General features: G+C 66.2%; 83 protein-coding genes, 3 tRNA genes and 2 pseudogenes (1 of these 88 running past the window's edge). 37 read left to right on the top strand and 51 right to left on the bottom strand.

The features are described from left to right. The first annotated feature begins 521 nt into the window (after window positions 1–521). Complete coding sequence (locus J7J50_RS11835) at window positions 522–1739, top strand: serine hydrolase domain-containing protein (RefSeq protein ID WP_215058172.1); 1218 nt, start codon at window positions 522–524, stop codon at window positions 1737–1739. A gap of 145 nt (window positions 1740–1884) precedes the next feature. Here J7J50_RS11835 and J7J50_RS11830 read toward each other — a convergent pair whose 3' ends face one another. Further along, on the bottom strand, window positions 1885–2352 hold the full coding sequence (locus tag J7J50_RS11830) for a nuclear transport factor 2 family protein (RefSeq protein WP_215058171.1): 468 nt from the start codon (window positions 2350–2352) through the stop codon (window positions 1885–1887). Between the two features lie 111 nt (window positions 2353–2463). Here J7J50_RS11830 and J7J50_RS11825 point away from each other — a divergent pair, with 111 nt between their 5' ends. Then, window positions 2464–3054: a TetR/AcrR family transcriptional regulator gene (locus tag J7J50_RS11825; protein WP_215058170.1), complete on the top strand. Its 591-nt coding sequence runs from the start codon at window positions 2464–2466 to the stop codon at window positions 3052–3054. Window positions 3055–3674: 620 nt separating this feature from the next. Further along, a complete protein-coding gene (locus J7J50_RS11820) occupies window positions 3675–4829 on the top strand; it encodes an NAD(P)/FAD-dependent oxidoreductase (RefSeq protein ID WP_215058169.1) in 1155 nt (384 codons plus the stop codon). Window positions 4830–4854: 25 nt separating this feature from the next. Here the strand turns inward: J7J50_RS11820 and J7J50_RS11815 are convergent, their stop codons facing one another. The 27 genes and pseudogenes from J7J50_RS11815 to J7J50_RS11685 form a co-directional block, all read right to left on the bottom strand. Continuing rightward, window positions 4855–5652, bottom strand: a complete 798-nt coding sequence (locus J7J50_RS11815) for an amidohydrolase (RefSeq protein WP_215058168.1) — start codon at window positions 5650–5652, stop codon at window positions 4855–4857. A 401-nt stretch (window positions 5653–6053) separates the two neighbouring features. Then, window positions 6054–7727, bottom strand: coding sequence for a type IV secretory system conjugative DNA transfer family protein (locus tag J7J50_RS11810; RefSeq protein ID WP_215058167.1), 1674 nt, complete (start codon window positions 7725–7727; stop codon window positions 6054–6056). Between the two features lie 39 nt (window positions 7728–7766). Next, window positions 7767–8048, bottom strand: a complete 282-nt coding sequence (locus J7J50_RS11805; RefSeq protein WP_215058166.1) for a hypothetical protein — start codon at window positions 8046–8048, stop codon at window positions 7767–7769. 116 nt (window positions 8049–8164) lie between these two features. Continuing rightward, entirely contained in the window at window positions 8165–8728 is a 564-nt protein-coding gene (locus J7J50_RS11800) for an XVIPCD domain-containing protein (RefSeq protein WP_215058165.1), read from the bottom strand. A 544-nt stretch (window positions 8729–9272) separates the two neighbouring features. Beyond that, window positions 9273–10382: an XVIPCD domain-containing protein gene (locus tag J7J50_RS11795; RefSeq protein WP_215058164.1), complete on the bottom strand. Its 1110-nt coding sequence runs from the start codon at window positions 10380–10382 to the stop codon at window positions 9273–9275. 42 nt (window positions 10383–10424) lie between these two features. Then, window positions 10425–10928: a hypothetical protein gene (locus tag J7J50_RS11790; RefSeq protein WP_215058163.1), complete on the bottom strand. Its 504-nt coding sequence runs from the start codon at window positions 10926–10928 to the stop codon at window positions 10425–10427. Between the two features lie 121 nt (window positions 10929–11049). Continuing rightward, the gene (locus J7J50_RS11785; RefSeq protein WP_215058162.1) at window positions 11050–12216 is read right to left on the bottom strand and encodes an XVIPCD domain-containing protein; all 1167 of its coding nucleotides are present in this window, start codon (window positions 12214–12216) and stop codon (window positions 11050–11052) included. Between the two features lie 72 nt (window positions 12217–12288). Then, on the bottom strand, window positions 12289–12795 hold the full coding sequence (locus J7J50_RS11780) for a hypothetical protein (RefSeq protein ID WP_215058161.1): 507 nt from the start codon (window positions 12793–12795) through the stop codon (window positions 12289–12291). A gap of 337 nt (window positions 12796–13132) precedes the next feature. Continuing rightward, window positions 13133–14467, bottom strand: a complete 1335-nt coding sequence (locus J7J50_RS11775; RefSeq protein ID WP_215058160.1) for an XVIPCD domain-containing protein — start codon at window positions 14465–14467, stop codon at window positions 13133–13135. 47 nt (window positions 14468–14514) lie between these two features. Beyond that, the gene (locus J7J50_RS11770; RefSeq protein WP_215058159.1) at window positions 14515–15189 is read right to left on the bottom strand and encodes a hypothetical protein; all 675 of its coding nucleotides are present in this window, start codon (window positions 15187–15189) and stop codon (window positions 14515–14517) included. Window positions 15190–15413: 224 nt separating this feature from the next. Continuing rightward, entirely contained in the window at window positions 15414–16628 is a 1215-nt protein-coding gene (locus tag J7J50_RS11765; protein ID WP_215058158.1) for a peptidoglycan-binding domain-containing protein, read from the bottom strand. Window positions 16629–16783: 155 nt separating this feature from the next. Further along, on the bottom strand, window positions 16784–17365 hold the full coding sequence (locus tag J7J50_RS11760; protein WP_215058157.1) for a hypothetical protein: 582 nt from the start codon (window positions 17363–17365) through the stop codon (window positions 16784–16786). A gap of 683 nt (window positions 17366–18048) precedes the next feature. Next, on the bottom strand, window positions 18049–18606 hold the full coding sequence (locus J7J50_RS11755) for a DUF4189 domain-containing protein (protein ID WP_215058156.1): 558 nt from the start codon (window positions 18604–18606) through the stop codon (window positions 18049–18051). Between the two features lie 322 nt (window positions 18607–18928). Further along, the gene (locus J7J50_RS11750; protein WP_215058155.1) at window positions 18929–19456 is read right to left on the bottom strand and encodes a DUF4189 domain-containing protein; all 528 of its coding nucleotides are present in this window, start codon (window positions 19454–19456) and stop codon (window positions 18929–18931) included. A gap of 21 nt (window positions 19457–19477) precedes the next feature. Continuing rightward, complete coding sequence (locus J7J50_RS11745) at window positions 19478–20599, bottom strand: type IV secretion system protein (protein WP_215058154.1); 1122 nt, start codon at window positions 20597–20599, stop codon at window positions 19478–19480. A gap of 88 nt (window positions 20600–20687) precedes the next feature. Continuing rightward, window positions 20688–21461 (bottom strand): hypothetical protein, encoded by a 774-nt coding sequence (locus tag J7J50_RS11740; protein ID WP_215058153.1) that lies wholly within the window; start codon window positions 21459–21461, stop codon window positions 20688–20690. Window positions 21462–21510: 49 nt separating this feature from the next. Further along, window positions 21511–22317, bottom strand: a complete 807-nt coding sequence (locus J7J50_RS11735) for a hypothetical protein (protein ID WP_215058152.1) — start codon at window positions 22315–22317, stop codon at window positions 21511–21513. Window positions 22318–22427: 110 nt separating this feature from the next. Then, entirely contained in the window at window positions 22428–24884 is a 2457-nt protein-coding gene (locus J7J50_RS11730) for a VirB4 family type IV secretion/conjugal transfer ATPase (RefSeq protein ID WP_215058151.1), read from the bottom strand. Between the two features lie 129 nt (window positions 24885–25013). Further along, on the bottom strand, window positions 25014–25322 hold the full coding sequence (locus J7J50_RS11725; protein ID WP_083512509.1) for a VirB3 family type IV secretion system protein: 309 nt from the start codon (window positions 25320–25322) through the stop codon (window positions 25014–25016). Next, window positions 25315–25683, bottom strand: a complete 369-nt coding sequence (locus J7J50_RS11720; RefSeq protein ID WP_215058150.1) for a TrbC/VirB2 family protein — start codon at window positions 25681–25683, stop codon at window positions 25315–25317. Before J7J50_RS11720 ends, J7J50_RS11725 begins: the two co-directional genes overlap by 8 nt. Before the next feature lie 499 nt (window positions 25684–26182). Continuing rightward, window positions 26183–26653 (bottom strand): annotated as a pseudogene (locus J7J50_RS24795) (lytic transglycosylase domain-containing protein); the annotation flags it as partial. A 142-nt stretch (window positions 26654–26795) separates the two neighbouring features. Beyond that, window positions 26796–27836, bottom strand: a complete 1041-nt coding sequence (gene virB11, locus J7J50_RS11710) for a P-type DNA transfer ATPase VirB11 (RefSeq protein ID WP_215058148.1) — start codon at window positions 27834–27836, stop codon at window positions 26796–26798. A 1-nt stretch (window position 27837) separates the two neighbouring features. Next, window positions 27838–29076: a TrbI/VirB10 family protein gene (locus tag J7J50_RS11705; protein WP_215058147.1), complete on the bottom strand. Its 1239-nt coding sequence runs from the start codon at window positions 29074–29076 to the stop codon at window positions 27838–27840. Beyond that, entirely contained in the window at window positions 29073–29846 is a 774-nt protein-coding gene (locus J7J50_RS11700; RefSeq protein ID WP_215058146.1) for a TrbG/VirB9 family P-type conjugative transfer protein, read from the bottom strand. Before J7J50_RS11700 ends, J7J50_RS11705 begins: the two co-directional genes overlap by 4 nt. Beyond that, window positions 29843–30883 carry a type IV secretion system protein gene (locus J7J50_RS11695; RefSeq protein ID WP_215058145.1) on the bottom strand — a complete coding sequence of 347 codons (1041 nt, stop codon included), beginning with the start codon at window positions 30881–30883 and terminating at the stop codon, window positions 29843–29845. The genes J7J50_RS11700 and J7J50_RS11695 overlap by 4 nt, the downstream gene beginning before the upstream one ends. 95 nt (window positions 30884–30978) lie before the next feature. Next, complete coding sequence (locus tag J7J50_RS11690) at window positions 30979–31461, bottom strand: hypothetical protein (protein ID WP_343222491.1); 483 nt, start codon at window positions 31459–31461, stop codon at window positions 30979–30981. Between the two features lie 372 nt (window positions 31462–31833). Beyond that, window positions 31834–32982, bottom strand: a complete 1149-nt coding sequence (locus J7J50_RS11685; RefSeq protein WP_215058144.1) for a pyridoxal phosphate-dependent aminotransferase — start codon at window positions 32980–32982, stop codon at window positions 31834–31836. 211 nt (window positions 32983–33193) lie between these two features. Between J7J50_RS11685 and J7J50_RS11680 the strand changes: the two genes are divergently transcribed. The 13 genes from J7J50_RS11680 (at window position 33194) to J7J50_RS11620 (ending at window position 43963) form a co-directional block, all read left to right on the top strand. Next, on the top strand, window positions 33194–33667 hold the full coding sequence (locus J7J50_RS11680) for a DUF3293 domain-containing protein (RefSeq protein ID WP_215058143.1): 474 nt from the start codon (window positions 33194–33196) through the stop codon (window positions 33665–33667). A 158-nt stretch (window positions 33668–33825) separates the two neighbouring features. Beyond that, complete coding sequence (gene ccmA / locus J7J50_RS11675; protein ID WP_215058142.1) at window positions 33826–34470, top strand: heme ABC exporter ATP-binding protein CcmA; 645 nt, start codon at window positions 33826–33828, stop codon at window positions 34468–34470. A 47-nt stretch (window positions 34471–34517) separates the two neighbouring features. Beyond that, window positions 34518–35195, top strand: a complete 678-nt coding sequence (gene ccmB, locus J7J50_RS11670) for a heme exporter protein CcmB (RefSeq protein WP_215058186.1) — start codon at window positions 34518–34520, stop codon at window positions 35193–35195. 123 nt (window positions 35196–35318) lie between these two features. Continuing rightward, complete coding sequence (gene ccmC, locus J7J50_RS11665; RefSeq protein ID WP_215058141.1) at window positions 35319–36095, top strand: heme ABC transporter permease CcmC; 777 nt, start codon at window positions 35319–35321, stop codon at window positions 36093–36095. Further along, on the top strand, window positions 36095–36262 hold the full coding sequence (ccmD, locus tag J7J50_RS11660) for a heme exporter protein CcmD (protein WP_215058140.1): 168 nt from the start codon (window positions 36095–36097) through the stop codon (window positions 36260–36262). Before ccmC ends, ccmD begins: the two co-directional genes overlap by 1 nt. After that, window positions 36259–36726 (top strand): cytochrome c maturation protein CcmE, encoded by a 468-nt coding sequence (gene ccmE / locus J7J50_RS11655; RefSeq protein WP_215058139.1) that lies wholly within the window; start codon window positions 36259–36261, stop codon window positions 36724–36726. Before ccmD ends, ccmE begins: the two co-directional genes overlap by 4 nt. A gap of 288 nt (window positions 36727–37014) precedes the next feature. Beyond that, entirely contained in the window at window positions 37015–39033 is a 2019-nt protein-coding gene (locus J7J50_RS11650; RefSeq protein ID WP_215058138.1) for a heme lyase CcmF/NrfE family subunit, read from the top strand. After that, entirely contained in the window at window positions 39030–39596 is a 567-nt protein-coding gene (locus J7J50_RS11645) for a DsbE family thiol:disulfide interchange protein (RefSeq protein WP_215058137.1), read from the top strand. The genes J7J50_RS11650 and J7J50_RS11645 overlap by 4 nt, the downstream gene beginning before the upstream one ends. 146 nt (window positions 39597–39742) lie before the next feature. After that, complete coding sequence (locus J7J50_RS11640) at window positions 39743–40192, top strand: cytochrome c-type biogenesis protein (RefSeq protein ID WP_251044357.1); 450 nt, start codon at window positions 39743–39745, stop codon at window positions 40190–40192. Between the two features lie 26 nt (window positions 40193–40218). After that, window positions 40219–41229: a tetratricopeptide repeat protein gene (locus tag J7J50_RS11635; RefSeq protein WP_215058185.1), complete on the top strand. Its 1011-nt coding sequence runs from the start codon at window positions 40219–40221 to the stop codon at window positions 41227–41229. A gap of 297 nt (window positions 41230–41526) precedes the next feature. Then, complete coding sequence (locus tag J7J50_RS11630; protein WP_215058135.1) at window positions 41527–42687, top strand: homoserine O-acetyltransferase; 1161 nt, start codon at window positions 41527–41529, stop codon at window positions 42685–42687. Then, window positions 42684–43280, top strand: a complete 597-nt coding sequence (locus J7J50_RS11625) for a cysteine dioxygenase family protein (RefSeq protein WP_251044348.1) — start codon at window positions 42684–42686, stop codon at window positions 43278–43280. Before J7J50_RS11630 ends, J7J50_RS11625 begins: the two co-directional genes overlap by 4 nt. A gap of 230 nt (window positions 43281–43510) precedes the next feature. Continuing rightward, a complete protein-coding gene (locus J7J50_RS11620) occupies window positions 43511–43963 on the top strand; it encodes a DUF2214 family protein (protein WP_215058134.1) in 453 nt (150 codons plus the stop codon). 61 nt (window positions 43964–44024) lie between these two features. Here the strand turns inward: J7J50_RS11620 and J7J50_RS11615 are convergent, their stop codons facing one another. After that, window positions 44025–45218, bottom strand: a complete 1194-nt coding sequence (locus J7J50_RS11615) for a S1 family peptidase (RefSeq protein WP_215058133.1) — start codon at window positions 45216–45218, stop codon at window positions 44025–44027. Between the two features lie 422 nt (window positions 45219–45640). Here J7J50_RS11615 and J7J50_RS11610 point away from each other — a divergent pair. Beyond that, window positions 45641–45727 (top strand) — tRNA-Leu (locus J7J50_RS11610). Between the two features lie 220 nt (window positions 45728–45947). Here J7J50_RS11610 and J7J50_RS11605 read toward each other — a convergent pair. Further along, window positions 45948–46292: a 5-carboxymethyl-2-hydroxymuconate Delta-isomerase gene (locus tag J7J50_RS11605; protein WP_215058132.1), complete on the bottom strand. Its 345-nt coding sequence runs from the start codon at window positions 46290–46292 to the stop codon at window positions 45948–45950. 64 nt (window positions 46293–46356) lie between these two features. Next, window positions 46357–46851 carry a lipocalin-like domain-containing protein gene (locus tag J7J50_RS11600; RefSeq protein ID WP_215058131.1) on the bottom strand — a complete coding sequence of 165 codons (495 nt, stop codon included), beginning with the start codon at window positions 46849–46851 and terminating at the stop codon, window positions 46357–46359. A gap of 110 nt (window positions 46852–46961) precedes the next feature. Between J7J50_RS11600 and J7J50_RS11595 the strand changes: the two genes are divergently transcribed. Continuing rightward, window positions 46962–47801, top strand: coding sequence for a LysR family transcriptional regulator (locus J7J50_RS11595; RefSeq protein ID WP_215058130.1), 840 nt, complete (start codon window positions 46962–46964; stop codon window positions 47799–47801). A 291-nt stretch (window positions 47802–48092) separates the two neighbouring features. Here the strand turns inward: J7J50_RS11595 and J7J50_RS11590 are convergent, their stop codons facing one another. Next, a complete protein-coding gene (locus J7J50_RS11590; protein WP_251044347.1) occupies window positions 48093–49007 on the bottom strand; it encodes a LysR family transcriptional regulator in 915 nt (304 codons plus the stop codon). Window positions 49008–49125: 118 nt separating this feature from the next. On the opposite strand from J7J50_RS11590, the gene J7J50_RS11585 reads away from it, so the two are divergent. The 3 genes and pseudogenes from J7J50_RS11585 (at window position 49126) to J7J50_RS11575 (ending at window position 50562) form a co-directional block, all read left to right on the top strand. Continuing rightward, window positions 49126–49677, top strand: a complete 552-nt coding sequence (locus tag J7J50_RS11585; RefSeq protein ID WP_215058129.1) for a carboxymuconolactone decarboxylase family protein — start codon at window positions 49126–49128, stop codon at window positions 49675–49677. Window positions 49678–49841: 164 nt separating this feature from the next. Beyond that, window positions 49842–49943 (top strand): annotated as a pseudogene (locus tag J7J50_RS25275) (DUF1348 domain-containing protein); the annotation flags it as partial. Between the two features lie 10 nt (window positions 49944–49953). After that, a complete protein-coding gene (locus J7J50_RS11575; protein ID WP_215058127.1) occupies window positions 49954–50562 on the top strand; it encodes a pyridoxamine 5'-phosphate oxidase family protein in 609 nt (202 codons plus the stop codon). A 165-nt stretch (window positions 50563–50727) separates the two neighbouring features. Here J7J50_RS11575 and J7J50_RS11570 read toward each other — a convergent pair whose 3' ends face one another. Both J7J50_RS11570 and J7J50_RS11565 read right to left on the bottom strand, forming a co-directional pair. Further along, window positions 50728–50901 (bottom strand): hypothetical protein, encoded by a 174-nt coding sequence (locus J7J50_RS11570; RefSeq protein WP_215058126.1) that lies wholly within the window; start codon window positions 50899–50901, stop codon window positions 50728–50730. Window positions 50902–50903: 2 nt separating this feature from the next. Then, a complete protein-coding gene (locus J7J50_RS11565; protein WP_215058125.1) occupies window positions 50904–51227 on the bottom strand; it encodes a hypothetical protein in 324 nt (107 codons plus the stop codon). Window positions 51228–51482: 255 nt separating this feature from the next. On the opposite strand from J7J50_RS11565, the gene J7J50_RS11560 reads away from it, so the two are divergent. After that, the gene (locus J7J50_RS11560; protein WP_215058124.1) at window positions 51483–52295 is read left to right on the top strand and encodes an NRDE family protein; all 813 of its coding nucleotides are present in this window, start codon (window positions 51483–51485) and stop codon (window positions 52293–52295) included. Between the two features lie 264 nt (window positions 52296–52559). Here J7J50_RS11560 and J7J50_RS11555 read toward each other — a convergent pair whose 3' ends face one another. The 8 genes from J7J50_RS11555 to J7J50_RS11520 all read right to left on the bottom strand — a co-directional run bounded on the left by J7J50_RS11555 (window position 52560) and on the right by J7J50_RS11520 (window position 60220). Further along, window positions 52560–52973: a hypothetical protein gene (locus J7J50_RS11555; protein ID WP_215058182.1), complete on the bottom strand. Its 414-nt coding sequence runs from the start codon at window positions 52971–52973 to the stop codon at window positions 52560–52562. Between the two features lie 30 nt (window positions 52974–53003). Then, window positions 53004–53207 (bottom strand): PspC domain-containing protein, encoded by a 204-nt coding sequence (locus J7J50_RS11550; RefSeq protein ID WP_057943194.1) that lies wholly within the window; start codon window positions 53205–53207, stop codon window positions 53004–53006. A 52-nt stretch (window positions 53208–53259) separates the two neighbouring features. Continuing rightward, complete coding sequence (locus J7J50_RS11545) at window positions 53260–53676, bottom strand: DUF5329 domain-containing protein (protein WP_215058123.1); 417 nt, start codon at window positions 53674–53676, stop codon at window positions 53260–53262. A 7-nt stretch (window positions 53677–53683) separates the two neighbouring features. Then, the gene (locus J7J50_RS11540; RefSeq protein WP_215058122.1) at window positions 53684–54412 is read right to left on the bottom strand and encodes an SGNH/GDSL hydrolase family protein; all 729 of its coding nucleotides are present in this window, start codon (window positions 54410–54412) and stop codon (window positions 53684–53686) included. Window positions 54413–54671: 259 nt separating this feature from the next. Then, the gene (locus J7J50_RS11535; RefSeq protein WP_215058121.1) at window positions 54672–55742 is read right to left on the bottom strand and encodes a class III poly(R)-hydroxyalkanoic acid synthase subunit PhaC; all 1071 of its coding nucleotides are present in this window, start codon (window positions 55740–55742) and stop codon (window positions 54672–54674) included. A 1-nt stretch (window position 55743) separates the two neighbouring features. After that, complete coding sequence (gene phaE / locus J7J50_RS11530; RefSeq protein WP_215058120.1) at window positions 55744–56991, bottom strand: class III poly(R)-hydroxyalkanoic acid synthase subunit PhaE; 1248 nt, start codon at window positions 56989–56991, stop codon at window positions 55744–55746. A 362-nt stretch (window positions 56992–57353) separates the two neighbouring features. After that, on the bottom strand, window positions 57354–57968 hold the full coding sequence (gene pssA / locus J7J50_RS11525) for a CDP-diacylglycerol--serine O-phosphatidyltransferase (RefSeq protein ID WP_215058119.1): 615 nt from the start codon (window positions 57966–57968) through the stop codon (window positions 57354–57356). A 266-nt stretch (window positions 57969–58234) separates the two neighbouring features. Then, on the bottom strand, window positions 58235–60220 hold the full coding sequence (locus tag J7J50_RS11520) for a D-(-)-3-hydroxybutyrate oligomer hydrolase (RefSeq protein ID WP_251044345.1): 1986 nt from the start codon (window positions 60218–60220) through the stop codon (window positions 58235–58237). Window positions 60221–60323: 103 nt separating this feature from the next. On the opposite strand from J7J50_RS11520, the gene J7J50_RS11515 reads away from it, so the two are divergent. After that, entirely contained in the window at window positions 60324–60989 is a 666-nt protein-coding gene (locus J7J50_RS11515; protein WP_057943200.1) for a response regulator transcription factor, read from the top strand. A 283-nt stretch (window positions 60990–61272) separates the two neighbouring features. On the opposite strand, the gene J7J50_RS11510 is transcribed toward J7J50_RS11515, so the two are convergent. Together J7J50_RS11510 and J7J50_RS11505 are read right to left on the bottom strand one after the other, a co-directional pair. Further along, window positions 61273–64635 carry a PAS-domain containing protein gene (locus tag J7J50_RS11510; protein WP_215058180.1) on the bottom strand — a complete coding sequence of 1121 codons (3363 nt, stop codon included), beginning with the start codon at window positions 64633–64635 and terminating at the stop codon, window positions 61273–61275. Between the two features lie 303 nt (window positions 64636–64938). Further along, window positions 64939–67170 carry a TonB-dependent receptor gene (locus J7J50_RS11505; RefSeq protein ID WP_343222489.1) on the bottom strand — a complete coding sequence of 744 codons (2232 nt, stop codon included), beginning with the start codon at window positions 67168–67170 and terminating at the stop codon, window positions 64939–64941. Between the two features lie 415 nt (window positions 67171–67585). On the opposite strand from J7J50_RS11505, the gene J7J50_RS11500 reads away from it, so the two are divergent. From J7J50_RS11500 to J7J50_RS11470, 7 genes are all read left to right on the top strand, one after another. Further along, window positions 67586–68983 (top strand): GntP family permease, encoded by a 1398-nt coding sequence (locus tag J7J50_RS11500; RefSeq protein ID WP_215058117.1) that lies wholly within the window; start codon window positions 67586–67588, stop codon window positions 68981–68983. A gap of 253 nt (window positions 68984–69236) precedes the next feature. After that, entirely contained in the window at window positions 69237–70148 is a 912-nt protein-coding gene (locus tag J7J50_RS11495) for an STM4015 family protein (RefSeq protein WP_215058116.1), read from the top strand. 3 nt (window positions 70149–70151) lie between these two features. Further along, the gene (locus J7J50_RS11490; RefSeq protein ID WP_343222488.1) at window positions 70152–71306 is read left to right on the top strand and encodes an STM4014 family protein; all 1155 of its coding nucleotides are present in this window, start codon (window positions 70152–70154) and stop codon (window positions 71304–71306) included. Further along, window positions 71299–72129 carry an STM4013/SEN3800 family hydrolase gene (locus J7J50_RS11485; protein WP_215058115.1) on the top strand — a complete coding sequence of 277 codons (831 nt, stop codon included), beginning with the start codon at window positions 71299–71301 and terminating at the stop codon, window positions 72127–72129. The genes J7J50_RS11490 and J7J50_RS11485 overlap by 8 nt, the downstream gene beginning before the upstream one ends. After that, window positions 72126–73508 (top strand): STM4012 family radical SAM protein, encoded by a 1383-nt coding sequence (locus J7J50_RS11480; RefSeq protein ID WP_215058114.1) that lies wholly within the window; start codon window positions 72126–72128, stop codon window positions 73506–73508. Before J7J50_RS11485 ends, J7J50_RS11480 begins: the two co-directional genes overlap by 4 nt. Window positions 73509–73525: 17 nt before the next feature. Further along, window positions 73526–74425: an STM4011 family radical SAM protein gene (locus J7J50_RS11475; RefSeq protein WP_215058113.1), complete on the top strand. Its 900-nt coding sequence runs from the start codon at window positions 73526–73528 to the stop codon at window positions 74423–74425. A gap of 199 nt (window positions 74426–74624) precedes the next feature. Further along, complete coding sequence (locus J7J50_RS11470; protein ID WP_215058112.1) at window positions 74625–75389, top strand: hypothetical protein; 765 nt, start codon at window positions 74625–74627, stop codon at window positions 75387–75389. Window positions 75390–75724: 335 nt separating this feature from the next. On the opposite strand, the gene J7J50_RS11465 is transcribed toward J7J50_RS11470, so the two are convergent. From J7J50_RS11465 to J7J50_RS11450, 4 genes are all read right to left on the bottom strand, one after another. Continuing rightward, window positions 75725–75800: transfer RNA gene (locus tag J7J50_RS11465), tRNA-Glu, on the bottom strand. Window positions 75801–75854: 54 nt separating this feature from the next. Then, window positions 75855–75930 (bottom strand) — tRNA-Ala (locus J7J50_RS11460). A gap of 22 nt (window positions 75931–75952) precedes the next feature. Then, the gene (locus J7J50_RS11455) at window positions 75953–76513 is read right to left on the bottom strand and encodes a DUF1249 domain-containing protein (protein ID WP_215058111.1); all 561 of its coding nucleotides are present in this window, start codon (window positions 76511–76513) and stop codon (window positions 75953–75955) included. Window positions 76514–76901: 388 nt separating this feature from the next. Continuing rightward, a complete protein-coding gene (locus J7J50_RS11450) occupies window positions 76902–77723 on the bottom strand; it encodes a pyruvate, water dikinase regulatory protein (RefSeq protein ID WP_215058110.1) in 822 nt (273 codons plus the stop codon). 135 nt (window positions 77724–77858) lie between these two features. Here J7J50_RS11450 and ppsA point away from each other — a divergent pair, with 135 nt between their 5' ends. Both ppsA and J7J50_RS11440 read left to right on the top strand, forming a co-directional pair. Continuing rightward, the gene (gene ppsA / locus J7J50_RS11445; protein WP_215058109.1) at window positions 77859–80237 is read left to right on the top strand and encodes a phosphoenolpyruvate synthase; all 2379 of its coding nucleotides are present in this window, start codon (window positions 77859–77861) and stop codon (window positions 80235–80237) included. A gap of 7 nt (window positions 80238–80244) precedes the next feature. Continuing rightward, window positions 80245–81198, top strand: a complete 954-nt coding sequence (locus J7J50_RS11440; RefSeq protein WP_215058108.1) for a mechanosensitive ion channel domain-containing protein — start codon at window positions 80245–80247, stop codon at window positions 81196–81198. Window positions 81199–81347: 149 nt separating this feature from the next. Here the strand turns inward: J7J50_RS11440 and orn are convergent, their stop codons facing one another. Beyond that, window positions 81348–81914 (bottom strand): oligoribonuclease, encoded by a 567-nt coding sequence (gene orn, locus J7J50_RS11435; protein WP_215058107.1) that lies wholly within the window; start codon window positions 81912–81914, stop codon window positions 81348–81350. A gap of 68 nt (window positions 81915–81982) precedes the next feature. Between orn and J7J50_RS11430 the strand changes: the two genes are divergently transcribed. The 4 genes from J7J50_RS11430 to J7J50_RS11415 all read left to right on the top strand — a co-directional run bounded on the left by J7J50_RS11430 (window position 81983) and on the right by J7J50_RS11415 (window position 85459). After that, window positions 81983–82468 (top strand): DUF2721 domain-containing protein, encoded by a 486-nt coding sequence (locus J7J50_RS11430; protein WP_215058106.1) that lies wholly within the window; start codon window positions 81983–81985, stop codon window positions 82466–82468. A gap of 115 nt (window positions 82469–82583) precedes the next feature. Then, entirely contained in the window at window positions 82584–83069 is a 486-nt protein-coding gene (locus J7J50_RS11425) for a DUF2721 domain-containing protein (RefSeq protein WP_057943213.1), read from the top strand. 652 nt (window positions 83070–83721) lie between these two features. Further along, complete coding sequence (locus tag J7J50_RS11420; RefSeq protein ID WP_215058105.1) at window positions 83722–84855, top strand: Cache 3/Cache 2 fusion domain-containing protein; 1134 nt, start codon at window positions 83722–83724, stop codon at window positions 84853–84855. 46 nt (window positions 84856–84901) lie between these two features. Next, window positions 84902–85459 (top strand): hypothetical protein, encoded by a 558-nt coding sequence (locus J7J50_RS11415; protein ID WP_215058104.1) that lies wholly within the window; start codon window positions 84902–84904, stop codon window positions 85457–85459. A gap of 235 nt (window positions 85460–85694) precedes the next feature. Here J7J50_RS11415 and tadA read toward each other — a convergent pair whose 3' ends face one another. Together tadA and J7J50_RS11405 are read right to left on the bottom strand one after the other, a co-directional pair. Further along, window positions 85695–86174, bottom strand: a complete 480-nt coding sequence (tadA, locus tag J7J50_RS11410) for a tRNA adenosine(34) deaminase TadA (RefSeq protein WP_343222487.1) — start codon at window positions 86172–86174, stop codon at window positions 85695–85697. Between the two features lie 115 nt (window positions 86175–86289). Further along, complete coding sequence (locus J7J50_RS11405; RefSeq protein WP_215058103.1) at window positions 86290–86796, bottom strand: DUF1993 domain-containing protein; 507 nt, start codon at window positions 86794–86796, stop codon at window positions 86290–86292. A gap of 257 nt (window positions 86797–87053) precedes the next feature. On the opposite strand from J7J50_RS11405, the gene J7J50_RS11400 reads away from it, so the two are divergent. Continuing rightward, window positions 87054–87056, top strand: partial view of a TetR/AcrR family transcriptional regulator gene (locus tag J7J50_RS11400; RefSeq protein ID WP_215058102.1) — the 5' end (the start) only. Its footprint extends 534 nt past the window's final position; the window shows 3 of its 537 coding nt (coding positions 1–3); its start codon is at window positions 87054–87056; its stop codon lies off the right edge, out of view.

Genomic DNA, 87056 nt, shown 5'->3' with positions numbered 1-87056 from the left:
GCGGCAACACCGCCCGCCCGAACGGCCCGCGTCCCGGCGGCCCGCGCGGCGGCGGACGTCCCGGCGGCGGCCGCGGCCCGCGCGGCTGAGTCGGCGACAGCACGATCCGGTCCGCGTCAGCGGCCGGATCGGTATTGAACAAAGGGCGCTTCGGCGCCCTTTTGTTTTTCGCGGGATCGCCCTCTGCGCGCCCCTCCCCATTTCCGTCATCCCCGCGAAGGCGGGGATCCAGGGCTCCACCGATGCGTAACCCGGAAGTCTTTGGATTTCGACTTCCGCGGGGATGGCGGCCGGGAGAACTCAATACAGCCCTGGAAGACCCGACTTCGTGCCTGCGAAACATCATCGGCACATTTACCTACCCGATCCAGACATATTCGCCGCCATTCACGGCACGCCTGCACCTAACCGCCCCGCAACGCAACCCGATCGCGGCATCGCAGTGTTTCACTCCGGTCACTTGTGCACTGCAGCATTAGCGCTCAGCTTGCACGCACCTAACCGAAGGCACAGGTAATCCCATGAACCTGCCCGTTCTCGAATCCGTCGCCGCGACCGCCATCGCCGAACATCCCGCGCCGACCGCCTTGCGCGACCGCGTCGATGACGCGATCGACCGCGCCATCGCCGAACGCCGCCTGGTCGGCGCCGTGGTGCTGATCGCCCGCGACGGCCAACTGGTCTACCGCCGCGCCGCCGGTCAGGCCGATCGCGAATCCGACCGGCTGATGCGCGAAGACGCGATCTTCCTGCTCGCCTCGGTGACCAAGCCCATCGTCGCCGCGGCGGCGATGAAGCTGGCCGAACAAGGCCGCATCGATCTGGACGCGCCGGTGACGCGCTATCTGCCGCAGTTCCGCCCGCGCCTGGCCGACGGCAGCGAACCGCAGATCAGCCTGCGCCAGTTGCTGAGCCACACCTCCGGCCTGAGCTATCGCTTCGGCGAGCCGACCGGCAGCGATTACGACCAGTTGAACGTCTCCGACGGCTTCGATCAGCCCGGCCTGAGCATCGAGGAGAACCTGCAGCGCCTGAGCCAGGCGCAGTTGCGTTATCCGCCAGGCCAGGGCTTCAAGTATTCGATCGGCCTGGATGTGCTCGGCGAAGCGATGGCGCGCGCCACCGACACGCCGCTACCGGCGTTGATCGAAGCATTGATCGGCGCGCCGTTGGCGATGAAGGACACCGCGTTTCGCATCGTCGATCACAAGCGCACCGCCACGCCCTACACCGACGGCCTCGCCGCCGACGGCTCGCGGCGCCCGGCGCGCATGCACGAGGAAACCGTGCTGCCGTTTTTCGACGGCGCGCTGCGCTATGCGCCCAACCGCCTGGAGAACGCGGCGTCGTATCCCTCCGGCGGCGCCGGTCTGGCCAGCACCGCCGGCGACGTGCTGAGCCTGCTGGAAACGCTGCGCCGCGGCGGCGGCGAGATCCTGCGGACCGAGTCGGTGGCGACGATGATGCGCGAGCACGTGCCCGCCCCGATCGAAGGCCTCGATCCGGGTTGGGGCTATGGCTACGGCTGGGCGGTGCTGAGCGATCCGGCCGCGAGCGGCACGCCGCAATCGCGCGGCACCATCGCCTGGGGCGGCGTGTACGGACACTCGTGGTTCGTCGATGCGCAGCGCGGGCTCACCGTGGTCGCGCTGACCAATACCGCGATCGAAGGAATGGACGGCGAGTTCACCATCGACCTGCGCGATGCGGTGTATGCGGGACTGGCCGCGGCGCAGTGATCCGCGGCGATTATCGGTGCACGGCACAAGGGCGCTTCGGCGCCCTTGTTCGTTTACAGCGTAGTGATTTCATGCAGGAACGAGGCGAGTTTTAATCGCGGAACCGCGCTTGCGGCGCAGCCGTGAATCCGCGCCGCTCGCGCCGTCACAACCCCAGTTCGCTCAGCCCCGGATGTTCGTCCGGGCGCCGTCCCTGCGGCCAATGGAACTTGCGTTCGCTTTCGGCGATGGGCTTGTCGTTGATGCTCGCCAGCCGCAGCGACATCAAACCGTCGTCGCCGAACTCCCAGTTCTCGTTGCCGTAGCTGCGATACCACTGGCCGGAATCGTCGCGCCATTCGTAGGCGAAACGCACGGCGATGCGGTGGCTTTCGAACGTCCACAATTCCTTGATCAGGCGGTACTCGATCTCACGGCTCCACTTGCGCTGCAAGAACGCCACCGCCTGCTCGCGGCCCTGGACGAACTCAGCGCGGTTGCGCCAGCGCGTGTCCAGCGAATAAGCCAGGCCGACGCGCGCCGGATCGCGCGAATTCCACGCGTCTTCGGCCAGCCGGACTTTCTGCACGGCGCTGTCCCGGGTGAACGGCGGCAACGGTGGACGGGTTTCCATGAGCGGCTCCAAGGCAAGTAGACCGATCTGTCTACGCGGATAAATTAACGCTTGTAGACCGATCTGTCTACATCGATGGCGAAGCCGGGCGAACCGATCTACCATCGCGCCATGAACCGCAAAACCGACCCGGTCCCGAGCGCGCGCGAACGCATCCTCCACACCGCGCACGACCTGTTCTACCTGCAGGGCATCCGCGCGACCGGCATCGACCAGGTGATCGCCGAATCCGGCGTGACCAAGGTGACGCTGTACCGGCACTACCCGAGCAAGAACGATCTGATCCTGGCCTTCCTCGATTACCGACACGAGCGCTGGATGAGCTGGTTCGACGGCGCCTTGCAACGCTTCGGCGCGAACCCCGCGGCGCTGGTGGCGGCGATGGCCGAATGGTTCGCGCATCCGCAGTTCCGCGGCTGCGCGTTCATCAACGCGGTGGCCGAAATCGGCCCGGTCCTGCCCGAAGCGGTGGCGCGTTCGCGCGAGCACAAGCGGCAGATGCAGGCGCGCATCGCCGAATTGCTGCCGCCCGGCAGCCGGCGCGAGGCGCGCGCGGGCGCGCTGGCGATCTCGGTGGACGGAGCGATCGTGCGCGCGGCTTGCGAGGCGACGCCGCAGGCTGCGCTCGATGGCCTGGAGGTCGCGGTCGAAGCTATTTGTGCGCCCGCGTCCTCTCGACAGGCCGCAAAGCCTCGGGCCTGAAGTCTTTGTGGGAGGGCCAAGTCTTTTGTGGGAGGGCCTTCAGGCCCGAGGCCTTTCGGTCCGATCGCGGCGTTGGAACGAAAAGCATCGGGCCTGAAGGCCCTCCTACAAAAGACTTCAGGCCTGACGTCGATAGCCTGGAGATCGCGGTCGAAGCCATTTGCGCGCCCGCGTCCTGTCGACAGGCCGCAAAGCCTCGGGCCTGAAGCCTTTGTGGGAGGGCCAAGTCTTTTGTGGGAGGGCCTTCAGGCCCGATGCTTTTCGGTCCGATCGCGGCGTTGGAACGAAAAGCATCGGGCCTGAAGGCCCTCCTACAAAAGACTTCAGGCCTGACGTCGATAGCCTGGAGACCGTGGTCGAAGCCATTTGCGTACTCACGTCCTCTCGACAGGCCGCAAAGCCTCGGGCCTGAAGCCTTTGTGGGAGGGCCAAGTCTTTTGTGGGAGGGCCTTCAGGCCCGATGCTTTTCGGTCCGATCTCGGCGTTGGAACGAAAAGCATCGGGCCTGAAGGCCCTCCTACAAAAGACTTCACGCTCGCCGGCACTTCACACAGCCGCCATACGCCCTTCGCGCAACGCGCCGACACTGTGTCGCAACCCCCAAACGCACTGGTCCGCCCATGAACCAGGACACCGCTCACTACGATTGCGATCTGGTCGTCGTCGGCGCCAGTTTCGCCGGCGCCGCCTGCGCGCTGGCGGCGGCGCGCGCGGGCCTGCGCGTGGTCGTGCTCGAACGCAAGCGCGATCCGGGCGATAAGCTGCGCACCACCGGCATCGTGGTCAAGGAAGCGGCCGAGCAGACCTGGCTGAGCCGCGCGCCGGCCGGCTGCCTGCACCGGGTCGAGCGGGTGCGGTTGTACTCGCCGAAGCTGCGCAGCATGGCGCTGAGCGCGCCGGGCTATTACTTCCTGACCACCGACACGCCGCGGCTGATGCGCTGGCTGGCGCAGGAACTGGTGCGGCACGAGGTCGATCTGCGCCTGGGCGCGTCGTTCACCCAGGCCGAGCGCGACGGCGACGGCTGGCGCATCGAAGGCGTGGGCCGCACGCGTTTCCTGGTCGGCGCCGACGGGGCGAAATCGCGCGTCGCCGAACGCACCGGGCTCGGCCGCACGCACGAGTTCCTGTACGGCATCGAATACGAATTCCCGCAGGCCACGCTGCCCGAGTCGGGCGCCCTGCACTGCTTCGTCAGCAAGCGCTACGCGCCGGGCTACATCGGCTGGGTCGCGCAGAATCCGACCGGCGTGCAGGCCGGGCTGGCGCTGCGGCACGATCCCGAGCGCGCGCGCGTGCCGGATATCGATGGCTTCCTCGCCCGTGTCCGCGACGTGGTCGGCCTGGGCGCGCAACTGCAACCCGCCGCGACCCGCGCCGGCCTGATTCCCTGCGGCGGGCCGGTGTTCCCGCTCGCGCGCGACGGCGTGATGCTGACCGGCGACGCCGCCGGCATCGTCTCGCCGGTGACCGCCGGCGGCATCCACTCGGCCTGGGCGCACGGCGAAACCCTGGGCCAGGCGATCGCCCTGCACGCGCGCGGCATCGGCCCGGCGCCGGAATCCATCGCCCAGGACGCGGCGCCGAAATTCCGCCGCAAGCGCGCGCTGCGCTGGGCCTTCGACCGCTTTCAATTCGACTGGCCGTTCGACCTGCTGCTGCACTCCGCGCCGCTGCGCTGGGCCGCCGAGCAGGTGTATTTCCACAAGCGCGGCGTCAGCGAGGCCGACATCGAAGCCGGCGCGGTGCGTTCGCGCGCCGGGGAAGATTACTGAGCGCCGCGCTGCGCGCGAGCGCGGATCACCGCAACTCGAACCGGTCCGCGTCCAGCATCGCCGGGAAACGCTCGCGATGCGCCGCCAGCTCGGCCGCTTGCAGGGTCGTGGTGACGACGACTTCCTCGTCGGTGCATTCGCTGACCGGATGACCGAGGAAATCGATGACCGCGCTGTCGCCGGCATAGTGCAGGCCGTTGCCGTCGTCGCCGACGCGGTTGAGGCCGGCGACGTAGCACAGGTTTTCGATCGCGCGCGCGCGCAGCAGGGTCTTCCACGGATAAGCGCGCGCCGACGGCCAGTTGGCCACGTACAGCAGCAGATCGAAGTCGGCCGCGCCGGGCCGCTCGACATCGAAGCGGTTGCGCGAAAACACCGGGAAACGCAGGTCGTAGCAGACCATCGGGCAGATCCGCCAGCCCTTCCACTCCACCGTCAGGCGGTCGCGGCCGGCGGCGTAGCGCTCGTGCTCCTTGGCGAAGCGGAACAGGTGGCGCTTGTCGTAGGTCTTGAGCTCGCCGTCGGGCGTGGCGAACAGCAGGCGGTTGAACACGCCCTCCTCGGTGCGCAGCTGCACGCTGCCGGTCACCGCCGCGCCGAGCTTGGCGGCCTGCTCGCGAATCCAGGCGACGGTCGGGCCGTCCATGGTCTCGGCGCTGCCGATGGCTTCGTTGCTGAAACCGCTGGTGAAGGTCTCCGGCAGCAGCACCAGATCGGTGATGCCGTGCAGCGAGGAGATCAGATCGCCGTAGTACTCGCGATTGCCGGCGGGATCGTGCCAGCGGGTGGCGCCTTGGACGAGGGATACGCGGAGGTCTTTCATGACGGTTCGGCCTGACGTGCGTGCTGCCGCCATTATGACGCGCGAGCGCCGCGGCGGATCGCGTCGCCGGTTCAAAAAATGGTCGCGTTCGTCCTATCGTGAGAACTAGCGGGCATGGGGCGGTGGCCGTGACAAAACCGGATCATTCCCTGCTCCCTCTCCCTCTCCCGCTTGCGGGAGAGGGCTGGGGTGAGGGATGAGTGCCGTAGGCGCGAATGCTTTTTGCATGGATATTCTGCGACTGCCCCCGCCCTCACCCCAACCCCTCTCCCGCGCCCCGAAGGAAGTCACCTTGGGTGGCAAGCGGGAGAGGGGCTCCGGGACTTGCCGGCTTGCCACAAACAAAAACGCCACCGCGATCGGCGATCGCGATGGCGTCCGGAACCGGCCGATCCGACCGGTCAGACCTTCACATCCAGCATCGGCACCGTCACCTTCGGCAGCAGACGCTGGGTGAACAGCTTGTCCTGGAAGTACTTGATCTTGTCGCACTTCACCGGATGCGGGATGCCTTCGTACAGGAACACCTCGGTGTCGAAGCCCATCGCCTTGAGCTCCTGCGGCAGCATCAGCGCGCGGCGTTCTTCCGACTCGCTGCGCGAGATTTCCTTGCCGCGGGTGATGTTCTGCTTGCGCACGGTGGTGTAGCCGAGCATGTCGGAGTAATCGTTGGCGTCCTGCTGCTCGCGCGGCGCGTAGATGATCTGCAGCGCGTGGTTGGTGATGATGGTGCGCGAGATGTCCTTGCCGTAGGTCGCGTCCAGCTGCGACATGCTCTGGATGATCGGCAGCAGGCGGATGTTGTAGCCGGCCATGTACGACACCGCCGAGGCGATGATGTCCACCTTGCCGATCGAGGTGAATTCGTCCATCAGCAACAGGCACTGATGCTTGAGTTCCTTGTTGTTCTGCGGCAGTTCGCGGGTGTTGAGGTTGATGATCTGGCTGAAGAACAGGTTCACGATCAAGCGGCTTTCGGCCAGCTTGTTCGGCTGGATGCCGACGTAGATCGTCATCTTCTTCTTGCGCAGGTCGGTCAGCAGGAAATCGTCGGTCGCCGTGGCCGCGTCCAGCACCGGGTTGATCCAGGCGTTGAGCGGTTCCTTGAACGTGCCCAGGATCGAGGCGAAGGTTTCATCCGCCTGCGACAGCATGTTGCCGAACGCGGCGCGGGCGTTGCTGCTCAGGAACGGCCGCTCCGACAAGCCCTTGAGGAACGGCTTGAGCTCGCTCTTGCCGTCGCCCGAGGACAATCGGTAGACCGCGCCCAGGGTCGGCAGCGTGCCGAACGGGAAGCCGACTTTCTTCGCGTCTTCGTAGGCTTCGAACAGGTACAGGGTGAACGCCATGAAGCAGTTGCGCGCCTGGCTGACCCAGAATTTCTGATCGTCCGAGCCGTCCGGATACAGCATCGCGGCGATGCTCATCAGGTCGGAGACGCGGAAGGCCGGATCGGCCGAGACGTAGGTCAGCGGATTCCAGCGATGGGTGCGGCGGTCTTCGGCGAAGGGATTGAACAGGAAGATTTCCTGGCCCTGCTGCGCACGCCAGCCGCTGGTCAGGTCGAAGTTTTCCTGCTTGATGTCCAACACCACCATCGAGGCCTGGTAGTTGAGCAGGTTCGGAATCACGATGCCCACGCCCTTGCCCGAACGGGTCGGCGCGGCCAGGATCACGAACTGCTGGCCGCTGAGCTGGACCAGCCGGCCGTTGTACTTGCCGACCACGATGCTGGTCGGGGTGGACTTGAACATGTCCTTCTTGCTCAAGTCGCCGGCGGTCGCGAAGCGCGCGTCGCCGTGCATCGACTGCTTCTTCGGCATGAACATGAGGTACAGCAGGCCGCAATACGCGGCCAGCGGCAGGCCGAAGCCTATGAAGCCGCCGGCCTTGATCTTGCCCACGTAGGGCCGGACCTGCGGCAGATGCAAGGCCTTGACGTACTCCAGGTACGTATTCCACTTGGCGGCGGCATCGACTTTCAGCAACAACAACGTTACGTATCCGGACAGATACGCGCCCGCGGCAATGAACAACAGCAATGCCACCAGGGCAACAATCGGCTTCCCTTTCACGTTTTGTTTCCTGCTTTGTTTCCCCGACCCCGCTGTCGGTCAGCTTCGCTTCCGGCCATTGCGGAGCCCTGAACGCTCCACCCGGTTCGCTGGGGACATCATATCCGGCGAAACGTCGCTGCTGTCGATCAAATCTTTGAGGATGCGGTCGTCCAGCCAGATCCGGGCCTCGCTGAGGGTGACCTCCTGGTGCAGCTTGACGCCGGCCGAGGACATGATCGCGTAGGCGTAGACGTCGTCTTGTTCGTACTCCGAGTCCCGGGTCAGGGCGACGATCTGATAGTGGCCGCGGGTCTGGATGTGATGGCGATATTCGTTCATTGCGGGCCTCCGATGCCTGCGCGGGCCGGACGCGGGGTCCGGCGGGCTCGATCAGCGGGGGCTGACCGGATGTGGATTCAGTCCAGTCCGCCGCAGCGGACGGCGGACCGGGGCGATCAGTCTTTGTCCTTGAACAAGCTGCGCAGCAGCGAGGGCTGCTCGCGCTCGCTGCTGCGCGCGGCGGCCTGCCCGTCCGGGTCCTGCTGCTCGCGCTCGCGCCTGCGCTCGGCGTCGCGCTGGCGTTCGAGTTCGCGCTGGCGGTCCTGCAGCTCGTGCTCGCGCGCGAGCTGGGCGAACTGCTCGCTGCTGCGCTGGATCGATTGCTGCGCGGCCTGGCCGGCATCGACGTAGCTGACCTGGCGGCTCGGCGAATCCAGTTCGCCCTCGACCGCGAACGCACGCGCGCCGTCGTGGCTGAAGACCACGTGGTCCACGCCGTGGCGCCCGCGCGCGGCTTCCAGGGCCAGCGCCGCGGCCAGGTTGTCGCGCTCGCCCGGGCTGTAGGAACGCGCCATTTCCTGCTTGTCCAGGCACACGCGAACCTGCGAGAACTGGTCGTGCTGCGGATGGTTCGGGCTGCTGAGCAAGTTGCGCTGCTGCGCCCGGCGCATGTCGTCCAGGGTGTGGCTAGCGTCGTCCGTGCCGACGCGAAGCTGTCGATCCGGTGGATTGGAGCTCATCGCTGCCTCCGTCCGGACATTCCGGTCCGGTGATGTTATGCCCCGGATGCCTGCCGGAGCGGTGTCGCCGCCACGCATGCGGCGTGCGGCTGTCGCGTGTCGCCCGGCCCGATGCGGTCCCGGCCGCAGCCAGGCGCGTTTCTCGTCGAGCCTACCCCGGGCCAAGGCCCAGGTCGAACCGGCCGTCGCGCGGCGCCGCTTTGATTCCCTGCCCCTCGAGCCGCAACGCCGCGATCGGCGCGCACGCCCGCCGGCAGATAAGCGGCAGCGGCAGGTTCGGCCTCCCTAGTGACCGAACCTGCCGTGCCCCTCCGCCCTTGCGGGCGAAGCATCGACCTCCCTGTCGCGAACCCCGCAGCGACTGCTTAACCGTCCCTGGCCTGCGGGGCCCTCCAATCCGAACCGCCGTTCCACCTCCACCGAAGACGCGGTCGCCGGTCCGGATCAGCCTGTGGAAACACCGCCGCGTCCCGGCGGCGACCTCTCCTGCATCCTGCGTTGCCGCGACGCCTCCATGCGCCGCGTCGTCCGGCCGAAGCCGGACTCAACCCATCGTCATCCGTTGCTGTTGGTGTTGTTGCTGCTGTTGCGTGTGCTGCTCGGCCTGCTGCTGCGCCAAGGCCGGCGCGTCCTGCGCCAGACGCTGCGAAGACTGTTCGACCGTCTGTCCCATCGCCTGCTGCTTGTCGGCGAACACGCGGTGATGGGCCGGGTCGTTGAGCGCGCCCTGCACGGCGAACACGCCGGTGCCGTTGACGTTCGGAACCACGTGATCGATCCGGTTCATGCCGCTGACGCGCGCCTCGTAGGTGAGCGTCGCGGCCGCGCGTTCCAGGTCCTGATGGGTATTGAAACCGGCCTGCGGGCCCAGCCGTTCCAGGCCGTCCATCGCTTGCCGGTACATGGCGTTGTCGGGATGGCTCGGATTCGACAGCAGGCCGCTGCTGCGATCGTCCTGGCGCGGCCCGGCGTGCTTGATCGCATCCAGGCTGCGCGGACCGGCGACACCGTCGTCCTTGAGGTTGTGTTCGCGCTGGAACGATTGCAGCGCCTGACGGGTGCGCTCGCCGAAGTGGCCGTCGGCGTTCAAGGGCTGGCCGTGTTCGTCGCGATAGCCCAGGCGGTTGAGATCCTCCTGCAGCTTGCGCACCTCCGCGCCGTTCTCGCCCTTGCGCAGCACGCCGTCGTCGGCCTGCGCCGCGGTGCGGCCGCCGACGCTCTGGCGCTGATTCCAGAATTCTTCCGGATTGATGCTGCGGCCCTGCGGGTCTTTCATCTGGTAGTGCACGTGCTGGGCGTATTGCTCCTCGCCGCGCGGGCCGCGTCCGCCCATCGTGCCGATCTCGCTGCCGGCCTCCACGCGCTGGCCGACCACCACCGACTGGGTCTGTGTGTGCAGCAGCTGATGGCTGTTGCCCTCGGCATCGCGGATGGTGATGGTGCCGTAGCGGCCGCCGACGAATTCCACCGTGCCGCCGATCGGCGAGTGGATGGTGGGATGGGTCAGATTGACCCCGGCCTGGCCGCCCTGGTAATTGAAATCCGAACCGCCGTGCGCGCCGTTTTCGCGATGCTCGCCGTAGTGGCCGGTGATGTGCGCCTCACGGCCCTGCTGCTGCGGCAGGATCGTGTTCATGACGTCTTGGTAGGACATTGCGATCTCCTGAAGGGAATGCGGGGCTGGGTGGCGCTGCCGTCAGAGCGAGTCGTCGCGCATCCGGTACAGCGTCCAGCACTCGCCCTTGCGGAAGAAGAACGACAGCTGGTAATCGGTGTCGGGCTTGGCCAGCATCACTTCCTTGTCGCCGTTGAGCTCGGTCTGGCTCAGCACCAGGCCGTCGGCCTGCTGCTTGGCCGCGCTTGGCATCAGCGGGAAATGCAGCGCGTCGCCGTCGAGCATCGCGGTCACCGGCTTGGGCTCGGGATCGGCGTTGGCGTCGATGGTCTCGCTCTGCAGCGGCCGCTGGGTGTAGGCCTGCTGGATCTGCGCGTCGTCGGCGAAGGCCTTGAGGAACACGTCGAAGTCCTGCGACGGACAGGCCTGGGCCGGCGGCGCCGGTGCGGCGGCGGCAGGCTTCGCGTTCTTGTCGCCCGCGGCCGAAGCGGGCTGGCTGTTGGAAGCGAGCTCGCACCCGCCCAACGCCATCGCCAGCGCGAGCGCGAGCGCCGCCGTCCATACACCGATCTGCTTGAATTTCATCGTTCGATTTCCCTGCTGAAACTTCGCACTCTCGCAGCAAGCCCGGGCCGCGTCTGGGCACCGCGCCACGCCATCGCAACCTGCCGCCGCGGCCGGCCGGTCGGGCCGGCCGCGACGAGGATCACGCGACCTGGAGCTTGGTCTTTTCCGGCTCGGGCGCCGCCACCGCCGCCGTCTGCGGCACGTCCTGCTGCAACTGCTGGCTGGAACGCTCCAGCGACTGGCCCGCGGCCTGCGCCTTGTCCGCATGCACGCGCTTGTTGGCCGGATCGGCCAGCTCGCCCTGCACCGCGAACAGGCCGTTGCCGTTGGCGCTCAGCGAAACGTGATCGATCTTGGTCAGACCGCTCACGCGCGCCTCGTAGGTCAGGGTGCCGGCGGCGCGTTCGAGCTCTTCGCGGTTCTTGAAACCGGCCTGCGGGCCGAGTTTCTCCAGACCCTGCAGCGCCTGCTGGTACATGGGGTTGTCGCGATTGGCCGGGTCCGACAACAGCGTCGTCTGCCCGGCCTTCTTCAGCGCGTCGAGCGTCTTGCTGCCGGCCACGCCGTCGTCGTCGAGGCCGTGCGCGCGCTGGAACGCCTGCACCGCGTGCTTGGTGTTGGCGCCGAAATCGCCGTCGGGCTTGAGCGGCTGGCCCTTGGCGTCGCGGAAGCCCAGCTCGTTCAAGCGCTCCTGCAGCGCCGTCACCGCCTTGCCTTCTTCGCCGAGCTTGAGCTTGCCGTCGGCCATCGCATCGACCGGCTTGGCCGGCGCGGTCTTGGCGTCGGCCGGCTTGGGTTCGACGTGGTCCGGACCGCCGTGGTCGCGGCTGTTGGCCAGGGCGATGCCGCGGCGCATGGTCGGGCCGTTGAACACTTCGCCCAGCTGCTTGGCGTAGCCCGGATCGGTGGCGTAGCCGGCCTTCTGCAGCGCCTTGGCTTCCTTCTCCAGATTGCCCAGCGTGCCTTCCTCGAACAGCCCGGCCTTGGCGTAACGGCCGTTCTCCTTGAGGAACTTGACGCGGTCGGTCAGCGCTTCGTCGATGGAACCGTAGACGCGGAAATCCTGGTCCTTCCAGACCTTCTTGCCGCCTTCGATTTCCCACACGTTGAAGGTCTTGCTCGGGCCGTCCCAGCCCTTGCTGTCCTTGATGTTGAAGATGTTGTTGGTGCCCGGCAGGACTTTCTCGCCCCAGCCGGTTTCCAGCGCGGCCTGCGCCAGGATCAGCTCGGCCGACATGCCGGTCTGCTTGGACACGCGCATCGCGGCCGGATACAGGTCGGCGATGAATTCTTCTTTCTTACCCATGATCAAACTCCTTCTGATTGGATCGACACAGCGATCGATCCGGGATGAAAACCCGAGCGCGCGCGGCGCGGATCAATGCGTGAGGTCGGCCTTGAGCGTGGCGTGGAAATCGCTGCGCTTGTCCGGATCGCTGAGGCTGAAGTACTGGCCCGTCACCTGCAGCGCGCCGTTGTCCCAGCGCAGGTGCTGCGCGCCTTCCTCGACGAAGGCCGAGTACGCGCCCTGCGCGCCGGGCACGGCGACATCGCCGCTGGCCTGCACCGCGCCGTTGCTCAGGTCGAGCTTCACCACCTTGAGCAAGGTCTGCGACAAGCTCTGCTCGGGCTGGGTGTCGGACTGCAGCAACACATAGACCGCATCGCCTTCGCGCACGCAGTGGGTGGCGCGGCTTTGGTAGGTGTCGGCCGGCAGATCCAGCGACTTGGTCCAGACCGGCTTGCCCGAGGTCTGCGCGAGGTAGGCGACCGGGCGCTGGTTCATGCCGTCCTCGTCGCGGGTCGCGCCGGCCACGCACTGCTTGCCGTCGCCGATCGATTCGGATGCGTAGGAAGAAAAGCCTTGAGGGATTTCGGTAGTCATCGGTGCGGTATCCGTAGGGGCGGGAGTACTGGCGGCGGGCGCGATCGCATTCGTGGCCGCGGGGGTTGCGGGCGCCGTGGGCGTGGCGTCGGGCGCGGCGCCCTGCTTCTGGCAGGCCGCCAACGCCAGCGACAAGGCGCACACAGCGATCAACGGGGCATAGCGATTCGTAGTCATCGGCCGGTTCCAACTGTCGAGTGGTGATGAAGCGCAAACACGGAGCAACTGCGGCCCGGCGAGGGGCCGGGATGGTGCGCCCGCCGGATCGACCGGCGGACGCGCCATCCCCAACACATCCGCCCGCCCTGGCCTCCTGCCGGGGCGAGCGGTCTTACCCTTACGCCACCATCGTCCGCGGCTGCTGCTGGCGCTCTTCCTGCGCCGGCTGCTGCTGAGGCTGCTGCAGCTGCGGCACGTCCTGGCGCAGCTGCGCGCTGGTCTGCTCGACCGAATGGCCGATCGCCTGCTGCTTGTCGGTCAGCACGCGCTGATGGGCCGGATCGTTCAAGCCGCCCTGCACCGCGAAGAAGCCGCTGCGATCGGCGTTGGGCACGACGTGATCGATCTTGTTCATGCCGTGGACGCGCGATTCGTAGGTCAACGTGGCGGCGGCGCGTTCCATCTCCTGGTGATTCTTGAAGCCGCCGTTGGGGCCGAGCTTCTGCAAGCCGTCCATGGCCTGCTGGTACATCCCGTGATCGCGATTGGCCGGATCGGCCAGCGACGGCGCGCGCGAAGGCTCGGCGTGCTGCGGCGCGTGCTGCGGTGCCTGACCCGGCGCCTGCGCGTGCTGCTTCACCGCTTCCTTCAATTTCTCCAGCGTGGCCGGACCGGCGACGCCGTCGTCCTTGATGCCCTGGTCGCGCTGGAACTGCTTGAGCGCGTCTTCGCTCTTCTTGCCGAAGTGGCCGTCGGGGTTGAGCTCGTTGCCCTTCGCGTCGCGATAGCCCAGCGCCTTGAGCGATTCCTGCATGTGCTGCACCGCTTCGCCGCGCTCGTTGAGCTTGAGCTTGCCGTCGGCCATCGGATCGTGGCCGCCGACGCTCTTGGGCAGCTTCACTTCGCCGTGCGCCAGGCGCTCCATCACTTCCGGCGTCAGCATCTTTTCCCACTGCGCTGCGGCGGCGCGGCGCTCGGGCAAATGCTTTTCGCCGCCGTTGATGTCGTGAGTGGAACCCTTGACGTCGTGCTGATGGCCGTGCGGCACCACGCGGCTCTGCCAGTAGTGCACGGCGACCTTCGCGGCGGTGTCGCGATCGGCGGCCAGGCCCGGATTGGCGGTGAAATCCAGCCCGAGTTCCTTGCCGGCGGCGGCGTAGTTGCTGCGGCCGGTCAGCTGCACATAGCCGCGGCCATGGAAATTCCAGCCGTCGCCTTCCTGCGTGTTGCCGAGATTCTTCGCGCCCCACTTGCCGCCGTAGATCGCGTTGGCGACCGCTTCCTGGCCGCCGGCGGCGATCGCATCGGCCTCGGCCTGCGTGTCCATGCCGTTGCGGCCGTTGAAGTTCTTCATCAGACCCGCGCCGCTGTAGTGCAGGTTCTCGTTCATGCTCTTGAAGCCGCCGGACTCGATCTGCATCTGGCCCATGAAAACGGCGAGTTCTTTCGGTTCGCGGATGCCCGACTCGTAAGCCTTGAGCAGCAGGAAATCGCGGTTGTTCGGTGTAGACATGAAATTCCTTCCTTGATTGATAGGTAAGCGGGCTGGAACGCAGCCGGTCAGTTCTTGGGCGGCAGCCCGTTCTTTTCGATGGCTTCGTCCTTGGGCCAGCTCATCGTGTACTTGAACAACGCGTCGTCCTCGTCTTCGATCACGCTGCCTTTTTCGCAGGCCAGCGCGGACTCGGCTTTCGCCAGATCCTGCGCCGCGGCCACGATCACGCCCTGGTCTTCCAGGCCTTCGCCGGAGATCGAATAAACGATGTGCTTGCGGCCGGCGTCTTCGAACGAATACGCGAAGCCGCCGCTGCCGCCGCCGAAGCCCAGGTGGCTGCGCTTGAAGCGGCCGGCCGGCGCGGACTTGTCCGCGGGATAGACGAAGTCGGCATGTCCGGCCGCGCCTTGCGCGAAGTAGACGTAGCCGGCCTGATCGCTGACGCCCTTGGACGCGCACAGCGAGGCGAACTTCTTGTCGCCGGACAAGGTGCACGAGAACACCACGCTCTCACCGGCCGCGCACAGCGAGCGGCCGTCGCCGGCCGGCGCCGCTGCCGCTGCCGGTGCCGGTGCCGGTGCCGGCTCGGTCGCGGTCGGTGTCGATGCGGGCGCGGCGGCGGTCGGCGAAGCGACGGTGGCTTGCGTCGTCTTCGTCGCGTCGCCGGCCGGCGCTTCGGTGGCCTTGCAACCGACGAGGGCCGTGAGCAGGGCGATGGCTAACACATTCGCTGATTTCATGACATTCCTTGACTGATCTGAACTGGTTATTGCGGATAAGCACCGAGCGATGGCGATGCACGCCGATGCGCTGCGTGCGCGCCGGGGCGGATCGAATGGCCGTGCCGATGTCGTCGAAGACACGCGCCCGTCCGATACGCCCCGAAGCGGTACCGCTGCGCGATTCGCGGCCGAGGCGGATCGCGAGGATCCGATTCGATCGCGCGCGCGGCGGCGCCGCCCGGTCAGGCGCTCTGGGTTCTGGGCTTGTTGTCGGGAGTGGTAGCGGCGAGTTGCGGAGCGTCCTGCGCGGCCTGGAATGTCGATTGCTCGACCGGCTGTTCGGCCGCCTGGCTCTTGCTGACGTGGATGCGCTTATGCCCCGGATCGTCCAGGCCGCCCTGCACCGCGAACAGGCCTGCGCCGTTGGCGGTGGGAACGACGTGGTCGATCTTGCTCATGCCGCTGACCTTGGCCTCGAACGCCAGCGTCGCCGCCGTGCGTTCGCGTTCGTCGCGATTCTTGAACGCCTGCGGGCCCATTTTTTCCAGGCCTTCGAGCGCGCCCTTGTACATCGCGTGGTCGGGATGCGCGGGATTGGACAGCAGCGGCGTCTGCGCCGCGTGCTTGAGCGCTTGCAGCGTGTCCGGACCGGCGATGCCGTCGTCCTTGAGCCCGTGCGCGCGCTGGAACGACTGCACCGTTTCGCGGGTGCGATCGCCGTAATCGGCATCGGCGCGCGGCGCATGGCCTTGCGCGTCGCGATAGCCGAGCTTGGCGAGGGTTTCCTGCAACGCGCGCACGTCCTGGCCGCGTTCGCCGTGCTTGAGCACGCCGTCGGCCATCGCGTTGGCCCGCGCCGGTTCGCTGCGCGACTCGTCCATGCGCGCATGCATCTTCGGATCGCGCGCCATCAACTGATTGAGGCCGTCGCGATTGCGGGTGATGTCGTGCAGGTAATCGTAATTGCTGGTGCCGTTGGCATCGCGGCTGACGCGACCGCCGGTGACCGCGGCCTTGGCGCCGCCGTAGCCGGCGATGTGGCGCGCCTTGAGGAAACCGGCGACGGTCTCGGCCTTGTCGTCGGCGTGCAGCACGCCGTCCTTCAGCGCCTGGCGATAGGCCTGATCGCTGTTGGTCTTGAAGGCTTTGTCCTGCAGTTCCGGCGAGGCCTTGTACTGGTCCAGGCTCAGGCCCGGGTTCCAGTTCGACTTGTCTTCGAGGAAGCGCGTCATGCCGCCGCTGCTCGCCCACTTCCACTCCGCCCCACGAGTTTTCTCGGGGTCGAAGCCGTCGTGCTTCATCGCAGCGTCGAGCTTGTGCTTGTCGACATAGCCGGCATCGGCCAGCCAACCGGCTCCCGCCTGGTAGCGACCGACATAGCCTTGTTTGTTGGTGATCCCTAAATCACCGCCGTTGCTCTCGGTCAGGACCGTGGAAGCAACCAGACGTCGGGTCATCGCAGCGTCCAAGCTCGCGATCGTACCCTGGTGGTACTCATGGGCAGTGGCCACTGCCTTTTCTCGTCTATCAGCCATAACGCTGTTCCTTTTGGATAGGACGAATCAAGTTGTGAGGGTCTGCGAGAGACCGCGTGTCGCACCAGCTAAGGGTCTTATGACTCCTTGCAACGCATCGACGCGATCTTCTGCGCCGGTTTGTCGGGGGTGAATTCGAAGGTGGTCGTGCCGGGGCCTTGGTTGCCGCCGTCGTCCACGAAGACTTCAGCATACACGATTTTCGAGCCCGTCAAGGACAGCTCGAAGAACTGATTGGCCTGGGTGTTTTCCGAGGTGGTGCCGTAATCGAGCTCGCATTGGCCAGCGATCGGCTTCAACGACGCGCCCGGCCCCAGCTGTTTTTGCAGCATGCCCTGGTAATCGTCGCTGGCGTAAAACTTGACGAGCGACACGGAATGCACGCTCTGCGCATCGCCGTTGAGCGTCACCCCGACCTCGCCTTCGTTGGCCTGCCGCGTCCCCGCCTCGGCGCCGGCCTTGCCGTCGGGCACCTCGACCATGCCGAAGCCGGCGAGCAACAAGGTGCCGCTGCGATAGCGCGCATTGCGCGGCGAATTCGAATCGGGATTGTCCTGCGGCGCAGGATCGCGCCACTGCACGCCGACCGCGTGGAAGGCCGACCAAGCCGCGCCGTCTTTGGCGCCGAGTACATCCAGCAGACCTTGCAGCGAACCCATTTCCTGCTTTCCTTGCTGAGCTTGCGCCGCCGCGGCGACCGCCGGAGCCGCCGGCGCGGCGGCCGCCGAAGTCTGAGCAGACGACGGGGCCGAAGCAGGCTTACAGCCTACCATCAGCACGGCGGCGAGCATCATTGCGCAATGTGGTGAGTACTTCATGTGGCTACCGGTATTCGGCGCGGGGTGCGGGGAGTTGTAGCACAGCCATCCGTCATGGGGATTTGAAAGCGGAATGTTGCGGCGGCGGACGCGTGATGCACTCAGCTGAGATGCGGATCGCGGTTGCCGGCAGGGTCATCGCGGGGACTTCCACGACCGATATGCAATCTTGACGATTGGAACGTGCTTTCGCCGATCCAGCGTGCCTGCGTCTTCGCCGGCGCCCCGTCAATAATCAACTAACGCACGCGCTGCGCGTAGCTGCAGTCAGAGAAAAACACCTCGCATTCTCTGCCGCCAGAAGTCCCGTAGCCAGGAATCGGCACACAGGTTTGTCCTCCTGGCTGAGTACCTCCAGGATAGAAGCCATCCGAACAGTCCTGCTCAGCGTGAGCGCGAATCGAGGCGATGCAAGCCAAGCCCAGCAAAAGCCATCCAACCGTTTTCACAGCAAAGCCTCCACCGAACCTGACGTCCCCGCCTGCAAGGCAACTCACCTCTCGCAAGCGATCGCTGTTGCCGGCCTAATCTTGCCAAGGCATCGCGCAATCCGAATATGCGACCTTGCATACGGGCGAACCGGTAGCCTTACAACGCTGCTCCGCGTCGTACTGCGCGGCGTCGATGCTCGGACCCTTGCCGACATAAACGGTGGCCTTAGCATTGCTGCTATCGGCTGCTCCCAGAACTGCCGCCGCGCATTCGTTTTCGAATGTCGCGATGATCTTACAATCGCTTCCGCCATTTTTCTTGCAGCTTCTAAGCGCGGACCATTTGGCCTGCCACGAACGCGCGAAAGCCGTCTTAATATCGCTGGCGCCTACCGCCATCGCCGCCGAATCGAAGGCAAATGCCCCATGTCCGTCGTGATGGCTCGCCATTGACGAATATCCGCTTCCGCTGCCATCCCCCTGCGGAGGACCTGGAATGCATTGGTTTTGTCCAGGGATACCGGTCGGCACAGCATTGGGAACAAATCCATCGGGACAGCCCTGCTCTGCCTGGACGACCGAAGAGTAGATGGAGGAGATCGCGAGCAGCACGATCATGGCAAGGACGGTCGAGGATTTTTCGACATTCATGTCATTCGACTCCGTTGGCCTTAGATTTGCGGGGATTGTAACCGAAGCAACATCTCCCTTGATGCGCCTTTTCATTGCTCCACCGATGTGGAATCGAAGTGCACACTAAGCACATCGCATGTAAACGGCATCGGAGACTTAATCCGTAGCAGTACTCGTGGCAGCCGACCGCACAATCTCTGCATCGCCTCCATAGATAATGGCTGCGCACTGCAAGCCTGAACCCCTTAAATGAAAACGGCGCCCTAATAAAGGCGCCGATTCATTTTCATCCAGCACAATACTTAACGAGACACCCCCAACCAAAGCGAACGATCTCGCGTCATTGCACAAGCTCCGCCTGACTGCATTCGGAGAGAAATATTTCACATTCGTTTGACTTCAGGCTGCATTCTTTAAGCGCACCAGCCTTCGCTTGATCATCAGATGCCGCACTGACTGCGCTAAGAACACCCTTAGCGCCAGGCCTTTCACCCCAGGCAATTGCGCCACACTGGTTGTTGAAAGCCAGGATGACCTCGCATTTAGAGCCTCCACGGCGCTTGCAGTCTTGAACAGCCTCTTTTTCGGCTGTCCGCTTGCTCGCAGCACCGCTGGAAACACCAACCTTACTGGTTACGGAGTCTGACGTGAAAGCTCCCCAACGCTTCGCCCAACGGGGCCCCGTCGGCTGCTGCGACTCGACCGGCCCATAACTCGGCATCTGCCCCTGGATACATTGATTCTGTCCAGGAGTGCCTGTCGGTGCTGGATTAGGAATAAATCCGTCCGGGCAGCCTTGCTCAGCAAGAGCCGCCCCGGAATTGAGTAAGAGGGCGCAAACAAACAACCAGTTACTCTTCGTGCTCATAAAGCGCTCCTACTCAGGAATCTATCTTGTTGGCCTATCCCTTCCAACATCCTGCCGCTGATAAGTGTTATTGGAGGGAGGCGTCTGCATCTGCGGCACCCAACCCGGCTGGCCCTGCTGGATCGGTGCGCTCGACTGCTGCTGGTTACTAGGCTTGAATTCACTACCTTGGAAGAAGTTGCTGCCACCCAGCTGACCCACCACACCATTGAAGAACGCACCCGCCATCGGTGGGGCTGTCAGAATCAAGGCGGACAAAATCGTACCCAAACCACCCTGCTGCAGCGCCAAACTCATCAGGCTTTCTTTGCTGCTACCCAGACCAAGCAGGTCAGCCGCCCAGAACGCTCCACCCACCGCTATGACCAGGTCAATCGAAATCGTTGTCATCACGATCAAGACCGCCATCGACATCATGGTCGCCAAACCATAGAACAGCCATTTCTGGAACAAGGCTTTGGTTTGATCGAACATCAGGCACAGGATGAAGAATGGACCTGTTCCTATGAACAGAGCCATAGCGATCTTGTTCAACATCATCGCGATCATCGCCATGATGACTGGACCGCCGAGCCCCACGCCCAGCATGTTCATTGCTTTGTCTTTGCTCGCCTGCGCCTCCGGGTCCTGGCCGTCGTCGACCGAACCGACCAACTGCAAGCCGGCCTGCATGATTCCGAGCACTTCGTCCATGTCCGCGTACGGGCCATCGTCATCGCGCCCGGTCACCGTCTCCCGGATCACGTGAGACAAACCATCGGTCAGCTTTTCATAGGACTTGTCCGCGGTCATGGCCGCCGACAACGCGATGCCCACAATCAGCACCGACTTCAACGAGTTCACGACCAGGTTCATCATCGGCTCGCGCGACTGGCCGGTGACGATGCGAAAGCCTTGCACGATGATCCACAACGTCACCACCGTCGCCGCGATCGCGCCGATCAACTGACCTACGCGCTTAAGCAGATTCCCCTGAAACTTCATGATCATCTTGTCCAGATGTTCTTTGATCAGGGTGAAGAACTGCATGTTCTGCAGACCGCCGGCCACGTGCAGGTCGAGCCAGTTCAACAGACCGCTCACGTGTAAATCCATCCAGCCCGACAACGAACTGGCTCCCAGCGATACGATGTGGATGTCCATACGTCTTTCCGTCTCCATCGGCGAACCCATAGGTTCGCCTGGTGTTATGCATTAGCTGCCGCCGCGCCTGGGGCGCGGGCAGTCGGAATCAAAGATCTCGAGTACGCGCGCCGGCTAGCGCGGCCTTCAGCGCAAGACCCTGCAAGGCCGTACCCACGATCGGCGGCAGACTGAACGGCGAATCCTTCTTGGCGCCACCCTTGCCGGTCAGGACTTGCTTGGCAGTCGCGGCCATGTCTTCGTTCAAGGTGGTCAGGATCACCGTATAGGTGTCCAAGGTGTACTTGCCGTTCTGGATATCGTTTTCCATCTGCGCCTGCAGACGAGCGATGTCGTTGGTGTTCGCGTCCAGCTGGCCTTTATCCTTCGCCGCGGTCAAGGTCTTGCGCTTGTCCAACAGCTTCTTGATTTCGCCGTCGCGCGTTTTCACGTCCTTGAGCATCTTGACCATCGCATTGAAGCGCCGGTTGCGAATTTCCACGGCTTTGGTGCAGATCTGCTTCTGCTGCGTCGCCGCATCGTTGCGGGCGTTATCGCAGACTTCCTCGCCGTAATTGAGCGCACGCTCCTTGAATTCGGCGTTGTTGTCGCGGAAGCCGGTGATCGCACCGAGATTGAAGTTGCCCGGATTCAGCTGGTCGTACTGCTTCTGCAGCGTGTTGAGCTGATCCATGAGGCTGTCGTACTGATCCTTGAGCTTCTTCGTCGAAGCCACCAGCTCGGCATTGTTCATGCCCTGGGTGATTTCGGAGGCCCAGATCGCATGCGCCGGCATCGGCGTCAACGCGATCAGGCCGAACGATGCGGCCACGGCCAGGCTCAACGCCAGAGAGTGGAGGGACTGAGAGGAAGTGTGCTTCATGATCGGAATCCTTGAATATGAAAGACGGTAATCCGGTATCGCCCGGCGTTCAGAGGTCTCGGGATCTGGCGGCGGCCAAGGCGACTTTCAGAGTCAGCCCCTGCGCTACCGAGCCCACGATAGGCGGCAAATTGAACGGCCCTTTCTTGTCGGCGCCCTTGCCCGTCAGCGCCTTCTCCGCGCTCCTCGCGATCTCCTCGTCAAGCGCGGCGATCATCGATGTATAGAGTTCCATCGTCATTATGTAATTCTGCGAGTCGTTCTTGGTCGACGCGCGCATTTGCATATTGGCGTTGGTGTTGCCGATCAGCCGGCCGCTGTCCTTGGCGCCGCTGATGCCGCTGCGGTTTGAGCGGATGTCCTGGATCTTCTTGTCGCGGGTCTCCGCATCCTTGAACATCTTCACCAGCACGTTGAAGCGCTTGTTCACCAATCGCTGCCGGGCCTGGCAAAGCAGGTACTGCTCATCGGCGACGTAGCTCCTGCCCTTGTTCTTTCCGCACACGTCCGCGACGCCGTCTTCCTCACCGCGTTCCTTGAGGCCATCGATCTTGTCCCGATTGCCGGCCAGTTCGGTGATCTGCGAAGCGCCCGAACGCAACTGCTCGAAGCGCTCGTTCTGCTTCTTCAGCTGGTCCTGCCACGAGGTGTACTTCTGGATCTGGGTCATCGTGTCGGTGACCCATTCGATATTATTCAGACCCTGGGTGATCTGGGTCATGCAGGCGCCGTAGAACGTCTGCGTGTACGTGAAGTCGTACATGCATTGCGCCGCCGCCGGGCGCGGCGCCAACAGCGCGCAAACGCCGAGCAGCAGCGAACAGAGCAAGGGCCAGGCGGATGATTTGAAGTGCATCGTTCGACTCTCCTTGAGTGGCCGCCCCGGCATCCCAACCTGGAACGGTTTACAGCGATACCGTCAGTGCCTTGCTATCTCTTTAGAACGGACCCCTGTCCCATCCAGGGTCAGGCTCGCTCCGTCCGTGCGTCCGCGGAGACCGCCTTGCCCTTGCCCGAGCCCTTGCGATTGGCGTAGAAATCGGCCAGCCACTGCTCGGGGGTCAGGTTGTCCTGGGTGACGCCTGCCTTGGCGGCGGCCTTTTCCAGAACGGAATGCATGATTTCGATGTTGTCCGTCGAAGCCGAGATCACCGCCAGGGCGTCGTCCATGCCGCGCAGGTTGAGCTGGCACACCGTCGCCGCATGGCCTTGCTTGACCAGGAAGCAGCGCGAACGCTCGTCCAGGCTGCGCACCACTTCGAACTCGGCATCGGTGAGCTTGAGGCCCTCGATGTAGTCGTCGCGGCTTGCGTTCGGGTTCGGCAACAGGATCAGCGTCGCGGTCTGTTCGATCAGCGAAGCGGAGATGTCGCTGGCCAGCGCATCTTCCGGGCTCTGCGTGGCGAAAATGCCCAGGCCGTTCTGCTTACGGATGGTCTTCTGCTTGTTCTTGGCGAAATCCTTGAGGGCGCCGCCGCCGTCGAGGATCTTCCAGAACTCGTCCATGACGTAGATTAGCGGGCGGCCGTCGATCAATTGCTCCAGACGGTGCAGCAAATAGTTGATGACCGGGACGCGGACTTCGGCGTTGTCGAGCACCTCGGTGTAGTCGAACCCGATGATGTTCGCCTTTTCCAGGTTGATCGTGTCCACCGGGTTGTCGAACACCCAGCCCAGCGAATTGCCCGCGGTCCACTTGCGCAGGCGCGCATAGAGGCCGTCGTCGCCCATGTTGGGCAGGCTCTTCTGCAGGTTGGTCATGCTGCGCAGGTGCACCGGCGTGTCGAGGATGTTCTCGACCGCGCGGTGGATGTCTTCGTCCTCGCGCGCCGAATACTGGCCCTTGGCGGCCAGCACCTTGATCAGGTCCGAGAGGAACTGGACGTTTTCCTCTGTGTTCTCGCACTGGAACGGGTTGAAGCCGGTCGGCTGGCCGTTGTCGAGGGCGAGATAGTTGCCGCCGCAGGCGCGCACGAATATCTCGGCGCCACGGTCTTTGTCGAAGAAGAAGATGGTCGGCGTCGGCTTGAGCTTCTGCACCTGGCTGAGCAGGAAGTTGATCAGCGCGGTCTTACCGGTACCGGACTTGCCGATCACCATGGTGTTGGCGATGGCTTTCTCACCGAGCGAATTCTCGGCCGGATGAGTGGCGTGGAAGTTGAAGTAGTACGGCTGGCCGTTAGTGGTCTGCAGCGTGGTGACGCTGTCGCCCCAGGGATTGTTGTGCTGCTTGCCGGTGGCGAAGTTATGCAGCGGCGACAGGCCGAGGAAGTTCAGCGAGCTGACGTTGGCCAGGCGGGTGCGGTACTTCCAGTTGCCCGGGAACTGCGAATAGAAGGACGCGGTGACCGCGAGGTCTTCCTTGGCCGAGACGAAGCCGGCGTTGGACAGTTCGGCGCGCGCGGCCGCGATCTGCGCGGAGAGCTTCTCCTGGCTTTCGGCGTAGACGGCGAAGGTGAAGTGGTACTCGCCGAGCACGAAGTTGCCCGAGGCGAGCTGATCCATCGCGTAGTCGAGCTCGACGATCTGGCTGACCGCCTTGTCGCCGGAGGACACCATCATGCCCTTGGTGCGGTCGAGCGCCTTGAGCGCGTCCTGACGGCCCATGGGGCTAAAGGAATGGGTAATGACGTACTCGAAATCGAGATACTTCAAACCGTTGAGGATGCCGGGATAGGTGCCCTCGGCAAACTCCTTGATATTGAGGATGGCGCCGAAATGATTGGCGCCGGTCGGCGTGGTCACGACGAAGTCGCCGCTCTTGGCCGAGAAGGTCAGGCGGCTGACCGGCAGGTAGTTGTAGACCGGCGCGTTGAGCACCGGCACCGGCTCGTCCAGGCGGTTGAGCAGATAGCCGAAGAACTCCAGGGCCTCGGAGAAGACGATGCCGTTCTTGGCTTCGTACATGCTCAGGCGGACCGGCGCATAGTCCTTGATCACCGCCTCGACGTTGCCGGCGAGTTCCTGGATCTTGTTGATTGCCTCGTCCTGCTCGTCCTGCAGCCTTTGCGTGCTGGTGGACTTCTCGACGAAACGCTTGCTGCCGACGATCGGGCGGAAAATCATCGTCAGGTACAGCTCGTTCTGCATCAGCTTCTGCGCCGACAACGAGGCGAAGTAACCGTCGGACAAGTCCTGGTTGAAGAGCTGATCGAACTTGGTTTCGGTCTTGATGCGGCGGCGACGGCGCAGGTCGTGCACCCAGAACGCCACGTTGGTGAAATCCGGCGCGCGCAGGGTCTGCAGCAACCGGTTGAAGGTGTTGTGGCGGTGTTCGAGTTCCCACTCTTCACGGCCGACGAACGGCAGACCGCCCAGACGCCACACCATCAGGAAATCGCCACCGGTGGTCTTGAGCACGGTGGGCGCCACATGCGTGGACAGCGGGATGAATTCGCTGATGGGGGTATCGGGTGTGAACATGAAGAGGCTGGCGTATCCGTTGAGGTGGGAAACGAATCGGGTGTCGCTGCCGATGACGGGGCCTGCTAATGCACGGCCCTGAGTCGGCCGCAGCCACCATGCGCGAACGCATGGCGGCTACGGTCATCATCAGCTTTTCTTGTCGCCCGGATTGCGATAGTAGTTAGGCGTGAACACCCACATGCCCTGATGCTGCTGCAGGTTCCGCATTCTGAAACGGAACTGCAGACGCAAGCCGAGCAGGCGGAAGATCATTTCGTCGCGACGCGCCATCTGACGCATGATGAAGATCACGACGGGCAGCAAAACTATGAAATACATATTTGCGTAGAACGTGATCAGCAGGCAGCTGCCCGCTCCGAACACGAACGGGACGTACGGCACGCCCAGGAACATGGGCGGGCGCGTACAACCCCGGAAGAGCACGTTTTTATGCATAGTTCTGCAGGATCATCATGATGGCGGTGCCGCCTTCATTCAGCTTGGAATCGTCCGGAATGACCATCTTGGCCAGCTGGGCCGAAGCGCCGATCAGGAAGCCGCCGATCAGAACCGGGGCGACGTCGGAGATCTTGCTGTGCGCGAACGCGATCTTGTAGCCGGCGAAGATCACCGCGATGGTGACGACGGCGATCGAGGCGATGTTCAGCAGCGAATTCAGATTGGTGAAGAAGTTGCTGACACGGCTCTTGGCGTCGGTCTGAGCGAAGCCGACTTCCGGCAGCATCAGCAGGACGACGAAAGCGGTGGCCATGGCGAAGGCCGACAGGAAGTTCTTGAAATAAATGTTGGAGTTCATGAGATATCCCTTCTGTTCGTTGTGGGCGTAGTCGAGCTAGGTACGTGGGTGATGCGGTCGGTGGAGGCGAAACGGGTTCGGATCGATGCGGATTCAAATGCTGGAAATGGATTCAACCGGAAGCGGATCAAAAGACGAAGGCCTGGTCGCCGCCTTGCGAAGGCGGCTTTTGCGCCGGCGCGTTGCTGGTTACGCCCGGCCTTGCCAGCGAGACGGTGACCGGTTGCTGCGGTTGAGGCACGGCGGCGGCCACGGGCGCGATCGGCGCCGGCGGGGCCGCCATCGGCATCGCCGCGGCAAGGTTGGAAGGCTGGGCGGACGCGGCCACCAGCGCCGAAGCGGCGGCCTGGGTCGCGGCGGTGTCCGGCTCACGCACGCGCGAGGCGATCAGGGCGTCCATGCGCGACGAACCGCTGCGACGGGCCGGCGCATAGATCGCGGCCGAGACCGGCGCCATCGCCGCCGCCTTCATGCCGCTGGAAGGCTGCTTGGGATCGCCGATCACCGCGATGGCTTCGACACCGGCCCCGAGGGCCTGGTTGTCGCGCATCGAGGCGTAGATCTTCTGCACGTAACCGTGGCGGAAGCCGGTGACGAAATTGCCGGAGTAGTAACAGCTGAAGGATTTACCCCAATCCTGCGAACGCTGATAGCACTCAGCCAGGATGCGCGAGCCGGCCTGCAGATTGGGGCAGACCTCGAACGCCTTCTCGTAGGAGTCCAGGCCGTACTTGCCGAGGTTGTAACGATTGACCTGGGCGACGCCGAGGGAAAAGTTGTAGCCGCGGCGTTCGAGCATGCGCACGGTGGCGACGGCTTCGGGCAGGGTCTTGGGCTGGCGCACCAGACGGCCGCCCACCACGCCTATGGCATAGGGATTGAAGGACGACTCCACGCGCACGACGTGATGCATCACTTCGTGCGGAACCGCCAAGCCCGTGCAATTTGTCAGTTCTATACCGGGCAACATTCCCTAGTCCCCCCCTGCGCCAATCCTGGCAACAATTCCTTTCACTATTAAACGGATACCGGCGGGGCTGCGAACCCAAGTCGCCGACGTAATCATTCACGCGGCAGCCAGCTTTGTCAACGAAACCCCTGCCCGGCTGTCGTCAATTCGCCGCCAGTTGGCGCTCCGGACTGAAGTCGATGCCGGTGATATAGCGCTGTCCCGCATGGGCCTTGATGTGCACGACGATATCGATCGTCAGCTGCAACAAACGCTTGATCACCGCGAACTCCAGGCCGGACCCCTCGGCCGAGGCCTTCACCATCAGCGACAACTGGTCCCAAGTCTGCGTCGTGCTGCCAGCGTGGCAGCTGGTGATGGAACCTGGATGACCGGACGCGCAGTTTCGGATGAAGTAGAAGGACTCGTCGCCGCGCAACTCGGCCAGGATGATCCGGTCCGGCTTCATGCGCAGGCACGCTTCCATACAACTCTTGGCCGTGACGTTGCTCGTGCTTTGTCCACCTTTCGAGTAGAGCAAGTGCACGACATTCGGCTGCGTGATGAACAGCTCGCGCGCGTCTTCGATCGTGACCAGCCGCTCGTAGTCAGGAATGTGACCAACTAGCGATTTCATGAAGGTGGTCTTGCCGCTGCCGGTGGCGCCGGCGACGACGATGTTCTTCTTGTACTGCACCGCTTTCTTGAAGAATTCGGCGTAGTTGCGCTGAGCGCGGATCTCCAGCAGCTCGCGGTCGTGCTCGCTGACCGATGCGGTGGTCTCCAGGATCTGCTCGAAGAAGCCGTCTTCCTGGTACTGCTGCAAGGTCTTGCTGTGCTTGGACGGCAGACGGATGGTGATCGAGACCTTGCCCGAGTCGCAGGCCGGCGGGATCACGAACTGGGCGCGCTGGCCGGTCGGGAAGGTCAGAGAGACCACCGGGTCGGCATCGGTGATGCGCTGCCCGGTGTTGCTCTCGTTGACCACCGCGGTGCAGAACTGCCGGGCCCGATCGTAGGTCAGGCTCGGCACTTCCAGACGCTCCCAACCGGCGCGGGTTTCCAGGTACAGCTCGCCCGGCCGGTTGATGCAGATTTCCGTGACATCCGGAGAACTCATGTACTCCAGGATGCCGAGCACCTGGTACTGATACTCCAGGAAGTCGTTGGAAACCTGTGCGATCGGTGAATTATCCGAATCCATCTCAGCGCAGTACCGAGGAGAAGTCCACGTCCTTGGCGACGTAGATATTCACCACCGAACCCTGGTTAATGGTGACGGTCGCGGGACGGTTGACGCTCTTGTCCAGCGCCTGGTTGGCCAGACGTTCCATCGCCCGCGCCGTGTTGCTCTCATACGGTTGGGTGATCACGGTGCCGCCCTGGGTCACGGTGGTGCTTTCCGGACCGTTTTCCGCCGCCGCGTACTTGAATGCGTCGCTGATCAGGCTGATCAGCAGCGCCGAGGCGATGCGGCTGCCCCAATGCGCGTCGTACTGGCCCGGGATGCCCGCGCCGCCAAGGCCGTCGATGCCCGGGCTGGCCATGTTCACGTCCAGGCCGGTCGGGGTGGTGATGCGATCCCATAGCACGGCCACGCGCTTGAGGTCGCCGGCGTTGCCCTGGTAACGACCGGATACCTTCGAGCCCTTCGGCAGCAGCAGGCGACGGCCGTTGACGGAATACACCGGCTCGGTCACCACGCACGACGAGAAGCCCGGGATGTCGGTGATGATGCGGGTTTCCATGATGCAGCGGATGTACGTGCCGCGCAGCAAAAGCGTGTCGGGGTTGTACAGCGGCTGCGCCGATGCGACTTCCGGCTTCTCCGGCTGTGCCGCCTGACCGCCCTGCCCGTTCTGCGCCGCAACCATCGCCAGATACTGCTGGCTGGGCGTCATCGCCGAATTTTCGCCACCCTGGCCACCACCGGAGGAACCCACCTCGCCCGCCATGCGGCGTTCGAGCAGGCTCGGACCGCGATCACGCGGTTCGGCTTCGGCGACGTTGCCCTGCGACTCCGGCTGTTCCGGCGGCAGCGGCGGAACCATGCCGATCGGTTCGGCCGCCACGGTCGGCGGCGGCAACGGCGGCAGCGCCGTGGACTGCGCGCCCACCGGTGCGTCCGGCACGGTCACGACTTCCTCGTCGACTTTCTTCGGCTCGTCGTCACCAGAAGTAGCGCTCTTGAGCAGGAAGAACGCGGCCGCCAGCAACAGCAGCACGATGGCGCCGAGGAACAGCAGCGCCTTGCGGTTCAACCGCTGCACATCGCTGCTCTTGAGCATGGGCGCGTTGGCGTCCAGGTCCGGCGCGGCGGCCCCGCCGCCCTGCTGACCGTAGTAAGGATTGGCGCCGGCGTAGCCGTAGCTGCCGCCTTCCTGCGGAGTGCCGTTGTTTCCTTCGGGCTGACCCGGCTGATTGGGAGGCATGTTCTGGCTCATTTCTGCTTCTTCCTGCGCAGACCGACGACGTTGTTGCCGTGACGGATGATCAAGTAGGGGTACGTGCCGTGAACCACGATGGTGTTGCCCTCGACCGTGGTGTTGACGACGAAGTCTTCACCGCTTTCGCGCTCGCGTCCGAACACCGCCGGGAAGTTGCCGGTCGGCAGGTTCTTGAGCCCGCTGATCTTGATGTAGGTGAACTGGCCGTCGTCGTACACGTTGCTGGGCACCAGCCAGGATTGCTTCTTGCGGCTGGAGTATTGGTACTCGAAGTTGTACAGGCGGTTCTTGTCGAGCCGCGTGTTCAACTCCGTCATCGGCTGGTCTTCTTCGCTGGCCTCCTTGGCCGCGGAGAACTCGGTGCCGTTGGGGTACACGAACTTGATCTTGTACTGCACGCCGGCCTGCTTGGCCTGCTCGAGCACGCGCCAGTCGGTCGCCACCACCTTCAGTTCCAGGATGTACGAGTGGGTCGTCGTCCGGATCATCATGTTGGTGTCGACGTCAACGTTCTTCGGCTTCAAGTAGAAGATGTTGTCGCGACGGCTCAGATCCCAGCCGCTGCTGAAACCGGTGCTGTAGTCGAGGATATTCTCGCTCGGACTCAGTTCGATCTGGGTGGTGATGCCCAGGCCGGTGCGCACTTGGTAGATGCGGTTGGATTCGTACTCGTATTCCTGCACCACCTGCGCTGAGGCAGGCAGGGCCAGACCGGAGAGCGCCAACAAAAACAGGGCGATCAGACTGTGTTTACGCAAGCAGTTCATCGGGTGCTGACTCCATTCGCAGTACCGGTCGGTGCGGGTGCAGGTGCCGTCGGCGCGCCGGCCGGACTGGCGGGATTCGGGGCCGGCGCCACGCCGGGTTGCGGCGCGACACCTGGCTGCGGCGCAACGCCTGGTTGCGGCGCGACACCGGGCTGTTGGGGTGGGACGGTGCCGGGCGGATACGCGGCCGGAGCCGGCGCCGCGCCAGGGATGGGCTGGCCGGTGGCCGGATCGATCGCCGGCGCGGCCGCAGCCGGGACGCCGCCCGCGGCGGGCGGCGAGCCGACCGGGAATTCCGGGGCGGCCGGCGGCGACGGCGCGTAATCGTTGTCCACGCGGTAGCTGGTGACCTGGAAGCCCAACGGATTGAGGACGCGATTGGTCTCGTCCATCTTCAGGTTGGACTTGTAGGTGTATTCGATCGCCGCGATCTTGCTGTCGATCGGAAGCTGGGTGCCGCTTTCCTTGTTGAACAAGCTGCGCTGGAAGCGGACCGAAGCGGTCTTGACCGCGCTGTCGCCGGCGGCGGCATGCAGCTGGATGCTGAGGATGCGCACGCGGATCGTCTTGCTCTTGCCGAACAAGGTGATCGGGTTCTGCGGGTTCGAGCCCAGGTATACGTTCTCGTAGGACTTGGTCACGTAGGGCGAACCCATCGCGAACACCGTCGCCCAGTCGCGGTCGCCGATCTGCGAGTAATCGTAGGATTCGCGCGCCATCACGAAGTGAGAGATGTTGCTCTTGTTGATCGCCTCGCTGGAGGTGATGCTGTTCTTGCTGAAGTCGTCGCGCAGCCGCGCGACCGTGACCGTGCCGGTGTAGGCGTCCGCCATGACCAGATACGGGACTTTTTCCTTCAAGGGCAGGAAGTAGAAATAGCCGCCTGCGAGGATCAGCGCCATCACGATGGACGTAAACGCGACGATCCATGCGCGCTTCTCGCTGCGCCGGGCCAGATCGGCAACGGTGACCTCGAAGTTGGCCGCCTTGGCGATGGCGTTTTCCACCTGCGGAGTTACGTTCTTTTTTCCGAACATCTATGCTGCATCCATATCGATGGAAATTCGCTGCGCACCGATCGGATCCGGATCCGATCGGTGCGATGTCTTCGCCTGAGTGCGACGACGGCCGGTCAGGGCGTAGGCGCCGCGACGGTGGCGTGCGAGGAGGCGTCGGGGCCGCCGGAGGACGCGGACGCAGCGGCCGGCGCGGACACCGCCGAACGCACCACGATCTGGTCGCCTTCGCGGGCGATCACCACACCATGGCCGGCGTACGCGGTGTTCAACTGCGCGACCGCGTCCGGCAGGCTGGTGGTGTTGATCTGGGCCACGCCCTGATGCAGGGTGAAATCCGAGTAATGCTGGTAGTCCAGCTTCAGGTTCGAATCCTTCGCCCAGCGCGTCAGCATGTTCTTCAACGTGCCGTCCATCGGCGACGGATAGAACACGTACGACTTGTGCAGCGGAATTTCGTCGGGCATCTCGGCGTAACGATTCACCGGTTTCCAACGGCCGCCGAAATCGGGCGCCGGGCGAGTGGCGCAGCCCGTCAGCGCGACCGCCAGCAGAATCGCGGTCCACAGACGCGGGCTGATTGCAATTGAATTTCTCACGCTTTCCCCTGCCATAGGTTGATCTTGTGCGCGCAGTCGTCCGGACGGTGCCCTGACGCCGGCCTGTTCGGCCGCAAGCGCATGGCACCGTGTTTGCGGTGTTATCGGAATTGAGGCGGCCAGACTAAGGCCGACCAAACTGAGACAAAGGACACGCTTCTTGCATGCGGGCGCATAGCGTCTGCCCGCGCTGCATCAGGCGGCGACTGCATGACCGTGCCGGACGCACGGTTCACGATGATCGTTCTGTCCATGAACCCCCCCTACTGACGACTGACTCTTTCCGAGTGTTAGCGACACTCGTACCCAAAGAGTAGACCGAACCTGAAGCTTACGACAAGAGCGTATGAGATATCCATCGCAAGAATGCAATTAAAGTGCGACCAACCTCTTGATAGCGGCATCCAATGTGGCCCGATTCTTGGCGAAGCACAGCCGTGCCAATCGTTGCCCGTGCGGCGGCGACTCGTAGAACGGCGACAGCGGGATCGCCGCCACGCCCTTCTCCACGGTCAGCCAGCGGCAGAACTCGGCATCCGCCAGATCGCTGATTTCGGAGTAGTCCACCAACTGAAAGTACCCGCCCGGCACCGGCAACGGCTTGAGCCGGGTGGTCAATAGTTGCTCGCGGAAACTATCGCGCTTGTCCTGATAGAACGCGCCGAGCTCCAGATAGTGCCCGGGCTCGGCTTCGATCATCTCCGCGAACGCCCACTGTGCCGGCGCGAAGCTGCAGAAACTATTGTACTGATGGACTTTACGCAGTTCGGCGGACAAAGCGGCCGGTGCGATGCAGTACCCGATTTTCCAGCCCGTGCAGTGGTAGGTCTTGCCGAAGCTGGACACCACGAAGGCGCGTTCGCGCAGCTGCGGATAGCGCAGCACCGACTCGTGGCGGCGGCCGTCGAAGACGATGTGCTCGTAGACCTCGTCGGACAACAGCCAGATGCCGGTGTCGTTCAACAATTCGCCGAGCCGGGCGATGTCGTCGGCGTCGAACATGGCGCCGGACGGGTTGTGCGGCGAATTGATCATCAGCATGCGGGTCTTGGGCGTCACCGCCGCGCGCACTCGATCCCAATCCACGGCGAAGGTGTGCGGGTCCAGCGGCACGTGCACCGCGACGCCGCCGGCCAGATCGATCGCCGGCTCGTAGCTGTCGTAACAAGGATCGAGCACGATCACTTCTTCGCCCGGACGCACGACCGCATGAATCGCGTCAAATATCGCTTCACTGGCGCCAGACACGACGGTGATGTCGCTGTCGGCGTCGGGACGGTAGCCGTAGCAGGCTTCGGTCTTCGCCGCGATGGCCTGGCGCAAGGCCGGAATGCCGGTCATCGGCGCGTACTGATTCTTGCCCTCGCGCATGGCGCGGTTGAGCGCTTCGATCAGGCGCTCGGGGACATCGAAATCCGGGAAGCCCTGGCCGAGGTTCACGGCTTGGTGCTCGAGTGCGAGCTGCGACATCACGGTGAAAATGGTAGTGCCGACTTTCGGCAGCTTGGTGGCTAGCGTCATGAGCTGGAAACGGGAGGCCTGCGAGGAGGCCGAGTGTACGGAATGTGGGTTGCGGTTCGTCAGACCGGCAGCGGCGGCGGCGATGACGCCCGGACATATCCATATGTCGCCGCCACGGTGGACAGACCCGTCACCAAGGGTCCAGCGTCGGCACGGCGCCCGTTCGTCGGCGCCGTTTGCACTGCCGTAATCGTCCCGGGAGACTGCCGACATGCGCCAATTACAGGTCGTCGATGCCGCCGAACTCGCGCTCGCCTACGCCGTGGCGGAATACGCGGTGGCCCTGGACGGCGACGCGCTGCCGCTGCGGGTCGGCCGTCCGGCGCGGGATCTCGAAGCGTATTGGCCGGCCGCGCGCTATGTGTTCGTGAGCGCCTGGAACCCGGCCTCGCAGCCGCATTCGGACAGCGCCAACCAGGCCGCCGATGAACGCCTGGTCGCGCGCCTGGAGGCCGCCGGCGTGCAGCGTCACGCCGCCTGGGCCCAGGACCAGGCCGGCCAATGGCGCGAACCGGGCTGGCTGCTGGCCGATCTCGACGATGCCCTCGCCAACACCCTGGCCCGCGACTTCGGCCAGGCCGGCGTGCTGGTCTGGCGACGCGGCGAGCCGGTGCGGCTGCGGATGCTGATCGCGCGACCGCGCGACGCCGAGCCGGCCGAACATACCGATTGGGTCGAGGACTAAGCGGCCGCCGCGGCCCCTGCATATATATGTGTCGCCCGCCCGGCGACCGCCCCGATCGGCCCTCGCCGCCCCGCCGCGACGCGCCGCCACGGTTATGGGCCCGGCGACTCGCATAAAATGCCGGTCCCGCGGCCCCGTCGGCCTTACGTCCCTGACTGATGCCCCCTTCCGAACACCACGCTCCGCCGCTGCTGCAGGCCCGCGGTCTGCGCTTCACGCGCAACGACGATCCCGTGTTCGGGCCGCTCGACTTCGCCGTCGATGCCGGCGAGGCCCTGCTGGTGCAAGGCGACAACGGCGCCGGCAAGACCACGCTGCTGCGGGTCCTGGCCGGGCTGCTGCGGGCCGAGGAAGGCACGATCGAACTCGACGGACACCCCAGCGACCCGGCCCGGCGCGCGCGCGCGATCACCTACCTGGGCCACCTGCCCGGGCTCAAGGCCGACCTGAGCGCGATGGAGAACCTGGATTTCCTGTGCGGCCTGCAGGGCCGCCGGCGCAGCCAGTTGCCGTCCAACGCCCTGGCCATCGTCGGCCTGGCCGGCTATGAGGACGCCCTCGCCCGCCAGTTGTCGGCCGGGCAGAAAAAACGCCTGTCGCTGGCCCGGCTGTGGATGTCGCCGGCGCCGCTGTGGCTGCTGGACGAGCCCTACGCCAACCTGGATCTGGAAGGCATCGAGCTGGTCAACCGCATGGTCCAGGCGCACCTGCGCGAAGGCGGCGCGGCGCTGGTGACCACGCACGGCGCCTATGCGGCGCCGCCGGTGCGCACGCGGCTACTGGTGATGGAGAAGGCCGCATGAACACGCAGACCAAGTCGTTCGCGCAGACGCCCAGCGACGGCGCGGCCATGCCCGGCCTGATCGGCTCGGCGCGCGCCCTGCTCGCGCGCGACCTGCGCCTGCTCTGGCGCCGCCGCGGCGACGCCCTGCAGCCGGCATTGTTTGCGCTGCTGATGGTGGTGCTGTTCGCGCTGGCCCTGGGCGGCGAGAAACAGGCCTTGTCCCGGGTCGCGGCCGGGGTGCTGTGGCTGGCCTCGCTGCTGGCCGGGCTGTTGTCGCTGGACACCTTGTTCCGCGGCGATGCCGAGGACGGCTCGCTGGAGCAATGGATGCTGGCGCCGGTGCCGCTGGGCTGGCTGGTCGCGGTGCGCACCTTCATGCACTGGGCCACCACCGCGCTGCCGCTGCTGGTCGCGACGCCGTTCCTGGGCGAACTGCTGTACCTGCCGCACGAGCAACTGCCGGTGCTGCTGGCCTCACTGGCGTTGGGCACGCCGCTGCTGAGCCTGCTCGGCGCGGTGGTCGCGGCGCTGACGGTCGGGATGCGGCGCTCTGGTATCCTGGTCGCCTTGTTGGCGCTTCCGTTGTACGTTCCAGTGCTGGTGTTCGGTGCAGGCAGCGTGGCCCGCTCGGCCCAGGGACTGGACCCGGTCGGCGCCCTGTTGTTGCTGGCCGCCGGTCTGGTGGTGGCGCTGCTGCTGGCTCCGCTGGCGGCGGCGGCGGCGATTCGCATCGCGCTGAACTGACGGCGCGCTTGCATAGTCGGAACTCAATGCGATCGAACCCGCGCGGCAGCCCGGCTGGCGCGCTCCAACCCGTCCAGGCCGCCCAGCGACCCAGATGCCGAACACCTTCGAACGAACCACTGAATGAATCCACTCGTCCGCTGGTTCCACAAACTCGGCTCGCCGCCTTACTTCGACCGCTTCGCCGCGCGTTGGGCGGTGTGGGGTTACGCGCTGGGCCTGCTGGTCATGGCCTGGGGCCTGTACGGCGCCCTGTTCCAGGTGCCGGCCGATTACCAGCAAAAAGACAGCTTCCGCATCCTCTACATCCATGTGCCCAGCGCCTGGATGAGCATGGCGGTGTTCGGGCTGATGGCGGTCTACGCCGCGATCGCGCTGATCTGGCGGATCAAGCTGTGCGAGATCCTGGCCATGGCCTGCGCGCCGATCGGCGCCGGCTTCACCCTGATCACCCTCGCCACCGGTTCGATCTGGGGCAAGCCGATGTGGGGCACGTGGTGGGACTGGGACCCGCGCCTGACCACCGAGCTGATCCTGCTGTTCCTGTACCTGGGCGTGATCGGCCTGTATCAGGCCATCGACGACCGTCGCGCCGCGGCGCGCGCGGCCGGACTGCTGGCCATCGTCGGCGTCGCCCTGTTGCCGGTGATCCGTTATTCGGTGGTGTGGTGGAACTCGCTGCACCAGGGCCAGACCATCAGCCTGTTCGGCAAATCGACGATGGACCCGAGCATGTTGGCGCCGCTGATCTGGATGATCGTCGGCACCAAACTGTGGTTTATCGGCGCACTGCTGACCCGCGCGCGCGCCGACAACCTGCGCCGCGAACAGGGCAAGGCCTGGGTGGCCGAACTCGCCGGCGTCGCCCAGACCCGATCCAGCACGCAGGACGCGCGGTGATGGAATACCGGAACTACGTCATTGCCGCCTACGCGGTCTTCGCCATCGTGCTGGGCTGGGATTTCCTCGCCAGCCGGCTGCAGATCCGCCGCGAGTTGCGCAATGCGCGCCAGCGCGCGGCCCGCGGCGCGGCGCGCAGCCCCAACCGTGATGATCTGAACCGATGAATCCAACCCGCCGCCGCCGTCTGCTCTGGGTGATCGGCCTGGTCGCCGCCGCCGGTATCGCGACCGCGCTGGTCGCCACCGCCTTGCAGCGCAATGTCGCTTACCTATACACGCCGGCCGAGATCCTGCGCGGCGAAGCCGGCGAACGCGCGCGCTTCCGTCTCGGCGGCATGGTCGCGGCCGGATCGTTCCAGCGCGCGCCCGGTTCGATGGACGCCAGCTTCCGCGTCACCGACGGCGACGCCGAACTGCCGGTGAAGTACACCGGCATCCTGCCGGACCTGTTCCGCGAGAAGCAGGCGGTGGTCGCCACCGGGCGCATGCAGGGCGGTACGTTCGTCGCGGAGGAAATCCTCGCCAAGCACGACGAGACCTATATGCCGAAGGAAGTCGCGGACAAGATGGGGCAGGCGCATAAGAAGCACGATGTCGCCGCGCCTGCCGGCGCGGAGGCTGGGCGTTGATTTCTGTGCGTCTTGGAGCAAGAGCGAATCCCCCCTGCCCTCCGGCCCGCAGGCATAGCCTGCGTGCGTTCAGTGCCGCGCGAACCTGCGGTTCGCAAGCAGCGGCCCTTCACCCTTTTTCGAAGGGGGGAACAGCACGAGGTGGTGAGGGTGGCGCGCTCAAGTCCGGAACTCGCAGTAGTAGCCGTGCTCTGAATTCTTCGGCAAAGCCCGCTTGTCTTCCCCCTTTGCAAAAGGGGGACCGAGGGGGATTCGCTCTTCGCTCCACCCGCGACAAGGCGACCCGACATGCTGCCTGAACTCGGCCAGATCGCCCTCATCCTCGCCCTGCTGATCTCGATCGTGCAGGCCACGCTGCCGATGCTCGGCGCCCATCGCGGCATCGAATCGTGGATGGCGATCGCGCGGCCGGCGGCGTATTCGCAGTTGCTGCTGGTCGGCTTCGCCTTCGTGATCCTCACCCAGGCCTTCGTCGCACAGGATTTCTCGCTGCGCTACGTCGCCGAAAACAGCAACACGCTGCTGCCGATGGCCTATCGCTATTCGGCCGTGTGGGGCGCGCACGAAGGCTCGCTGCTGATGTGGGCGCTGGTGCTGGCGCTGTGGACCGGCGCGGTGGCCAAGTTCTCCAAGGCGCTGCCGTCGCGGGTGATCGCGCGCGTGCTCGCGGTGATGGGCGTGATCAGCGTCGGCTTCCTCGCCTTCCTGATCTTCACCAGCAATCCGTTCGCGCGGTTGTTGCCGGCGGTCGCGCAAGGCCGCGATCTCAATCCGCTGCTGCAAGACCCGGGCCTGATCATCCATCCGCCGATGCTCTACACCGGCTACGTCGGTTTCAGCGTGCCGTTCGCGTTCGCCATCGCCGCGCTGCTCGACGGCAAGGTCGATGCGCGCTGGCTGCGCTGGACCCGGCCGTGGACCAATGTCGCCTGGGCGTTCTTGACCCTCGGCATCGCCCTGGGTTCGTGGTGGGCGTATTACGAACTGGGCTGGGGCGGCTGGTGGTTCTGGGACCCGGTCGAAAACGCCAGCTTCATGCCGTGGCTGGCCGGCGCGGCGCTGCTGCATTCGCAGGCGGTCACGGAAAAGCGCGGCAGCTTCCGCGGCTGGACCTTGCTGCTGGCGATCGCCGCGTTCTCGCTGTCGCTGCTGGGCACCTTCCTGGTCCGCTCCGGCGTGTTGACCAGCGTGCACGCCTTCGCCGCCGATCCGACCCGCGGCCTGTTCGTGTTGATCTTCCTCGGCATCGTCATCGGCGGCTCGCTGCTGCTGTACGCGCTGCGCGCGCCGTCGGGCGAGGATGCCGCCGGCAAGCCGTTCGAACTGGCTTCGCGCGAAACCCTGCTGCTGGCCAACAACCTGCTGCTGACCACCGCCTGCGCGATGGTGTTGCTCGGCACGCTGTACCCGCTGCTGGCCGATGCGCTGGAACTGGGCAAGATTTCGGTCGGCCCGCCCTACTTCGCGCTGATGTTCGTGTTGCTGATGACGCCGCTGGTGCTGCTGCTGCCGTTCGGGCCGCTGTTCCGCTGGCAGCGCGAGCAAGTGTCGCGGCCGTTGGCGATGCTGGTGCCGTGGGCCGGGCTCGCGCTCGGCGCCGCCATCGCCGCGTATTTCCTCGCGCCGCAAGGGCCGTGGAAAGTCGCCGCCGGCGTCGGCGGCGCGGTGTGGGTCGCGGCCGGCACCGCGCGCTTCGTGTGGACGCGCGTTCGCGGCAACGGCACGGCCTTCACCGCCGAGATGCTCGGCATGACCCTCGCCCATCTGGGCGTCGCGGTGTTCCTGATCGGCGCCTTGCTGGTCGAAGGCCTGAGCGTGCAGCGCGAAGTCGCGCTGGCGCCGGGCAAGAGCCTGGACCTGGGGCGGTATTCGTTCCGATTCGACAACGTCAAGCACAGCGTCGGCCCGAACTATGAGGCCGATTACGGCACCGTCACCGTGTTCGACGGCGATGAAAAGCTGACCGTGCTGCATCCGGAAAAACGCGCCTACGCCAGCGGCGGCCAGGTGCTGACCGAAGCCGCCATCGCGCGCGGCATCACCCGCGATCTCTACGTCGCCCTCGGCGAACCGCTGGGCAACGGCGCCTGGGCGGTGCGCGTGCACGTCAAGCCGTTCGTGCGCTGGATCTGGCTGGGCGCGCTGCTGATGATGCTCGGCGGTTTCGTCGCCGCGGCCGACCGGCGTTTCCGGGTCAAGGCCGATGCGCGCGTGGATGAGCGCGAGCCCTTGTCGCATCCCGACATGCTGGAGACGCCGAACCACGCAAGCGCGGCGCGCAACATCGCTGGAGAGCAACACGCATGAACACCCCGACTGCGAAAAGCGACAAGGGCCGCTGGTTTCCGCTGGCAGCCTTCGTCCTGCTCGCCATCCTGCTCGCCAACGGTTTGTGGCTCGCGCGCAACCCCGATCGCGAAAAACTGCCCTCGCCGCTGATCGGCAAGCCCGCGCCGCAGTTTTCGCTGCCGGTGCTGCACGAAGCCGGCCGTCTGCTGTCGACCGATGAACTGCGCGGCGCGCCGTATCTGCTCAACGTCTGGGGCAGTTGGTGCCCGGCCTGCCGCGACGAACACCCGGTGCTGACCCGTTTCGCCGAGACCAAGCGCCTGCGCGTGATCGGCTTCAACTGGAAGGACGAACACGCCGACGCGATGCGCTGGCTGGAAGAGTTCGGCAATCCGTACTTCGTCGTGGTCGCCGACTACGAAGGCAAGGCGGCGATCGACTGGGGCATCTATGGCGCGCCGGAGACCTTCCTGGTCGATGGGCAGGGCATCGTGCGATGGAAGTTCGTCGGGCCGTTGACGGATAAGGTCATCGCCGAGGAATTGCTGCCGGTGTTGGACAAGATCGAGAAGGGTCGATGAGGGGCGCGGTCAAAAGCGAATCCCCCCTGCCCCCCTTTTTCAAAGGGGGGAACAGCACGGGCTTTCCGACCATATCGCCTCCAGCCGAAGCCCTCCCCCCTTTGAAAAAGGGGGGGCGGGGGGGATTTGCCCTTCCCCGCACGCTCCTGTCCACCGCCGCCCTGATCCTGACCTTGGCGCTCACCCTGACCGCGCCAGCGATCGCCCAACCCGCCAGCGACCCCGCGCCGCTGAGCTTCAACGACAACGCCGAAGAACGCCGCTTCCACGCTCTGGTCGCCGAGCTGCGCTGCGTGATGTGCCAGAACCAGTCGCTGGCCGATTCCAACGCCCAGATCGCCCACGATCTGCGCCGCGAAGTGCTGGTGCTGATGCGCCAGGGCAAGAGCGACGGCGAGATCAGGGACTTCCTGGTCGCGCGCTACGGCGAGTTCGTGCTGTACCGGCCGCAGGTCGAATCCAAGACCTGGCTGCTATGGTTCGGCCCGGCGCTGGTGCTGTTGGCCGGCGGCTTCGTGGTCGCGCGGGTGATCCGCGCGCGCGGCGCCGACGCGCACGACGGCTCCGCGCGCAACGACGAGGAACAAGAGTGGTGATGGCGGTGACGATGGGTTCGGCCCCGATGGCCGTGTTCGTGGCGTCCGGCGCGGCGCTGGTGGTATTCGCCCTGGGCTACGCGCTGCGTCCGCTGTGGCAGGCGCGTCCGCTGCTGGGCGGCGGATTGGGCTTCGCCCTCGCCGCGGCCACGGTCGCCTTGTACCTGCTGGTCGGCACGCCGAACGCGTTCAACCCGCAACAACAACGCGAACCCAAGACGCTGGCCGAGGCGGTAAGCCAACTGGAAGCCGAACTCGAACGCGATCCGAATCAGATCGAAGGCTGGCGCCTGCTCGCCAGCGCCTACACCGCCGAAGGCCTGAGCGCGAAAGCGCGCGACGCCTACGCGCGCGCGGTCAAGCTCGCGCCGGACAATCCCGACCTGCTGGCCGAAGCCGCCGAAGCGCGCGCGCTGGCCACCCGCGACCGCCGCTTCGACGCCGACGCGGTCGCCATGCTCAAGCACGCGATCGAAAAACAACCCATGCATCAGCGCGCGCGCTGGTTCCTCGGCATCGCTCAGCGTCAGTCCGAACAACCGGCCGAAGCGGCGCAGACCTGGGAGCCGCTGCTGAGCGTGGTCGATGCCGGCACCGCCCACAGCCTGCTCGAACAGATCAACGGCGCGCGCCAGGAAGCCGGCCTGGAACCGCTGCCGCCGCCGGCGCCGCTCGCCTCGGCCACCGTCGCCGGCGGGCTCAGGATCAAGGTCGATCTGTCGGCGGCGATGAAGGCCAAGCTGCCGGCGAACGCGAGCGTGTTCGTGATCGCGCGCCAGGTCGCCGGCCCGCCGATGCCGGTCGCGGTCGAGAAGCATGCGGCGGCTGAATTCCCGCTGGAAGTCGTCCTCGACGACGGCGACAGCCCGATGCCGACGATGAAGCTGTCGCAGCTCGAACAGGTGCAGGTGCTCGCGCGCGTGTCGGCTTCGGGCAATGCGATTCCGCAGCCCGGCGATCTGGCTTCGCAACCGGTCAGCGTGCGTACCGATGGCAAGGATCAGGTCGTCGTCGTTATCGATCGCGTGGTCGAGTAGGGTTTGCCGCGAACTGGGACAAGAGCGTCGGGCCTGAAGGGCCCTCCCACAAAAGTCATCGAGGCGACGCAGAATTTTGCGACGTCTTTTGTGGGAGGGCCCTTCAGGCCCGACGCTTTCCTCTGCACACCGACAAACCCCACACCCCCGACATGTGCCGATAACGCAATTGCCATTCCGATCCCGACCGCGAACAGCGACGATGGTTTAGGCTGCAACGCGACTATCGCACCGCTCATCGCGGCGCCGCTTCCACCCAATGAAGGACACCGGCTCCGCCGGCCACACGAGCAAGGCATGACCGAATTCATCCCGCCCGGCACCCGCCACATCGACCTGCCCTCGCCGTTCCCGATGAAGCGCGGCGGCGCCCTCACCGGCGCGCGCGTGGCCTATGAAACCTGGGGCCAGCTCAACCCGCGGCGCGACAACGCCATCCTGATCGTCACCGGCCTGTCGCCCGACGCGCACGCCGCGGCCAACGCGGGCAATCCCGAGCCCGGCTGGTGGGAAGCCATGCTCGGCCCGGGCAAGCCGATCGACAGCGAGCAATGGTTCGTGATCTGCGTGAACTCGCTCGGCAGTTGCAAAGGCTCGACCGGCCCGGCCTCGATCGACACCGCCAGCGGCGAGCTCTATCGGCTGAGTTTCCCCGAGCTGTCGGTCGAAGACGGCGCCGACGCGGCCGCGCACGTGGTGCGCGCGCTCGGCATCGAGCGGCTGGCCTGCGTGATCGGCAACTCGATGGGCGGCATGACCGCGCTGGCGCTGCTGGCGCGTCACCCGGGCCTGGCGCGCAACCACATCAACATCTCCGGCGCGGCGCGCGCGCTGCCGTTCTCGATCGCGATCCGCTCGCTGCAGCGCGAAGCGATCCGCCTGGACCCGCAGTGGAACCAGGGCGAGTACGACGACGCCCATTACCCCGAATCGGGCATGCGCATGGCGCGCAAGCTCGGCGTGATCACCTATCGCTCGGCGCTGGAGTGGGACGGCCGCTTCGGCCGCGTGCGCCTGGATTCCGATCGCGCCGACGAGGAACCCTTCGGCCTGGAATTCGAGGTCGAAAGCTACCTGGAAGGCCACGCCCGCCGCTTCGTGCGCCGCTTCGATCCCAATTGCTACCTGTACCTGAGCCGCTCGATGGACTGGTTCGACATCGGCGATTACTGCGGCGGCGGCGATGGGCTCGACAATGATGAACAGGTGCATCGCGGCCTGGCCTCGATCCGGGTCGAGAAGGCGCTGGCGATCGGCGTGCACACCGACATCCTGTTCCCGTTGCAGCAACAGCAGGAAATCGCCGACGGCCTGCGCGCCGGCGGCGCCGATTCGCGCTTCCTGCCGCTGGAGTCGCCGCAGGGCCACGACGCGTTCCTGGTCGATATCGGCCGTTTCGGCCCGGCGGTGGCGGGATTTCTCGCCGAGCTGCGGACGGGCGTAGAATCTGTGGCATGAACGCCACCGACACCCTGCCCGACTTCGACTTCCCCGGCCACGACAAGCTGGTCGCCGCGATCGACGACGCCGTCGCCGCCGGCGACGAGCACGCCGTCACCGCGGCCTTGCGCAACACCCTGTGCAAGATGATCCGCGACCGCGACGTCAACCTGCCCGACTGCGTGTTCGACCCGATCCAGGACCACTACGCGCGCCGCGAGCTCTACCGCAGCCCGGAACTGGGCTATAGCGTGGTCGCGATGACCTGGGGCCCGGGCCAGGGCACGCCGATGCACGATCACAGCGGCCTGTGGTGCGTGGAAGGCGTGTGGGACGGCGAGCTGGAAATCACCCAGTTCGAGCTGCTGGAACGCAACGGCGAGAACTTCCGCTTCCGCGCCGCCGGCGGCATGCATGCCGGCCCCGGCAGCGCCGGCAGCCTGATTCCGCCGCACGAGTACCACACCATCCGCAACGCCAGCGAAGACTCGGTGGCGGTGTCGCTGCACATCTACAAGGCGCCGATGGAGTGCTGCTCGATGTTCGTGCCTAACGACGGCGAGTGGTTCCGCCGCGTGGACAAGGCGCTGGAAACCGACGAGGCCGCCTGAGCCGCGCCCGGCCCAGGTCCAGGCCAATCGCCGAAGATTCAGCGCCGCGCGCTGACATCGGTCAGTACGCAAATCCGGCCGCGGGCCGGATACTCGGCCCGAGCCCTTCATCAGCGACGGGCCGCAAACGCCAGCCACGGACGCGTTGCGCTCCCGCACCTGCGCCCCGCCTGCCGATCCCCACCGTCGCACTCGCAGTCCCCTCCCAGCCGCCGCCCGGAGTTCCGCCGATGCTGACCGATCTGTTGCTCGCCTCCGCCCACCACCTGCTGGTGTTCGCCCTGATCGCGATGCTGATGGCCGAATCGGTGCTGCTGCGCGGCCCCATCGACGCGGCGGTGTTGCGCCGCCTGGCCGGGCTCGACTCCGGCTACGGCGCCAGCGCGGTGCTGCTGCTGGTGGTCGGCCTGTCGCGGCTGAAGTTCGGCGTGAAAGGCCTCGACTTCTACGAACACAACCCGTGGTTCCACGCCAAGCTCGGCGCCTTCATCCTGATCGCGCTGCTGTCGATCCTGCCGACCGTGCGCTTCCTGCGCTGGCGCAAGGCGCTCAAGGCCGATCCGAACTTCCTGCCGGCCGCGAGCGAAGTCGGCACCCTGCGCCTGCTGATCCGCTTCGAGCTGATCCTGGTCGCGGTGATCCTGGTCTGCGCCGCGGCGATGGCCCGCTTCGGCGGCTTCTGAGCGTACCGCCGCGATCCGCGACGCCGCCCCGATCGGGCTGCGCCGCGGCCTGAGCCAGGACTCAGGGCGTAACCAGGGTCAATCCGTACTGCTGCAGGATCGGGTTCACCGGCTGGAACCAGCTCACCTGGAAGATCCCCGTGCCGCAGTTGTTTTGCGCGCCCGCCGCGATACTGGCGAGCGACAGCACGCCTTGCGCCTGCTCATAGACATCGATCCAGCCGCCGCCGGAATCGCCGAAACCGGCGCAGGCATTGGTTTGAGTCAGGCCGAACACGACGCCGCGGGTGCTGTTGACGGTGACGTTCTGCCCGGTGATGAAGCCGCACTGGTAGCCGGTCTTCCAACCCGAACGGCACACCACCGCGGAATAACCCGCCTCGACGCTGCCGCGCACGGAGAAAAAGCCGCCGGCGTAATTGGTGATCAGCGGAAACAGCTCGTGATTGGCGTTCAAGGCGACCCAGGCCCGATCGGTCCCGGGGAATTCCGACGCGGCGAAGTAACCGGCCGGCGCGCCGTCGAGGCCGATCGTCTCGCCCGCCGTCCCGCAGTGGCCGGCGGTGACGAAGCCCTTGGTCGCGCCTTGCCTGACCGCGAATCCGACCGAACACGAAAGCGCGCCGTTCTTCTCGTAAGCACGGCCGGCGTAGACCGACGAAGTCGGCTGCGGCACGCCCGGCGTTTGTTGGAAGCGCAGCAGACCGCTGTCGGCGCCGCTGACCGCGGCCAGGTCGATGGCCCGCTCCATGGCATCGGGCGCGACGCTGACCCGCACCGAATTGCTGGCTGGATCGACGTACCACGAGTGCACGCCGTCGATCGGCCGGCTGATGCCGGACACGCGCATGCGCACGCTGCGATCCAGACGCGCCTTCGCCGCTTCCAGCTCGCTCAGGCTGTAGCGGACCTGGCGCAACTGCACGCCTTCGAGCTTGAGCGGGCCGCGCGGGTCCGAAGATCCGACGACGAACCGATAGCTGCCGTCGCTTGCGCGCTCGCCCCAGGCGCCGCCGAAATAGGCGCCCAGACGGCGCCGCGCCAGCGCCTCTTGCGCGGGTGCGTCGCGCTGCACCTGCAGCAGTTGATCGACCCGCGCCGGCGACAGGCCCAGATCGTGCTGCGCGGCCTGATGAAGCGCAGGACTGACTTGCAGGTCCGTTGCCGCGGCCGCATCGAAGGCGGCCATGCACAGCAGGGACAGCGCGAAAACGTGAGCGCCGCAGCGGCGCGGGGAAAAACCGGTGGATTGCATACAAAACCTCCTGGATTGGATGCGATGAGAAAACCCGCGGGCGCGCACGGACGCGATCGCGACCCGTCGCGAAGTCCTTCCTGATGAACCGTTCGACGGGCGCTCATAGATAACCGCGTCGATCGGATCGGCGCGCTTGCCTGGATCACAGGCGCAGGCGCGATCGCGTCACAAAGGCGCGCGCCGCCGCCGCGGGCGTTCGCGCAAAGCGCCGCCCGGCGGGCATCTCGCGGCGAGTCGGCAAGGGCGTCGTCGCGCCCTGTGCGCGGTGCGTCGAGGACTCCAGGCCAACCGGGAAGTGGCGTCCCGCGCCGCGGACGGGGCGGCCTGGCGGGAAGTCCGGCCGATCGTGCTGCGGACAGATCGCGACAGCGAAAAGGGGCAGACTCGCGGCCCCGAGCTGGGTATACTGCCTGCCCGCTGCCGGAGTGGCGGAATCGGTAGACGCAGCGGACTCAAAATCCGCCGCCCTTAAAAGCGTGTGGGTTCGAGTCCCACCTCCGGCACCAAGAAAAAAAGCCCGCGAGCGATCGCGGGCTTTTTTGTGCTCGTTCTCGGGGCTGCGCGCAGGTCTTGATGCCCGCCGGAGGCTCCGCGACGGCGGCCCCCTTCGCGCTCGCCTGCCCGCGCGGACCTCGCTCACCCGCAAGCGCCTTCCCCGCCGACTGCGGACTATCCGTCAATCGATGCCGATCGACAGGCCGACCGCGGCGGAAACCGGCCCGGGAGTCACAGCATGGTTCGATTGAAATAAGTCGCCCGCTCGAACTCGTCGATGTTCGCCGCGATGCGCGGAAGCTGCGGAAACATCTCGGCCAGTTCGCCGACGATGGCCTTCGACAAGGCAGCGCGTTGCTCGACACTGCGCCCCTGCATGATCCAACAGAAGGTGTGGATGAAATCTTCCCGCCCGCCGCCGACGGCATAAGTGCGGAACGGGTGTACACGGATCTTGATGTCCGATTCTTCGAACAGCCCGGTTGAATTCACCACCCGATGCAGCCGGGCGATGATCGATTCCTCGTCGTGAATCTGCAGTAATCCCTGAGAACAATCGACTACGAAGTGCGGCATGACGGCTCCATCGGTTGAAGGTGGATGCAGGACGCGAGCGCCTGCGGACGCAGCGAGCAGCGGTTCAATCGAGCCTGCGCCACACCGAAACCGGGATGCTCCCGTCCGCCCGCGGCGGCACCTCATAACGCAGTTGCGCGCCGTCGAACTTGTACCGACGCTTCTGGGTCGTGCCCTCCCAGTTGGGAAACGACGAGCCTTCGATCGAGAACGCCAACACCCCTGCCCCTTGGTCGATCGTCACCGTGCCGTAGTGGGTACTGCTGCCCATGACCGCCAACTTGAATTCGTCCGCGCTGCCGTCGGCCTTGTTGTCGCTGGCGAACCGCGGGCGTTCGGACTTGAAGATCTGCAGCGAATACCGCCCCTTCTCGTCGACGACGAGCCTGCCCTTCGGGTTCTCGCCGTAATCCCGCGTCGTCTGCCCGTCCGGCAGCACCTTATCCGCGGCGACCAGGCTCCAGGTGCCTTGCAGTGGAAACGCGTGTGTCGGCATTTGCGCGTCGGGCGCGGCCTGCCCCGCCAGCGTTGCGACGAGTACGCCGCTCAATAGTTTCATCGCGGTGAGTCCTTATGAGTTGGGATCGACCGGTCCATCCTAAGCCGCTTGATAGATATGAAAAATGCATCTACAAAGATATCTGGCATTTAAAAATCGAATCTATCCAGATGAAAGCCATGGACGTGGATGCGGTCAGGGCGTTCCTGCTGGCCGCCGACTTGCGCAGCTTCACCCGCGCCGCCGACGTGCTGGGCACCACCCAGTCCGCGATCAGCATCAAGCTGCGGCGCCTGGAAGAACAACTCGGCCGCCGCCTGCTGGAACGCACGCCGCGGCATGTTCGCCTGTCGGCCGAGGGATTGGCCTTTCTCGGCGTGGCGCGCGAACTGGTGTCGTCCCACGACCGCGCGGCCGCAGCCTTCGAGACCGAACAGCGCCGGTTGGCGATCGGCATCAACCAGTTGCTGGTCGGCAGCGAACTGCCGTTTCTGTTGCGGCGGATGCGGGACCACGATCCGAACCTGCTGGTCGAGATGCGCATCGCCAGCACCAACGAACTCTTGCAAAGCCAGGAACGGGGGGAGCTCGACGCCGTGCTGGTGCTGCGCCCCGAGGATCGCGGCAAACGCGGCAAGGCCGTGTTCGCGGAAACCTTTTCATGGTTCGCCGCGGCCGGCTGGCAGCCGCGCGCCGGCCAGCCGTTGCCGCTGGCGACGCAAGGCGAGTCGTGCCGCATCCGCGTCGAAGCGGTGCGCGCGCTCGACCGGGCCGGCATTCAATGGCGCGAAGTCTTCCTCGGCAAGGGCGCCGCGATCCTGGGCGCCGCCGCGGTCGCCGGCCTCGCGGTGGCGGTGCTGGCGCGGCGCGCGGCGCCGCCGGGCGCGGTAGACGTCAGCGCACTCCTGTCGCTGCCGCCGATTCGCTCGCAGGACGTGATGCTCTACAGCAACCTCAGCGACCGGCGAACGCGCGATGCCTTGCGCGTCCTTACGCTGGCATTCCAGTGAAGGCACGGCGTCGCGGGCAGCAGTGGGTTATGCCGACACTATCGCGCAGCGCGATTCGGAAAGCGGGAGTTGACCGATAACGGGCAGGACGACAAACCGGCGTTAATGTCCGCGCTTTCGACCCAAAGTGGAAACTGTTCGGGCATAACGGCCCGTCGAGGGCAGCGGAAATCCTCAACAAAGATACGGGCGAATTGCCGGTGGCCGCCATAGGCTCGGCATGACGGCAGCCGTATTGGGATGCTCCGGACCGGACCCATGCCGGGAGCTCCGTGACGCCGCGCAATCACCTTATTTTTCCCCCGGGGGTGTGTCCGCCAGCCGCGCCCGCAAGCGCGGCGTCACGAAGTCCAGGAATGCGCGCACCTTCAGCGGCAACCGGCCTTGCCGCGCGTATACAAGACTGATCGGCCAAGGCGCCGGCTCGAACTCCGGGAGGACGAGCTCCAGCGTTTTGCATCGCACGTGCTCGCCGAGCTGATAGCACAGGGTCCGCGTCAGGCCGGCGCCGGCGATGGCCGCCGCGATCGCCGCGTCGGCGGTATTGACGGTCAGACGCGCACGCACGGGGACCGAGGCTTCGGACGACCCCACGCGGAATTTCCACGCCCCCGGCCCCGTCAGATGGTCGAAAGTGATGAGATCGTGGCCGGACAAGTCGGTCAGTTGCCGCGGGCGACCACGCTGGTCCAGATAAGCCGGGCTGCCGCTCACCACGTGGCGGGTCGCGCCCACGCGCGAGGCCACCAGCGTGCTGTCGGGCAGTTCGCCGATGCGGATCGCGAGATCTACATGTTCGTCCAGAAGATTGAACATGCGGTCGCCCAGCACCAGCCGCACGTCCACCTCCGGATAGGCCTTGAGGAACTCGGCGGCGATCGGCACGACGTGCAATCGGCCGAATGCGATCGGTGCGGTGATCACCAGATCGCCCTTGGGTGCGCTGAATTCGCCGGCGGCGCTGCGCTCGGCTTCCTCGACATCGTCAAGGATGCGCCGGCACGCGACGAGGTAAGCCGCGCCGGCATCGGTGAGCACGAGCTTGCGCGTCGAGCGCTGCAGCAATCGCGCCTTCAGGTGCGCCTCGAGGTCGGACAGCTTCCGGCTCACGGTGGCCAGCGGCATGTGCAGTTGCCGGCTCGCCGCCGAGAGGCTGCCGGTGTCGACTACCGCCCGGAACACCATCATCGCTTCGATGCGATCCATTTTCTTCCAGATTCCAGAAGGATATTTCTCGAATTTATCGTCTAGTTGCGTCAATCGGAAGTATCTAGGCTTTCTCCACCGGCCTGAACCGGCCCGGACAAACCCCAGGAGAATTGCGATGTCCCGTCTTCCGACCCCCGCCACGATCGAGTCCGCCCCTGCCGCCGCCCAACCTTTGCTGCAGGCGGTGAAGCAACAGCTCGGCTCGGTGCCGAACCTGTTCCGCCTGGTATCCAACAGCCCGGCCGCGCTCGAAGGCTATCTCGGCATGAACTCCGCTCTGGCCAAGGGCACGCTGCCCGCCGCCACCGGCGAGCGTATCGCCCTGGTCGTCGCCGAAATCAACGGCTGCAGCTATTGCCTGTCGGCGCACACCTACCTCGGCAAGCACGTGGCCAAGCTCGACGACGCCGAGATGACCGCCAACCGCAACGGCGCGTCCAACGATCCGTTCGCCGACGCGGCCGTGCGCTTCGCCGCCCGGGTTGCCAAACGGCGCGGTCACGTCAGCGGCGAGGATGTGGCCGCGGTCAAGGCCGCCGGCTACAGCGATGCGCAGGTCGTCGAGATCGTCCAGCATGTCGCGCTGAACACCTGGACCAACTACATCAATGAAGTCGCGCAAACCGAAATCGATTTTCCGGTGATCGGCGCACGCCAGGCGGCGTGAGCCTCAACCACACCGACGGCGCCTGTCGCGCCGTCGGTGCATCGCCCTGCAGGGAGACGATAACGATCATGAGCCGCCCACCGCTGCCTGCGTTCACGCTCGAATCCGCGACGCAGAAAGTCCGCCGCCGAACACGCCTGGAACTCGCGCGATCCTGCGCGCGTTGCGCTGACGATCTCGCGATCGGCGAGGACGAGCGACGCTTCCACTGGCCGCAAGGCCGCCGCCCTGACGAACATCCGTCCCTGAGCACACTCGGGCTGTGAGGCCATAGCCATGCATTACGCCAGCGATATCGCCTTTACTGCGACGGTGAAAGCCATCCAGGCACGCAAAGGATCGCGCCGCGCCTATGGCCACATGGAACAGGCCGGCTCGTGGCAAACGGCCATCACCGCGGAGCTGAAGGCCTTCGTCGAGGCACAACGCAGCGTTTTCCTGGCTACGGTCAACCGCGACGGTCAGCCCTATATCCAGCACCGGGGCGGGCCGCCCGGCTTCCTGCGCGTGCTCGACGAGCACACGCTGGCCTTCGTCGATTTTTCCGGCAACCGGCAATTCATCAGTACCGGGAACCTGCAAGAAAACCCGAAAGCGCATCTGTTCCTGATCGACTACCGCCAACGCAAGCGGGTAAAGATATGGGGCGAGGCGCACATGGTCGCAACCACCGCTGATTTGCTGGCGCAACTGATGCCGCCGGGCTACCAGGCGCGTCCCGAACAGGTGCTACGGTTCACCGTCAAAGCCTGGGATGCCAATTGCCCCCAGCACATCCCGCCACGCTTCGAAGCCGAGGACGTGCTGGCGGCGTTGCAGGATAAAGACACGCGTATCGCCGAACTGGAGGCGGAGCTGGCAAGGTTCAGGGCGGCGGCCAAATAGGTGTTCAAACCTACACCGTGGGCGGCGCGTGGCCGGCAGTGGCCCCTTCCGCAACACATCGCGGTCTTGCGCGTGTGGAGACGAAAAGCCCATGTGGAAACGGGCTTTTTCGTTTTCGGGCTGGATACGTGTCGTGTGAGGTTATTCGGCCGCATACACGACAGCTCAGTGCGACTCTTCCCCATCTTCGCCATCGGGATAAGCGGCCGGCGCCGCATGGCCCGTCTTCTCATCGCCCTCGCCCGCCTCGTCCCGCCATGCGCGCTCCGACGGAGCGCCACGCGTCACGGCCGGCCATGTGGCGACGATGCAGCGGATGGCGGCGGCGGTTGCGAGCATGATCAGTTCTCCGGGTGAGGTCGCCTGCAGCCCAGGCAGCGGCGAGCGCGACCGCCGCGACCGCTGACGGGTCGCGACAACAGGCCGCCGCAGGGACATTGCGGCTCCATGCCGCGTTCCCATCGCCATAAACGCCACAACGAGTACATCGTCATCATTACGCCGGCACCGGCGCTGCCGAATTGCAGCCATCGCGCGATCCGCGCGTATTCGTCCGTCGCCGACGCCAAATCGGCGGATGCGACGCCGCTGTGCAGCAATAACGCACCGGCCGCCATGCCGCCCGCGGCCACGACCAACGCCGGCGCGAACAGCTGCAGCAACATCCTGGCACCACGATTCATCGCTTACCTCTCCCCATCTGCGCCGGCTAGCAGACAGTGGAGCGATCTCATCCGATGAGACGGTGGCCAGATTATGGCCAGCGCCGCGACGCTGCATCTGCCATTGGTCCTGGCGTATTTGCGCCGCCTGCCGGTTGCGCGGCGGCGCGGCTTGTGAACAATTTCCGCCTTCGCGCGGACGCTGCGGACGGCGACGGCCGTCGCGTCATCCTCGCCGGGGTTGGTTAGAATCGCCGCATGTGTCTGATCGCTCTCGCCTGGCAACACCATCCGCGTTTCCGGCTGGCGCTGATCGCCAACCGCGACGAAACCCATCAGCGCCCCACCGCGCCGGCCGCGGCCGATCCCGACGACGCGCACGCCTTCGGCGGCCGCGATCTGCTGCAAGGCGGCAGTTGGCTGATGATTTCCGATCGCGGCCGTCTGGCCGCGGTGACCAATGTGCGCGACGGACTCAATCCCGACGCCGCGCCACGTTCGCGCGGTGCCCTGGTGCGCGACTTCATCCACGGCGCCATGACCGCGTCGGAATATCTGCAGAGCCTGCGCCCCGAGGCGATGCGGTTCGGCCGTTTCAATCTGCTGCTGTGGGACGGCGGCGAATTGATGTTCGGCAGCAACCATCCCTACTTCCAGGCGCATGCGGTCGAACCGGGCGTGCACGCGATGTCCAACGGCGCCTTCGACGCGCCCTGGCCCAAGAGCGGCCTGGCGACGCGCGCGCTGTCGGCGTGGCTGGAATCGCCGGCCTCGCAACAAGCCGATCACAAACAGCCGCCGAACAGCAACGACGCGGGACTGGCGATGCTGCTCGCGGCGATGGCCGACACCACCGTCGCGCCCGACACCGCCCTGCCCGATACCGGCGTCGGCCTGGAACTGGAACGCATGCTGTCGCCGCCGTTCGTGCTCGGCGAACGCTACGGCACGCGCTGCAGCAGCATCGTGCTGATCGGCGAGGATTCCATCGGTTTCGTCGAACGGCGCTATGGCCCCAATGGCGTGGCCGGCGGCGAAACGGCGGTGGAGTTGCCGTTGCGGCGCGGTTGAGGCGAGAGGAGTTTCGGCTGGGTTTTCACTTCCAATGCGCCGTCGCCGGGTGCACGGACACAAATAAGAAGGCCCAGGCCTCGAAGATGTTCTTCGGGTGTCCGGGCCTTCCGTCGTCGGAGCGATTGCATCGAACTTGCGTCCGTTGGTTTTTCTCCGACGCGTGCAGGATAGCGCCGCCGGCGTTAGGCAAGGATCAAAATTTCGTGATCGGATTCGTACGCGGAATCGCTGAATCGGCCTGTTGGCGGATTCAGCCGGCGATCACTTCGCCCACGGCCACCAGCCGCGCCCGGTCTGCGCATAACGATCGGCCGCGCGCTCGAAGCGGTTGCGCACGCTGATGCCGCCGCAAGCCAGATACAGCGGCAGGAACAGCAGACCCAGCACCATGTACTGATAGACGTGCGCGCGTTCGTGATCGGCCAAGCGGATCGGCGGTTCCTCGCGATGGCCGGCGTCGTGGGCGTAGGTGCGGCAAGGCGAATCCAGATCGTCGCCGGTGTGCAGGATCACATTGCCCAATGTCATCGCCCCGCCCGGCCCCCACGGCCAGTGATGGAACACCAGGGCGAGGTCGTCGCCGCGCCAGCGCGGACGCGCGCCGAACGGCGTCGCCAGCAAGCCGGCGAGCAGGCCGAGCGCGGTGACCGGCGAGGTCCACACCGCGCCGACGATCGCAGCGGCGATTCGCAACCATGCGCTCAGTCAGCAGCCCTCTTCCGGCAACAGCAGCCACAGGATCAGGTACGCCAGCGCCACCGGCAGGACGAAGGTCGCCAGGGCCAGCACCACGAAGGCCGCGCGCACCAGCACTGGATTCCAGTGCAGGCGCAAGGCGATGCCGCCGGCCACGCCGGCCAGCATGCGGTCATGGCGCGAACGGCAGAGCGGGCGCGTGGCGCTGGTCATCGTGGCGCTCTCCGGGCGGCTCGGCGGCGAGGGTCGGCGCCAGTTTATCGCGTCACGGTGATGGCGGCGTCGCCCGCGCGGCGGCGCGCAACTGAACGAGTTTGGCCTGCAGCCAGGACGCCGCGGTCATCGCCGGGCCCTTGCCGCAGCGCACGTGGTAGGGCTTGCCGCTGAGGCTGCTCTGGCTGGCGCCGCGCTCGATGAACAACTCGGCGGTGTCGGCCAAGTCGCGCTTGCGCAGGTAGGCCAGCTTCTTCTGCAGGTGTTCCCGTGCCTGGGCCGAGCCGTACCAACTGCCGTTGCGCTCGAACTGGCAGCCCGACTGCCCCAGCGCCTGCATCAGCTGCTGGATTTCGCGTTCAGCCGCCGCCGACGGCGCCGCCTGGGCCGCGCCCGCGGCCAGCAGGGTCAGCGCCAGCCAGGCCGAAGCGATCGGCCGGCGCGGCAGGATGTTTCGAATCGCGGTCATGCGCCGATTAGAGCTTGTCCAGCCAGGCGCCGACCACCCGCGTCCAGATCGCGTATCCCTCGGCGTTCATATGCAGGCGGTCGGCCACGAACAGCTCCGGCCGCGGCTCGCCGGCGGGGTCGAGCATCGGCGTGAACACGTCCAGGTAGTCCACGCCGCGGGCGCCGCGGATGTAGTCGTGGATCAGCGAATTGGCCTGTCGCACCTGCGGCAGCAAGGCGCTGCGTGACGGGCTGGGCTTGATCGAGACGAAGGCGATCCGCGCCTTCGGCGTGCCGGCCTGGACGCGGCGCACGAAGGCGACGAAATCGTCGCGCACCTGGCGCGGCGTGCGGCCCTCGTTGAGATCGTTGTCGCCGGCGTAGAACACCACCGCGCGCGGCTGGTAGGCATTGACGATGCGATCGGCGAAATACACCGAGTCGTAGACGCGCGAGCTGCCGTAGCCGCGGTTGCTCGTGATCACGCCGGGGAAGTCTTCGCTCAGCGTGGCCCACAGGCGGATCGAGGAACTGCCGACGAAGACCACCGCGCCGGGCATGCGGCGCACGCGCGCGTCCTGCGCTTCCCAGGCCTGCACCGTCGGCTCCCATTCGCGCGAATCGCGCGGCGCGGTGCCGGGCGGCGACGGGTCGGCCGCGACGGCGGCGCTTGCGGTAGTGGCGGCATCCTTGCCCGGAGCGACGGCGCAGGCCGTCAATACGGTGAACAGCAACGCGGTCAGGATGCGGCGCATGCCGGGCTCCCAGTGGCAAAGGTGGGTCCAGCCTAACCCGGGCGGGATCGGTGGATCGAGACCTAATCGGGCGGCTTGCACTGAAGCAGGCAGCTATCGACCCACTGCGCTTTTGAGCCCCTCTCCCGCTATGCGGGAGAGGGGTTGGGGTGAGGGCACTGGCCGCCGCGTGCCCTCATCCGGCCCTTCGGGCCACCTTCTCAGCTCTGCACTCCCTTCGGTCGCCGCTTGCGGGAGAAGGGATCAAGGGAGAAGCGACTCAGCGCGAGCGCTCGCTCAGCCAGTCGTGAATCGCGCCGGGCACTTCGCGCTGGGCGCGGCCGGAAACGTAGATGCCGATGTGTCCGCCCTTGAACGACAGTTCGCTGTAGTCCTGCGTGCCGACCAGATCGGCCAGCGCCTTCGACGCCGCCGGCGGCACCAGATGGTCCTGCTCGGCGTAGATGTTCAACACCGGCATCTGCACGTAGCCCAGGTCCACCGCGCGCCCGCCGATATCGATGCCGCCGTTGACGAAGCCGTTGCCCTGGTAGAACTGCTTGATGAACTGGCGGAAGGCCTCGCCGGCCTGATCGGGCGAATCGAAGATCCACTTTTCCATGCGCAGGAAATCTTCCAGCGCGCGCTTGTCGTCGAGGATGTCGATCAGGCCCACGTACTTCTGCACGAACAAGCGCCACGGCTTGAGCGTGAGGTAGCACCAGTTCATGACATCGGCCGGAACGTTGCCCAGCGTGTCCACGAATTGGTCGATGTCCAGCCCGCGCGTCCAGTTCGACAGCATGTTGTCGCTGGTGTGGAAATCCACCGGCGTGACCATGGTGATCAGGTTGCGCACCTTGCCCGGATTCAACGCCGAGTAGCACAGCGAGAACGCACCGCCCTGGCAGATGCCCAGCAGGTTGACCGAATCCATGCGGTATTCGCGGCGCAGATGATCGACCGCGCCGCCGAGGAAACGCTGGATGTAATCCTCCAGTTCCAGATAGCGATCGGAACGGTCCGGATAACCCCAGTCGAGGATGTACACGTCCTGGCCGCGTTCGAGCAGGCCGCGCACGATGGATTTGTCCGTCTGCAGATCGACCATGTACGGGCGGTTGACCAGCGCGTAGGCGATCAGCAGCGGCACCTTCGCGATCGGAGCCTTGTCGCCGCGGAAGCGGTACAGCACGACCTTGCCGTCGCGCCAGACTTCTTCGCGCGCGGTCGCGCCGTAATCGATGTCGCCGACCTCGCGCAGCGTGTCCAGGCCGGCGCGCAGTTTGTGCTGCGCGGCCGCCGCTTCTTGCGCCAGCGATTCGGCGCTGAAATTGATCGGTGCGGTCATCTCAGCGCGCCCCCCGCTTGGTCAGCTTGGCGGTCTTGGCGCGCTTGCCCGGCTTCGCCGCCGCGGCGAGCGGTTTCGACGGCGGCTGCGGCCGCGCGATCGCGGTTTTCTTCGCAGCTTTCTTCGCCGGCGACGGCGCGGCGGCGGCGGACGGCACGGCCTTGAGCCGCGCCGGCGCGGCCGACTTGCTCGGCACCGCCGCGCTGGCCACGGCGGTGCGCGCCTTGGCCGAGGCCTTGGTCGCGACCTTCTTCACCACCGCCTTGGCCGGCGGCGCGGCCGCGGGTTCGGCCTTGGCCTGCGGCTCGGCGACGCGCGCCGGCTTGGCGTTGTGCAGTTCATCGCGCAGACGGCGCAGCTCGCGTTCGAGCTGGACGATCTTGCGATGCGCGGAGTCGATCTCGGTGCGGGTCGGAATGCCGAGGCTGCCGCTGGCCTGTTCGATCTCTTTCTGCACGCCGGCGCGCAGACGCATCTGCGAATTCACCAGCGCGGCGTAAGCGTCGCGGAAACGCGGCGACAGCGCGATCTCGGCGTAGGCTTCTTCCGCCGCGTCGATCCACAGATCGAACAGGCCGCGCGCGGAGGCGATCTGACGGCCGGGTTCGCTGCGCTCGGCCAGTTTGTCCTCGAAGCGCGAGAACGCCTCTTGCCCGGCTTCGGCCATCAGCGCGTTATAGGCCTGGCTTTGTTTCTGGTAATCGGCATTGGCCTGGACCAGTTGCTGCACGCGCTCTTGATGCTCGCGCGCGAAACCGAACGCCGGCAGGCCGAGCAGCGACTGGCCCTCGTGCTGCGCGCGCTCCAGGAACGGCGCGATCTGCTCGGCCCAGCGGCTGAAATCCTGCTGGCCCGGGCCGCGCATGGAACCGAACATATCCGCGAACGGATTGGCGCCGCCACCGCCCAGCGCCTGCTTCCAGGCACCGGCGATGTCGCCGGCCGAGGCATTGCTGCCGGCGAACTGCGCGGCGAGCTTCTGGATTTCGCCGAACCAACCGCGCGCCTGGCTGTTGAAACGATCCAGGGTATCTTCGACTTGCGGATTGCCGCCCTTGGCCATTTGCGACCACCAGTTGACCGCCTCGTTCCAGCCTGGCATCGAAGCTTGCGCGGACTGCGGCGAGGCGCCGCGCATCATCTCGCCCCATGCGCCCCAGTATTGTCGCGCGAGCCGGTCGAAATCCTGCGCATTGAAACCTGCGCCGAACTCGCCGGGGTTGTTCGAGCCGAAACCGAAATTCGCCATCGCCGTCTCCAGGGTTTGCGCCGATCATAGCAACGGCGTGTTGCGCGGCGGTGGTGACGGCGTCGCAGAGATCGGCGTGGTGCCTGGGTGTGCGTTGGTGGGCGTATTCAGGGGTTGCGGCGCGGCCAGCGCCGACACGAACCACTGACGACGCCACTGCCGTTGCCCCCTTTAGAAAAGGGGGCGGCGCCTGCGAAGCAGACGCGGGGGATTTGAGCTTTTGCTGTTGCTTTATTCAGAGCAGAAGCAAATCCCCCCTGCCCTCCGGCCCGCAGGCATAGCCTGCGTGCGTTCAGTGCCGCGCGAACCTGCGGTTCGCAAGCAGCGGCCCTTCACCCTTTTTCAAAGGCGGAAACAGCCCATCAGGGCTTGGGAATCCGCAACGTCTTGCTGATCATCAACGACCCCGACAACGCGAACATCAGCACCATCGGATGGAACAACCACGGCCCGATACGCACGCCGCCGAACCACAGATCGGCGCCGATCGCGCCCTGCCACGCCGCGATCGCCAGCACGATCACCAGCGCCAGGCTGGTCGGAATCGGCGTGCCTTCGAAATATTTGACCTTGCCTTCATCGCCCGACAAGGCCTCCGCGGTGACGTTGTAGCGCGCCAGCCGGCTGACGCCGCAGCCGACGAAATAACTCAGCACCACCCAGTCCCAACCGCCCTGCAGACCGCAGGCGTAGGCCAGCGCCGCGGGCGCGACGCCGAAGGAAATCACGTCGGCCAGCGAATCCAGTTCGCGCCCCAGCGTGGACGAAGACTTGCGCCAGCGCGCGACGCGGCCGTCGAGCGCATCGAAGATGAAGGCGAGCGGGATCAGCGCCATGCCGATCATCAGATCGCGCACGCCGCCTTCCTGCAGGAAACGCATCGCGGCGAAGATCGCGCCGGTGCCGCAGAAGGCGTTGGCGAGGGTGAACCAATCCGCGAGATGGAATTCGCGAAGCATCGAAAAATGACGCGGCATGCGGCGGCGCTCCATGGCGAACGGCGCTTGGGCCGTTCAAGGGGAGGTTCAGCGTGCCAAAGCAGGCGCGTGGGCCGCAAGGGGCCAAAGTCGCAAAGCCGGCGCGGGCTCGCGGCGAAAGGGATGCAATGAATCGCAACCGGCCTTCACGCGGCGGCCGCGGATCGGTCGCAAACCAGCGGCGAGGTCGCGGCGACGGGGCTTGCGGCCCGAACCGACCCGGCCGATGCGCCTGCGCGGCGGCGAACGTCGCCGACCGCCCGCCGTCACTTCGGAATCGCGAGATTCTCCGCCTTCAACCCCTGCCCCTGCGCGCGCGGCGTGGTCTCGATGACCGCATCGGCCGGCAGCGGCGCGCCGCGATCCAGATAGGCATCCACCCGGTCCAGCGCCGTATACACATACGGCAACAGCGGCAGATAGCGCGCGCCCAGCGCCGGCAGACCGAGGAAGGCATCGAAGTGCTGGACGTTGCGCACTTGCCAGTAACTCAGCCGGGCGCCGGCCTTGCGCGCCATCGCCGCATACGGCGCGCTGCTGAACGCGGGCGGGATCAGGCCGTCGTCCAGGCCGTGCACCACCACGATCGGCAGGCCCTTGCGCGGCGCGCCGGCGCGGGTTTCCTCGATGCCCTTGCGCACGCGTTCGTGCGCGCGCGTCAGCGACTGCGCCGAATCGGGCGCGATCGCCGGCTGCAGCAACTGCCCGCTCCACAATTCACGCAGGCCCGCCAACGGCGCCAGACGCTGCGGCGGATCGCTCGCGGCCGGGCCGAACAACTGCACGCCCGCGCCCGGCGGAATGCCGCTGGCGTCGGCCCACCACGCCGCGCGCTCGCTGTCGTTGGCCGCGCGCGACGCCGCCGGCGCGTCCTTGCTCGCGGGCGTGGCCGCGGCGTAGGCGTAGCGTACCCAGGGTTGATCCGGGTCCTTGCTGCGCGCCTGCGCGGCCGGAGCGAACCGCCCGTAGGCCGAGGCATACGTCGCCGCGACCGCGCGCCACAGATCGAAATTCACCGACAAGGCGCCGGCGCGCAGCGCATCGTCGCTCCAGCCGCTGTCGCGCATGCGCTCGTAGGCGGCCTGCGCGCGCGCAGGCGTGTCGGCCTGCCTGGCTTCATCGCCGAGCAAGCCCACGGACGCGGCGAAATCGCAATACGACTGCGCGCTGTCGCCGGTGATCGGCGCCACCGGCATCGCCGCCAGCGGTTGGTGCAGCAGCGCGCACGGCATCAGCAGCGCCGCCTGCGTGGTGTAGTCGTACAAGGGCCGCGCGCCTTGCACGTAGACGTTCGGTTCGCCGGCGACGACCGCGTCGAGCCAGCCGTCGGCGAGCGCGCCGTCGCCGCCGAGTTCGGCCGCGCGCAGCACCGCGCCGCCGCCGTTGGAAATGCCCACGGCGATGATGCGGGTGTTGGCCGCGGTGAACGGCGCCTGCTGCGGGAACGCCTGATCCAGCGACGCCAACGCGAACTGCGCGGCCTGACGCACGTGCCGGCCCCAGTCGGCCTCGGGGTTGTCCTGCGAATGCGCGTGCTTGAAGGCGATGCCGGCCCCGCCCTCGCGCTGGCCGGCCTTCGGCGTGAACGCGAGCGCGTCGTCGGCGCCGCCGAGCGTGCCGTCGGCGCGCACGCCGCGGCCGGCGTCGAGATCGAAATAATCCGTGCCCGCGCCCTTGTCGGTGTACGCCACCGCGCAGCCCTTCGGCAGGCCCCAGGCGCCGGCGACGGCGATCGAGCCGTAGATGCCGCGCGATCCCGATGAGGCGGTGACCACGACGCAACGCTTCTTCAGATCGAAGCCATCGGGCACCTGCACCAGCACGCGATGCGGCTGGCGCGCGCCGGGCACGGTGGCGAAGGCGCTGAACTCGCGGCCCGGCACCGGCGACAGACTGCCGTAAAGCTCGCCGTAACCGCCGCCGGGAGCGAGGTCGGCGATGCCGCGCCAGTTCGCCCACAGCGCGCGACGGCGCAGTTCGGCGGCGGTGGGATGGGCCGCGTCAGCGAACGCCGGCGACGCCATCGCGCGCAGACCGTCCAGGCCCAGGCCGGCGCTGAGCAGATCGTCGTGCTCGCCGCGATGCTCGGTCTGGCGTGGTTGAGTGAACATCGACTTGGAATCCTTGACGGTGCCCGGTCCGGCCGGCCTGGCGGCGCGCGCGGTGGCTGCGGCAGCGTCGGGCGAGGCGATGCAGACCGACAGGACGAATGCGGCGCAAACCGCGGCGGTGCGTAGGGAATAGGCGCTCATGCCCGCAGGCTAACAAGTCGCCGCCCCGCCCTCATCGTACTTTCGTACAGCCTTGCCCGCCCTGGCGCGGAGCGGCCGCGACGGGCCTGCTAGGCTACGGCCGATGCCGACCCTGCTGATCGCCGACGACCATCCGCTGTTCCGCGCCGCGCTGCGCCAGGCCGCCGCCGATGCGGTGCCCGACACCGTGGTGCGCGAGGCCGGCACGCTCGACGATGCGCTGGCGGCGCTGGAAGCCGAGCCCGGCATCGATCTGGTGCTGCTGGATCTGCACATGCCGGGCAATCACGGCCTGGCCGGGTTGGCGGCGATCCGCGCCCAGTACCCGGGCACCGCGGTCGCGGTGGTGTCGGCCAACGACGATCCGCGCGTGGTGCGGCGCGCGCTCGATCACGGCGCGGCCGGTTATCTGCCGAAGAGTTCCGGCCTGGACGAACTGCGCGACGCGATCCGCGCGGTGCTGGCCTGCGAGCAATGGCTGCCGGCGTCGTTGCGCGCGGCGGTCGCGCGCACTCACAGCGATCGCGGCGACGCCGATCTGGCTTCGCGTCTGGCCAGTCTGTCGCCGCAGCAGTTCCGGGTGCTGAGCCTGGTCGCGCAGGGACTGCTGAACAAGCAGATCGCCGACCGCCTGGACGTGCAGGAGCGGACGGTGAAGGCGCATCTGTCCGCGATCTTCGACCGTCTCGGCGTGCGCAATCGCACCCAGGCAGGCGTTGTGTTGCGCGAATTGGAACTGTCGGACCCGGCGCGCCGGATCGAAGACTGAACCTATCCGGCTGAACATCGCACTCCGGAATTCACAACCGGCGCCTGCGCCAAGCGCGCCCGCTCACGGTCGCTCACCGCAGGCGCATTTCTGTTCACCTGCTTCATCAAACCGCCTGCTCAGGTTTGTCCACACAGCCTGTGGACAAACCTGCGGACAGATCGGGAAGAGTCCGCGCAATCCTTTATGACATAAGCATTGCAATAGGTTTGGCTAAAAAATCGCCACGGAATTTTCTTGACTTTGTCTTCACGAAGCGCGCCTGCCGAAACGCTCGACGCAACTATCCCGTCGTCACGCTTCCGCGCTCCATGCCGCCCGCCGCCAGCAAGCGGTCCAGCACCGATTTCAGCGCCAGCGGCTTGACCGGCTTGGCCAGTAGCGACAGCCCGGCCGCGTGCACGGCCTGGCGGACCTGCGCGCCGGTGTCGGCGCTGAGCAGCAGGCACGGCCGCGCGCCGAACTCGTCGCCGAGGCGCCGGGCCAAGGCCAGGCCGGTGTCGTCCCGGTCGAGATGGAAGTCGAACAGCCACAAGGTCGCCGGCCGCGTCCGCATCGCCGCGCGCGCGCGCTCGCCGTCGGCGACGGCTTCGACTTCGCAGCCCCAGCGCCGCAACACCTCGCCCAGCGCCGACAGCGCCTGCGGATCGTTGTCCACGGTCAGCACGCGCAAGCCGCTCAAGCCGCGTTGCGGCGCCGCGACCGAGGCGGAGGCGAGCGAACGCGGCGCATGCGCCATCGGCAAGCGCACGCCGAACGCGGTGCCGCGGCCGATGCGGCTGTGCAGCGTCAACGGCGCTTCCAGCAATTGCGCGATGCGGTCGGCGATCGACAGCCCCAGGCCCAGGCCCTGCCCCGGCGCGTCCGGGCCGCGGCGGAATTCTTCGAAGATCGCGCTGCGCTGCGCCGCTTCGATGCCCGGGCCGGTGTCGTGCACTTCGATCGCCAGCATGCCGTCGCGGCGGCGCACGCCGAGCAGCACCCGGCCGTGCGCGGTGTAGCGCACCGCGTTGGCGAGGAAGTTCTGCAGCACCCGCCGCAGCAGTTGCGGATCGCTGCGGGTCCAGGCGCGCGTGGCCACGTAGCTCAGGCGCAGACCGCGCGCGGCGGCGATCGCGGCGAACTGCGCGGCCAGCGGTTCGAGCACTTCGCTCAGCGGAAACTCGCGCGGCTGCGGCACCAGGCCGCCGGCCTGCAGGCGCGACATGTCCAGCAGCCCGGTCAGCAGATCGCCGGTGGAGTCCAGCGCGCCGCCGATCTGCGCGGCGGTCGCGCGCTGAGCGGGATCGGCCAGTTGCTGGCTCAGCGCATCGGTGAACAACTGCGCCGCGTGCAGCGGCTGCATCAGATCGTGGCCGACCGCGGCGAGGAAGCGGCTCTTGGCTTCGTTGGCGCGCTCGGCTTCGCGCGTGGCGACTTCCAGATCGATGGTGCGTTCGGCGACGCGTTGTTCCAGGGTTTCGTTGGCCTGGATCAGCCCGGCCTGGGCGCGACGGAACGCGGTGACGTCGGTGAAGGTGGCGACGAAACCGCCGCCGGGCATGGGATTGCCGCGGATTTCGATGATGCTGCCGTCGGCCAGCACACGCTCGGACAAGTGCGGGGTGCCGGCGCGCATGAAGGCCAGGCGCCGCTCCAGCGCTTGCTCCAGATCGCCGGGCGGCGGCAGGCGCTGCATCGCCCAGCGCGCCAAGTCGGCGATCGGCCGGCCGATCTGCAACAACTCCGGCGGATAGCCGAACAATTCCGCGTAGCGCCGGTTCCAGGCCACCAGATGCAGGCTCGCATCGACCACGCTGATGCCCTGGCTCATGTTCTGCAACGCCGCTTCCAGCACGCGCTGATTGAAGCGCAGATCGGCCGAGGCTTCGCCGACGATCGCCGCGACCGTATCCAGATCGCGCCCGGCTTCGCGCCGCGCCGCGTCCAGCAGCACCCGCGCCGAGGATGAGCCCAGCACCGCCGCCAATTCGCGTTCCACGCCGGCTTCCACCGCCGCCTCGACTGGCGCGCCCAGCGGCACGCCGTCGAGCAATTGCGCGACCCGTTCGCGCGGCAGGAAGCGCAAGCCGGCGTCGCGCAACGTCTGCGCGTCCAGGCCCGGCTGCGCGCTGCGCGGCGACTCGCGCCGCCACATCGCCGCGAGCACCGTCGCCACCGTGCCAACGAACAAGCTGGCACCGACCGCGCGGCCCAGCCGGCTCCAACCGGTCAGGCCGAACAGATTTTCCGGCGCCAGCGCTTGCAGGCCGAACGGCCCGCTGCGCAACCACTCCGGCGACAATCCGCGCGCCTCGAACAACAGCGGCAGCAACAACACCCACGCCCAGGCGGCGAAACCGGCGGCGATGCCGACGATCGCCGCGCGCGCCGGCGTCTGCGGCCGCCACACCGCGAACGCCAGCGCCGGCGACAGCGTGGCGAGCGCCGAGAACGACACCGCGCCGACATCGGCCAGCGCTTCGCTGCCGGCGATCAATCGGCTGTAGCCCCAGGCCAGCAGCATGATCGCGACGATGCCGCCGCGGCGCAGCGCCAGCACTCGTCCGCGCAGATCGCGATTGCGCGACCACGCGCCACGCAGCAGGTTCGGCGCGAACCAATGGTTGCCGATCATCAGGCTCAAGGTCAGCGTGCTGACCACGACCATGCCGGTGGCGGCGCTGAGTCCGCCGAGAAACGCGAACAGAGCCAGCGCCTCGTGGCCCTGCGCCAACGGCAGCGCGAGCACGTACAGGTCCGACGGCACCTGCGCGCCGAGCACGGACTGGCCGACCTTGGCCAGCGGCAGCACCGGCAAGGCGATCAGCAACAGATACAGCGGGAACTGCCAGCGCGCGGTGCGCACGTCGCGCTCGTCGCGGCATTCGACCACGGCGACATGGAACTGGTGCGGCAGGATGAACATCGCCAGCGCGCCCAGCAGCACCAGCGGCGCGAACCCGCCCGCCGGCGGCGTCGGCGCGGCGGCCGTGGCGACCGCGACCTTGGGCAGATCGTCCAGGCCGAACCAGACGAACGCGCCCAGCGCCAGCATCGCGGCGAGCTTGAACACCGACTCGAACGCCATCGCCAGCACCAGCCCGCGATTGTGTTCCGCCGCGCTGGCGCGGCGGGTGCCGAACAGCATCGCGAACAAGGCCATCGCCAGGGCGACGTAGAGCGCGCTGTCGCGCCACGCCGGCAAGGCGGCGCCGTCGGTGGCGTGCGTGGTCAGCATCGCGAAACTCATCGCCACCGCCTTGAGTTGCAGGGCGATGTAGGGAATCAGGCCGAGCGCGGCGACCAGGGTGACGGTGGCGGCCAGCCATGCGTCCTTGCCCAGGCGCGTGGCGATCAGATCCGCGAGCGAAGTCGCATTGGTTTCGCGCGCCAGCTTGACCAGCCTGACCATGAAGACCACGGCCAGTGCGTAGAACAGGATCGAGCCGAGAAAGGTGGGCGGCAGCGGCCAGCCGTAGCGCGCGGCCTGGGTGACGGTTCCGTAGAACGTCCACGAAGTGCAGTGCACCGCCAGCGACAGCGCGTAGATATGCCGCCAGTGCCGCGCCAACACGCCCGGCCGTCGCTCGGCGTACAAGGCGGTGCCGAACATCAACGCCAGCCAGGCCAGACTGGCCAGGGCTACGGTGGTGAGGCTCAGCATGGGCACGGGCTGGGAGGCATCGGCGCAGGATAGCGTGCTGATTGGGGGGAGGAGCAAAAAGCGGAATCCCCCCTGCCCCCCTTTTTCAAAGGGGGGAACGGCAATGGCAACGACAATAGCGAAGGCGGCTGTTACGCAGCGCAACGCTCTATCAGCCCCCCATCACCCACCTACCGGGTTTCCCCCTTTGAAAAAGGGGGACCAAGGGGGATTCGCTTTTGCTCCTTCCCATAAAAATGAGCCCCCGCCCAAAAGACGGAGGCTCACCGCGGCCCCCCAGCCGCGCTACCCGTTCGCAGCCGATCAGAAGTCGTACTTCACCGACAAGGTGTACTGGCGCGGCGGCCCGTAGAAACCGGTGTAAACCCCCAGCGCCGAATTGAGGCTGTAACCGGTGGTGCGATATTCCTTGTCGGCCAGATTGCTGCCCTGCAAGGCCACCGTCCACGGCCCGCCGCTCTTCCAGGTCACGCCGGCGTTGACCAGGCCGTAACCGTCCTGGGTGATCGGCTTCGCGCCGGTGCGCACGATCTCGGTCGTAGCGACGACATCGCTCTGGTAGCTGTAGCCCACCCGTGCCGACAGATTGCCGCCGCTGGACAGATCGGTGCGGTACTCCACGTTCACCGCGCCGGAGAAATCCGGGGCGTTGGTGAACTCCTGCTCATTGGCGATATTGACGCCGGCATACATGAACTCGTCGTACTTCGCGTCCAGCCACGCGAGGTTGCCGGACACCAGCCAATGCTCGTTCGGCAGCCACTGGTACTCGACTTCCAGGCCCTGCACGGTGCCGGAACCGGCGTTGGTGAAGTCGCCGAAGAACGCATCGTTGGTGCCGTCGCCGTTGCTGTCGTAGGCGGTGAACACCGACAGCTGGATGTCCTCGTACTTGTTGTGGAAGTACGACAGGTTCAAGAACATGCGCTGATCGAAGAACGCCATCTTGCTGCCGACTTCATAGCTGTCCACGACCTCGTCGTCGAACGGCTCGGCCGAGCGCGGCACCGCCGCGGCCTGGGCGCGGATGTTGTAGCCGCCGGACTTGAAGCCGCGCGTGGCCAGGCCGTACAGCAGGATGTCGGGCGTGACCTGGTAATCCAGCGACACCTTCGGCGAGGTGTTCTTGAAGTTGATGCGGCGGTCGAAGTTGGCCGCGACCACGCCGTTGGGAATGGTGAAGTTCGCATCGCGATAGCCGCGGTTGAGCACCTTGGCGCGCTTGTCCTCGTCGGTATAGCGCGCGCCGACGTCGAGCTTGAGCTTGTCGGTCAGATCGAAGGTCCAGTCGCCATAGAACGCGATCGAATCGGTGTAGACCGTGCCCTGGGTGTCGCCGAAGCTGGCGTTGAAGAAGTTGTTGAGCACCTGCCCGCCGGCTTCGCCGTCGAAGGCGTACACGCCCATCACTCCGCGCGCGCGGCCGCCGCTGTCGTAGTTGGCCTGCAATTCGTGGCTGACCTGCTGATCGCTGTAGAACGCCTTCACGTCGGCGATCTTGTTCGGCAGCGTGTCGAAGTCGATGTTGGTTTCGGTGTCGGACTCGCGCTTGGCCAGCACGTACTTGAAGGTCCAGTCTTCGTTGGCGCGCCAGTTGATCGTGGCCGAAGCGCCCTTGATCGTGGTGTCGTTGATGTTGGGCATGCCGCTGCGGATGTCGTAGCGGTCGTTCAGGGGCTGGAAGCCGGGAGCGAAACGGTTGGCCGCGAGCATCTTCGCGCCGCGCACGCCGGACTGGTCGTCCATCCAGTCGAAAGCGAACTGGAAATCCAGCGCGTCGCTGACATAGGCGCCCAGGCTGCCGCGCAAGGCCAGCACTTCCTTGTCGCTGACATCCTGGCCGGTGAACGTGTTCTTGCCGAAGCCGTCGCGGTTGAGGCTGGCCACCGACAGGCGTCCGCGCAAGGTCGCGTCGCCGCCCTGGGTCGGGCCGCCGATCGGGCCGGCGACCGCGGCCTTGACGTCGAGCTGGCCGTAATTGCCGACCGTGACCGAGGCGAAGCCGTCGAAGTGAGTCGGCAAGCCGCGCGAGACGTACTTGATCGCGCCGCCGATGGTGTTCTTGCCGTACAGCGTGCCCTGCGGGCCGCGCAGCACTTCGATGCGCTCCACGTCGAACACGTCGAGCAAGGCGCCCTGCGGACGGGCGATGTAGACATCGTCCATGTAGATGCCCACGCCCGGGTCCACGCCCCACAGCGGATCGGACTGGCCGACGCCGCGGATGTAAGCGGTGATGGTGCTGCTGGAGCCGCGCGCGGCGTAGATGGTCAGGTTGGGCACCTGCGCGTCGAGATCGCTGAGGTCCTCGACATTGAGCCGGTCCAAGGCCTCGGGCGTGAAGGCGGTGATCGAGATCGGTACTTCCTGCAGCGTTTCCTCGCGCTTGCGCGCGGTCACGGTAAGCCCGCCGAGGGTCTTGGCCTCGCCGACCGGCGCGGCGTCCTGGGCCCAGGCGGCCGGCGCGATCAATGCGCTGGCGATGGCCAGGCTCAAGCCCTGGCGGCGAAGGTGCTGGTTGATGCTTAGTTTCACTGATGTGTTCTCCCCAATCCGATTGGTGCGCGCGCCGGTTGCGAATCCGCCACGGGCGCACAAGCAGTCGCGTCGCCACCACCGCCGCTGTCGTTGCATCCGTGCCCCCGGCCGCATGTGCCCCGCGTCCTGCGGGCCGCGCGTCGTGGCTAAAGCGCGAAGCGGCGAACGCGGCCCGATCCGGCCGCATCCCACGCGATTCGCGCCGCCACAAGCGCCGCATCCAGCCGCATCCATGCCGCACATGCGAACAGCGGCGGTGGAGGCGAGCTCCCCCGTCATGGCGCAAAGCCTATGAGGCGCGGCCCGCGCCGGGCAGCTGTACCTTCGGACAATGCCCCGCCCACCCGCGCATTGCCGACACTGCGCGCAGCCGGGCCAAGCCGCCGGCGTTGTCCGCTGGGGAATCGAACCGATGGCGTTTTTGATCGTGCTGGCCGCGTTGTGCTTTCTGATGTATGTCGCCTACCGCGGCCACAGCGTGATTCTGTTCGCGCCGATCGCCGCGCTGGGCGCGGTGCTGCTGACCGATCCCAGCCTGGTCGCGCCGATGTTCACCGGCTTGTTCATGGACAAGATGGTCGGGTTCCTGAAGCTGTACTTCCCGGTGTTCCTGCTTGGCGCGATCTTCGGGAAACTGATCGAAACCTCCGGGTTCTCCAAATCGATTGTCGCGGCAACGATCAGATTGGTTGGGCGCGAGCGCGCGATGCTGGCCATCGTCGCGGTGTGCGCGCTGCTGACCTACGGCGGCGTGTCGCTGTTCGTGGTGGTGTTCGCGGTGTATCCGTTCGCGGCCGAGCTGTTCCGCCAGAGCGATATTCCCAAGCGCCTGGTTCCCGGCACCATCGCCCTGGGCGCGTTCACCTTCACCATGGACGCGCTGCCGGGCACGCCGCAAATCCAGAACATCATCCCGACCGCGTTCTTCGGCACCGACACCTGGGCCGCGCCGGTGCTGGGCACGCTCGGCGGCGTGTTCATCCTGATCGCCGGCCTGATCTATCTGAACTGGCGCCGCCGCGCCGCGCTCAAGGCCGGCGAAGGCTACGGCGACAATCTCATCAACGAACCGGCGCCGTTCGCCGGCGGCCAGCTGGCGCATCCGTTGCTGGCGATCACGCCGCTGCTGCTGGTCGGCATCGCCAACAAGGTTTTCAGCGTGTGGCTGCCGCAGGCCTACGGCAAACAGCACAGCTTCGATCCGGCGGTGATCGGCGATGCCGCGCCGGTGGTGCAGGAAGTGTCCAAGATCGCCGCGATCTGGGCGGTCGAAGGCGCGCTGCTGATCGGCATCGCCGCGGTGCTGGTCTTCGCCTGGAAACCGGTGATGGCCAGTTTCGCCGAAGGCAGCAAGGCGGCGATCGGCGGCGCGCTGCTGGCGGCGATGAACACCGCCAGCGAATACGGCTTCGGCGCGGTGATCGCGGCGCTGCCGGGATTTTTGGTGGTGGCCAATGCGCTGGCGGCGATTCCGAACCCGCTGGTCAACGAAGCGATCACCGTGACCGCGCTGGCCGGCATCACCGGCTCGGCCTCCGGCGGCATGAGCATCGCCCTGGCGGCGATGGCCGACACCTTCATCGCCAACGCCCACGCCGCATCGATTCCGATGGAGGTGCTGCACCGCGTCGCGGCGATGGCGTCCGGCGGCATGGACACGCTGCCGCACAACGGCGCGGTGATCACCCTGCTGGCGGTGACAGGTCTAAGCCATCGCCAAGCTTACAAGGATGTGTTCGCGATTACCCTGGTCAAGACCGCGGCGGTGTTCGTGGTGATCGGCCTGTACTACGCGACCGGACTGGTCTGACGCCTGGCTTTTGTTGCTTGGCTTATGTTGCTTGGCTTATGTTGCTTGGCTTATGTGGGAGGGGCTTCAGCCCCGATGCTTTTCGCTCAGCAGTCGCATAACTGCATAGCTCTGAGAGAAAAGCATCGGGGCTGAAGCCCCTCCCACATAAGCCCCTCCCACATAAGCCCCTCCCACATAAGCCCCTCCCACATAAGCCGGGACCTTGGTTATGCTGGCGCTCTCTTCAGCAGATGCAGGCAAGGAGCCCCACGTGACCATCGGCGAATACTCGCAGATCTACCGCGGCAAACGCGTCGTCAACTTCAGCATGGGCGACACGCCCGCCGGCGGCGACGTGGTCTATCGCCTGACCCAGGATTACGACAGCGCCGAAAGCCAGCGCGACCTGCTCGACAACTTTCTGTCGCAGGTCGATCCGTCCCGGCTCGAAGCGCTGATCATCGGCGCGTGGAGCGAGGCGCAGGAAGAAGGCCCGGGCGGCTATCTCGATGCCCTGGTCGAGCGCCGCGCGCAGTTGCCCGCGCTCAAAGCCCTGTTCATCGGCGACATGACCTACGAAGACTGCGAGATCTCCTGGATCATCCAGACCTCGTACAACCCGCTGCTGGCGGCGTTCCCGAATCTGCAGTCGCTGCGCGTGCGCGGCTCCACCAATCTGGAACTGCAGGCGTTCCAGCACGATGCGCTGGAAGAACTGGCGATCGAATGCGGTGGCCTGCCCTCGAACATCGTCGACGCCATCGCCGCCTCGACCCTGCCGGCGCTCAATCACCTGGAACTGTGGCTGGGCAGCGACGGCTACGGCTTCGACGGCGGCATCGGCCCGTATCAGAACCTGCTCGCCAAGATCGACCCGCGGCGGCTGCGTTACCTGGGCCTGCGCGACTCGGAAATCAGCGACGAGCTGGCGGTGTGGCTGGCGCAGCAGCCGTGGCTGGGATCGCTGCAGACCCTGGACCTGTCGCTTGGCACGATCGGCGACACCGGCGCGCAAGCGCTGGCCGAAAGCCCGCACCTGGGCACGATCGAGCGCATCGACCTGAGCCATCACTACATCTCGCCGCCGTGGCAGCAGAAACTGCAGGCGCTGCCGTGCACGGTGGTGCTCGACGACCATGAAGACGAGGACGACGGCGACCGTTACGTCGCCGTATCCGAGTAAGCCGTGCCCGCCGATTGGCTGCTGATCGGCCCACGCGGCAGCCGCCGGCTCCGGGGGCTGCAACAGGCCCTGCGCGAGCGCGGCCTGGGCGCGGCCGAGGAACTGCATTACGAGGCCTTGCTCGACGATCCCGGCCTCGCTTTTGAGGCGATCGCGCGGCGGCCGCGTGCATTGGTCAAGGTCGAATCGCCCGGAGAAGCGCCGCGCCTGCATGCGGCGCTGATCGAGCGCGGCTGGCGCCGGCTCGGCGAACCCGCACCGCGTCCGCGCGAGCTGGAACATGGTGAGCTCGCGTATCAGCACTACTGGTTCGCCGGATTCCGCGATCTGCTCGATGCCCTGCCGGCGCAGGCGAATTATCTCAACCCGCCCGATGACATCGCCGCCATGAGCGACAAGCTGGCCTGCCAGCAGCGCCTGCGCGCGCACGACGTGTCGGCCGCGCCGCTGCTAGGCCGCATCGACGGCTACGCGCACTTGCGCGAATTCATGCGCGAACACGCCTGCGCGCAGGTGTTCGTCAAGGCGCGTTATGGCTCCTCCGGCGCCGGAGTGTTGGCCTATCGCTGCAATCGCCAAGGCGGCGAAGCGCTGTACGGCTCGGCCGAACTGGTCGAAACCGGATCGTCCGGCGAGGCCGCGGTGCGGGTATTCAACTCGCTGCGGCCGCGACGTTACCGCGACGGCCACCGGATCGCGCAGTTGATCGACGCGGTCGCCGCGCAGGAAGCCTATGCCGAACGCTGGATCGCCAAGCCGTGCGCGCCGGACGGCGGCGCCGGTCACTACGACATCCGCGTCATCGCTCTGGACGGACGCGCGCGCCATCGCATCGCCCGGATCGGCCGCGCGCCGCTGACCAATCTGCATCTGGGCAATCGCCGCGCCGAGCTGAGCGACTGGCTCGATGCCGACGCCATGCGCGCGCTGGATGCGGCCACCGAACGCGCCGCGGCGGCATTCGCGCGCAGCCGCATGATCGGCTTCGACCTGATCCTGCGCGAAGGCCACGCCTGGATACTCGAAGCCAACGCCTTCGGCGACTTGCTGTTGAACCTGCAATGGCAGGGACTGAGCACCTACCAAGATCAAGCCCGCATGCCGGCGGCCCACCCGGCCCATCCACCCCGCCACATCGCCGAGGCGGCCCATGTCTGAGCCCGCCCATTTCGCCAATCCCGACATGCGCGCCATCGTCGGCCATCGCGACCTGTTGCTGATCACCCTCGACACGCTGCGCTTCGACGCCGCGCAGAGCTGCTTCGCACGCGGCGAACTGCCGGTGCTGGCGCAACACCTGCCGCCGGCCGGCTGGGAACCCCGGCATACGCCAGGAAGCTTCACCTATGCCGCGCATGCCGCGTTCTTCGCCGGATTCCTGCCGACGCCGGCGCGGCCGGGCCCGCATCCGCGCCTGTTCGCGCTGGATTTCGAAGGCAGCGAAACCACCGCCGCCGGGACCTGCGTGTTCCGCGATCGCGCCGACATCGTGTCCGGCCTGCGCGATGCCGGCTATCGCACGATCTGCATCGGCGGCGTGGGTTTCTTCAACAAACGCAATCCGCTGGGCTCGCAGTTTCCAGACCTGTTCGACGAAAGCCACTGGAACCCCGGCTTCGGCGTCACCGCCGTCGATTCGACCCAGCGTCAAGTCGCACTCGCCTGCGAACGCCTGCGCAGCGACGACCTGCGCGACCGCCGCTGCTTCGTCTTCATCAACGTCTCCGCCCTGCACCAGCCCAATCGCCATTACCTGCCCGGCGCCGAACGCGACGGCTACGACAGCCATTGCGCCGCGCTGCGCTACGTCGATGGCGCGCTGGCGCCGCTGTTCGCGGCCTTGCGCGCGCGCGGCGGCGGGTTCGCGATCGTCTGCTCCGACCACGGCACCGCCTACGGCGAGGACGGCTATCACGGCCACCGCCTCGCCCACGACACGGTGATGACCGTGCCCTACGCGCATTTCCTGCTCAATCCATGAACGCCATCGCCCAACCCGCCGCGCCGCACCGTCTCGCCGATCTGCTGCGCCTGCCGCCGTATCAGGCGTACTCGTATTCCTATCCGCACAAGACCGCGTACCGGCCGCTGCAGCCGGCGCAGTCGCTGGCGCAGTTGTGGGCGGACGAACCCCGCGACGCCTTGTTCCTGTACCTGCACATCCCGTTTTGTTCCTACCGCTGCGGCTTTTGCAATCTGTTCGCGCTGGCGCGGCCGGAACCGGCCAAGGTCGCGGCCTATCTGCAGCAGATGGAACGCCAGTTGCGCGCCACCGCGGCGGCGCTGGGCGAGCATCGCTTCGTGCGCTTCGCTCTCGGCGGCGGCACGCCGACCTATCTCGACGCCGGGCAATTGCGGCGCGTGTTCGATCTGGTCGAGCGCCATGCCGCGATCGACCTGCAGGCCGTGCCCGCCGGCATCGAGGTGTCGCCGGAAACCGTCGATATCGAAAAACTGCGCCTGTGCCGCGAGCGCGGCATCGATCGCGTCAGCATGGGTATCCAGAGTTTCAGCGATGCCGAAGTGCGCACGCTGGTGCGGCCGCAACAGCGCGCGGTGGTCGAACAGGCGATCGTCGCGATCCGCGAAGCCGGCATCGCCACCATGAACCTCGACCTGATCTATGGCATCGCCGGTCAGACCCGCGAGAGTTTCCTCGCGTCCATCGACAGCGCGCTGGCGCACGCGCCGGAAGAACTCTATCTGTATCCCTTGTACGTGCGCCCGTTGACCGGCCTGGGCCGGATCGAGGCCAAGCACGGCACGCGCGCCGGTTTCGCCTTGCAGCCCGAACCGGTGGACGATCGCCTGGCTCTGTACGAAGCCGGCCGCGAACGCCTGCTCGCGGCCGGTTACAGCCAAGTGTCGATGCGCATGTTCCGCGCGCCGCACGCGCCCGACCTGAGCGGGCCGGTGTACTGCTGCCAGAGCGACGGCATGGTCGGCATCGGCTGCGGCGCGCGTTCCTACACTTCGGCCCTGCACTACTCCAGCGAATACGGCGTGGCCCGGCGCAGCGTCGCGGAGATACTCGATCACTACCTCGCCCGCGACGAAGCCTCCTTCGCCAGCGCCGACTACGGCATCCGCCTGAGCGCCGACGATCGCCGCCGCCGGCACGCGATCCAGTCGCTGCTGATCCGCCCGGGCCTGGATCGCGCCGACTATCGCCGCCATTTCGGCGCCGATTGCCTGGACGATCTGCCGCAACTGCGCGAATTGTTCGAACTCGGCCTGGCCGTGGCCGACGAGAACCTGATCGAACTGACCCTGGCCGGCCTCGCCCGCGCCGACACCATCGGCCCGTGGCTGACCTCGGCGCAGATCGCCGAGCGCATGCACGACTACAGGTTGGGCTGAGCGTGCTCGCGGCTGACATGCATCTGTCGCTGCTCTATCGCGGCCGCCTGAGCAGTTGCAACTACGACTGCGGCTATTGCCCGTTCGCGAAGACCTACGACACCCGCGCCGCCTTGCGCCGCGACGCGGAGGATCTGTCGCGCTTCGTCGAATGGGCCGGACAGCAGCCGATGCAGTTGTCGATCCTGTTCACGCCCTGGGGCGAAGGTCTGGTGCGCCGCCACTATCGCGACGCGCTGGTGCGTTTGAGCCAGTTGCCGCGGCTGCGCCGGGTCGCGATCCAGACCAACCTGTGCGTGGGCATGCGCTGGCTCGATCAGGCCGACCTGGACAAGCTCGCGCTGTGGTGCACGTATCACCCCAGTCAGGTCAGCCGCGCGGCGTTCGTGGCGCGTTGCCGCGAACTGAGCCGGCGCGGCGTGCGCCACAGCGTCGGCATGGTCGCGATGCGCGAACACCTGGATGAAATCGAGGCCCTGCGCCAGGAACTGCCCGCGGCCACGCCGCTGTGGCTCAACGCCTACGACGAACGCCCGCCGGGTTACTACGACGATGCCCAAATCGCCCGGCTGCAGGCCATCGACCCGCATTTCCGCTACAACCTAGAGCCCTCGCCCAGCCTTGGCGCGCCGTGCCTGACCGGCGAAAACGTGGTCTCGGTGGACGGCGATGGCAACGTGCGCCGCTGCCATTTCGTCGCCGAGCCGCTGGGCAATCTCTACGACGGCAGCTTCGCCGCGCGGCTGCGCCAGCGCGCCTGCCCCAACGCGCGCTGCGACTGCTACATCGGCTACGCCCACCGCAAGGACCTGCCGTTTCAACGCGATTACGCCGGCGGCGTACTGGAACGGGTGCCCTCGTTCGTCTTGTCCTCTGCGCCGGGCCCGGCCCCCGCGCCGCTCGAGGCGGCGCCCTAGGCGCTCGCCACCGCTTCCCGCAAAGGACCGCAGTATGTTCAAACCACTTTTCCCCGGCCCGGCGAACGCCGCCCGGGCTTCGTCTGTCCATGGCCCTTGCCCGGCATCGCCGGCCGCAGAGCCGGCGCCGGACCCGTTCGCCACGACCCGGGCCATGCCGCGCGCCGGCATCTCCAACCCCCACCGCAAAGGAAGCACGATGTCTCCCAACAGGATCTTGAACACCGCCCTGGCCGCACTGTTGATCTGCGCGGTCGCGCCGCCGTCGCTCGCCGCTCCCGCCGGCAAGAGCGCCAAATCGGCCAAGGCCAAGGCGAAGAAAGCCGCGAAGATCCCCGGCGCCGGGCTCAAGCCGGAACAAGTCGCCGACATGTACATCCAGGTCATGCTCAAGAACGATGTCGACACGGCCAAGCGCCTCAACGACTACGTGCGTCCGGAATTCTCCGGCGAGGATCAGTTCGACATCGCCACCCTGGAGCAGTCGCAACAGTCGTTCCAGACCCAATACAGCCAGTTCGCCGACGGCCTGCTCGCCGAAATGCCGAAGGTCTCCGCGAAAAAAGCCAAGCCGGTGCTGGTTTCGGCGATGCTGGCGCAGAGCGCGGCCGCCTCGGGTTCCGACTGCCGCGCGCTGTCGAGCAAGACCCATCCGAACGAATACATCCAGGGCCAGCAAATCGCGGAAGTGACCTACGAATGCCGCGTGCCGGCGATCGATGGCGGCCTGCAGCAGCGCCTGGAAAGCAAGGGCGCGCCCAAGTCGATCAAGACCAAGGTCGCGCTCGAAGTCTTCACCGGTTACCAGAAGGCATTCGCCAGCGCCGGCGGCAACACCCGCACCATCAGCGGCACCATGTCGCTGTACGGCTTCCCGGGCAAGCCCTGGCTCACCAGCGGCGCCGACCAGATCCTCCAGTCCGTCACCGACGGTATGCTGGAAACGCCGCCGTCGGCCGACTGAGCCGCCGGCCCGAACGCGCAACGGCCACTGCGCCGTTGCGCGTCGTGTTTGGTTCGTCGCGGATCGACGCGATGCGTTATCGCGATTCGATCATCGCCTGCATCGACAGTTCTTGGCCTGCGTGCTTAAGGCTTCGCGGGTTCCGCGAAGCTTCGTGATCGCGATCGATCGTCGTCGCGCATCATCGCGAAGAAATAACTCAACCGACGACGCAGCGCATAGCGAAGTATCTGTCGACGCGCTTTCGGCATCGCACACATGACGCAGCACTGCGTTGACCATGTCGCGGACACAGGAACGCAGAAGGCCGCCTTTCGGCGGCCTTCTGCGTTTTTTGGCGTCCCCACGGGGATTCGAACCCCGGTCGCTACCGTGAAAGGGTAATGTCCTAGGCCTCTAGACGATGGGGACAAAACTGATTGTTCTTGCAGCTAACTCGTCGAAAACCCTTTCAATTTCGAAGAGTGGTGGAGCCAGCCGGGATCGAACCGGCGACCTCTACAATGCCATTGTAGCGCTCTCCCAGCTGAGCTATGGCCCCACGTGCTGGAAAGACGAACATCTTAGCGGCTGTTCAGCGATGTCGTCAAGCGGTCATCGCCAACTTTTTTTGCCGTTCCGGCGAAACCAGGTCCGTGTGGATCGGGTGACGCCGGGTCGTGCTCGACGGGGCGCAATGTTGCCATGCAATGACCACGTTCCGCTAGATACTCGAGCCACTTTCCTAAAAAAGTATTCATCCGCATGCGATGGCCGATGACTTCGGCCGGCGGCGGGTACATGCCGATCACGTCCTGCCAGCGCCGGCCGATGTAGCAGTGCGTGGCTTCGACCTGATGCGCGTCGTGATACAGGCGCAGATACGCGGACGGATCGGGCTCGCCGGTCAGCGGGTCCAGCAGCGCATACGTCAAGCGCATTTCGGTGGTGTAGCGATGTTGCTCGATCACGTCCAGGCGCAGATCCAGGCCGTCGCCGATAGCGGACAGATAGGTGCCGCGCGCGAGTTCGGCCGGCGCGAACATGCGGGTCAGACGATCGTGATTCTCCGCGTACAGGCCCATCAACCAGCCGAAGCGGCTGAGTTTGGGGATGCGCGCGAAGCGGGAGGCGGATTGAGTCATGCAGGCGATCCTACTCTTGTGCGAGCGTTCGCGGCAGGATTGACGGAATGACGAAAAACCCTTAATTTATAGGCTCTTTCGCGATGGTCTTCGAAGCCGCTTTCGAGCTTGAGGCGCCAGCCGCCATTCAGCCTTCCACGCGCCGGATCGGCCTTCCCTACTACGCTTCTTCGATGACCGCTGTCCGCCGCGGTCGGCGTTGTTGCGTGCGCGTCCGGGCCCGACGCGGTTCATCGCCGTTCTTGCGGGCGCGGCCCGGCCGTCGTGATTCACGACCGCGGGCCGCGTGAGCAGCCGAAAACACCCTGAAATCAAGCCCGGCGAGCGCATCCGCGGCGACGCAGACAAGCGACGGCGGCCGCAGCGGACCGCCCTGCCCGCGCGCGCCTCAGAACATTTCCCGATGAATCCCCAGCGTCGTCAGCACTTTGCTGGCGATTTCCTCGATCGAGGTGTGAGTGGTGCTCAAGGTCGGGATGCGTTCGGCGCGGAACATCATCTCGGCCGCGGCGACCTCGCGCTTGCAGGTGTCGAACTGGGCGTAGCGCGAGTTCGGCCGGCGTTCCTGGCGGATCTGCTGCAGCCGGACCGGGTCGATGGTCAGGCCGAACAGCTTGCTGCGGTAAGGCCGCAGCCGCGGCGGCAGGCGGTCGTGCTCCAGGTCTTCCTCGGTCAGCGGGTAATTGGCCGCGCGCACGCCGTAATGCAGGGCCAGGTACACGCAGGTCGGGGTCTTGCCGGCCCGCGACACCGCCACCAGGATCAGGTCGGCCTCGTTGTAGTCCACGCTCTGGCCGTCGTCGTGGGTCAGGGCGAAGTTCATCGCGTTGATGCGGCGGTGATACGTGTCGAAATCGGCGATGCCGTGGGCCTGGCCGATCCGGCGCTGGCGGGTTTCGTGCAGTTCGCGCTCCAAAGGCTCGATGAACGGCGCGAATACGTCCAGCATCAGCGCCCCGCTCTCGGCCAGGGCCGCGCCGACGTCGCCGTCCATGCATGAATTGATCACCACCGGGCGCACCCCGTGGGCGACCGCGGCCTCGCGGATCTTGGCCGCGGCCTCCTGCGCGCGCTCGACGCTGTCGACGAAAGGCAGGCGGTCGGTCACGAAACGGGTCTCGGTGAACTGGGTCAGCAGGCTATGACCGATGGTCTCGGCGGTGATACCCGTGCCGTCGGAAACGTAGAAAACCGGTCTGGTCCCTGCCATCGATAACCTCGTCAGAAAGCTGCACCAATACGAAAAACCTCGCCGGATCAAGCTTGTATGCACCCGACACCCGGGCGATCATATCCGCTTGGCCGCGCCCGGACGCGTCCTCGCCCCCCACGGAGATAGTGTGTCTTGAACGAGAACATCCTCTGGCTGCACGCGCTGCGCCTCAACGACCTGGCCCGCGTAGGCGGCAAGAACTCCTCGCTTGGCGAGATGATCGGCAATCTGGCGAACCTGGGCGTGTCGGTCCCAGGCGGCTACGCCACCACCTCGGAGGCCTTCAAGGCCTTCATCGCCCACAACAACCTGCATCAGCGCATCTTCGACAAGCTCGCCACGCTGGACGTGGAAAACGTTCCGGCGCTGACCCAGGCCGGCGGCGAGATCCGTGGTTGGGTCATCGAAGCCCCGCTGCAGCCGGACCTGGATCAGGACATCCGCGCCGCCTACCGCAAGCTGTGCAGCGAGAACGGCGGCGGCGATGTCGCCGTCGCGGTGCGCTCCTCGGCCACCGCCGAAGACCTGCCCGACGCGTCCTTCGCCGGCCAGCAGGAAACCTTCCTGAACGTCACCGGCGAAGACGATGTCGTGCGCAAGGTGAAGGAAGTCTTCGCCAGCCTCTACAACGATCGCGCCATCGCCTACCGCGTGCACCACGGCTTCAAGCACGAAGACGTGTTCCTGTCGGCCGGCGTGCAGCTGATGGTGCGCTCCGACGTCGGCGCGTCCGGCGTGTTGTTCACCCTGGACACCGAATCGGGTTTCCGCGACGTGGTGTTCATCACCTCCAGCTACGGCCTGGGCGAGATGGTCGTGCAAGGCGCGGTCAACCCGGACGAGTTCTACGTCTACAAGCCCACCCTGGCCCAGGGCAAGCCGGCAATCCTGCGCCGCAGCGTCGGCGCCAAGCAGCTGCGCATGGTGTATTCGGACAAGGCCGGCGAGCGCGTGCGCACCGAAGACACGCCGGCGGAGCTGCGCTCCAAGTTCTCGATCAACGATGCCGATGTCCATGAGCTTGCCAAGCAGGCCCTGGTGATCGAAAAGCACTACGGCCGTCCGATGGACGTGGAATGGGCGAAGGACGGCGTCAGCGGCAAGCTGTTCATCGTCCAGGCGCGCCCGGAAACGGTGAAGTCGCGCGGCAAGGCCACTCAGATCGAGCGCTACCAGCTCGAAAAGCGCGGCCCGGTAGTCGCCGAAGGCCGCGCCATCGGCCAGAAGATCGGCTCCGGCGTCGCCCGCGTCGTGCGCAGTCTCGACGACATGGCGCGGGTGCAACCCGGCGACGTGTTGGTCGCGGACATGACCGATCCCGATTGGGAGCCGGTGATGAAGCGCGCCGCGGCGATCGTCACCAACCGCGGTGGCCGCACCTGCCATGCGGCGATCATCGCGCGTGAACTCGGCGTGCCGGCGGTCGTCGGCACCGGCAACGGTCTGGATGCGATCAAGGAAGGACAGGTCGTCACCATCAGCTGCGCCGAAGGCGACACCGGCTACATCTACGACGGCGCCCTGCCCTTCGAGCGCCACGTCGCCGATCTGGACAAGATGCCGCCGGCGCCGCTCAAGGTGATGATGAACGTCGCCAACCCCGAGCGCGCGTTCGACTTCGCGATGCTGCCCAACGCCGGCGTCGGCCTGGCGCGGTTGGAGATGATCATCGCCAGCCACATCGGCATCCATCCCAAGGCGCTGCTGGAATACGCCTCGCAGGACGCGGCGACCAAGAAGAAGATCGACGAGAAGATCGCCGGCTACGGCGCCGATCCGGTGCAGTTCTACGTGGACCGCCTGGCCGAGGGCATCGCCACCATCACCGCCTCGTTCGCGCCGCATCCGGTGATTGTGCGCCTGTCGGATTTCAAGTCGAACGAATACGCCAACCTGATCGGCGGCTCGCGCTACGAGCCGCATGAAGAAAACCCGATGATCGGCTTCCGCGGCGCCAGCCGTTACGTCGATTCCTCGTTCTCCGACGCCTTCGCCCTGGAATGCCAGGCGGTGCTGAAGGTGCGCGAGGAAATGGGCCTGACCAACTGCTGGATCATGATCCCGTTCGTGCGCACGCTGGACGAAGGCCGCCGCGTGATCGAAGTGCTGGAGAAGAACGGCCTGCGCAAGGGCGAGAACGGCCTGCAGATCATCATGATGTGCGAGGTTCCGTCGAACGCGCTGCTGGCGGACGAGTTCCTGGAAATCTTCGACGGCTTCTCGATCGGCTCCAACGACTTGACCCAGCTCACCCTGGGTCTGGACCGTGACTCGGCGATCGTCGCCAAGCTGTTCGACGAACGCGATCCGGCGGTGAAGAAGCTGCTGTCGATGGCGATCTCGGCCGCGCGTGCCAAGGGCAAGTACGTCGGCATCTGCGGCCAGGGGCCCAGCGATCATCCGGATCTGGCCGAGTGGCTGATGGATCAGGGCATCGAGTCGGTGTCGCTGAATCCGGACACGGTGGTCGATACCTGGCTTCGCTTGGCCAAGGCGAAGGCCAAGGCCTGAACCCGGCATGGCGAAACAGGACGCAGCGCAGGCCGTGGTGCCCAAGTCCCTGCTGGGACTTGAGGCCGGGTTCGACATCGACAAGCTGACGGTCTGGGGACAGACCGCCGGCCTGAAGCTGCTCAGCGCGCTGGCGATCCTGCTGATCGGCCTGTGGCTGGCCAAATGGCTGTCGCGCGCGCTGGAGCGGGTCATGACCCGCGCCAACATGGAAGTCACCTTGCGCGGCTTCCTGCGCAACATCGCGTATGCGGCGATGGTGGTGATCGTGGCGGTCGCGGCCGTGCAGGCGCTCGGCGTGCCGATGACCTCGGTGCTGGCCGTGCTGGGCGCGGCCGGCCTGGCGATCGGTCTGGCGTTGAAGGACTCGCTGTCCAACATCGCCTCGGGCGTGATGCTGATCGTGCTGCGCCCGTTCCGCGCCGGCGACACCGTGCAGGCCGCGGGCGTGGAAGGCACGGTCGAGCAGGTCCGGGTGTTCCAGACCCGCCTGCGCACCATCGACAACCGGGTGATCGTGCTGCCCAACAGCCTGATCACCACCGCGGCCATCATCAACTTCACCGCCAATCCCAAGCGCCGGATCGATCTGACCGTCGGCGTGGGCTACGACGACGATCTCAAGACCGCGAAGGAAACGCTGCTGGTTCTGGCCAAGGCGCATGCCAACGTGCTGGCCGATCCGGCGCCGGAGGTGCTGGTCACCGCGCTGGCCGAAAGCAGCGTGAATCTGGAACTGCGCGCCTGGGTCAAGACCGCCAATCTGGTGCGGACCCGCAGCGACCTGGTCGAAGGCATCCGCAACGAGCTGATCGGCAAGGGTCTCAACATCCCGTATCCGCAGCGCGATCTGCATGTGTATCACCACGATGCGGATGGGCGACCGATCGCGGAGTTGCTGACCAAGGCCGTGGCGGACGATGGGGATGTGCCGGCGCCGGTGGCGAAGCCTAAGGCTTAAGCGGCAAGTGCTTGGCGATTTGTACGAAAGCCGCGCGAATCCAGCGACTTTCGCTATTGGTGTTTACGTAACCGATCGGCACATGACTTGAAGTCTCTGCGCCCCGGCCTTCGCAGATGCGCGAGCCCATGGCCCGCAAGCCCATCCGCTCACCCCACCCCGCCCAGCTTCCCCATCGCCGCGCGGTAATGCTTGAGCTCGGCAATCGAATCCATCACATCGCTCAACGCGGTGTGCTTGCTTTCCTTGCTGAGCCCGGCCAGCACGTCCGGCGCCCAGCGGCGCGCGAGTTCCTTCAGCGTGCTGACGTCCAGGTTGCGGTAATGGAAGTATTTCTCCAGCCGCGGCATGCAGCGGTGCAGGAAGCGGCGGTCCTGGCAGATCGAATTGCCGCAGATCGGCGAGGTGTTGGCCGGGACCCACTGGGCCAGGAAGTCCAGGGTCCGCGCTTCGGCCTCTTCCATCGGCACGCCCTGCTCCAGCACCCGCTTCCACAGCCCGGACTTGCCGTGCTGGTTGCGATTCCATTCGTCCATCGCGCCCAGGCGCTCCAGCGGGTGGGCGATGGCCAGTTCGGGGCCCTGCGCCAGCACGTTGAGCTGCGCATCGGTGACGACGGTGGCGATTTCCAGGATCGAATCGCGGTCGGTATCCAGGCCGGTCATCTCCAGATCGATCCAGATCAGCCGGTGCTCGTGCCCAGTCTTGTCCGTCATAGCCTCGCCGTCATGTCCATGTCGCGGCATGATAGCCCACAGCCCCCGCCCGAGCCCGCCGCACCGCAATGAACCAGAACGTCACCTTCGCCCACTACGCGATCCTGACCGCGATGCTGGCGCCCGCGTTCTTCCTGACCGCGACCGCCTCGCTGCTGCTGTCGGCCAACAACCGCCTCGCCCGGGTCATCGACCGCGCCCGCGTATTGATCAAGGAGCTGGCTGAGGCCGACGACCCGGAGGAGCGCGACCTGATCGAGCGCCACATCCTGCGCCAGAAGAAACGCAGCCGCATCATCCTGCGCGGCAGCCAGTTGCTCTACACCGCGATCAGCTTCTTCGTCTGCACCAGCCTGACCGTGGCCGGCGACGCGGTGCTCGGTTATCGGCTCGGCGTCATCCCGACCGTGCTCGCCGCGTTCGGCGTGCTGTCGATGTTCGCCGCCAGCCTGCTGCTCGCGCGCGAGTCCTCGCTCGCGGTCGAGGCGGTCAACGAGGAAATGGATCACGGCCACATCAGCGCGATGAAACGCTGGGCCAAGCCGCCCGGATAAACCGGCCGCGCGAACCCCGGCGGCGCCGGTCCCGCCGGCCGCGGCCGCGAGCGAAGACCGCGAACAACCCGCACGCCGCGCCGCATCGGCGCGGGCAACGAAGACGGAGCCCGTCATGGCCGACCTGGTCCAATTGAATTCGCACTACACCGTGGTCTCGGCGATGATCACGCCGGCGTTTTTCCTGACCGCGACCGCGTCGCTGCTGGTGTCGTCCAACAACCGCCTGGCGCGCGTGGTCGACCGCATGCGCCAGCAACTGGCGACGCTGGAAGACACCGTGGACGATCACGCGCGCCAGTTTCTCGAAGCGCGCATCATCCTGCACCGGCGACGGGTGCGTCTGATTCTGACCTGCCTGCAATTGCTGTACGGCGCGATGACCGCCTTCGTCGCCACCAGCCTGTCGATCGGCATCGACCAGTTCACCGATTACCGCATCACCGGCGTGCCGACCGCGCTGGCCATGTGCGGCGTGCTGCTGGTATTGGCCGCGTGCATCAACATGGGCCGCGAGGCGCGCATGAGCGTGAGCATGCTCGACGCCGAAGTGAAACGGGAATTCGATCGCGACAACGGTCGCAAGAAAAAATCCGACTGATCGCGGTTACCCCGATATCGGCGCGACAGATCCGCGACCGCGATACCGGCCATGAGCCGCGGCCGCGAACCACATCCGGTGCGCGGCATTGGCGTGCGGAGCCGGATGATTTCCTGAACCGCGTCGCCGCCGAGCGGCGATTCCGCCCTAAGCCCTACTACTTTCGTACTAATCCGAATCCGCGCTCGACAGCCTGACGACAGCTGGCGATGAGACGCCTGTCCGATCTTGCATTTTTGTCACAACACCGGCTAACGCAAGCCACTACGATTGCGCCACGGACCGTGACGAAACCTTTGCGGCGCGCCGCTCCGGGCTCATCGCCCGAATATCGCGCCGAATAAAATAATCCATAACGCCCCCTACTGCGTCACGTATTAATTGGCACTTCGAATACATCACCATTCACTACGAGATACATTCCCACCCTATCAGCCGCCCCACTGATCGCTTGCGAGATCGAGAAATCCAGCTGATTTGCGCGTGGTAAAAGGCTGCGACCACCGGATCGATAAGTTATCGTGCCGCCACAAGTCGCAATCGCTTAAGCATGACGGGAAGGAAGCCACTGCGTCCGCATCACCGACGCAGCCGCGCTCATGCGATGACGCCTTGATTACATCTTCCATCAATTGCGTTCGGGGAGAATGCGATGCTTCGTCACTCGTTGCGGGTGCGCCTGCTGCTGCCGGTGTTGGCCCTGGTCCTGGTCGTGGTCGCCGCGCTTACGATTATCCTGGCTATCACCGAAGCCAACCGCGTGCGCGCCAATGCCGGCCGCGTGATCGACGGCCAGACCGTCGCGCTGCAGAGCCTGTTCGCGGTCACCCGCTCGGTCATGCTCGACCGCGTACACGGCTCGATGCGCCTGCTGCGCCATGAGGCCGAGCGCGTCGGCACCACTAGCGTCGGCCCGCAGATCCGCATCGACGGGCGCCTGACCAACGACTTGTTCTTCGGCGGCGTGCCGCAGGCGAACAACTACACCCTGGTCGATTCGGTCACCTCGATCGCCGAGGGCACGGCCACCATTTTCTCGCGCGCTGGCGACGATTTCGTGCGCATCGCCACCAACGTCAAGAAGGACGACGGCAGCCGCGCCGTCGGCACCGTGCTCGACCCGCAGGGCCAGGCGATCGCGCAGATCCGCAAGGCGCAGAGTTTCTACGGCGTGGTGGACATCCTCGGCAATCCGTACGTGACCGGCTATGAGCCGATCTTCACCGGCATGGACGATCAGCACCCGGTCGGCATCTGGTACGTCGGCTACAAGACCGATCTGCAGGCCCTGAACCAGGTGGTCAGCGACAGCCATGTACTCGAATCCGGCTTCATCGCCGTGTTCGACGCCAAGGACAAGCTGCGCTTCCAGTCCAAGACCGGCGCCACCATCGATCCGAAGGAAGTCGAGCGGGTCGTGCGCGAGATGCCGCAGGACTGGGTGGTGACCCAGCAGGAAGTCCCGGGCTGGGGCTTCAACCTGGTCGCGGCCTATCCAAAGAGCGACGTCAACCGGGTGATTTTGCGGCAGTCGCTGTGGATCGGCGGCATCGGCCTGATGGTCTGCGCGCTGCTGCTGGGCCTGCAATGGAGCCTGATCATGAATCGCGTGCTGCGCCCGATCCAGCGCCTGACCGCGGTGGCCGAGGAGCTCAGCGTCGGCAAGTGGAATCACACCATCGTCGAAGCCGACCTCAAGGACGAAATCGGCAAACTGGCGCGTGCGATCTCACGTCTGTCCTACAGTGTCCGGGTAGCGATGGAACGGCTCAGCAAGCAACGCTGAGCCGCAGTATTCCGACCCGGCGCCGCGACGCGAGGTAGACCTCTTCATGTCCAACGATTTCCGACCGCTGATCGAGGTCCTGCGCGAGCTGAGGACGTTGGTGCAAAAACGCGCCTCCGGCTTCTTGTTCATCGTGACCGAGGAAAACCACTCCTGCATCATCCGCTTGAACGGCGGACAGGTGCAGGAAGTGCTGTTCAGGATGATGCGCAACGACGAGGCGGTGCAGCGCCTGGCGATGGTCGCCTCGGCCAAGCTGCGCTTCCAGTCCGGCGACACCCCGGCCTCGTCCAAGTCGGCATTGAGCGAGAGCTCGATGCAATGGCTGCTGGGCGGCTTCGAACAAGACCTGGCGGCGCGGCGCCTGCCGACGCCCGCGCTGGCGGCATCGCCGGTGCGGGTGGACCGGCGCGTGCGCGATGCGATCGAGCAGGCAGCGGTGAATTATCTGGGGCCGATCGCGGGGATGCTGTGCGACGAAGCGTTCGAAACGCTCAGCATGCCGCAGCAGGTGATCGCGCAGTTGGCGACCCATCTCAATTCCCCGGAAGAGGCGCGGCGTTTCATCGAGGATGCGCGCAAGGCGCTCGACGCGTTGCGTTGACCTTCCAGGTGCGGTGACCTCGACCGGCGCCGAGATTCGGCGGCCCGTGCGTGCTCGAAGTTTTCACGTCGTGGGTCTGCTTTTGCTCGTCATTCCCGCGAAGGCGGGAATCCAGCGACTTCAAGCGTTCTCGCACGAAAGGCCCTGGATTCCCGCCTTCGCGGGAATGACGAGCAAAACGTAGATGCTCGATACGTGAACCAGAAACTTTGAAGACAGGCATCCAGGCCCCGCCTCACCCCGCCTTGCCCCGCTTGCGCCGGAAATACGCCGTCAGCCGCGCCCCGGCCTCTTCGCCGAGCACACCGCCCAGCACCGTCACGCGATGGTTGTGGCGCGGATCGGTCAACAGATCGAACACGCTGCCGGCGGCGCCGGTCTTGGGATCGCTGGCGCCGAACACCACGCGCGCGACGCGCGCATGCACCACCGCCATCGCGCACATCGCGCACGGCTCCAGGGTCACGTACAAGGTCGTGCCGAGCAGGCGGTGATTGCCCAGGCGCTGCCCGCCTTCGCGCAAGGCCACGATCTCGGCGTGGGCGCTGGGATCGTAGCTGCCGATGTTCTGGTTCCAGCCCTCGCCCAGCAGCTCGCCGGCCGCCGACACCAATAGCGCGCCGACCGGAATCTCGTCGTGCTCGCGCTCGGCGCGCTCGGCCAGATCCAGCGCGCGGCGCATCCAGTATTCGTCGATGTCGGCTTGTTCGCTCACGGGCGTCGCGCGGGTCCGGCCGCGGCGAAGGCGCGGCGTCGGACGCGATTATCGTTCACTGGCCCGGCGCGCGCATCCGCAGCGCGCGGCGGCGGTGCGCGGAGCCGGCGCGGGCTCAGAAGCCGCGCAGGTAGTCCATCTTGCCCAGCGGCACGCCCTGGTTGCGCAGGATTCCGTAGGCGGTGGTCAGGTGGAAGTAGAAATTCGGCAGCACGAAACCGCGCAGGTAGTCGCGCGCGGTGAACTTGAGTTCGCGGCCGCCGGGGCGGATCACGATCTCGCGCTCCTCGTTGCCTTCCATGCTTTCGGGCGACACGCTGCGCAGGAAATCCTGCGTCTTGAGGATGCGCGAACGCAGCTCGTCCACGCTGGTTTCGGTGTCGGGAAAGCTCGGCGGCGCGATCCCGGCCAGGCGCGCGGCGCCGAACTTGGCCGCGTCGCTGGCCGATTGCACCTGCCCGATCAGCGTGTACATGTCCGGCGCCAGGCGGCCGGCGATCAGCACCGAATGGTCCAGGCCTTGTTCGTCGGCGTAGGCCACGCCTTTGTCGAGCAGATGGGACATCACGTCCAGGCCGCGGCTGAAGGCCGGGACGGAGGCGTCGTAGAGCGAAAGGCTCATGGGGAATCCTGTTCTCGTGGCGGGGAAACAGAAGGACGCGGCCGCTCGAAGCGGCGCGGACCGGCGCCGGCGGCGCAGGCCGAGCGCGAGTCTGAGCGCTTGCACGGGGCCGGTCAATAAATTTATTATCGATCGCTATGGAAATAGGCGTTGCGAATCCGGAGCCGTCCGGCGGCGAAGACGCGCCCGCGAAAAAGCCCTCGCGGCCGCGCGGGCGGCCGCGCGCGTTCGACCGCGAGCAGGCGTTGGAAACGGCCATG

The sequence above is a fragment of the Lysobacter sp. ISL-50 genome (assembly GCF_018612875.1).
GTDB lineage: Bacteria > Pseudomonadota > Gammaproteobacteria > Xanthomonadales > Xanthomonadaceae > Lysobacter.
The sequence above is the reverse complement of the archived record's forward strand: the minus strand, read 5'-3'. Positions and strand labels throughout refer to the sequence as shown.

Coding starts and splice junctions, on each gene's coding strand:
- J7J50_RS11835 (WP_215058172.1), top strand. CDS start 522: ATGAACCTGCCCGTTCTCGAATCCGTCGCCGCGACCGCCATCGCCGAA.
- J7J50_RS11830 (WP_215058171.1), bottom strand. CDS start 2,352: ATGGAAACCCGTCCACCGTTGCCGCCGTTCACCCGGGACAGCGCCGTG.
- J7J50_RS11825 (WP_215058170.1), top strand. CDS start 2,464: ATGAACCGCAAAACCGACCCGGTCCCGAGCGCGCGCGAACGCATCCTC.
- J7J50_RS11820 (WP_215058169.1), top strand. CDS start 3,675: ATGAACCAGGACACCGCTCACTACGATTGCGATCTGGTCGTCGTCGGC.
- J7J50_RS11815 (WP_215058168.1), bottom strand. CDS start 5,652: ATGAAAGACCTCCGCGTATCCCTCGTCCAAGGCGCCACCCGCTGGCAC.
- J7J50_RS11805 (WP_215058166.1), bottom strand. CDS start 8,048: ATGAACGAATATCGCCATCACATCCAGACCCGCGGCCACTATCAGATC.
- J7J50_RS11800 (WP_215058165.1), bottom strand. CDS start 8,728: ATGAGCTCCAATCCACCGGATCGACAGCTTCGCGTCGGCACGGACGAC.
- J7J50_RS11795 (WP_215058164.1), bottom strand. CDS start 10,382: ATGTCCTACCAAGACGTCATGAACACGATCCTGCCGCAGCAGCAGGGC.
- J7J50_RS11790 (WP_215058163.1), bottom strand. CDS start 10,928: ATGAAATTCAAGCAGATCGGTGTATGGACGGCGGCGCTCGCGCTCGCG.
- J7J50_RS11785 (WP_215058162.1), bottom strand. CDS start 12,216: ATGGGTAAGAAAGAAGAATTCATCGCCGACCTGTATCCGGCCGCGATG.
- J7J50_RS11780 (WP_215058161.1), bottom strand. CDS start 12,795: ATGACTACCGAAATCCCTCAAGGCTTTTCTTCCTACGCATCCGAATCG.
- J7J50_RS11775 (WP_215058160.1), bottom strand. CDS start 14,467: ATGTCTACACCGAACAACCGCGATTTCCTGCTGCTCAAGGCTTACGAG.
- J7J50_RS11770 (WP_215058159.1), bottom strand. CDS start 15,189: ATGAAATCAGCGAATGTGTTAGCCATCGCCCTGCTCACGGCCCTCGTC.
- J7J50_RS11765 (WP_215058158.1), bottom strand. CDS start 16,628: ATGACCCGACGTCTGGTTGCTTCCACGGTCCTGACCGAGAGCAACGGC.
- J7J50_RS11760 (WP_215058157.1), bottom strand. CDS start 17,365: ATGGGTTCGCTGCAAGGTCTGCTGGATGTACTCGGCGCCAAAGACGGC.
- J7J50_RS11755 (WP_215058156.1), bottom strand. CDS start 18,606: ATGAATGTCGAAAAATCCTCGACCGTCCTTGCCATGATCGTGCTGCTC.
- J7J50_RS11750 (WP_215058155.1), bottom strand. CDS start 19,456: ATGAGCACGAAGAGTAACTGGTTGTTTGTTTGCGCCCTCTTACTCAAT.
- J7J50_RS11745 (WP_215058154.1), bottom strand. CDS start 20,599: ATGGACATCCACATCGTATCGCTGGGAGCCAGTTCGTTGTCGGGCTGG.
- J7J50_RS11740 (WP_215058153.1), bottom strand. CDS start 21,461: ATGAAGCACACTTCCTCTCAGTCCCTCCACTCTCTGGCGTTGAGCCTG.
- J7J50_RS11735 (WP_215058152.1), bottom strand. CDS start 22,317: ATGCACTTCAAATCATCCGCCTGGCCCTTGCTCTGTTCGCTGCTGCTC.
- J7J50_RS11730 (WP_215058151.1), bottom strand. CDS start 24,884: ATGTTCACACCCGATACCCCCATCAGCGAATTCATCCCGCTGTCCACG.
- J7J50_RS11725 (WP_083512509.1), bottom strand. CDS start 25,322: ATGCATAAAAACGTGCTCTTCCGGGGTTGTACGCGCCCGCCCATGTTC.
- J7J50_RS11720 (WP_215058150.1), bottom strand. CDS start 25,683: ATGAACTCCAACATTTATTTCAAGAACTTCCTGTCGGCCTTCGCCATG.
- virB11 (WP_215058148.1), bottom strand. CDS start 27,836: ATGGATTCGGATAATTCACCGATCGCACAGGTTTCCAACGACTTCCTG.
- J7J50_RS11705 (WP_215058147.1), bottom strand. CDS start 29,076: ATGAGCCAGAACATGCCTCCCAATCAGCCGGGTCAGCCCGAAGGAAAC.
- J7J50_RS11700 (WP_215058146.1), bottom strand. CDS start 29,846: ATGAACTGCTTGCGTAAACACAGTCTGATCGCCCTGTTTTTGTTGGCG.
- J7J50_RS11695 (WP_215058145.1), bottom strand. CDS start 30,883: ATGTTCGGAAAAAAGAACGTAACTCCGCAGGTGGAAAACGCCATCGCC.
- J7J50_RS11685 (WP_215058144.1), bottom strand. CDS start 32,982: ATGACGCTAGCCACCAAGCTGCCGAAAGTCGGCACTACCATTTTCACC.
- J7J50_RS11680 (WP_215058143.1), top strand. CDS start 33,194: ATGCGCCAATTACAGGTCGTCGATGCCGCCGAACTCGCGCTCGCCTAC.
- ccmA (WP_215058142.1), top strand. CDS start 33,826: ATGCCCCCTTCCGAACACCACGCTCCGCCGCTGCTGCAGGCCCGCGGT.
- ccmB (WP_215058186.1), top strand. CDS start 34,518: ATGCCCGGCCTGATCGGCTCGGCGCGCGCCCTGCTCGCGCGCGACCTG.
- ccmC (WP_215058141.1), top strand. CDS start 35,319: ATGAATCCACTCGTCCGCTGGTTCCACAAACTCGGCTCGCCGCCTTAC.
- ccmD (WP_215058140.1), top strand. CDS start 36,095: ATGGAATACCGGAACTACGTCATTGCCGCCTACGCGGTCTTCGCCATC.
- ccmE (WP_215058139.1), top strand. CDS start 36,259: ATGAATCCAACCCGCCGCCGCCGTCTGCTCTGGGTGATCGGCCTGGTC.
- J7J50_RS11650 (WP_215058138.1), top strand. CDS start 37,015: ATGCTGCCTGAACTCGGCCAGATCGCCCTCATCCTCGCCCTGCTGATC.
- J7J50_RS11645 (WP_215058137.1), top strand. CDS start 39,030: ATGAACACCCCGACTGCGAAAAGCGACAAGGGCCGCTGGTTTCCGCTG.
- J7J50_RS11635 (WP_215058185.1), top strand. CDS start 40,219: ATGGCCGTGTTCGTGGCGTCCGGCGCGGCGCTGGTGGTATTCGCCCTG.
- J7J50_RS11630 (WP_215058135.1), top strand. CDS start 41,527: ATGACCGAATTCATCCCGCCCGGCACCCGCCACATCGACCTGCCCTCG.
- J7J50_RS11625 (WP_251044348.1), top strand. CDS start 42,684: ATGAACGCCACCGACACCCTGCCCGACTTCGACTTCCCCGGCCACGAC.
- J7J50_RS11620 (WP_215058134.1), top strand. CDS start 43,511: ATGCTGACCGATCTGTTGCTCGCCTCCGCCCACCACCTGCTGGTGTTC.
- J7J50_RS11615 (WP_215058133.1), bottom strand. CDS start 45,218: ATGCAATCCACCGGTTTTTCCCCGCGCCGCTGCGGCGCTCACGTTTTC.
- J7J50_RS11605 (WP_215058132.1), bottom strand. CDS start 46,292: ATGCCGCACTTCGTAGTCGATTGTTCTCAGGGATTACTGCAGATTCAC.
- J7J50_RS11600 (WP_215058131.1), bottom strand. CDS start 46,851: ATGAAACTATTGAGCGGCGTACTCGTCGCAACGCTGGCGGGGCAGGCC.
- J7J50_RS11595 (WP_215058130.1), top strand. CDS start 46,962: ATGAAAGCCATGGACGTGGATGCGGTCAGGGCGTTCCTGCTGGCCGCC.
- J7J50_RS11590 (WP_251044347.1), bottom strand. CDS start 49,007: ATGGATCGCATCGAAGCGATGATGGTGTTCCGGGCGGTAGTCGACACC.
- J7J50_RS11585 (WP_215058129.1), top strand. CDS start 49,126: ATGTCCCGTCTTCCGACCCCCGCCACGATCGAGTCCGCCCCTGCCGCC.
- J7J50_RS11575 (WP_215058127.1), top strand. CDS start 49,954: ATGCATTACGCCAGCGATATCGCCTTTACTGCGACGGTGAAAGCCATC.
- J7J50_RS11570 (WP_215058126.1), bottom strand. CDS start 50,901: ATGCTCGCAACCGCCGCCGCCATCCGCTGCATCGTCGCCACATGGCCG.
- J7J50_RS11565 (WP_215058125.1), bottom strand. CDS start 51,227: ATGTTGCTGCAGCTGTTCGCGCCGGCGTTGGTCGTGGCCGCGGGCGGC.
- J7J50_RS11560 (WP_215058124.1), top strand. CDS start 51,483: ATGTGTCTGATCGCTCTCGCCTGGCAACACCATCCGCGTTTCCGGCTG.
- J7J50_RS11550 (WP_057943194.1), bottom strand. CDS start 53,207: ATGACCAGCGCCACGCGCCCGCTCTGCCGTTCGCGCCATGACCGCATG.
- J7J50_RS11545 (WP_215058123.1), bottom strand. CDS start 53,676: ATGACCGCGATTCGAAACATCCTGCCGCGCCGGCCGATCGCTTCGGCC.
- J7J50_RS11540 (WP_215058122.1), bottom strand. CDS start 54,412: ATGCGCCGCATCCTGACCGCGTTGCTGTTCACCGTATTGACGGCCTGC.
- J7J50_RS11535 (WP_215058121.1), bottom strand. CDS start 55,742: ATGACCGCACCGATCAATTTCAGCGCCGAATCGCTGGCGCAAGAAGCG.
- phaE (WP_215058120.1), bottom strand. CDS start 56,991: ATGGCGAATTTCGGTTTCGGCTCGAACAACCCCGGCGAGTTCGGCGCA.
- pssA (WP_215058119.1), bottom strand. CDS start 57,968: ATGCCGCGTCATTTTTCGATGCTTCGCGAATTCCATCTCGCGGATTGG.
- J7J50_RS11520 (WP_251044345.1), bottom strand. CDS start 60,220: ATGAGCGCCTATTCCCTACGCACCGCCGCGGTTTGCGCCGCATTCGTC.
- J7J50_RS11515 (WP_057943200.1), top strand. CDS start 60,324: ATGCCGACCCTGCTGATCGCCGACGACCATCCGCTGTTCCGCGCCGCG.
- J7J50_RS11510 (WP_215058180.1), bottom strand. CDS start 64,635: ATGCTGAGCCTCACCACCGTAGCCCTGGCCAGTCTGGCCTGGCTGGCG.
- J7J50_RS11500 (WP_215058117.1), top strand. CDS start 67,586: ATGGCGTTTTTGATCGTGCTGGCCGCGTTGTGCTTTCTGATGTATGTC.
- J7J50_RS11485 (WP_215058115.1), top strand. CDS start 71,299: ATGTCTGAGCCCGCCCATTTCGCCAATCCCGACATGCGCGCCATCGTC.
- J7J50_RS11480 (WP_215058114.1), top strand. CDS start 72,126: ATGAACGCCATCGCCCAACCCGCCGCGCCGCACCGTCTCGCCGATCTG.
- J7J50_RS11475 (WP_215058113.1), top strand. CDS start 73,526: ATGCATCTGTCGCTGCTCTATCGCGGCCGCCTGAGCAGTTGCAACTAC.
- J7J50_RS11470 (WP_215058112.1), top strand. CDS start 74,625: ATGTCTCCCAACAGGATCTTGAACACCGCCCTGGCCGCACTGTTGATC.
- J7J50_RS11455 (WP_215058111.1), bottom strand. CDS start 76,513: ATGACTCAATCCGCCTCCCGCTTCGCGCGCATCCCCAAACTCAGCCGC.
- J7J50_RS11450 (WP_215058110.1), bottom strand. CDS start 77,723: ATGGCAGGGACCAGACCGGTTTTCTACGTTTCCGACGGCACGGGTATC.
- J7J50_RS11440 (WP_215058108.1), top strand. CDS start 80,245: ATGGCGAAACAGGACGCAGCGCAGGCCGTGGTGCCCAAGTCCCTGCTG.
- orn (WP_215058107.1), bottom strand. CDS start 81,914: ATGACGGACAAGACTGGGCACGAGCACCGGCTGATCTGGATCGATCTG.
- J7J50_RS11430 (WP_215058106.1), top strand. CDS start 81,983: ATGAACCAGAACGTCACCTTCGCCCACTACGCGATCCTGACCGCGATG.
- J7J50_RS11425 (WP_057943213.1), top strand. CDS start 82,584: ATGGCCGACCTGGTCCAATTGAATTCGCACTACACCGTGGTCTCGGCG.
- J7J50_RS11420 (WP_215058105.1), top strand. CDS start 83,722: ATGCTTCGTCACTCGTTGCGGGTGCGCCTGCTGCTGCCGGTGTTGGCC.
- J7J50_RS11415 (WP_215058104.1), top strand. CDS start 84,902: ATGTCCAACGATTTCCGACCGCTGATCGAGGTCCTGCGCGAGCTGAGG.
- J7J50_RS11405 (WP_215058103.1), bottom strand. CDS start 86,796: ATGAGCCTTTCGCTCTACGACGCCTCCGTCCCGGCCTTCAGCCGCGGC.